106 protein-coding genes, 1 other RNA gene and 2 pseudogenes (2 of these 109 only partly in view) are annotated in these 113,518 nt (G+C 62.8%); 71 read left to right on the forward strand and 38 right to left on the reverse strand.

The window, feature by feature from the left end:
* The 6 genes from ACODSK_RS03440 to ACODSK_RS03465 all read left to right on the forward strand — a co-directional run.
* A protein-coding gene (locus ACODSK_RS03440) for an aspartate aminotransferase family protein (RefSeq protein WP_489013894.1) crosses the window boundary here: on the forward strand, positions 1–862 show its 3' portion. It extends 500 nt beyond the left edge of the window; the window shows 862 of its 1,362 coding nt (coding positions 501–1,362); its start codon lies beyond the left edge, outside the window; its stop codon occupies positions 860–862.
* A 157-nt stretch (positions 863–1,019) separates the two neighbouring features.
* Positions 1,020–2,117: a polyamine ABC transporter substrate-binding protein gene (locus tag ACODSK_RS03445; protein ID WP_489013896.1), complete on the forward strand. Its 1,098-nt coding sequence runs from the start codon at positions 1,020–1,022 to the stop codon at positions 2,115–2,117.
* Between the two features lie 166 nt (positions 2,118–2,283).
* A complete protein-coding gene (locus ACODSK_RS03450; protein WP_489013897.1) occupies positions 2,284–3,378 on the forward strand; it encodes a polyamine ABC transporter substrate-binding protein in 1,095 nt (364 codons plus the stop codon).
* A 59-nt stretch (positions 3,379–3,437) separates the two neighbouring features.
* Positions 3,438–4,580 (forward strand): ABC transporter ATP-binding protein, encoded by a 1,143-nt coding sequence (locus tag ACODSK_RS03455; protein ID WP_489013898.1) that lies wholly within the window; start codon positions 3,438–3,440, stop codon positions 4,578–4,580.
* Positions 4,577–5,497, forward strand: coding sequence for an ABC transporter permease subunit (locus ACODSK_RS03460; protein WP_489013900.1), 921 nt, complete (start codon positions 4,577–4,579; stop codon positions 5,495–5,497). The genes ACODSK_RS03455 and ACODSK_RS03460 overlap by 4 nt, the downstream gene beginning before the upstream one ends.
* Positions 5,494–6,375, forward strand: a complete 882-nt coding sequence (locus tag ACODSK_RS03465; protein WP_489013901.1) for an ABC transporter permease subunit — start codon at positions 5,494–5,496, stop codon at positions 6,373–6,375. The genes ACODSK_RS03460 and ACODSK_RS03465 overlap by 4 nt, the downstream gene beginning before the upstream one ends.
* 107 nt (positions 6,376–6,482) lie before the next feature.
* On the opposite strand, the gene ACODSK_RS03470 is transcribed toward ACODSK_RS03465, so the two are convergent.
* Positions 6,483–8,864: a penicillin acylase family protein gene (locus ACODSK_RS03470; protein ID WP_489013903.1), complete on the reverse strand. Its 2,382-nt coding sequence runs from the start codon at positions 8,862–8,864 to the stop codon at positions 6,483–6,485.
* A gap of 95 nt (positions 8,865–8,959) precedes the next feature.
* Here ACODSK_RS03470 and ACODSK_RS03475 point away from each other — a divergent pair.
* A pseudogene (locus ACODSK_RS03475) lies at positions 8,960–9,499 on the forward strand (sugar O-acetyltransferase); the annotation flags it as partial.
* Positions 9,500–9,865: 366 nt separating this feature from the next.
* Here ACODSK_RS03475 and ACODSK_RS03480 read toward each other — a convergent pair.
* From ACODSK_RS03480 to ACODSK_RS03490, 3 genes are all read right to left on the reverse strand, one after another.
* Positions 9,866–10,141: a bacteriocin immunity protein gene (locus ACODSK_RS03480; protein ID WP_489013905.1), complete on the reverse strand. Its 276-nt coding sequence runs from the start codon at positions 10,139–10,141 to the stop codon at positions 9,866–9,868.
* Positions 10,141–12,282: an S-type pyocin domain-containing protein gene (locus ACODSK_RS03485; RefSeq protein WP_489013907.1), complete on the reverse strand. Its 2,142-nt coding sequence runs from the start codon at positions 12,280–12,282 to the stop codon at positions 10,141–10,143. Before ACODSK_RS03485 ends, ACODSK_RS03480 begins: the two co-directional genes overlap by 1 nt.
* A 99-nt stretch (positions 12,283–12,381) precedes the next feature.
* Positions 12,382–12,942, reverse strand: coding sequence for a DUF6436 domain-containing protein (locus ACODSK_RS03490; RefSeq protein WP_489013909.1), 561 nt, complete (start codon positions 12,940–12,942; stop codon positions 12,382–12,384).
* Positions 12,943–13,039: 97 nt separating this feature from the next.
* On the opposite strand from ACODSK_RS03490, the gene bipL reads away from it, so the two are divergent.
* Positions 13,040–13,972, forward strand: a complete 933-nt coding sequence (gene bipL / locus ACODSK_RS03495; protein ID WP_489013910.1) for a phospholipase BipL — start codon at positions 13,040–13,042, stop codon at positions 13,970–13,972.
* Here the strand turns inward: bipL and ACODSK_RS03500 are convergent, their stop codons facing one another.
* The gene (locus ACODSK_RS03500; RefSeq protein ID WP_489013912.1) at positions 13,973–14,722 is read right to left on the reverse strand and encodes a DUF2059 domain-containing protein; all 750 of its coding nucleotides are present in this window, start codon (positions 14,720–14,722) and stop codon (positions 13,973–13,975) included.
* A gap of 114 nt (positions 14,723–14,836) precedes the next feature.
* On the opposite strand from ACODSK_RS03500, the gene ACODSK_RS03505 reads away from it, so the two are divergent.
* Together ACODSK_RS03505 and ACODSK_RS03510 are read left to right on the forward strand one after the other, a co-directional pair.
* Positions 14,837–15,469, forward strand: coding sequence for a 2OG-Fe(II) oxygenase (locus tag ACODSK_RS03505; RefSeq protein ID WP_489013913.1), 633 nt, complete (start codon positions 14,837–14,839; stop codon positions 15,467–15,469).
* Positions 15,450–15,953, forward strand: coding sequence for a 2-thiouracil desulfurase family protein (locus ACODSK_RS03510; RefSeq protein ID WP_489013915.1), 504 nt, complete (start codon positions 15,450–15,452; stop codon positions 15,951–15,953). The genes ACODSK_RS03505 and ACODSK_RS03510 overlap by 20 nt, the downstream gene beginning before the upstream one ends.
* 111 nt (positions 15,954–16,064) lie before the next feature.
* On the opposite strand, the gene ACODSK_RS03515 is transcribed toward ACODSK_RS03510, so the two are convergent.
* Positions 16,065–16,841, reverse strand: a complete 777-nt coding sequence (locus tag ACODSK_RS03515) for a transporter substrate-binding domain-containing protein (protein WP_489013917.1) — start codon at positions 16,839–16,841, stop codon at positions 16,065–16,067.
* Between the two features lie 204 nt (positions 16,842–17,045).
* Positions 17,046–18,275, reverse strand: a complete 1,230-nt coding sequence (gene serA / locus ACODSK_RS03520) for a phosphoglycerate dehydrogenase (protein WP_489013919.1) — start codon at positions 18,273–18,275, stop codon at positions 17,046–17,048.
* Positions 18,276–18,449: 174 nt separating this feature from the next.
* On the opposite strand from serA, the gene ACODSK_RS03525 reads away from it, so the two are divergent.
* The 4 genes from ACODSK_RS03525 (at position 18,450) to ACODSK_RS03540 (ending at position 22,621) form a co-directional block, all read left to right on the forward strand.
* Positions 18,450–19,847 carry an FAD-binding oxidoreductase gene (locus tag ACODSK_RS03525; RefSeq protein WP_489013921.1) on the forward strand — a complete coding sequence of 466 codons (1,398 nt, stop codon included), beginning with the start codon at positions 18,450–18,452 and terminating at the stop codon, positions 19,845–19,847.
* Positions 19,848–19,885: 38 nt separating this feature from the next.
* Entirely contained in the window at positions 19,886–20,551 is a 666-nt protein-coding gene (locus tag ACODSK_RS03530; RefSeq protein WP_489013922.1) for a fumarylacetoacetate hydrolase family protein, read from the forward strand.
* Positions 20,552–20,695: 144 nt separating this feature from the next.
* Positions 20,696–21,634 (forward strand): SdiA-regulated domain-containing protein, encoded by a 939-nt coding sequence (locus ACODSK_RS03535; RefSeq protein ID WP_489013924.1) that lies wholly within the window; start codon positions 20,696–20,698, stop codon positions 21,632–21,634.
* Positions 21,635–21,721: 87 nt separating this feature from the next.
* Positions 21,722–22,621, forward strand: coding sequence for an SdiA-regulated domain-containing protein (locus ACODSK_RS03540; RefSeq protein WP_489013926.1), 900 nt, complete (start codon positions 21,722–21,724; stop codon positions 22,619–22,621).
* Between the two features lie 111 nt (positions 22,622–22,732).
* Here the strand turns inward: ACODSK_RS03540 and rpiA are convergent, their stop codons facing one another.
* Entirely contained in the window at positions 22,733–23,404 is a 672-nt protein-coding gene (rpiA, locus tag ACODSK_RS03545) for a ribose-5-phosphate isomerase RpiA (RefSeq protein ID WP_489013927.1), read from the reverse strand.
* A gap of 133 nt (positions 23,405–23,537) precedes the next feature.
* On the opposite strand from rpiA, the gene ilvA reads away from it, so the two are divergent.
* Both ilvA and ACODSK_RS03555 read left to right on the forward strand, forming a co-directional pair.
* Positions 23,538–25,052, forward strand: a complete 1,515-nt coding sequence (gene ilvA / locus ACODSK_RS03550; protein ID WP_489013929.1) for a threonine ammonia-lyase, biosynthetic — start codon at positions 23,538–23,540, stop codon at positions 25,050–25,052.
* Between the two features lie 40 nt (positions 25,053–25,092).
* Positions 25,093–25,521: a DUF2269 family protein gene (locus ACODSK_RS03555; RefSeq protein WP_489013931.1), complete on the forward strand. Its 429-nt coding sequence runs from the start codon at positions 25,093–25,095 to the stop codon at positions 25,519–25,521.
* 9 nt (positions 25,522–25,530) lie between these two features.
* Here the strand turns inward: ACODSK_RS03555 and ACODSK_RS03560 are convergent, their stop codons facing one another.
* Positions 25,531–26,187, reverse strand: coding sequence for a histidinol-phosphatase (locus ACODSK_RS03560; RefSeq protein ID WP_489013932.1), 657 nt, complete (start codon positions 26,185–26,187; stop codon positions 25,531–25,533).
* Between the two features lie 143 nt (positions 26,188–26,330).
* Between ACODSK_RS03560 and ACODSK_RS03565 the strand changes: the two genes are divergently transcribed.
* Positions 26,331–26,810 (forward strand): RNA pyrophosphohydrolase, encoded by a 480-nt coding sequence (locus ACODSK_RS03565; RefSeq protein WP_009396722.1) that lies wholly within the window; start codon positions 26,331–26,333, stop codon positions 26,808–26,810.
* 22 nt (positions 26,811–26,832) lie between these two features.
* Positions 26,833–29,097 carry a phosphoenolpyruvate--protein phosphotransferase gene (gene ptsP / locus ACODSK_RS03570; RefSeq protein ID WP_489013934.1) on the forward strand — a complete coding sequence of 755 codons (2,265 nt, stop codon included), beginning with the start codon at positions 26,833–26,835 and terminating at the stop codon, positions 29,095–29,097.
* A 108-nt stretch (positions 29,098–29,205) separates the two neighbouring features.
* On the opposite strand, the gene ACODSK_RS03575 is transcribed toward ptsP, so the two are convergent.
* Entirely contained in the window at positions 29,206–29,952 is a 747-nt protein-coding gene (locus ACODSK_RS03575; protein WP_489013936.1) for an NRDE family protein, read from the reverse strand.
* 133 nt (positions 29,953–30,085) lie between these two features.
* On the opposite strand from ACODSK_RS03575, the gene ACODSK_RS03580 reads away from it, so the two are divergent.
* From ACODSK_RS03580 to ACODSK_RS03595, 4 genes are all read left to right on the forward strand, one after another.
* Positions 30,086–30,868 carry a sulfite exporter TauE/SafE family protein gene (locus ACODSK_RS03580; RefSeq protein WP_489013938.1) on the forward strand — a complete coding sequence of 261 codons (783 nt, stop codon included), beginning with the start codon at positions 30,086–30,088 and terminating at the stop codon, positions 30,866–30,868.
* A 14-nt stretch (positions 30,869–30,882) separates the two neighbouring features.
* Positions 30,883–31,692 carry a prolipoprotein diacylglyceryl transferase gene (lgt, locus tag ACODSK_RS03585; RefSeq protein ID WP_489013940.1) on the forward strand — a complete coding sequence of 270 codons (810 nt, stop codon included), beginning with the start codon at positions 30,883–30,885 and terminating at the stop codon, positions 31,690–31,692.
* A 48-nt stretch (positions 31,693–31,740) separates the two neighbouring features.
* A complete protein-coding gene (locus tag ACODSK_RS03590) occupies positions 31,741–32,712 on the forward strand; it encodes a thymidylate synthase (protein ID WP_489013942.1) in 972 nt (323 codons plus the stop codon).
* A 219-nt stretch (positions 32,713–32,931) separates the two neighbouring features.
* Complete coding sequence (locus ACODSK_RS03595) at positions 32,932–33,843, forward strand: CAAX protease (RefSeq protein WP_489013944.1); 912 nt, start codon at positions 32,932–32,934, stop codon at positions 33,841–33,843.
* An 18-nt stretch (positions 33,844–33,861) separates the two neighbouring features.
* Here the strand turns inward: ACODSK_RS03595 and cadR are convergent, their stop codons facing one another.
* Positions 33,862–34,305, reverse strand: coding sequence for a Cd(II)/Pb(II)-responsive transcriptional regulator (gene cadR / locus ACODSK_RS03600; RefSeq protein WP_489013945.1), 444 nt, complete (start codon positions 34,303–34,305; stop codon positions 33,862–33,864).
* 84 nt (positions 34,306–34,389) lie between these two features.
* Between cadR and ACODSK_RS03605 the strand changes: the two genes are divergently transcribed.
* The 5 genes from ACODSK_RS03605 (at position 34,390) to ACODSK_RS03625 (ending at position 41,588) form a co-directional block, all read left to right on the forward strand.
* Complete coding sequence (locus ACODSK_RS03605; protein WP_489013947.1) at positions 34,390–36,639, forward strand: heavy metal translocating P-type ATPase; 2,250 nt, start codon at positions 34,390–34,392, stop codon at positions 36,637–36,639.
* A gap of 8 nt (positions 36,640–36,647) precedes the next feature.
* A complete protein-coding gene (locus ACODSK_RS03610) occupies positions 36,648–37,517 on the forward strand; it encodes a LysR family transcriptional regulator (protein ID WP_489013949.1) in 870 nt (289 codons plus the stop codon).
* 209 nt (positions 37,518–37,726) lie between these two features.
* Positions 37,727–38,791 carry a putative 2-aminoethylphosphonate ABC transporter ATP-binding protein gene (locus ACODSK_RS03615; protein ID WP_489013951.1) on the forward strand — a complete coding sequence of 355 codons (1,065 nt, stop codon included), beginning with the start codon at positions 37,727–37,729 and terminating at the stop codon, positions 38,789–38,791.
* Between the two features lies 1 nt (position 38,792).
* Positions 38,793–40,517 carry a putative 2-aminoethylphosphonate ABC transporter permease subunit gene (locus ACODSK_RS03620; RefSeq protein ID WP_489013953.1) on the forward strand — a complete coding sequence of 575 codons (1,725 nt, stop codon included), beginning with the start codon at positions 38,793–38,795 and terminating at the stop codon, positions 40,515–40,517.
* Positions 40,518–40,562: 45 nt separating this feature from the next.
* Positions 40,563–41,588: a putative 2-aminoethylphosphonate ABC transporter substrate-binding protein gene (locus ACODSK_RS03625; RefSeq protein WP_489013955.1), complete on the forward strand. Its 1,026-nt coding sequence runs from the start codon at positions 40,563–40,565 to the stop codon at positions 41,586–41,588.
* A gap of 60 nt (positions 41,589–41,648) precedes the next feature.
* Here ACODSK_RS03625 and ACODSK_RS03630 read toward each other — a convergent pair whose 3' ends face one another.
* From ACODSK_RS03630 to yaaA, 9 genes are all read right to left on the reverse strand, one after another.
* A complete protein-coding gene (locus ACODSK_RS03630; RefSeq protein WP_489013956.1) occupies positions 41,649–42,743 on the reverse strand; it encodes a mannuronate-specific alginate lyase in 1,095 nt (364 codons plus the stop codon).
* A gap of 7 nt (positions 42,744–42,750) precedes the next feature.
* Complete coding sequence (locus ACODSK_RS03635) at positions 42,751–44,190, reverse strand: alginate O-acetyltransferase (RefSeq protein WP_489013958.1); 1,440 nt, start codon at positions 44,188–44,190, stop codon at positions 42,751–42,753.
* Positions 44,191–44,202: 12 nt separating this feature from the next.
* A complete protein-coding gene (gene algG, locus ACODSK_RS03640) occupies positions 44,203–45,765 on the reverse strand; it encodes a mannuronan 5-epimerase AlgG (protein WP_489013960.1) in 1,563 nt (520 codons plus the stop codon).
* Positions 45,766–45,783: 18 nt separating this feature from the next.
* Entirely contained in the window at positions 45,784–47,271 is a 1,488-nt protein-coding gene (locus ACODSK_RS03645; RefSeq protein ID WP_489013961.1) for an alginate export family protein, read from the reverse strand.
* Complete coding sequence (gene algK, locus ACODSK_RS03650) at positions 47,268–48,680, reverse strand: alginate biosynthesis TPR repeat lipoprotein AlgK (RefSeq protein ID WP_489013963.1); 1,413 nt, start codon at positions 48,678–48,680, stop codon at positions 47,268–47,270. The genes ACODSK_RS03645 and algK overlap by 4 nt, the downstream gene beginning before the upstream one ends.
* A 127-nt stretch (positions 48,681–48,807) precedes the next feature.
* Entirely contained in the window at positions 48,808–49,974 is a 1,167-nt protein-coding gene (locus tag ACODSK_RS03655; protein WP_489013965.1) for a PilZ domain-containing protein, read from the reverse strand.
* Positions 49,975–50,013: 39 nt separating this feature from the next.
* Positions 50,014–51,495 carry a mannuronan synthase gene (gene alg8, locus ACODSK_RS03660; RefSeq protein WP_489013967.1) on the reverse strand — a complete coding sequence of 494 codons (1,482 nt, stop codon included), beginning with the start codon at positions 51,493–51,495 and terminating at the stop codon, positions 50,014–50,016.
* Positions 51,496–51,565: 70 nt separating this feature from the next.
* Positions 51,566–52,882, reverse strand: coding sequence for a nucleotide sugar dehydrogenase (locus tag ACODSK_RS03665; RefSeq protein WP_489013968.1), 1,317 nt, complete (start codon positions 52,880–52,882; stop codon positions 51,566–51,568).
* An 860-nt stretch (positions 52,883–53,742) separates the two neighbouring features.
* The gene (gene yaaA / locus ACODSK_RS03670; protein ID WP_489013970.1) at positions 53,743–54,522 is read right to left on the reverse strand and encodes a peroxide stress protein YaaA; all 780 of its coding nucleotides are present in this window, start codon (positions 54,520–54,522) and stop codon (positions 53,743–53,745) included.
* Positions 54,523–54,644: 122 nt separating this feature from the next.
* Here yaaA and ACODSK_RS03675 point away from each other — a divergent pair, with 122 nt between their 5' ends.
* The 6 genes from ACODSK_RS03675 (at position 54,645) to ACODSK_RS03700 (ending at position 59,766) form a co-directional block, all read left to right on the forward strand.
* The gene (locus tag ACODSK_RS03675; RefSeq protein ID WP_489013972.1) at positions 54,645–55,769 is read left to right on the forward strand and encodes a polysaccharide deacetylase family protein; all 1,125 of its coding nucleotides are present in this window, start codon (positions 54,645–54,647) and stop codon (positions 55,767–55,769) included.
* Between the two features lie 311 nt (positions 55,770–56,080).
* A complete protein-coding gene (locus tag ACODSK_RS03680; RefSeq protein WP_489013974.1) occupies positions 56,081–57,475 on the forward strand; it encodes a PhoH family protein in 1,395 nt (464 codons plus the stop codon).
* A gap of 99 nt (positions 57,476–57,574) precedes the next feature.
* Positions 57,575–58,048 (forward strand): cyclic pyranopterin monophosphate synthase MoaC, encoded by a 474-nt coding sequence (gene moaC, locus ACODSK_RS03685; RefSeq protein WP_489013975.1) that lies wholly within the window; start codon positions 57,575–57,577, stop codon positions 58,046–58,048.
* Complete coding sequence (gene moaD / locus ACODSK_RS03690; RefSeq protein WP_489013976.1) at positions 58,045–58,290, forward strand: molybdopterin converting factor subunit 1; 246 nt, start codon at positions 58,045–58,047, stop codon at positions 58,288–58,290. The genes moaC and moaD overlap by 4 nt, the downstream gene beginning before the upstream one ends.
* 1 nt (position 58,291) lies before the next feature.
* On the forward strand, positions 58,292–58,738 hold the full coding sequence (gene moaE, locus ACODSK_RS03695) for a molybdopterin synthase catalytic subunit MoaE (protein ID WP_489013978.1): 447 nt from the start codon (positions 58,292–58,294) through the stop codon (positions 58,736–58,738).
* Positions 58,739–58,986: 248 nt separating this feature from the next.
* Positions 58,987–59,766, forward strand: coding sequence for an ABC transporter substrate-binding protein (locus ACODSK_RS03700; RefSeq protein WP_489013979.1), 780 nt, complete (start codon positions 58,987–58,989; stop codon positions 59,764–59,766).
* A gap of 31 nt (positions 59,767–59,797) precedes the next feature.
* Here the strand turns inward: ACODSK_RS03700 and ACODSK_RS03705 are convergent, their stop codons facing one another.
* From ACODSK_RS03705 to ACODSK_RS03725, 5 genes are all read right to left on the reverse strand, one after another.
* Positions 59,798–60,418 carry a helix-turn-helix transcriptional regulator gene (locus tag ACODSK_RS03705; protein ID WP_489013980.1) on the reverse strand — a complete coding sequence of 207 codons (621 nt, stop codon included), beginning with the start codon at positions 60,416–60,418 and terminating at the stop codon, positions 59,798–59,800.
* 76 nt (positions 60,419–60,494) lie between these two features.
* The gene (locus ACODSK_RS03710; protein WP_489013982.1) at positions 60,495–61,625 is read right to left on the reverse strand and encodes an NAD(P)/FAD-dependent oxidoreductase; all 1,131 of its coding nucleotides are present in this window, start codon (positions 61,623–61,625) and stop codon (positions 60,495–60,497) included.
* 15 nt (positions 61,626–61,640) lie between these two features.
* Positions 61,641–62,591, reverse strand: coding sequence for an ornithine cyclodeaminase family protein (locus tag ACODSK_RS03715; RefSeq protein WP_489013983.1), 951 nt, complete (start codon positions 62,589–62,591; stop codon positions 61,641–61,643).
* A gap of 244 nt (positions 62,592–62,835) precedes the next feature.
* Entirely contained in the window at positions 62,836–64,287 is a 1,452-nt protein-coding gene (gene rhlB, locus ACODSK_RS03720; RefSeq protein WP_489013985.1) for an ATP-dependent RNA helicase RhlB, read from the reverse strand.
* 102 nt (positions 64,288–64,389) lie between these two features.
* Positions 64,390–65,046 (reverse strand): alpha/beta hydrolase, encoded by a 657-nt coding sequence (locus tag ACODSK_RS03725; RefSeq protein WP_489013986.1) that lies wholly within the window; start codon positions 65,044–65,046, stop codon positions 64,390–64,392.
* Between the two features lie 335 nt (positions 65,047–65,381).
* Here ACODSK_RS03725 and ACODSK_RS03730 point away from each other — a divergent pair, with 335 nt between their 5' ends.
* The 4 genes from ACODSK_RS03730 (at position 65,382) to ACODSK_RS03745 (ending at position 69,531) form a co-directional block, all read left to right on the forward strand.
* Positions 65,382–66,410 carry an amino acid ABC transporter substrate-binding protein gene (locus tag ACODSK_RS03730; protein ID WP_489013988.1) on the forward strand — a complete coding sequence of 343 codons (1,029 nt, stop codon included), beginning with the start codon at positions 65,382–65,384 and terminating at the stop codon, positions 66,408–66,410.
* A 67-nt stretch (positions 66,411–66,477) separates the two neighbouring features.
* Positions 66,478–67,647 carry an amino acid ABC transporter permease gene (locus tag ACODSK_RS03735; protein WP_489013990.1) on the forward strand — a complete coding sequence of 390 codons (1,170 nt, stop codon included), beginning with the start codon at positions 66,478–66,480 and terminating at the stop codon, positions 67,645–67,647.
* Positions 67,648–67,657: 10 nt separating this feature from the next.
* On the forward strand, positions 67,658–68,755 hold the full coding sequence (locus tag ACODSK_RS03740) for an amino acid ABC transporter permease (protein ID WP_489013992.1): 1,098 nt from the start codon (positions 67,658–67,660) through the stop codon (positions 68,753–68,755).
* Positions 68,756–68,766: 11 nt separating this feature from the next.
* The gene (locus ACODSK_RS03745) at positions 68,767–69,531 is read left to right on the forward strand and encodes an amino acid ABC transporter ATP-binding protein (RefSeq protein ID WP_489013994.1); all 765 of its coding nucleotides are present in this window, start codon (positions 68,767–68,769) and stop codon (positions 69,529–69,531) included.
* Between the two features lie 163 nt (positions 69,532–69,694).
* On the opposite strand, the gene algW is transcribed toward ACODSK_RS03745, so the two are convergent.
* Positions 69,695–70,855, reverse strand: coding sequence for a Do family serine endopeptidase AlgW (gene algW, locus ACODSK_RS03750; RefSeq protein ID WP_489013996.1), 1,161 nt, complete (start codon positions 70,853–70,855; stop codon positions 69,695–69,697).
* A 241-nt stretch (positions 70,856–71,096) separates the two neighbouring features.
* Here algW and ACODSK_RS03755 point away from each other — a divergent pair, with 241 nt between their 5' ends.
* From ACODSK_RS03755 to cysN, 3 genes are all read left to right on the forward strand, one after another.
* Positions 71,097–71,855, forward strand: a complete 759-nt coding sequence (locus tag ACODSK_RS03755; protein WP_489013998.1) for a Nif3-like dinuclear metal center hexameric protein — start codon at positions 71,097–71,099, stop codon at positions 71,853–71,855.
* A 137-nt stretch (positions 71,856–71,992) separates the two neighbouring features.
* On the forward strand, positions 71,993–72,910 hold the full coding sequence (gene cysD / locus ACODSK_RS03760) for a sulfate adenylyltransferase subunit CysD (RefSeq protein ID WP_009408193.1): 918 nt from the start codon (positions 71,993–71,995) through the stop codon (positions 72,908–72,910).
* 15 nt (positions 72,911–72,925) lie between these two features.
* A complete protein-coding gene (cysN, locus tag ACODSK_RS03765) occupies positions 72,926–74,827 on the forward strand; it encodes a sulfate adenylyltransferase subunit CysN (RefSeq protein ID WP_489014000.1) in 1,902 nt (633 codons plus the stop codon).
* Positions 74,828–74,900: 73 nt separating this feature from the next.
* Here cysN and ACODSK_RS03770 read toward each other — a convergent pair whose 3' ends face one another.
* Positions 74,901–75,164 (reverse strand): bacteriocin immunity protein, encoded by a 264-nt coding sequence (locus ACODSK_RS03770; RefSeq protein ID WP_489014001.1) that lies wholly within the window; start codon positions 75,162–75,164, stop codon positions 74,901–74,903.
* Positions 75,161–75,343, reverse strand: a complete 183-nt coding sequence (locus ACODSK_RS03775) for a hypothetical protein (protein ID WP_489014003.1) — start codon at positions 75,341–75,343, stop codon at positions 75,161–75,163. Before ACODSK_RS03775 ends, ACODSK_RS03770 begins: the two co-directional genes overlap by 4 nt.
* Here ACODSK_RS03775 and ACODSK_RS03780 point away from each other — a divergent pair.
* Positions 75,267–75,563 (forward strand): annotated as a pseudogene (locus ACODSK_RS03780) (adenylyl-sulfate kinase); the annotation flags it as partial. The gene ACODSK_RS03775 and the pseudogene ACODSK_RS03780 overlap by 77 nt on opposite strands.
* Positions 75,564–75,643: 80 nt before the next feature.
* Here the strand turns inward: ACODSK_RS03780 and ACODSK_RS03785 are convergent.
* Genes ACODSK_RS03785 through ACODSK_RS03795 form a run of 3 tightly spaced genes read right to left on the reverse strand, consistent with a single transcriptional unit; the run spans position 75,644 to position 76,798 of the window.
* On the reverse strand, positions 75,644–75,907 hold the full coding sequence (locus tag ACODSK_RS03785) for a bacteriocin immunity protein (RefSeq protein WP_489014004.1): 264 nt from the start codon (positions 75,905–75,907) through the stop codon (positions 75,644–75,646).
* A gap of 5 nt (positions 75,908–75,912) precedes the next feature.
* Complete coding sequence (locus ACODSK_RS03790; RefSeq protein ID WP_489014058.1) at positions 75,913–76,269, reverse strand: hypothetical protein; 357 nt, start codon at positions 76,267–76,269, stop codon at positions 75,913–75,915.
* A gap of 49 nt (positions 76,270–76,318) precedes the next feature.
* Positions 76,319–76,798: an Lrp/AsnC family transcriptional regulator gene (locus tag ACODSK_RS03795; protein ID WP_489014059.1), complete on the reverse strand. Its 480-nt coding sequence runs from the start codon at positions 76,796–76,798 to the stop codon at positions 76,319–76,321.
* A 128-nt stretch (positions 76,799–76,926) separates the two neighbouring features.
* Between ACODSK_RS03795 and ACODSK_RS03800 the strand changes: the two genes are divergently transcribed.
* Entirely contained in the window at positions 76,927–78,123 is a 1,197-nt protein-coding gene (locus tag ACODSK_RS03800) for a methionine gamma-lyase (protein WP_489014060.1), read from the forward strand.
* Positions 78,124–78,512: 389 nt separating this feature from the next.
* Here the strand turns inward: ACODSK_RS03800 and ACODSK_RS03805 are convergent, their stop codons facing one another.
* Positions 78,513–78,947, reverse strand: a complete 435-nt coding sequence (locus ACODSK_RS03805) for a Z-ring associated ZapG family protein (RefSeq protein WP_489014006.1) — start codon at positions 78,945–78,947, stop codon at positions 78,513–78,515.
* 141 nt (positions 78,948–79,088) lie between these two features.
* Between ACODSK_RS03805 and ACODSK_RS03810 the strand changes: the two genes are divergently transcribed.
* The 3 genes from ACODSK_RS03810 (at position 79,089) to zapE (ending at position 82,274) form a co-directional block, all read left to right on the forward strand.
* Positions 79,089–79,724, forward strand: a complete 636-nt coding sequence (locus ACODSK_RS03810; protein WP_489014007.1) for an alpha/beta hydrolase — start codon at positions 79,089–79,091, stop codon at positions 79,722–79,724.
* Positions 79,725–79,748: 24 nt separating this feature from the next.
* Positions 79,749–81,098, forward strand: a complete 1,350-nt coding sequence (locus tag ACODSK_RS03815) for a tryptophan--tRNA ligase (RefSeq protein ID WP_489014009.1) — start codon at positions 79,749–79,751, stop codon at positions 81,096–81,098.
* 81 nt (positions 81,099–81,179) lie between these two features.
* Positions 81,180–82,274 (forward strand): cell division protein ZapE, encoded by a 1,095-nt coding sequence (gene zapE, locus ACODSK_RS03820; RefSeq protein WP_489014010.1) that lies wholly within the window; start codon positions 81,180–81,182, stop codon positions 82,272–82,274.
* 133 nt (positions 82,275–82,407) lie between these two features.
* On the opposite strand, the gene ACODSK_RS03825 is transcribed toward zapE, so the two are convergent.
* Positions 82,408–83,304 carry a GlxA family transcriptional regulator gene (locus ACODSK_RS03825; RefSeq protein WP_489014061.1) on the reverse strand — a complete coding sequence of 299 codons (897 nt, stop codon included), beginning with the start codon at positions 83,302–83,304 and terminating at the stop codon, positions 82,408–82,410.
* 470 nt (positions 83,305–83,774) lie between these two features.
* Here ACODSK_RS03825 and rplM point away from each other — a divergent pair, with 470 nt between their 5' ends.
* The 7 genes from rplM (at position 83,775) to ACODSK_RS03860 (ending at position 88,630) form a co-directional block, all read left to right on the forward strand.
* Complete coding sequence (rplM, locus tag ACODSK_RS03830; RefSeq protein WP_009404632.1) at positions 83,775–84,203, forward strand: 50S ribosomal protein L13; 429 nt, start codon at positions 83,775–83,777, stop codon at positions 84,201–84,203.
* A 14-nt stretch (positions 84,204–84,217) separates the two neighbouring features.
* Positions 84,218–84,610, forward strand: coding sequence for a 30S ribosomal protein S9 (gene rpsI, locus ACODSK_RS03835; protein WP_489014012.1), 393 nt, complete (start codon positions 84,218–84,220; stop codon positions 84,608–84,610).
* 263 nt (positions 84,611–84,873) lie between these two features.
* Positions 84,874–85,467, forward strand: a complete 594-nt coding sequence (gene petA / locus ACODSK_RS03840) for a ubiquinol-cytochrome c reductase iron-sulfur subunit (protein ID WP_489014014.1) — start codon at positions 84,874–84,876, stop codon at positions 85,465–85,467.
* On the forward strand, positions 85,467–86,678 hold the full coding sequence (locus ACODSK_RS03845; RefSeq protein WP_489014016.1) for a cytochrome b: 1,212 nt from the start codon (positions 85,467–85,469) through the stop codon (positions 86,676–86,678). The genes petA and ACODSK_RS03845 overlap by 1 nt, the downstream gene beginning before the upstream one ends.
* A complete protein-coding gene (locus ACODSK_RS03850; protein ID WP_489014017.1) occupies positions 86,678–87,460 on the forward strand; it encodes a cytochrome c1 in 783 nt (260 codons plus the stop codon). Before ACODSK_RS03845 ends, ACODSK_RS03850 begins: the two co-directional genes overlap by 1 nt.
* Before the next feature lie 116 nt (positions 87,461–87,576).
* Positions 87,577–88,200: a glutathione S-transferase N-terminal domain-containing protein gene (locus tag ACODSK_RS03855; protein WP_489014019.1), complete on the forward strand. Its 624-nt coding sequence runs from the start codon at positions 87,577–87,579 to the stop codon at positions 88,198–88,200.
* Positions 88,201–88,210: 10 nt separating this feature from the next.
* Positions 88,211–88,630, forward strand: coding sequence for a ClpXP protease specificity-enhancing factor (locus ACODSK_RS03860; protein WP_489014021.1), 420 nt, complete (start codon positions 88,211–88,213; stop codon positions 88,628–88,630).
* Between the two features lie 45 nt (positions 88,631–88,675).
* Here ACODSK_RS03860 and ACODSK_RS03865 read toward each other — a convergent pair whose 3' ends face one another.
* From ACODSK_RS03865 to ACODSK_RS03880, 4 genes are all read right to left on the reverse strand, one after another.
* Entirely contained in the window at positions 88,676–89,254 is a 579-nt protein-coding gene (locus ACODSK_RS03865; RefSeq protein ID WP_489014023.1) for a BON domain-containing protein, read from the reverse strand.
* On the reverse strand, positions 89,251–89,844 hold the full coding sequence (locus ACODSK_RS03870) for a phosphoheptose isomerase (protein WP_316920025.1): 594 nt from the start codon (positions 89,842–89,844) through the stop codon (positions 89,251–89,253). The genes ACODSK_RS03865 and ACODSK_RS03870 overlap by 4 nt, the downstream gene beginning before the upstream one ends.
* Before the next feature lie 123 nt (positions 89,845–89,967).
* Positions 89,968–90,339 (reverse strand): YraN family protein, encoded by a 372-nt coding sequence (locus ACODSK_RS03875; RefSeq protein WP_489014025.1) that lies wholly within the window; start codon positions 90,337–90,339, stop codon positions 89,968–89,970.
* 1 nt (position 90,340) lies between these two features.
* On the reverse strand, positions 90,341–92,155 hold the full coding sequence (locus ACODSK_RS03880; RefSeq protein WP_489014027.1) for a penicillin-binding protein activator: 1,815 nt from the start codon (positions 92,153–92,155) through the stop codon (positions 90,341–90,343).
* Between the two features lie 197 nt (positions 92,156–92,352).
* On the opposite strand from ACODSK_RS03880, the gene rsmI reads away from it, so the two are divergent.
* The 18 genes from rsmI to lpxC all read left to right on the forward strand — a co-directional run bounded on the left by rsmI (position 92,353) and on the right by lpxC (position 111,721).
* Positions 92,353–93,201, forward strand: a complete 849-nt coding sequence (gene rsmI, locus ACODSK_RS03885; RefSeq protein ID WP_489014062.1) for a 16S rRNA (cytidine(1402)-2'-O)-methyltransferase — start codon at positions 92,353–92,355, stop codon at positions 93,199–93,201.
* Between the two features lie 71 nt (positions 93,202–93,272).
* Positions 93,273–93,632, forward strand: an RNA gene (gene rnpB, locus ACODSK_RS03890) — RNase P RNA component class A.
* A gap of 312 nt (positions 93,633–93,944) precedes the next feature.
* Entirely contained in the window at positions 93,945–94,400 is a 456-nt protein-coding gene (mraZ, locus tag ACODSK_RS03895) for a division/cell wall cluster transcriptional repressor MraZ (protein ID WP_009396653.1), read from the forward strand.
* Positions 94,397–95,344, forward strand: a complete 948-nt coding sequence (gene rsmH / locus ACODSK_RS03900; protein WP_489014029.1) for a 16S rRNA (cytosine(1402)-N(4))-methyltransferase RsmH — start codon at positions 94,397–94,399, stop codon at positions 95,342–95,344. Before mraZ ends, rsmH begins: the two co-directional genes overlap by 4 nt.
* Positions 95,341–95,634, forward strand: a complete 294-nt coding sequence (ftsL, locus tag ACODSK_RS03905; RefSeq protein WP_489014031.1) for a cell division protein FtsL — start codon at positions 95,341–95,343, stop codon at positions 95,632–95,634. The genes rsmH and ftsL overlap by 4 nt, the downstream gene beginning before the upstream one ends.
* Positions 95,634–97,361, forward strand: a complete 1,728-nt coding sequence (locus ACODSK_RS03910) for a peptidoglycan D,D-transpeptidase FtsI family protein (RefSeq protein WP_489014063.1) — start codon at positions 95,634–95,636, stop codon at positions 97,359–97,361. Before ftsL ends, ACODSK_RS03910 begins: the two co-directional genes overlap by 1 nt.
* Positions 97,361–98,824: a UDP-N-acetylmuramoyl-L-alanyl-D-glutamate--2,6-diaminopimelate ligase gene (locus ACODSK_RS03915; protein WP_489014033.1), complete on the forward strand. Its 1,464-nt coding sequence runs from the start codon at positions 97,361–97,363 to the stop codon at positions 98,822–98,824. The genes ACODSK_RS03910 and ACODSK_RS03915 overlap by 1 nt, the downstream gene beginning before the upstream one ends.
* Positions 98,817–100,184, forward strand: a complete 1,368-nt coding sequence (locus tag ACODSK_RS03920; protein ID WP_489014035.1) for a UDP-N-acetylmuramoyl-tripeptide--D-alanyl-D-alanine ligase — start codon at positions 98,817–98,819, stop codon at positions 100,182–100,184. Before ACODSK_RS03915 ends, ACODSK_RS03920 begins: the two co-directional genes overlap by 8 nt.
* Positions 100,184–101,266 (forward strand): phospho-N-acetylmuramoyl-pentapeptide-transferase, encoded by a 1,083-nt coding sequence (gene mraY / locus ACODSK_RS03925; RefSeq protein ID WP_009396666.1) that lies wholly within the window; start codon positions 100,184–100,186, stop codon positions 101,264–101,266. The genes ACODSK_RS03920 and mraY overlap by 1 nt, the downstream gene beginning before the upstream one ends.
* A gap of 5 nt (positions 101,267–101,271) precedes the next feature.
* Positions 101,272–102,618 (forward strand): UDP-N-acetylmuramoyl-L-alanine--D-glutamate ligase, encoded by a 1,347-nt coding sequence (murD, locus tag ACODSK_RS03930; RefSeq protein ID WP_489014037.1) that lies wholly within the window; start codon positions 101,272–101,274, stop codon positions 102,616–102,618.
* Positions 102,615–103,832: a putative lipid II flippase FtsW gene (ftsW, locus tag ACODSK_RS03935; protein WP_489014039.1), complete on the forward strand. Its 1,218-nt coding sequence runs from the start codon at positions 102,615–102,617 to the stop codon at positions 103,830–103,832. Before murD ends, ftsW begins: the two co-directional genes overlap by 4 nt.
* On the forward strand, positions 103,822–104,901 hold the full coding sequence (gene murG, locus ACODSK_RS03940; RefSeq protein WP_489014041.1) for an undecaprenyldiphospho-muramoylpentapeptide beta-N-acetylglucosaminyltransferase: 1,080 nt from the start codon (positions 103,822–103,824) through the stop codon (positions 104,899–104,901). Before ftsW ends, murG begins: the two co-directional genes overlap by 11 nt.
* Positions 104,894–106,348 (forward strand): UDP-N-acetylmuramate--L-alanine ligase, encoded by a 1,455-nt coding sequence (murC, locus tag ACODSK_RS03945; protein WP_489014042.1) that lies wholly within the window; start codon positions 104,894–104,896, stop codon positions 106,346–106,348. Before murG ends, murC begins: the two co-directional genes overlap by 8 nt.
* Positions 106,345–107,301, forward strand: coding sequence for a D-alanine--D-alanine ligase (locus tag ACODSK_RS03950; protein WP_489014043.1), 957 nt, complete (start codon positions 106,345–106,347; stop codon positions 107,299–107,301). Before murC ends, ACODSK_RS03950 begins: the two co-directional genes overlap by 4 nt.
* A gap of 4 nt (positions 107,302–107,305) precedes the next feature.
* On the forward strand, positions 107,306–108,175 hold the full coding sequence (locus ACODSK_RS03955; RefSeq protein WP_489014044.1) for a cell division protein FtsQ/DivIB: 870 nt from the start codon (positions 107,306–107,308) through the stop codon (positions 108,173–108,175).
* A 15-nt stretch (positions 108,176–108,190) separates the two neighbouring features.
* Entirely contained in the window at positions 108,191–109,444 is a 1,254-nt protein-coding gene (ftsA, locus tag ACODSK_RS03960) for a cell division protein FtsA (RefSeq protein WP_009396676.1), read from the forward strand.
* 56 nt (positions 109,445–109,500) lie between these two features.
* On the forward strand, positions 109,501–110,697 hold the full coding sequence (ftsZ, locus tag ACODSK_RS03965; RefSeq protein WP_489014046.1) for a cell division protein FtsZ: 1,197 nt from the start codon (positions 109,501–109,503) through the stop codon (positions 110,695–110,697).
* A gap of 112 nt (positions 110,698–110,809) precedes the next feature.
* On the forward strand, positions 110,810–111,721 hold the full coding sequence (lpxC, locus tag ACODSK_RS03970) for a UDP-3-O-acyl-N-acetylglucosamine deacetylase (protein ID WP_042122980.1): 912 nt from the start codon (positions 110,810–110,812) through the stop codon (positions 111,719–111,721).
* Between the two features lie 70 nt (positions 111,722–111,791).
* Here the strand turns inward: lpxC and ACODSK_RS03975 are convergent, their stop codons facing one another.
* Positions 111,792–112,256 (reverse strand): DUF721 domain-containing protein, encoded by a 465-nt coding sequence (locus tag ACODSK_RS03975; RefSeq protein ID WP_489014048.1) that lies wholly within the window; start codon positions 112,254–112,256, stop codon positions 111,792–111,794.
* 280 nt (positions 112,257–112,536) lie between these two features.
* On the opposite strand from ACODSK_RS03975, the gene secA reads away from it, so the two are divergent.
* Positions 112,537–113,518 carry the 5' end (the start) of a preprotein translocase subunit SecA gene (gene secA, locus ACODSK_RS03980; RefSeq protein WP_489014049.1) on the forward strand. 1,754 nt of this gene lie beyond the right edge of the window, so only the first 982 of its 2,736 coding nucleotides appear in the window; it begins with the start codon at positions 112,537–112,539; its stop codon lies beyond the right edge, outside the window.

Consider the following 113,518-nt stretch of genomic DNA (forward strand, 5'->3'; position numbering starts at 1 on the left):
GTCCGGCATGCACGAGCAGGGCGACCTGCCGATCCCGGGCATCGTCCATATCCCGCAGCCATACTGGTTCGGCGAGGGCGGCGACAAGAGCCCGGAAGAATTCGGTATCTGGGCCGCCGAGCAACTGGAGAAGAAGATCCTCGAAGTCGGCGTCGACAACGTTGCCGCCTTCATCGCCGAGCCGATCCAGGGCGCCGGCGGCGTGATCATCCCGCCAGACAGCTACTGGCCGAAGATCAAGGAAATCCTCGCCCGCTACGACATCCTCTTCGTCGCCGACGAAGTGATCTGCGGCTTCGGCCGTACCGGCGAGTGGTTCGGCTCCGACTACTACGACCTCAAGCCCGACCTGATGACCATCGCCAAGGGCCTGACCTCCGGCTACATCCCCATGGGCGGCGTGATCGTCCGTGACGAAGTGGCCAAGGTGGTCAGCGAGGGCGGCGACTTCAACCACGGCTTCACCTATTCCGGCCACCCGGTGGCGGCGGCGGTGGGCCTGGAAAACCTGCGGATCCTGCGCGACGAGAAGATCGTCGAGCGGGTTCACGAGGAAACGGCACCCTATTTGCAGAAACGTCTGCGCGAGCTGAACGACCACCCGCTGGTAGGCGAGGTTCGCGGTCTGGGCATGCTCGGCGCGATCGAACTGGTCAAGGACAAGGCCACCCGCAGCCGTTACGAAGGCAAGGCCGTCGGCATGATCTGCCGCCAGTTCTGCTTCGACAACGGCCTGATCATGCGCGCCGTGGGCGACACCATGATCATCGCGCCGCCGCTGGTGATCAGCCGTGACGAGATCGACGAACTGGTGGAAAAAGCCCGTAAATGTCTGGATCTGACCCTGGAAGCGCTGGGCTGACGAGCTGCTAGGCTGGCATGGTGGCTTTGCGGCATGCCAAGGCGTTGAAAGAGCGCCTTGGATCTTGCCAGACTAGCGACTGTTTCAGTCGCTCCCTGGCGCCGACAGGGCCGGCCGCGGAACAGATGGCTTTATAAAAATTCTGGAGCATTAACGCATGAAGAAAATGGGCAAGACGTTGCTGGCTGCGGCCCTCATGGGTGCCATGGCCTCTGCTGTTCAAGCTGAAGACAAGGTGCTGAACGTTTACAACTGGTCGGACTACATCGCTCCGGACACCATTGAAAAGTTCGAGCAGCAGACCGGCATCAAGGTCAAGTACGACGTCTTTGACAGCAACGAAACCCTCGAAGCCAAGTTGCTGGCCGGCAAGTCGGGCTACGACATCGTGGTTCCGTCCAACAACTTCCTGGCCAAGCAGATCAAGGCCGGCGTCTACCAGGAGCTGGACCGCTCCAAGCTGCCGAACTGGAAGAACCTCGACGAAGACCTGCTCAAGGCCGTCGGCGACGCCAGCGACCCGGGCAACAAGCACGCCTTCCCGTACATGTGGGGCAGCATCGGCATCGGCTACAACCCGGAGAAGGTCAAGGCCGCGCTGGGCGTCGACAAGATCGACTCCTGGGACGTGGTGTTCAAGCCCGAGAACATCGCCAAGCTCAAGAGCTGCGGCGTGAGCTTCCTCGATGCGCCGACCGAGATGATCCCGGCCGCGCTGCACTACCTGGGCCTGCCGAGCAACAGCACCAAGTCCGACGACCTGAAGAAGGCCGAGGCGCTGTTCCTGAGCATTCGTCCATCGGTTACCTACTTCCACTCCTCCAAGTACATCTCCGACCTGGCGAACGGCAACATCTGCGTGGCCGTGGGCTACTCGGGTGATCTGGAACAGTCCAAGGCCCGTGCCCACGAAGCCGGCGACAAGGTCAAGCTGAACTACGTCATTCCGAAGGAAGGCGCCGGTACCTTCTATGACATGGTCGCCATTCCGAAGGATGCCGAGCACGTCGAAGCTGCCTACAAGTTCATGGACTTCCTGATGCAGCCGGAAATCATGGCCGGCATCACCAATGCCGTGCGCTTCCCGAACGGCAACAAGGCGGCGACCGAGTTCGTCGACAAGGACATCACCAGCGATCCGAGCATCTATCCGCCGGCTGAAGTGAAGAAACAGCTGTACGCGATCGCCGCGCCTGAAGCCAAGGCCCAGCGCGAGATCACCCGCAGCTGGACCAAGATCAAGTCGGGCAAATAAGCCGATCTGAGCCATGGGGCGCGGCGCAAGCCGCGTCCTTGACGGCTGCGACAGAAATTTTTTTTGCTGGATGGGTGTATCGAAGGTAAGTTGCGCGCCGGTTCGGTGATCCGGCAGTCATGTCTGCCGCTCGCCACACGGGCACTAAATGTAGAGGACCTCCCACTTGTCTATTTCCCTACTTCGCAAGGCCGTTCTGGCTGGAGCGGGTCTGACGCTGGCTTGCAGCGTCCAAGCGGCGCCCACGGTGCACATTTACAACTGGTCGGACTACATCGGCCAGACCACCCTCGCGGACTTCGAAAAGGCCACCGGCATCAAGCCGCTGTATGACGTTTTCGACTCCAACGAAACTCTGGAAGGCAAGCTACTGGCCGGTCGCACCGGCTATGACGTGGTGGTGCCGTCCAACCATTTCCTCGGCAAGCAGATCAAGGCCGGCGCGTTCCAGAAGCTCGACCGTGCCCAGCTGCCGAACTTTGCCAACCTCGATCCCGCCCTGCTCAAGCGCCTTGAGCGCAATGACCCGGGCAACCAGTACGCCGTGCCCTACCTGTGGGGCACCAACGGCATCGGCTACAACGTCGAGAAGGTCAAGGCGGTGCTGGGCACCGACAAGATCGACTCCTGGGCCACCCTGTTCGAGCCGGAGAACATCAAGAAGCTCTCCAGCTGCGGCGTCGCCTTCCTCGACTCGGCGGACGAAATGCTGCCGGCGATGCTCAATTACCTGGGGCTCAACCCCAACAGCGAAGACCCCAAGGATTACAAGAAGGCCGAGGACAAGCTCCTCGCCATTCGCCCCTACGTGACCTACTTCCACTCCTCCAAGTACATCTCCGACCTGGCCAACGGCGACATCTGCGTGGCCGCCGGCTTCTCCGGCGATGTGTTCCAGGCCAAGGCCCGCGCCGAAGAGGCGGGCAAGGGAGTGGACGTGGCTTATGTGATTCCCAAGGAAGGAGGCAACCTCTGGTTCGACATGCTGGCCATCCCCAAGGATGCCGGCAACGTCAAGGAGGCCCATGCCTTCATCAACTATCTGCTCGAACCTGCGGTTATCGCCCAGGTCAGCGATTACGTCGGTTACGCCAACCCGAACCCCAGGGCTGGCGAGCTGATGGACCAGGATGTCCGCAAGGATCCGGCGGTCTACCCACCGCAGGAAGTGATCGACAAGCTGTACGTCAATTCCGAGTTGCCGCCCAAAGTGCAGCGTTTGATGACCCGCATCTGGACCAAGGTCAAGTCGGGTAAATAACAAATCCGGACCCGCCACGGCAGGGGCGGGTGCAGAACATTCTGTTGGGAGTTTCACACATGGCAGTTGCCTCCGGCGCCTATAAGAAAGCCCTCGAAGGCGACCAGCAACCCAAGCAGGTGCTGGTCAAGATCGATCGGGTCACGAAGAAGTTCGACGAAACCGTCGCGGTGGACGATGTCTCCCTCGAAATCAGGAAGGGCGAGATCTTCGCCCTGCTCGGTGGTTCCGGCTCGGGTAAATCGACCCTGCTGCGCATGCTCGCCGGTTTCGAGCGTCCGACCGAAGGGCGGATTTTCCTCGATGGCGTCGACATCACCGACATGCCGCCCTACGAGCGGCCGATCAACATGATGTTCCAGTCCTATGCGCTGTTCCCGCACATGACCGTGGCGCAGAACATCGCCTTCGGCCTGCAGCAGGACAAGATGCCCAAGGCCGAGATCGAAGCCCGCGTGGCCGAGATGCTCAAGCTGGTGCACATGACCCAGTACGCCAAGCGCAAGCCGCACCAGCTCTCCGGCGGTCAGCGCCAGCGTGTGGCCCTGGCCCGCTCCCTGGCCAAGCGGCCGAAGCTGCTGCTGCTCGACGAGCCGATGGGTGCGCTGGACAAGAAACTGCGTTCGCAGATGCAGCTTGAGCTGGTCGAGATCATCGAGCGCGTCGGCGTGACCTGCGTGATGGTGACCCACGACCAGGAAGAGGCCATGACCATGGCCCAGCGCATCGCCATCATGCACCTCGGCTGGATTGCCCAGATCGGCAGCCCGATCGACGTCTACGAGACCCCGACCAGCCGCCTGGTCTGCGAATTCATCGGCAACGTCAACCTGTTCGAGGGTGAAGTGGTCGACGACGCCGAAGGCCATGCGCTGATCGCCAGCCGGGAGCTGGAGCGCCCGATCTACGTCGGCCACGGTGTCACCACCTCGGTGGAAGACAAGTCGATCACCTACGCCCTGCGTCCGGAGAAGCTGCTGGTCACCGCGCAGCAACCGACCTGCGAATACAACTGGTCGCGCGGCAAGGTCCACGACATCGCCTACCTCGGCGGCCATTCGGTGTTCTACGTCGAGCTGCCGAGCGGCAAGATCGTCCAGTCCTTCGTCGCCAACGCCGAACGCCAGGGCTCGCGTCCGACCTGGGGCGATGAAGTCTACGTCTGGTGGGAAGACGACAGCGGCGTGGTACTGCGCTCATGAGCCCGCGCAAGCTCAAGCGAGCGCTCAACCGCATAACGCCCGAGGGACGCCATGTCGTCATCGGTATTCCGTTCCTGTGGCTGTTCCTGTTCTTCATGCTGCCGTTCTTCATCGTCCTGAAGATCAGCTTCGCTGAAGCGGACGTGGCGATCCCGCCGTACACCGAGATCTACAGCTACGTCGAGGACAAGATCCAGGTGGTGCTCAACCTGGCCAACTACGGCCTGTTGACCGAGGACGAGCTGTACATCTCGGCCTACCTGGGCTCGTTGAAGATGGCCTTCTTCAGCACCTTGCTGTGCCTGCTGATCGGCTACCCGATGGCCTACGCCATCGCCAATGCACGCAAGGACATCCAGACCGTCCTGCTGCTGCTGATCATGATGCCGACCTGGACCGCGATCCTGATCCGCGTCTATGCCTGGATGGGCATTCTCAGCAACAACGGCCTGCTCAATGCCTTCCTGATGTGGCTGGGGCTGATCGACCAGCCTCTGCAGATCCTCAACACCAACCTGGCGGTGTATATCGGCGTGGTCTATTCGTACCTGCCGTTCATGATCCTGCCGCTGTTCGCCAACCTGGTGAAGCATGACCAGAGCCTGCTGGAAGCCGCGTCGGACCTGGGTTCGAGCCGTTTCAACAGCTTCTGGAAAATCACCGTGCCGCTGTCGAAGAACGGCATCATCGCCGGCTGCATGCTGGTGTTCATCCCGGTGGTGGGCGAGTTCGTGATTCCTGAGCTGCTCGGTGGTCCCGAGACCCTGATGATCGGTAAGGTCCTCTGGCAGGAATTCTTCAACAACCGTGACTGGCCGGTGGCCTCGGCCCTGGCAGTGGTGATGCTGGTGATCCTGATCGTGCCGATCCTGCTGTTCAACCGCAGCCAGGCGAAAGAGATGGAGGGCCGGGCATGAAGCGCGTCGGATTTTCCAATGTAATGCTGGTCCTCGGCTTGCTGTTCATCTACCTGCCGATGCTGATCCTGGTGATCTACTCGTTCAACGCCTCCAAGCTGGTGACGGTCTGGGGCGGCTGGTCGGTGAAGTGGTACGTCGGCCTGCTCGACAACACCCAGTTGATGGGTTCGGTGATGCGCTCGCTGGAGATCGCCTGCTACACCGCGATCGCCGCCGTGGCGCTGGGCACCCTGGCGGCCTTCGTGCTGACCCGGGTCACCCGCTTCAAGGGCCGTACCCTGTTCGGTGGCCTGGTCACCGCGCCGCTGGTCATGCCTGAGGTGATCACCGGTCTGTCGCTGTTGCTGCTGTTCGTGGCCATGGCGCAGATGATCGGCTGGCCGCAGGAGCGTGGCATCGTCACCATCTGGATTGCCCACACCACCTTCTGCGCGGCCTATGTGGCGGTGGTGGTGTCGGCCCGCCTGCGCGAGCTGGACCTGTCCATTGAAGAGGCGGCCATGGACCTGGGTGCGCGGCCGTGGAAGGTGTTCTTCCTGATCACCATCCCGATGATTGCGCCGTCGCTGGCGGCGGGCGGCATGATGTCCTTCGCCCTGTCGCTGGACGACCTGGTACTGGCGAGCTTCGTGTCCGGTCCGGGTTCCACCACCCTGCCGATGGAAGTGTTCTCGGCGGTGCGCCTGGGCGTGAAGCCTGAGATCAACGCCGTGGCCAGCCTGATCCTGCTGGCGGTATCGCTGGCGACCTTCTTCGTCTGGTACTTCAGCCGCCGTGCCGAAGAGCGCCGCAAGCGCGCGATCCAGCAGGCGATCGAGGAAGCTGCGGCGGATGGCTGGAAACAGCCTGAGGTGCGCCGTCCGGCCCAGGCCTGATCCGAGGCCCAATCGCTGGCAACGCCAGCTCCCACAATGTCCGAGGCGACCCGGGCATTGTGGGAGCCGGCGTTGCCGGCGATGAGGCCCTCAACACCGGTGCATGGCTATTTGCCCGGCACCAACCGCAAAGTCCCCTCCGTCTCCCCCGCCAACCCCAACCAGGCCCTCTGGTACTGCCCCTCGACATACGGCTTGGCCTGATCGCTGTAATGCCGATCGAACAATACCCCGCTCTGCCCAACCGGATTGATGCTCAACGCCGTGCCCGCATCGGCGAAGTCGATCAGCCGCCGCGTCGACGGCCCGTAGGTCACCGGCCAGGGCGCCGGCCCGATCTTCGCCGACAGGTTGTTCGGCACCTCATGAGTCCCCGGCGCGGCGAACGGCCCGACATTGAACAGCCTGTCCAATGGCTTCTGCATGCCCAGCGGATGACCGTGGGTCAGGGTATGCGCCTTGCCCCACTGCCAGCCCGCCGGGTCCTTGCCGAAGGTCTCGCCCAGATGCGCCAGTGTCTTGTCCCAAGCCTGCTTGACCACCGCCGTGCGGCTGCCGCGTTCGCTGCTGCCCTGGGTGTCCCACCAGGGTGAGTCGGCATCGGCGGCCAGGCGCGGCAGGGCGTCGTCGATCACCCGGGTCGAGATCAGCGCCTGGAACCAGGCATCGCCCAGCTCGTCGTGCATCGCCGCATAGGCCAGTTCGTAGAGGAACTGGTTGAACAGGGTGGCGCTGACCGAATCCAGCGGATAGTCGCCGCGCCAGGCCGCCAGTTGCTCGACCAGCTCGCGGCCCTTGGCATCCTGGACCACCTGGCGCAGCACCGGTAGCAAAGGGCCCAGGGTGCGCGGGCCGTAGTCGGTGGTGGTGCCCAGTTGCAGGGCCTGGCTGTTTTGCAGGTCCCATTTCACCTGGTCGTCGGCCAGTTGCCGGTCCAGCTCGCGGCCGCGGTCCGGCAGGTTGTAGTAGCCGGGAATCGGTACGCCGGTGGGCGAAGGCGGCTGGAAGTTGGCCGAGACGATATAGCCGCTGGCCGGGTTCTCCGACCGCGGGTTGACACTGAACGGGTAGAAGCCGGACTTGTCGGCCTGGCCGTTGCTGCCGTCGAGGATAAAGGCCGGATTGACGCCTTGCGGGCGAATCGGCAGGGCCGCTGCCGCCCACCAGCCGATATCGCCACGGGCATTGGCCCAGACGAAGTTCAGCCCCGGCGCCTGGACCTTCTGTACCGCGCTGCGCATGGCGTCCAGGGAGCTGGCGCGGTTGATCTCGTAGAAACCATCGAGGATCGGGTTCTCGGTTTCCAGGAAGGCCCACCACATGGCCACCGGCGTCGGCCCGGCATCCTGGCCGAGCACCGTATTGACGATCGGGCCGTGGGGCGAGCGCAGCAAGGTAACGGTCTGTTCGGCCTCGCCCTTGACCTTGATCCGCTGCTCGCTGCGGGTCATGTCCTGCCATTGGCCATGGACCATGACCTGATTGGGGTTGTCCGGATTGACCTTCTCGGCGATCAGGTCGACATCGTCGTTCTGGAACATGGTCAGGCTCCAGCCGAACTCGCGGTTGTGCCCGAGGGAGGCGAAGGGGTTGAGCGCCTGGTGGTAGCCGTAGAGGTGGAAGCCCGGCGCCGACAGCTCGGCTTCGTACCAGACGGCGGGTACCGAGAAGCGGATATGCGGATCGCCAGCCAGCAACGGCTTGCCGCTACGAGTGCGACTGCCGCTGACAGCCCAGGCGTTGCTGCCCTCGAACTGCGGCAGGCCGGCCTCGCCGAAGGCTTGCTGGCTGGCCTGGGCCAGTTGGCCGAGGGACTTCCAGTCGGCATCGCTCAGGGCCGGGGCCTGCTGCAACGCGCCGCCGGGGTGCCAGTCGAGGTCGAAGACTTTCAGGTACGGCTCGCCGAGATGATCGCGAACGAAGGTCAGCAGCGGTTCGGTGCGGAACGCGGCAGCAAAGCTGTAGGCCATGAAGCCGGCGATGCTCAGGGTGTCCTCGGCGGTGAAGGGGCGCGGGCTGATGCCCAATGCATCGAACTCCATGGGCTTCGGGTGGCTGTCCTGCCAGGCGTTGACCCCGTCGAGGTAGGCCTGCAGGGCTTTCCAGGCGGGGGACTGCTTGTCCTGGCGGGCGACCATCGCCTGCGCCTGCTCGCCGATGCGCAGGCTGCGGAACAGGGTATCGGTGGCGACCAGCTTCGGTCCCAGTACCTCGGCCAGTTCGCCGCGGGCCAAGCGCCGGGTGATCTCCATCTGGAACAGGCGGTCCTGGGCATGCACGTAGCCCAGGGCGCGATACAGATCGCTCTCGTTCTGCGCCTGGATATGCGGTACGCCGCGTTCGTCATAGCGCACGCTGACCGGCGCCTGGAGCTTCGTCAGGGCAATCTCGCCGTCGCGTTGCGGCTGCTTGCCCTGCACATACAGATAACCGCCACCGGCCGCCGCGACGGCGATGGCAACGGCGAGAAGGGTGAGACTGCGTTTCATCGAAGCTCCTTGGGGATCTTTCAGACAGCGAGTCGGTCATGATCGGACAGAGGATAGACTTTGCCAGCCGATAGATCAGCCAGGAGTGATGACCAATGGACCTTAGCGAAAAACAGAAGATGCTCACTGGCCAGCTGTATCGCGCCACCTGCCCGGAACTGCAGGCCGAACAGATCGCCAACAAGCTCTGGATGCAGCGCTACAACGCCTCCACCGACCTGCTCAACGAACAGCGCCATGGGCTGCTGGTCGAGCACTTTGGCCGGGTAGGTGCGGGTGCGGTGATCCGCCCGCCGTTTTACTGCGACTACGGCTACAACATCGAGATCGGTGCCAACGTATTCATCAACTTCAACTGCGTGATCCTCGACATCTGCAGCGTCAGCATCGGCGACGACTGTCAGATCGGCCCGGCGGTGCAGATCTATGGCGCGGACCACCCGCGTGACCCGGTCCTGCGACGCAGCGGTCTGGAGAGCGGCAAGCCGGTGAAGATCGGGCGCAATGTGTGGATTGGCGGTGGCGCGATCATCCTGCCCGGGGTGACGGTGGGGGATGATGCGATCATCGGCGCCGGCAGCGTGGTGACCCGGGATGTGCCGGCGGGGGCGACGGTGGTGGGGAATCCTGCGCGTTGCCGCGTCGCTTTTGTGTCAGGCGGACTTGAAGCCAGGCTTGCCGTTGGCGGCGCGCCATTCCTTCACGCGCTTAACCACACCCTCTGGACTGTCTTCTTCGCCTTCGCCGGGGTGGCAGATAACGTCAGAGCCTCCTGGATGTTCGGTAACTGTGCGGAAATGGCGCATAAGCCCCTTGATCCATGCCCCATATTCTTCACCCTGAAGGGCAGAGCTATTGTCAAAAAACAACGTCACGAACTGCAGAAACTCGGCCTCTGTATAGTCCTCGATGTGCGGCTTCAGGTTCATATTCGTCCCAACTGGTTAAAGTTCGAGCGGAAGAAAACCCCGCCATCGCGAGGTAGCGATAGCGGAGTTGATTCATGCGGGTTTGAAGCCGGGTTTGCCGTTGGCGACACGCCATTCTTTTATGCGTTTGACGACGCCTTCGGGACTGTCTTCTTCTCCGGCTGCCGGGAAACATATGACGTGGAAGGCCTTGGGGTGTTCGCTGATGATTTCGATGTGGCGAAGCACCTTATCTACGAACAGTTCATAGGCTCGCCCTTCCAGTGATGAGTCATTCCGGAACAATAGGGTTACGAGCGACAGAAACTCGGCTTCTGTGTAGTCCTCGATGCGTGGCTTCAGGTCCATTACTTTTCCCCTTTCTTGTGAGCATCGGCATGAGCTTTCGGCGTCATGATGGCTAGATTGTCCAGGTCATAGACTGCCCCACCTTCCGCAATTGGATGGACATGATGCAGCTCCAGGACTCGTTTGTTTCCTGCAAAGCCGGTTTCTGCAAACGGTGATCCTCCATTACGCATTTTGTTCAGGTTTACTTCAGTGAAGTTTTTGCTCAGCTCAGGATCCTTGGCAATCGCCTTCCAGATTGCCTCTCGCATCTTGCCCCACCGGCTGAAGACCTTCCCCCGCAACTGATCTGCGATTCTTGTGGGAATCGGAGCACCGGACGGGCTGTAGACTGCACCTCCCCAGTCTGAAACATCCCGCCCACTGCCTGTGCTGGCCCCCGCATAATCCCGCGGGCTCTTGAACATGATGTAAACAGGCTCAAGCCCCGAATCCGCCGGGAAGGTGACGATGTAGTCGCTGAAATGCAGGTCGGAGGCGGTGGGAAAGGTCAGCAGCTTCGGCGTCGATGGAACGCTGATGAATCCGGGATAAAGCCGCTCGGGCTGCGTTTCCACGGGCAGCGAGGTGGAGTTGTCGCCCGGCTCGACCTCGGGTGTCCAGAGCACGGTGATCGCGCCCGGACCGTCGCTGGTGAAGCTGTAGGCCCCGCGCTCCTGATCCCAGATGGCTGCTCGCACGGGCACCTGTGCGGAGATGTCTTCTGAATCGGTCGGAACAATCTGTACGTGGGCGTTCTGGCCGATCAGCTCGGAGATGAGCCGCATGGGCAGCGGAAAACTTTCACCCACATGGTTCAGCACCTCTTGCCAGTCGACATCCACCCGCAGGTCGGTGAACGGGATACTCAGCCCGTAACGCTCGTCATGGCCGAGCCGCAGCGAGAACAGCAGCAGCGAGGCGACCTCCACGAACGCCCTGGGAGTTCCCTTGAGCAATGGGCGGACGGCCTGCAGGGCGGTTTTCAGTGCCGGGCGCACGCCGATAAACGCGGCCATCGACGAAGCGGCGGGGGTGATGACCTGCGGTTGCAGTAGCGTGCCGGTAGAGAGGTTGAACGTGACCGGGCGCTGATGGGCTTCGCTGCCGTCCAGGGCTGCCAGGCGGGCAAGTTCGCGCTGGGCGTTGTCCACTGCCGTCATGGCCCTATCGCTGCCATCTTCCGTGATGCGATTGAGCTCGGGTTTTTCGGCGGTATGGGCGGCGATGGCCTGCGCACTCTGTTCCAGTTGTTCGTTGATGCGCGCCCGGTCAGCCTCGGGTGGTGAAAAGCTCAGTTCGGCTTGCAACACCTGCCGCTCCACCCCAAGCCGCAAGGCATGGCTCTCGGTCTCGAAGCGGGCAGTGCGCAGCGCGTTTCTCGCCTCCAGAAGCTGCGTGATTGCCTGTTGGATCTCTTCGGCAGACGTCGGGGGCGTTTCCGCTTCGTAGCGGGTGAAACGCTGCAGATGTTCCTCCAGTGCCTGGAGGCTGGAGGCATGTTTGTGGCGGGCCTGGTCAAGGTTGAGCAGCCTGAGTTCCACGTTGTGGAGTCGCTGCTCGCGTCGTTGCTCTTTCTTGGTCGCGCGCTCGGCCTGTCGCCGGGCGTTCTGCCGGGCAACTGCCAGGCCTTTGCTGCGGGAGGTGAGGTAGTCGACCGAGCTGGTCAGCAGATTGGCTTCATAGGCGGCCCTGTACGACTCCAGCCAGCTTTGCCTCGGATCGCTGAAGCCGTGCGGGCGCAGGAGCACACCCAGGTAGTCATTGGCGCTCTTGCCGAACGGCGAGCCGCCATAGAACTGTCCTGCGGTGGTTTGTGCGGTGGGAAGTTCGGAGGATTTCTGCTGCAGCAGATGCTGGGCCGCGTTGGCCTGCCGTTCGAGTATCTGCTCCTGAAGCAGGCCGTCCAGGTTGCCTGCCAGTTTCTGGATCTGCTCATCCAGGTCGCCCTTGAGGGACCTTTGCTTGGCGGCGTAGACCTGATCGATGCTCTCCTTGTCCGTTTCGTATTCCGAAACGATCTCGAAGACCATCACACCCGACTGCATGCTCGAGCTGTAGATCCGGCCTTCGAAACGGCCTATCCAGTATGCGGATGGGGGTAGATCGTGTCTGTCACGAATGTGGGTTGCAGGTAATACATCACTGGTGTGGTTCGACATACAGGCGCTCCTTTGCGTGTATGTGCGAAACCTACGAGGTGCTTGCCTCCTGCAAGATGTAAATAGTTATCAGCTTGATTGCCGACGTTGCCCCCTGGTTCACGGTTTCCAAGGGCAATAACAGCCCACGGCCATCGTCTGTGTCACTGCCACCGGCCTGTGCTGGACCAGCGCTTGGAGAATCGGCTCGATAAAGCTGTTGCTGGCATTGCAGGTCGCGCCTTCGCTGTACGGGCCGAAGTAGGCGAGCTTGCCTTGCTGGTCCCAGATGGCCACGGCTGGGCTGGCCGGCAGGTGCTCGGCGCCGGGCAGGTTGGCGATGGGTTTCAGTGCCGCAAGGTTGGCGGGCAGTTGGCCGTGGCTGCCGGGTTTCTGCGCGACGTGGAACGACACGCCTTGCGCGGCGTACTGCTCGATCAGTTCGCCAAGGTGCTGCTGGTTGCCGACATTGCACGGGCAGGTCGGGTCCCAGAAGTGCACCAGGCGGATCGGTCCGGGGCCGGCGAGTTCGGGCGGCAAGCGCAACTGGTCGCCGCTGAACAGTGCAGTCTGGTTGTCGAAAGGGCGCAGGTAGCGGCTTTGGAAGTTGTCGTAGGCCCACCACAAGCCAGCGGCGCAGAGGACCAGGGTGAGGGCGGCGAGCAGTGTTTTCCCCGACATGGGCAATCCCGGCAATTTAGAGGGGGCCAGCTTGCCATGCCCCCGCCGACAGATGAATATCGCAGATCAATCCTTCAGCAGCTTTCCGGAAGTCTCCATGCCTGCATCGTTCCAAGCCGATTCCCTGCGTGCCAGCCTGCAACCGCTGGTTGCGCGCCAGCCGTTGTCGGCCGAGGGCCAGGCCTACCAGCGTTTCTATGGCCTGGACCGGGTGCCCTGCGCGACCAGTTGGCTGGGAGGTTTCTCTTGCGCCGGGTTCGACGTGGTCAGCCAGGTGTGGTTGCCAGACCAGCCGGTGGCGACCTTGGTCCTGCTGCATGGCTTCTACGATCACATGGGGCTGTACCGGCATCTGGTCGATTGGGCACTGCGCCAGCACTTCGCGGTGATTTCCTGCGATTTGCCAGGCCATGGCCTGTCAAGCGGCGAGCGGGCCAGCATCGATGATTTCGCGGTGTACCAGCAGGTGCTGGACGAACTGTTCCAGCAGGCGGCCGCGCTGCAACTGCCGCAACCCTGGCACCTGTGTGGGCAGAGCACGGGCGGTGCCATTGCGGTCGACCATCTCCTGCACCGGGGCGACAGCAGCCCGGTGACTGGCGAGGTGATCCTCCTGGCGCCACTGGTGCGGCCGCGGGCCTGGGGCTGGTCGAAGTTCAGCTACTGGATGCTCAAGCCCTTCGTCAACGGCATTGCCCGGCGCTTCAGCGAAAACAGCAACGATCCGACTTTCCTGCCGTTCCTGCTGGCCGATCCGCTGCAGCCACGGCGCTTGCCCACTGCCTGGGTCGGCGCGCTACTCGACTGGGTGCGACGCATCGAGGCGGCGCCGGGTAGCCAGCGCCAGCCGCTGATCGTGCAGGGAGAAGAGGACATGACGGTGGACTGGCGCTACAACCTCGACGTGCTCAAGGGCAAGTTCGCCGCGCCGCAGATCCTGATGCTGCCCGAGGCCCGGCATCACCTGGCCAATGAGTTGCCGGAGATCCGCCGGCGCTACTTCGCGTTCATCGAGCAGCGCCTGGGCTGATCATTTCAGCTGCGAGGTGCTCTGGCCCACGGCCAGGCCGGCGCGAATCGCGGCGATAGCGGCCTGGTAGTAAGCCTGGCCCTCGGCGGACTCGGCGAAGGTGGCAAACTCCTCCAGCTCGGCGTCGGACAGGTCGCGGTAGACATACAGCAGGGTGTTGTTCAGGTCTTCGCCAATCTGCTGCATCAGCCGCTGGCGCTGGCCGTCCAGCATGCCCTGGGCCTGGCCGCCGCCGAACAGGCCGGGAATCATCTGGCTCAGGCTGTCGGCAGCAACTCCGGCAATCGCCAGGCTGACTTCGGCACCGGCTTCCCGCGCCGGCAGGGCCTGGGCCAGGTGGCCGACGATCAGCAGGCGGTTGTCGCTGACCTGCATCTTCGGCAGGCCCTTGGCGTTCTTCGCCAACTGGTCGCGGCGGGTGGCGAGCAGTTCGGCGGCGACGATCTTGCGTCCCAGTGGCGACTGGAAGAAGGCCAGGGCAGGGGCGGGGTCTTTCAGGTTGGCGCGCAACTGGGCTTCGGCGCGGCGATCCACGGCCTTGGCTTCGAAACGCTGGTTGCTGTTGTCCACCAGCGCCTGGAACACCGCGGGTGGCAGGCTTTTCTGGTAGCGCTGCTGGGCGGCGGCGATGGCATCGGAGAAGTGGGCCCGCTGCTCAGGCCAGCCGGCGACCTTGTACAGCTGATCGAGGGAGTCTGCCCGGACAGGCGTGGTGCAGATCATCAACAGCAGAAAAAACAAACGGCGCATTCAGGACTCCTGTCGGCAGGCGGCTATTGTCCGTGGCCTTGCGGGGCTTTGTCGAGACGCCCGTGACGCGATGCGACCAAGTGGCGCTGTCGGTTTGACCGGCGGCCCGTTACCATGCGCGCCATGCACATATCCTCCGATGATCCGCACATCCTCAGTATTGTCGACGACCTCGCCAACCAGGGCTGGTCGCGACAGGACGTCTTCCTGCCCGAGGCCCTGACCCGCGCCCTGGCCGCCGAGTGCCGGCAGCGCGCCGCGCAAGGCGAGCTGAGCCCGGCGGCGGTCGGCCGTGGCCAGGGCCAGGAGGTCCGCGAGGGCATTCGTGGCGACCATATTCTCTGGATCGAGCCCGGACAGTCCGAGGCCTGTGACCAGTACCTGGCCTTGATGGACAGCCTGCGCGAGGCGTTGAATCGCGACTTCTACCTCGGGCTGGAGGATTTCGAGTGCCATTTCGCCCAGTACCCGGCGGGCACTTTCTATCGCAAGCACCTCGACCGCTTCCGCGATGACGACCGCCGCACCGTCTCGGCGATCATCTACCTCAACGAGGCGTGGGGTGCAGAGGATGGTGGCGAGCTGCGCATCTACCTGGCGGACGGTAGCGAACGGGATATTCCGCCACTGGGCGGCAGCCTGATCGTGTTCATGTCCGCCGACCTGCCCCATGAAGTGCTGATGGCTCATCGCGAGCGCCTTTCGGTCACCGGCTGGTTCCGCCGTCGTGGCAACGAACCCTTCTGACCTGGCCAAGGTACTGGTGAGCGCCTGCCTGCTGGGGCAGCCGGTGCGCTATGACGGTCGCACCAGTGGTCATCCCGATCTGTTGCAAACCTGGCAGCGCCAAGGGCGCGTGGTGCCGCTGTGTCCGGAAGTGGCCGGCGGTTTGCCAACGCCGCGTCCGCCTGCGGAGATTCCTGGCGGGCAGGGTGGCGCGGTGCTGGATGGGGACGCGCAGGTGGTGACGGTGCTGGGCGAGGATGTCAGTGCCGAGTTTCTCGCCGGAGCGCGCCTGGCGCTGGAGCTGGTGCGGCGGCATGGCATCCGGGTGGCGGTGCTCAAGTCGGGGAGTCCGTCGTGTGGTAACCGGTTGGTCTATGACGGGGCGTTCAGCGGCAACAAGATCGCGGGCGAGGGGGTGACCAGTGCCTTGCTGCGGCGGGAGGGGGTGCTGGTGTTCAGTGAGCTGGAGCTGGAACAGGCGAGCCAGGCACTGGATTCGCTCTGAGTTTCAGGGCTTCATCGCTGGCAACGCTAGCTCCCACAGGTTCCGTGTACACCACAGAACCTTGTGGGAGCCGGCGTTGCCGGCGATGAGGCCCTCAACAGCACCCAGGATCTAAGGCTTGGGCGGCTCGCTGGCATCCACCCCGAACCATTTCTTCGACAGCTCGGCCAGCCGGCCATCGTCCTTCATGCGCTGCAGCGCGTTATCCAGGGCACTCTTGAACGCCGGGTTGTCCTTCTGGAACGGAATCGCCAGTTTCAGCACCGGGCCAACCGTGGCCCCCTCGGTCACCGGCAGATTGCTTTCCTTGATCGCATAAGGAATCAGCAAGCGATCACTCACTGCGCCGTCGATCTGGTCGTCGGCCACTTCCTTGATCGGCTGGAGCGCGTCCTTGTAGCTGCGCAGGTCTACGCCTTCGACGCTTTGCGCCTGGGCGGCGAACGAACTGCCCTGGACTACGCCGAGACTGTGCCCCTTGAAGGCTTCGAGGTTGTGCAACGGGCGCTTTTCTTCCTGGCGCACGATCAACTGGGCAACGGTGTAACTGTACGGCGCACTGAAATCCAGGCGCTCTTTCAATTCCGGAGTAGTGGCAATTTGATTGATCGCCACATCGTACTTGCCACTTTCCACGCCCGGCAGAAGTTCGCTGGAGTCCACCACGATAAAGTCGGCATTGACGTCCAGCTCCTTGGCGAGCATTTGACCCAGTTCCACTTCGAATCCGCTGAGTTGCCCGGCGGTATCACGGAAGTTGAACGGTGGGGTATTGGCTTCAATGGCAATGCGCAATTCGTTGCGGTCGGCGATCTCGTCGAAAATATCCGCGTGTGCCCACGGGCTAAGCAGGCTGGTGGCTAATAGTGCCCCGGTAATGAAACGCATCTGAGCCCCTTTTTATTGGCAATTAAACACAGGGTGCCGTGGCTTCTGGTTTGGCCCCGGTCAAGAGCCCCTTGTGACCGCAGGCTTCCCCAGATGTTTAACCCTAGTTGAAATATTTCCGCAGGAATCATGCAACTTCATGTTTTTACCCGCAAATAAAAAAGGGAGGCCACCAGGGCCTCCCTCTTCGACAGCGATTGAAACTTAGAACAGAACGCGGGAACGGATGGTGCCCTTGACCTGTTGCAGTTTCTCTTGCGCCAGATCCGAGTATTCGGCGTCGACGTCGATCACTACGTAACCGACTTTCTCGTTGGTCTGCAGGAACTGACCGGAGATGTTGATGCCGTTCTCGGCGAAGACCTTGTTGATCTCGCTGAGCACGCCCGGAATGTTTTCGTGGATGTGCAGCAGGCGGTGCTTGCCCGGGTGAGCCGGCAGGGCCACTTCAGGGAAGTTGACCGACGATACCGAAGTACCGTTGTCGCTGTACTTGACCAGCTTCTCGGCCACTTCCAGGCCGATGTTGGCCTGGGCTTCGGCGGTGGAACCACCGATGTGCGGGGTCAGGATCACGTTGTCCAGGCCACGCAGCGGGCTTTCGAACTCTTCGTCGTTGGAGCGCGGCTCGACCGGGAACACGTCGATGGCGGCGCCGATCAGGTGCTTGTCCTTGATCGCGGCGGCCAGGTGATCCAGTTCGACCACGGTACCGCGGGCGGCGTTGATCAGGATCGAGCCCTTCTTCATCGCACGGATTTCCTTCTCGCCGATCATCCACTGGGTGGATGGCAGCTCAGGCACGTGCAGCGAGACGATATCGGCCAGGCCCAGCAGTTCGTGGAGGCTGGTGACCTGGGTGGCGTTACCCAGCGGCAGCTTGGTCAGCGGGTCGAAGAAGAACACCTGCATGCCCAGGCTTTCGGCCAGGACCGACAGTTGGGTGCCGATCGAGCCGTAGCCGACGATGCCCAGTTTCTTGCCGCGGATCTCGAAGGAGTTGGCCGCGCTCTTGATCCAGCCGCCACGGTGGCAGGACGCATTTTTCTCGGGGATGCCGCGCAGCAGCAGGATGGCCTCGGCCAGCACCAGTTCGGCAACGGAGCGGGTGTTGGAGTACGGCGCGTTGAACACGGCGATGCCGCGCTCGCGGGCTGCGTCCAGGTCGACCTGGTTGGTGCCGATGCAGAAACAGCCGACGGCGACCAGTTTCTTGGCGCAGTCGAAGATTTCTTCGGTCAGTTGGGTGCGGGAGCGGATACCGATGAAGTGGGCATCGGCGATCTTTTCCTTCAGCTCGGCTTCCGGCAGGGAACCGGTGAGGTACTCGATGTTGGTGTACCCGGCGGCCTTGAGGACGTCCACGGCGTTCTGGTGGACCCCTTCGAGAAGAAGGAACTTGATCTTGCTCTTATCGAGAGAAGTCTTGCTCATCTGCGTAAACCTGTGTCCCGGAGAAAAATGGCAGGGAAGTGAAGCTGTCGCAGAATCGGCAGGGAAGCACGATCAGCGGGGGGCGTATGCTAGCATACCGACGCCGCGCTCAGACCATCCCCGGCACTTGAAGTGTGCTCAGGGTGACCATGAATAGTTCGAGAGTTCCGTCAGATGACCGATCCTGTTCTGCTTGCTGAACTGATGACCCTTGTCGAGCCTGGCAAGGTCCTGACCGACCCCGCTTCCCTCGATACCTGGGGCAAGGACTGGACCAAGCACTTCCCGCCCGCGCCGTCTGCCATCGTCTTCCCCAAGACCATCGAACAGGTCCAGGCCATCGTCCACTGGGCCAACCGGCACAAGGTCGCCCTGGTGCCTTCGGGCGGGCGCACCGGCCTCTCCGCCGCGGCTGTGGCCGCCAATGGCGAAGTGGTGGTGTCCTTCGACTACATGAACCGCATTCTCGATTTCAACGCCTTCGACCGCACCGTGGTGTGCCAGCCGGGGGTGATCACCGCGCAATTGCAGGCGTTTGCCGAAGAACAGGGCCTGTACTACCCGGTGGACTTCGCTTCGTCCGGATCCAGCCAGATTGGCGGCAATATCGGTACCAATGCCGGCGGGATCAAGGTCATTCGCTATGGCATGACCCGCAACTGGGTGGCCGGGCTCAAGGTGGTCACCGGCAAGGGCGAACTGCTGGAATTGAACAAGGACCTGATCAAGAACGCCACCGGTTACGACCTGCGCCAGCTGTTCATCGGCGCCGAAGGCACCCTGGGCTTCGTCGTCGAAGCGACCATGCGCCTGGACCGCGCGCCGAAGAACCTCACCGCGATGGTCCTCGGTACACCGGATTTCGACTCGATCATGCCGGTGCTCCACGCCTTCCAGAGCAAGCTGGACCTGACTGCCTTCGAGTTCTTCTCCGACAAGGGCCTGGCCAAGATCCTCGACCGCGGCGATGTGCCCGCACCGTTCGCCACCGAGTGCCCGTTCTATGCGCTGCTGGAGTTCGAGGCCACCACCGAGGATGTCGCCAATGACGCCCTGGCGCTGTTCGAGCACTGCGTGGAGCAGGGCTGGGTGCTGGACGGGGTGATGAGCCAGAGCGAGCAGCAACTGCGCAATCTGTGGAAACTTCGCGAATACCTGTCGGAAACCATCTCGCACTGGACTCCGTACAAGAACGACATTTCCGTCACCGTGGCCAAGGTCCCGGCTTTCCTGCGCGATATCGACGTGATCGTCAGCACCAGCTATCCGGACTTCATCGTGGTCTGGTATGGCCATATCGGTGATGGCAACCTGCACCTGAACATCCTCAAGCCGGACGACATGGGCAAGGACGAGTTCTTCGCCAAGTGCGCCGTGGTCAACAAGCAGGTGTTCGAAGTGGTCGAGAAGTACAACGGTTCGATTTCCGCCGAGCATGGCGTCGGCATGACCAAGCGCGACTACCTTGCCTACAGCCGCTCGGCGGCGGAAATTGCATATATGAAGGCAGTCAAGGCGGTGTTCGACCCCAACGGGATCATGAACCCGGGCAAGATCTTCGCCCCCGAGTGACCCACCGCCACGTTCAACCAGTGCTCCAGGAGTCGGCAATGAGCTATCAGCACCAATATGTAGACGGAACGCGCATCCACTTCCCGCTGGGCAAGGTGGTGTGCATCGGGCGCAACTACGCCGAACACGCCAAGGAACTGGACAACCCTATCCCCACCGAACCCCTGCTGTTCATCAAGCCGGGCAGTTGCGTGGTGCCGCTGGAAGGCGGCTTTGCCATCCCGGCCGAGCGCGGTTCGGTGCATTACGAGGCGGAAATCGCCGTGCTGCTGGGCAAGTCGCTGTCGCCGAAGCCGTCCGAGGAAGAGGTGCTGGACGCCATTTCCGGCTTCGCCCCGGCCCTGGACCTGACCCTGCGTGACCTGCAGGCGCAACTCAAGGAAAAAGGCCTGCCGTGGGAACGCGCCAAGTGCTTCGACGGTGCCTGCGTCCTGCCGCCGTTCGTGGTCGGCAGCACCTTCGAAGACCTGGCCGATATCGGCATCCGCCTGATCATCAACGGCGAAGTGCGCCAGGACGGTAACAGCGCGCTGATGCTCAACCCCATCGTGCCTATGATCCAGCACATGGCCTCGCAGTTCTCCCTGCAGGCAGGCGACGTGATCCTTACCGGTACGCCGGTGGGCGTCGGCCCGTTGAATCCGGGCGATGAGCTGGTGCTGGAGCTGCCGGGCGCGAGCCGCTTCGAAAGCAAGGTGCTCTGAGCCCAAAATGGGGCAGCCGCAACGGCTGCCCCACTGTCAATCGTTTCGTCGGCTTTTACCGTTTTTTTCACAAATCATCTGGATAATTCCTCTCCGGTCCTACGGCTGCGTCCGTCAGCTGGGTACAACAACAGGAATTCTCCAATGGCCACCCTCACTTCTGGCTCTTCTGGCGCCCCCTTGTCGCCTGCGCGCAAACGCCCTATCGCCCTGCGCTGGTCCACCTGGCTGGCGACCGCTGCCGTGATCGGTTACGGCGTGGCCATCGCCATGCATTGGGACGACCGCGGCCTGCTGTGGCTGAAGGAGAGCTTCGAAAGCCAGGTGGCGCAGAAGGCCAGTGTCTGGTTGCCGGATTATCTCGTCGATATCGACGCCAAGGTGCTGCCGGGCATGGAGGATGACGAGGCCTCCGACCTTTCCTACGATCCCCAGCGCAAGACCCTGTTTGCGGTGATGGGCAAGAATCCCTTCCTGGTGGAGTTGAGCCTCGATGGCGATGTCCTGCGCAAGCTGCCGCTGGTGGGTTGGTCCAACCCCGAAGGCGTGGCGGTACTTGCCGATGGCCGCCTGGCGATTACCGACGAGCGCCAGCACACCCTGACTCTGGTCAGCCTCGACGACACCACCACCGCGCTGAACATCAAGGACTTCCCGCAGTACGATCTCGGTCCCTCGGACAACCAGAACAAGGGCTTCGAAGGCATCGCCTGGGACCCGGCGCAGCAGCGGCTGATCCTGGGCGAGGAGCGCCCGCCGAAGCTGTTCAGCTGGCGCACCGATGGCCGCTCGTCGCTGACCGGCACCAAGCAGGAGCTGACCAACGATGATCTGGACCTGCGCAACCTGTCCGCCCTTGGCGTCGATCCGCGCACCGGTCATCTGCTGGTGCTGTCGGCGGACTCCAACATGCTGCTGGAGCTGGACGAGAACGGTGAGCAGGTCAGCTTCATGACCCTGCAGGGCGGCTTCAATGGCCTGAAAAAGCGCATCCCGCGCGCTGAAGGCGTGGCCATGGATGAAGCGGGCACCCTGTATATGGTCAGCGAGCCGAACTTCTTCTATCGCTTCCGCAAAAAGTAAGATTTTTCTGATAGTGGCATTAAGCTTTGCTTCAGCTGGCTATGGTTAGATTCAGGCCGTTTCGTTTCCCCGCCTGAGTCCTTGCCGATGCGCCTGCGCCTTCCCCTCCTTGCACTGTTCGTAGTCCTGCTGGCCGTCCTGGCGTATGCAGGGCAGCACTACCGCCTGTTCGAACGCGGCTGGTTCAACCTGAAAACCTGGATGCAGCCGGCCGAGCAGAGCATCGGCCTGGATCGCTACCGGGTGGTGATCGAAGCCCGTCCCATCGAGGGTCTGACAGACGATCTGTCGGCGCTGACCTACGACCCCGACCGCAACAGCCTGTTTACCGTGACCAACGCGAATCCCGAGCTGATCGAGCTGTCGCTGGAAGGCAAGATCCTGCGCCGGGTGCCGCTGACCGGTTTCGGTGATCCGGAGGCGGTTGAGTATGTGGGGCGCGACAGCTACGTGATCACCGACGAGCGTCAGCAGCGGCTGATCCGCGTGCGCCTGGACAACGACACGCCGTTCCTCGATGCCAAGGATGCCGAGCAACTGAGCCTGGGCATCGGTCTGAATGGCAACAAGGGCTTCGAAGGGCTGGCCTACGACCAGCAGGGCAAGCGCCTGTTCGTGGCCAAGGAGCGGGATCCGATGCTGATCTACGAGGTGCATGGCTTCCCCCATGACAACCCGCAGCAGCCTTACGCGGTGCATGTGGTGCAGGACCGCAAGCGCGATTCGCGGCTGTTCGTGCGTGACCTGTCGAGCCTGCAGTTCGATGAACGCAGCGGGCACCTGCTGGCGCTGTCGGATGAGTCGAAGCTGGTGCTGGAGCTGGACGTGAAGGGCAAGCCGCTGGCCAGCATGTCGCTGCGCAAGGGCTTCCAGGGCTTGAGCCAGAGCGTGCCGCAGGCGGAGGGGATCGCCATGGATAACGACGGGACGCTGTATCTGGTGAGTGAGCCGAACCTGTTCTATGTGTTCCGCAAGCCAGCGGAGTGACCTGTTGGCCCTATCGCTGGCAATGCCAGCTCCCACAGATTCAGCGGTGCACGCGATCCTAGTGGGAGCTGGCATTGCCAGCGATAGGGCCAGCAGCAACAGCGAAGATCCTCAGGCCTTGAGGGTCTTCACGCCCTCGGCAGTTCCCAGCAGCAGCAGATCCGCCGGACGCGCCGCGAACAGGCCGTTGGTGACCACGCCGACAATCGCGTTGATCTGCGCTTCCAGTTCCACCGGGTTGGTGATCTGCAGGTTGTGCACGTCGATGATGATGTTGCCGTTATCGGTCACCACACCCTCGCGATACACCGGGTCGCCGCCCAGCTTCACCAGTTGGCGCGCCACATGGCTGCGGGCCATCGGGATCACTTCCACCGGCAGCGGGAAGGCGCCCAGCACCGGTACCAGCTTGCTGGCGTCGGCGATGCAGATGAAGGTCTTGGCCACTGCCGCAACGATCTTCTCGCGGGTCAGGGCCGCGCCGCCGCCCTTGATCAGGTTCAGGTGTTCGTCGCTCTCGTCGGCGCCGTCGACGTAGAACTCCAGCTCGCTCACGGTGTTCAGCTCGTAGACCGGGATGCCATGGCCCTTCAGGCGTGCGGCGGTGGCTTCGGAGCTGGCCACTGCGCCGTCGAAGGCGGTCTTGTGCTGGGCCAGGGCGTCGATGAAGCAGTTGGCGGTCGAGCCGGTGCCGACGCCGACGATGCTCTTGTCGTCCAGCTTGGGCAGAATGAAATCGACGGCGGCCTGGGCGACGGCCTGTTTGAGTTGGTCCTGGGTCATGCGGGCTCCGAAGCGGGGGAGTATCGTGAAGCCGGGCATTATAGCGGCTAAAACCCCGGGTTTGCTGTGGTCGCCCGACAAGGCGCTGGGGTAGACTCCGATCCCCCGTCCAGCCGCCCGTGATGCTTTCCCGATGCTCGAACAGTACGTCAAGAAGATCCTCACCTCGCGCGTTTATGACGTCGCCGTGGAAACCCCCCTGCAAGCCGCCGGCCAGCTGAGCAAGCGCCTCGGCAACAACGTGCTGCTCAAGCGCGAAGACCTGCAGCCGGTGTTTTCCTTCAAGATCCGCGGCGCCTACAACAAGCTGGCGCAGTTGAGCGACGAAGAGCGCGCCCGTGGCGTGGTGACCGCGTCGGCGGGCAACCATGCCCAGGGCCTGGCCCTGGCGGCGCGGGAAATGGGCGTGAAGGCGACCATCGTGATGCCGCGCACCACCCCGGAAATCAAGGTCGAGGGCGTACGCTCCCGGGGCGGCAAGGTGGTGCTGCATGGTGATTCCTTCCCCGAGGCGCTGGCCCACTCGCTGAAGCTGGTCGAGGAAAAGGGCCTGGTCTACGTCCACCCCTACGATGACCCGCATACCATCGCCGGCCAGGGCACCGTGGCCATGGAGATCCTGCGCCAGCACCCGGGCCGCCTCGACGCCATCTTCGTGCCGGTCGGCGGCGGCGGGCTGATTGCCGGGATCGCCGCCTACGTCAAATACCTGCGTCCGGAGATCCGCATCATCGGCGTTGAGCCGGACGACTCCAACTGCCTGCAGGCCGCCATGGCCGCCGGCGAGCGCGTGGTCCTGCCGCAGGTCGGGCTGTTCGCCGATGGCGTTGCGGTGGCGCAGATCGGCCAGCACACCTTCGATATCTGCAAGGAACACGTCGACGAGGTGGTCACCGTCAGCACCGACGAGATCTGCGCGGCGATCAAGGACATCTACGACGACACCCGTTCGATCACCGAGCCGGCCGGCGCCCTGGGCGTGGCCGGGATCAAGAAGTACGTGGAGCAGCACGGCATCGCCGGGCAGACCCTGGTGGCCATCGACTCCGGCGCCAACGTCAACTTCGACCGCCTGCGCCATGTCGCCGAGCGCGCCGAGCTGGGCGAGGGGCGCGAAGCCATCATCGCGGTGACCATTCCCGAGCAGCCGGGCAGCTTCAAGGCCTTCTGCGAGGCCATCGGCAAGCGTCAGATCACCGAATTCAACTACCGCTTCCACACCGGCAGCGAGGCGCACATCTTCGTTGGCGTGCAGACCCACCCGGAGACCGATCCGCGCAGCGCGCTGATCCAGCACCTGACCGACAAGGGCTTCCCGGTCACCGACCTGACCGACAACGAACTGGCCAAGCTGCATATCCGTCATATGGTCGGCGGCCATGCCGCCGGGGTCAGCGACGAAATGGTCCTGCGCTTCGAGTTCCCCGAGCGTCCGGGCGCGCTGTTCAACTTCCTCAACAAGCTGGGCGGGCGCTGGAATATCTCGATGTTCCATTACCGCAACCATGGTGCGGCGGATGGTCGCGTGGTGGCGGGCCTGCAGGTGCCGGAGGACGAGCGCCACCTGGTGCCGGCGGCGCTGGCCAAGATCGGCTATCCGTACTGGGACGAAACCGACAACCCGGCGTACCGGCTGTTCCTCGGCTAAGCGGCTACGCTTTGAGCAACGCCCCGAGGAAATCGCCCCCATGGAATCGCTGACCGCCCTGAAAACCGCCCACGTGTTGGCCATCGTGCTGCTGCTGGGCAGCGCGCTGGGGCTGGCGGTATGGACCTGGAGAGCCCGGCGCGCGGGCGATGCGGCGGTCTACGGGCGACTGCTGGCGCGTCCGCAGGGCTTTCTCTGGCTGTTGATGGGTATCTGCCTGGCGAGTCTGCCGTTCACCGGCTGGTGGCTGGTCCACCTGGTGGGCTGGCCGCTGGGGCAGACCTGGGTGCTGGGTTCGAGCCTGCTGTACACCTTCGGCATGCTGGCCTGGCTCTGGTTGCTGGCCCGGGTCAACCGCCTGCGCAGCGCCCCGGGCGTGGGCAAACCGCAGTTCACCCTGGCCCTGGCGCTGTTCAGCGGCATCTGTTTTATCGCCATCGCCGGCCTGATGGGTGCCAAGCCGGTCTGACGGGCTACCTCAATCGCGCAGGCTGATGACCGGCCAGCCGCGTTTCTCGGCTTCGGCGCGCAGGTTCGGGTCCGGATCGACCGCCACCGGGTTGTCCACTTCCTCTAGCAGCGGCAGGTCGTTCAGCGAGTCGCTGTAGAAATGGCTGCCTTCCAGATTCAGGCCATTTTCTTCCAGCCAGCGGCGCAGGCGGGTCACCTTGCCTTCGCGGAAGCACGGTACGTCGGTGCTGCGGCCGGTGAAGCGGCCATCGACCATCTCGCATTCGGTGGCGAGCAGGGTCTCCACTTCCAGGCGCTTGGCGATCGGGCCGGTGATGAAGCGGTTGGTGGCGGTGATGATGACCAGCTTGTCGCCGGCGTCGCGGTGCTTCTTCAGCAGGGCCAGGGCCTTGGGCTGGATGATCGGCTCGACGCAGTCGCGCATGAAGTCGGCATGCCATTCGTCGAGCTGGGCCATCTCGGTGGTGGCGAGGATTTCCAGGCTGAAGTTCAGGTAGGCCTGCAGATCCAGCTTGCCGGCCAGGTAGTCCTGGTAGAAGGCGTCGTTGCGGTTCTGGTACTCGACCGGGTCGAGGATGCCACGGGCGCACAGGTAGTCGCCCCATGCGTGGTCGCTGTCGCCGCCGAGGAGGGTGTTGTCCAGATCGAATAAAGCCAGGCGCATTGAAGAGTCACTCGCATAACATCTGAAAAGTCCCACAGAATACGGACTTTTCACAACGCTGCACATAAGGTATGGCGGGCGCGTTGCTGGCGTTGCAGGCTTTGTGGAACAATGCGGCGACATGCGTTTGCGAGGTTGCTGCCGTGATCGACCCCGATGGTTTTCGCCCCAATGTCGGGATCATTCTGACGAATGATCTTGGGCAGGTGCTATGGGCCCGGCGAATCAACCAGGATGCCTGGCAGTTTCCACAAGGGGGAATCAACCCCGACGAGACACCGGAAGATGCTCTGTACCGCGAGTTGAATGAAGAAGTAGGCCTCGAACGTCAGGACGTGGAAATTCTTGCCTGTACTCGTGGCTGGTTGCGTTATCGTTTACCCCAACGTCTGGTCCGTACCCATAGCCAACCGCTATGCATCGGCCAGAAACAGAAGTGGTTCCTGCTGCGCCTGGTCTCCAACGAGCAGCGGGTACGGATGGATCTCACCGGCAAACCGGAGTTCGATGGCTGGCGTTGGGTCAGCTATTGGTACCCGCTGGGCCAGGTGGTGACATTCAAGCGCGAAGTGTACCGCCGCGCGCTCAAAGAGCTTGCCCCGCGCCTTCTGGCGCGCGACTGACGACGGAGTTCGACCCCGAGCCATGCTCAATACGCTGCGCAAGATCGTCCAGGAAGTTAACTCCGCCAAGGATCTCAAGACGGCGTTGGGGATCATTGTCTTGCGCGTCAAAGAGGCCATGGGCAGTCAGGTCTGCTCGGTCTACCTGCTCGACCCGGAAACCAACCGTTTCGTCCTGATGGCCACCGAGGGCCTGAACAAGCGCTCCATCGGCAAGGTCAGCATGGCGCCGAACGAGGGCCTGGTCGGCCTGGTCGGCACCCGGGAAGAACCGCTGAACCTGGAAAACGCCGCCGACCACCCGCGTTACCGCTACTTCGCCGAGACCGGTGAAGAGCGTTTCGCCTCCTTCCTCGGCGCACCGATCATCCACCACCGGCGTGTGGTCGGGGTCCTGGTGATCCAGCAGAAGGAGCGCCGTCAGTTCGACGAGGGCGAGGAAGCCTTCCTCGTCACCATGAGCGCCCAGCTCGCCGGGGTTATCGCCCATGCCGAGGCGACCGGTTCGATCCGTGGCCTGGGCCGCCAGGGCAAGGGTATCCAGGAAGCCAAGTTCGTCGGCGTGCCCGGCTCGCCGGGGGCTGCCGTGGGTACTGCGGTGGTCATGCTGCCGCCTGCCGATCTCGACGTGGTGCCGGACAAGACCGTCACCGACATCGATGCCGAACTGAAACTCTTCAACAATGCCCTCGAAGGCGTGCGCAGCGACATGCGCACCCTCTCGGCCAAGCTGGCAACCCAGTTGCGCCCGGAAGAGCGGGCGTTGTTCGACGTCTACCTGATGATGCTCGACGACGCGGCCCTGGGCGGCGAGGTGGTCGAGGTCATCAAGACCGGCCAGTGGGCCCAGGGTGCCTTGCGCCAGGTGGTTGGCGAGCACGTCAATCGCTTCGAACTGATGGACGACGCCTACCTGCGCGAGCGTGCCTCCGACGTCAAGGACCTCGGCCGGCGCCTGCTGGCCTACCTCCAGGAAGCCCGCCAGCTGTCGCTGGTCTACCCCGACAACACCATCCTGGTCAGTGAAGAACTGACCCCGGCCATGCTCGGCGAAGTGCCGGAAGGCAAGCTGGCGGGTCTGGTTTCGGTGCTGGGTTCGGGCAACTCCCACGTGGCGATCCTCGCCCGGGCCATGGGCATTCCCACGGTGATGGGCCTGGTCGACCTGCCGTACTCCAAGGTCGACGGCATCCAGATGATCGTCGACGGCTACAAGGGCGACGTCTTCACCAACCCCAGCGACGTGTTGCGCAAGCAATACGCCGATGTGGTCGCCGAGGAGCGTGAGCTGGCCAAGGGCCTCGACGCGCTGCGCGAACTGCCCTGCGAAACCACCGATGGCCACCGCATGCCGCTGTGGGTCAACACCGGTCTGCTCGCCGATGTGGCGCGGGCGCAGCAGCGAGGCGCCGAGGGTGTGGGCCTGTACCGCACCGAAGTACCATTCATGATCAACCAGCGCTTCCCCAGCGAGAAGGAACAGCTGGCGATCTACCGCGAACAGCTGGCCGCCTTCCATCCACTGCCAGTGACCATGCGCAGCCTGGATATCGGCGGTGACAAGGCGCTGTCCTACTTCCCGATCAAGGAAGACAACCCGTTCCTCGGCTGGCGCGGCATCCGCGTCACCCTCGACCACCCGGAAATCTTCCTGGTCCAGACCCGCGCCATGCTCAAGGCCAGCGAAGGCCTGAACAACCTGCGCATCCTGCTGCCGATGATCTCCGGCATCCACGAACTCGAAGAAGCCCTGCACCTGATCCACCGGGCCTGGGGCGAAGTGCGCGACGAAGGCACCGACGTGCCGATGCCACCGGTGGGGGTGATGGTGGAGATTCCCGCTGCCGTCTACCAGACCAAGGAGCTGGCGCGTCAGGTGGACTTCCTCTCGGTCGGCTCCAACGACCTGACCCAGTACCTGCTGGCGGTGGACCGCAACAACCCGCGGGTCGCCGATCTCTACGACTACCTGCACCCGGCGGTGCTCCAGGCCCTGCAGCATGTAGTCACCGCGGCCCATGCCGAAGGCAAGCCGGTGAGTATCTGTGGCGAAATGGCCGGTGATCCGGCGGCGGCGGTGCTGCTGATGGCGATGGGCTTCGACAGCCTGTCGATGAACGCCACCAACCTGCCGAAGGTGAAATGGATGCTGCGCCAGATCAGCATGGGCAAATCGAAGGAGATGCTTGCCCAGGTGATGGAAATCGACAACCCGCAGGTTATCCACAGCACCTTGCATCTGGCCCTGAAGAACCTGGGCTTGGGGCGGATGATCAATCCGCACTGATCCGTATTGCTCTCAAGGGCTTCATCGCCGGCAACGCCGGCTCCCACAGGATCCGGGTCGCTGCGGATAGTGTGGGAGCGGGCGTTGCCCGCGATGAGGCCCTCAGCTTCACAGCAACAGCTCGACCTCTCCCAGATGCCCCCCAAACGGCCCGAAACTCCTTTCCACCAGCCTACGCCGCCCATCCGCCTCGACGATCAGCACGGTACTCGCCCGCGTCCCATAGTTCTGACTGGCAATGAACACGCTGGACAGCAAGCGCTCGGTCGCCAGCCCGACGCCGGTATCCGGCAGCGCATTGTCCGCTGCCGGGTCGTTGTCCCCCAGCAACTCGAACAGCTTCAGCGGATCGGGATCATCCAGCCGCGCCCGTAATCCCTCCCGCGCCTTGACCAGCTTCGGCCACGGTGTATCCAGCGCCGCGTTGGACAGCCCGTACACCCCGGCCTCCAGCAGCCGTGGCGCGGCATCGCCGCCATGCAGGTAGCCCAGTTGGCGCCCGTCGCCCACCAGCAGATTGAAACCCGAGTAATGCCGGGCCTCGTCCGCCACCTTGCCCAGATAAGCCTCGACCGACAGCGCCCCGCGCAGAAACCCCGCCACCAGTTCGCCACGCGAACGGCTACCCAGCGGCTGTCCGGGGTTGCGGATATTGGTCAGCGCAGCGAATTTGCCCTGCGGCCCCAGGCCCAGCCAGGTTCCGCCGGCTTCCAGGTCGCGCCCGGCATGCACTCCGGGGGCTTCCTCCCAGGCTGCCAGGGCCTGGGTCGGGCGGGCGTAGAATTCGTCACGGTTGGCCGCGACGATCAGCGGCCGGGCATGCCCCGGGCGCCAGGCGAAAACGATCAGGCACATCGTGTTTCCCGTTGTCTTGTCGGTGGTGCCTCACTCTACAGCAGACGAGACTGACAAGGTCTTCATCTGCCATGAGTAGAGGCAAGGGCCTGCCTTCCGTTACCATGCCGGACTGAATTTTCCGGGGGCAACAATGGAATTCGTGCTCTATCTGCTACTGGGCGCTTGCGCGGGCGTACTGGCCGGGCTGTTCGGCGTCGGTGGCGGCATCATCATCGTGCCGGTGCTGGTGTTCAGCTTCACCCTGCAAGGCTTCGATGCCTCAGTGTTGACCCACCTGGCAGTCGGCACGTCGCTGGCGACCATCGTCTTCACCTCGATCAACGCCGTTCGCGAGCACCATCGCAAGGGCGCGGTGCAGTGGCCGATCTTCGCCTGGATGACCTTGGGCATCCTCATTGGCGCCGGTATCGGGGCCAAGACCGCCTCGCTGATCCAGGGTCCGCACCTGCAAAAGATCATCGGCGTATTCGCCCTGGTGATCTCCGTGCAGATGGCCCTCGACCTTCGGCCCAAGGCCAGCCGCGGTATTCCCGGCAAGGCCGGTTTGACCGCTGCCGGAAGCGTGGTCGGCTGGGCCTCGGCGATCTTCGGCATCGGCGGCGGTTCGCTGACCGTGCCGTTCCTGACCTGGCGCAGCCTGCCGATGCAGCAGGCGGTGGCGACCTCGTCGGCTTGCGGGCTGCCGATCGCCCTGGTCAGCGCCGTGAGTTTCATGCTGCTGGGCTGGCACGAGGAACACCTGCCGCCGCACAGCCTGGGCTTCGTCTACCTGCCGGCGATGATCGGCATTGCCGTTACCAGCATGTTTTTCGCCCGCTTCGGCGCGCGCCTGGCGCATAAACTGTCGCCGCGCCTGCTCAAGCGCCTGTTCGCCGCGCTGCTGTTCTGCGTCGGCCTGAGCTTTTTGCTTTAACGAGAGGAGTCACCATGCTGCCTTACCCGCAGATCGATCCCGTGGCACTGGCCATCGGGCCGCTGAAAATCCATTGGTATGGCCTGATGTACCTGGTCGGTATCGGTGGCGCCTGGCTGCTGGCCTCGCGCCGGCTCAACCGCTTCGACCCGACCTGGACCCGGGAAAAACTCTCGGACCTGGTGTTCTGGCTGTCCATGGGGGTGATCGTCGGCGGACGGCTCGGCTACGTGCTGTTCTACGACCTGAGCGCCTACCTGGCCAACCCGACCCTGATTTTCGAAGTGTGGAAGGGCGGCATGTCGTTCCACGGCGGGTTTATCGGCGTGATGCTGGCGGCGGTGTGGTTCGGCAAGCGCAACAACAAGACCTTCTTCGAACTGATGGACTTCGTCGCGCCGATGGTGCCGATCGGTCTGGGCGCCGGGCGTATCGGCAACTTCATCAACGCCGAATTGTGGGGCAAGGCCACTGATGTGCCGTGGGCCATGGTCTTTCCGCCGTTCAGCGACCCGGCGCAGTTGCCCCGCCACCCGTCGCAGCTGTACCAGTTCGCCCTGGAAGGCGTGGCGCTGTTCCTGATCCTCTGGCTCTACTCGCGCAAGCCGCGGCCGACCATGGCGGTCTCCGGCATGTTCGCCCTGTTCTACGGGATCTTCCGCTTCATCGTCGAATTCGTCCGCGTTCCGGACGCCCAGCTCGGCTACCTGGCCTGGGGCTGGCTGACCATGGGTCAGATTCTTTGTGTCCCGATGATCGTCGGCGGCCTTGCCCTGATCTGGTGGGCCTATAATCGCAAGCCGACGGTGAAACCCGCGGTCTGATTTTCCACGGCAGGGGCGATCCCCTGCCGTCTTCGTTACAGGAACGCTATGAAACAGTATCTGGACCTGGTCCGCGACGTTATCGAGAACGGCACCCTTCAGGAAAACCGCACCGGCGTGCGCACCATCGCCCTGCCGGGCGCCATGCTGCGTTTCGACCTGCAGAAGGGCTTCCCGGCCATCACCACGCGCAAGCTGGCGTTCAAGTCGGCCATCGGCGAGATGGTCGGTTTCCTGCGCGGCGTGAAGAACGCCGCCGAGTTCCGCGAGCTGGGCTGCAAGGTCTGGGACCAGAACGCCAACGAAAACGCCCAATGGCTGGCCAGCCCGTTCCGCCAGGGGCCTGACGACCTCGGCGAAATCTACGGCGTGCAATGGCGCCAATGGCCGGCCTACAAGCGCATTCCGCTGAGCAATGCCGCCGCCATCGAGCTGGCGCAGAAGAACGGTTTCGTGAAGATCGCCGAGGCCGAGGAAGACGGTGAAGCCTTCGTCGTGCTGTACAAGGCCATCGACCAGATCCGCCAGTGCGTCGACACCATCGTCAACGACCCCAACAGCCGGCGCATCCTGTTCCACGGCTGGAACTGCGCACAGCTGGACGAAATGGCCCTGCCGCCATGCCACCTGCTGTACCAGTTCCACCCCAACACCCAGACCAAAGAGATCTCCCTGACTCTCTACATCCGCTCCAACGACCTGGGCCTGGGCACGCCGTTCAACCTCACCGAAGGCGCCGCGCTGCTGTCGCTGATCGGCCGCCTGACCGGCTACACCCCGCGCTGGTTCACCTACTTCATCGGCGATGCCCACGTGTACGAAAACCACCTGGACATGCTCAACGAGCAACTGCGTCGCGAGCCGCTGGAAGCGCCGAAGCTGGTGATTTCCGATCGGGTGCCGGAGTTTGCCAAAACCGGCAAGTACGAGCCGGAGTGGCTGGAAAAGATCGAGCCGAGCGACTTCAGCCTGGAAGGCTACGAGCACCATCCGCCGATGACGGCGCCGATGGCTGTTTGAGGCTGCGGCCTGATGGGGCAACAGGATGCTGTCCCATCAGGTATTAACGGGCGCGCAGGGTGCAGAAACGAAAACCCCGACTCTAGGTCGGGGTGGGTGTTTCGTGGTCTTTGCAAAGAGTCGTAAGCTTTCGCCCATTGGAGCTCAGTGCCAACCAGTGGATCATGCTACGAGCGGTTGATACCCACGTCAACAGCCTCGCTCGAGGGGAAACCCAGCATGCCACACTCCATCCAGTACAGGCCTGAGCTGATCGAGCAACTGATCAGTTCGCACAGGATTGCCAGTTACAGCAGAGTCTTTTCCGCCACCAACGACATGGAGTTGGTTGGCGCTTACCTCTGGAACTCCCATGTGTGTGCATCCCTCTATCCCTTGCTTTGTGCAGCGGAAGTCACCCTTCGAAATGCCATTGATGTCGCCCTGACGGCTGAGCTGGGAAAATTCTGGTGGAGAAAGGGCAAGCTGCAATACAAGAGTTTCAGGGCTGGAGCTATCAGACTGCCGCATTCGGTAGAGTGTCTGGGCAATAACTTCCAGTCGGCCTACCGGGCCGCCAGCAGGGAGAAAGCGAAAAGGACAGGCGCCAGTGGAGCGCCTGACCATCAGGAAATCGTGGCGCAAGCTGAATTTTCCACTTGGGAGTTCATCCTCGATAACGAATTCATGGGTAATAACCTGATCTGGCCGAAGAACCTTGGCCGCGTTTTCAGGGGCAAATGGCCTGTAAGTGCCAATATGCTCCGGCACTGCAAGGATCGTGTTTCTCTCGTCCGGACCTTTCGCAATCGGATATTCCATCACGAGCCAGCCTGGAAGCGCTCAGGTGTAACAGATGAGCAGCAGGCGGTAATTCACCTGCATGAGAAGATCGGCAAGCTCACAGAATTGATCAGTTGGATATCGCCGGAGAAAATCGATCTGCTTGAAAAGAGTGGCCTGGTCGGAACGGCTTATCGTGCTTGCTCGCTTGCTGAGATCAAAAGGTTCAAGCACCAATCCAGGACCAGTACCGTCAACAATATGAGCAAGCTCATCAAGTTGGCTGAGGTAGCGCGCTCTGGAAACGAGGTGCTAAAAATAGCGATCTACGGTAAGCGCAGGGCTGTCTATACCCTTCAACCGGGCTGACAGGAGAAGCGTAAAAGCTCAATGCCCATGGCTCCTGCCTACATGCGAATGCTCCGCCTCCGGCACCGAAACCGCCCCATTCACCTCAAGCCTCTCCAGAATCGCGCAATGCTCCCCACCGGCATTGCAGCGCCTGCGCAACTCCACCAGTTGCCCTTGCAATGCCATCAGCCCGTCAATCCGCGCCTGCACGTGCTCGATATGCTCGTCGATCAGCGCATTGACGCTTTCACACTGGTCCTGCGGGCTGTCCCGTAGCCGCAGCAGGCTGCGGATTTCTTCCAGGGTCATGTCCAGCGTCCGGCAGTTGCGGATAAAGGTCAGGCGCTCGACATGGGCCTGGGTGTAGACCCGGTAGTTGCCCTCGCTGCGGGCCGGTTCGGGCAGCAGGTTTTCCCGCTCGTAGTAACGGATGGTCTCCACCGCACAATCGGTGGCCTTGGCCAGTTCGCCGATCTTCATCTGCAAATACCTCGACAGGTTGCTTGACCCTATAGTGGCTACAGGGTGTTCACTTGGCAACAGGACCTTTAGGGATGAACCCCCATGAACCAGCCTGTCAATCACGATCACCTCCATAAGCACCACGATCACGGCCATAGCAAGCACGATAGCTGCTGCACGCCCAAGGCCACGTCCTGCTGCTCCGCCACCGAGGCGCCGGCCCTTGTGCAACTGAGCGAAAAGGCCAGCAGCGACGCCCGGCTCAGTCGTTTCCGCATCGAGGCCATGGACTGTCCGACCGAGCAGACCCTGATCCAGAACAAGCTGGGCAAGCAGGATGGCATCGAGCAACTGGAATTCAACCTGATCAACCGCATCCTCGGCGTGCGCCACACCCATGGCGATACCCGGGGCATCGAGCAGGCGATCGCTTCGCTGGGCATGAAGGCCGAGCCGCTGACCGACGAAGCCGCTGAAGCCAAACCGGCCCCGGCGAAGAAATCCTGGTGGCCGCTGGCGCTGTCCGGCGTGGCCGCCCTGGCCGCGGAAATCGTGCATTTCACCGCTGCCGCGCCGGAGTGGATGGTCGCCGCGCTGGCCCTGGCGGCGATCCTCGGCTGCGGTCTGGGCACCTACAAGAAAGGCTGGATCGCCCTGAAGAACCGCAACCTCAACATCAACGCGCTGATGAGCATCGCAGTGACCGGCGCGGTGCTGATCGGCCAGTGGCCGGAAGCGGCCATGGTGATGGTGCTGTTCACCCTCGCCGAGGTGATCGAAGCCCGTTCCCTGGACCGCGCGCGCAACGCCATTGGCGGCCTGATGCAACTGAGTCCGGACATGGCCACCGTGCAGCAAGCCGATGGCCAGTGGCTGGAGATGGAAGTGACCAAGGTCGCGCTGGGTGCTCTGGTCCGCCTGCGGCCTGGCGAGCGCGTCGGCCTCGACGGTGAAGTGATCAGCGGCCAGTCGAGCATCGACCAGGCACCGATCACCGGCGAGAGCCTGCCGGTGGAGAAGGGCCCGGGCGACAAGGTGTTCGCCGGCACCATCAACCAGTCCGGTGCGCTGGAGTACCGGGTCACCGCCGCTGCCGGGCAATCGACCCTGGCACGGATCATCAAGGCGGTCGAGGAAGCCCAGGGCGCCCGGGCGCCGACCCAGCGCTTCGTCGACCAGTTCTCGCGCATCTACACCCCCGCCGTATTCGCCTTCGCCCTGGCGGTGGCGGTGATTCCGCCGCTGTTCATGGCCGGTGCCTGGTTCGACTGGATCTACCGCGCGCTGGTCCTGCTGGTGGTGGCCTGCCCGTGCGCCCTGGTGATCTCCACTCCGGTGACCATCGTCAGCGGCCTGGCCGCCGCGGCGCGCAAGGGCATCCTGATCAAGGGCGGCGTGTACCTCGAAGGCGGGCGCAAGCTGGACTTCATCGCCCTCGACAAGACCGGCACCCTGACCCACGGCAAGCCGGTACAGACCGACCGCCAGGTGCTCGACCCGCTGTTCGCCGAGCGCGCCCAGCGCATCGCCGCCAGCCTTGGCGCCCGCTCCGATCACCCGGTATCGATGGCCATTGCGCTCCAGGGTGAGGCGGACGGCCTGGCGCTGGACGAGGTGAGCAACTTCCAGGCCCTGATGGGCCGTGGCGTCAGCGGTGAGGTGGACGGCGTGCTCTACCACCTCGGCAACCATCGCCTGGTGGAAGAACTGGGCCTGTGCTCGCCGCAGCTGGAGGAAAAACTCGACGCGCTGGAGCGTCAGGGCAAGACCGTGGTGGTGCTGCTCGACGGCTCCGGCCCGCTGGCCCTGTTCGCCGTGGCCGATACGGTCAAGCAGACCAGCCGCGAGGCCATCGCCGAACTGCACCAACTGGGCATCCGCACCGTCATGCTCACCGGTGACAACCCACACACCGCCGACGCCATCGCCACCCAGGTCGGCATCGACGAGGCTCGTGGCAACCTTCTGCCGGCGGACAAACTGGCGGCCATCGAGGATCTCTACGCCAAGGGCCATCGGGTCGGCATGGTCGGCGACGGCATCAACGACGCCCCGGCCCTGGCCCGCGCCGAAATCGGCTTCGCCATGGCCGCAGCCGGTACCGACACCGCCATCGAGACCGCCGATGTCGCGCTGATGGACGACGACTTGCGGAAAATCCCGGCCTTCGTCAGGCTCTCGCGGCAAAGCGCAGCGATCCTGGTGCAGAACATCGTTCTGGCCCTGGGTATCAAGGCGATCTTCCTGGCGATCACCTTTGCCGGCATGGCCACCATGTGGATGGCGGTGTTCGCCGATATGGGCGTCAGCCTGCTGGTGGTCTTCAACGGGTTGCGCCTGCTAAGAAAATAAGAGGATTTATGCTGAGTTCCGAGCTGAAGGCGTTCTACATGGTGGCCCGCCTGGGCAGCATCACCCTGGCCGCGAAGAAGCTCGGACTCAGCCAGCCGACGGTCACCACGCAGATCCGCCACCTGGAAAGCCACTACGGCGTCGAGCTGTTCTACCGTGGTGGCCGGCGCCTGGCCCTGAGCGAGGAGGGCGCGCGGCTGCTGCCGATGGTGCGCACGCTGCTGCAGCAGGAGGCCGATATCGAGTTCTTCCTGCGCAACAGTGGCCAGCAGCAGGGCGCCTTGCGGGTGGCGGCGACTGCGCCGTACTACATCCTCGACCTGGTGAAGATCTTCCGCGAACGCCTGCCGCAGGTGGAGGTGTCGGTGGAGATCGGCAACTCGCAGCAGGTTCTCGAACTGCTGGAGGAATACCGGGTGGATGTGGCGGCATCCTCGCAGTTGCTCGAAGACAGCCGCCTGGTGCGCCGGGTGCTCGGCACCGACCCGCTGGTGGTCGCGGTGCACCGCAGTCATCCCCTGGCCTCGCGGGAGTCGGTGCCCCTGGCGGCGCTGGCCGGGCATTGCCTGTTGATGCGCGAACAGGGCTCGACCACCCGCAAGCTGACCGAGCAGATGCTTGAAGAGGCTGGAGTGAAGGTCGGTGCGCTGCTGGAGATCGGCAGCCGCGAGTCGATCCGCGAGGCGGTACTGCGCAATATCGGTATCAGCATCATTGCTCGGCATGAAGTGCCGCATAACCCGGAGCTGCGGGTGCTGGGGCTGGAGGGGGCGCCGGTGATGCATGAGTACCTGTATTGCCTGAAGGAAAGGCGCCAGGCGCGCTTGCCGGCTGCATTCCTGGGGCTGGCCCAGGAGATGTCGGCCATCGATTCCTGACTTGAGGGCCCTATCGCCGGCAACGCCGGCTCCCACAAGGTTCAGCGGTCTACTCGATACCTGTGGGAGCTGGCGTTGCCAGCGATGAGGCCCTCAAGATCAGCAACAAAAATCCGCCAATACCACTATCGGCAGCTTTTGCCCTACAGCCACAGAACCTTCGCAAAGCGTACCTAGCATGACCCTCATTCGTTCGGTGAGGTCCTGTCATGAACAACACGCTTGCAAACCCCGGCGCCGAGTTGCGCGTTCGCGGCATCAACAAACGCTTCGGTGCCTTCACCGCGCTGCACGATGTCTCCCTCGACGTCGCCGCCGGTGAACTGGTCTGCCTGCTCGGCCCGTCCGGCTGCGGCAAGACCACCCTGCTGCGCTGCATCGCCGGCCTGGAGCGCCAGGACCGCGGCGAGCTGATGATCGGCGACCGCGATATCTCCACCCTGCCGCCACAAGCCCGTGACTACGGCATCCTGTTCCAGTCCTACGCGCTGTTTCCCAACCTCACCGTCGAAGCCAACATCGCCTACGGCCTGGCCGGCAGCGGTCGCAACGAGGTGCGCCAGCGGGTCGGGCAGATGCTCGAACTGGTCGGCCTGACCGGCAGCGAAAAGAAGTACCCCGGCCAGCTCTCCGGCGGCCAGCAACAGCGCGTGGCGCTGGCCCGTGCCCTGGCGCCGGCGCCGTCGCTGCTGCTGCTCGACGAACCGATGTCGGCCCTCGATGCCCGCGTCCGCGAGCATCTGTGCACCGAGCTGCGCCAGCTCCAGCGCCAACTGGGCATCACCACCCTGATGGTCACCCACAACCAGGACGAAGCCATGCTGATGGCCGACCGCATTGCCGTGATGAACAACGGCCAGGTCGAGCAATACGCCACCGCCCAGGAAATCTACGACCGTCCGGCCACGCCCTTCGTCGCCGAATTCATCGGCCAGGGCAACTGGCTGCCGTTCCAGCGCAGCAGCGACAGCCATGCCCAGGTCGGCGGCCTGAACCTGCGCCTGGCGCCGGGGGCCAAGGCCGGTGGCAGCGGCCGGCTGTTCTGCCGCCCCGAGTCGATCAGCGTCAATCCGATCGTCCATGAGGAAAACCTTTTCCCGGCGCGCCTGCGGGAAATCACCTTCCTCGGCAACCGCTGCCGCATGAGCTTCGAACTGCACCAGTTGCCCGGTCATGCCCTGCTTGCCGAGGTCGCCCCGGAAGCCATGCCGCGCCTGGGTTCGCAGGACATCTGGGTGGCCCTGCCGCCGCGCAGCCTGCAGGTGTTTGCCTGAGATGGGCGCGCCACTCACCCTGCCGATCGCACAGGCGAAGGCCAAACCGCTCTCCGACGTTGCCCTGGGTGACCGTCTATTCGTGGTCGGCGGCAAATGGCTGCTGCTGATGTTCCTCGTGGTCTCGGTGCTGCTGCCGCTGCTGGCGATCTTCTGGCGCGGTTTCAGCAGCGAAGCCGGGCAGGGCGGCGGACTGGTCGCGGCCCGCGAGTTGTTCGCCAGCGCCAACTTCCACTGGTTGCTCGGCAACAGCCTCAAGGTCTCGCTCAGCGTCGCCGCCATCGTCGTACCGCTGGCCTACCTGTTCGCCTATGCCCTGCAACGCACGCTGATTCCCGGCAAACGCCTGTGGCGAGGGATTTCCCTGCTGCCGCTGCTGGCACCGTCGATGCTGCCGGCCATCGCCCTGGTCTACCTGTTCGGCAACCAGGGACTGCTGCGCGGCCTGCTCAGCGACAACATCTATGGCTTCTGGGGCATCGTCCTTGGCGAGGCGATCTACACCTTCCCTCACGCGCTGATGATCCTGCTGTCTGCCCTGTCCCTGGCCGATGCACGGTTGTTCGACGCCGCTTCGAGCATGGGCGCAGGTCCGTGGCGCGCGTTCCACAGCATCACCTGGCCGGCCACCCGCCAGGCCGTGTTCGCCGCGTTCTGCCTGGTGTTCACCCTGACCATCACCGACTTCGGCGTGCCGGTCGTGGTTGGCGGCGATTACCAGGTGCTGGCGCTGGAAGCCTACAAGGCGGTGGTCGGCCAGCAGCAGTTCGGCCGCGGTGCGCTGATCGGCATGATCCTGTTGATCCCGGCGCTGCTCAGCTTCGGCGTCGATGCCTGGCTGCGCCGGCGCCAGGGCGAGGCCATGAGCGGGCGGGCCCAGGTCTTCGAGCCGGCGCCGTCCCGTAGCCGGGATGCCTGGTTCCTCGCTGTGGTGGTGCTGGTCTGTGCCGTCCTGCTGCTGGTGGTGGGCATGGCGGTGTACTCGTCGTTGGTCAAGTTCTGGCCGTACAACCTGTCGCTGTCGCTCAAGCACTACCAGTTCGACGAAACCGCTGGCGGCGGCTGGCTGGCCTATCGCAACAGCCTGACCATGGTCCTGGGCACTGCGCTGATCGGCAGCGTGGCGATCTTCACCGGCGCCTACCTGATGGAGAAAACCAGCGGGCAGCGCCGCCTCAACCTGATCCTGCGCCTGCTCAGCTTCGTGCCGATGGCGGTGCCGGGGCTGGTGCTCGGCCTTGGCTACGTCTTCTTCTTCAACCTGCCGGGCAACCCGCTGCATGTGTTCTACGGAAGCATGGCGCTGCTGGTGATCTGCACCGTGGCCCACTACCTGACCACCGCGCAGATGACCGCGACCACCGCCTTGCGCCAGCTCGACGGCGAGTTCGAGGCTGCCGCGCTGTCGCTCAAGGCGCCGCTGTACCGGCACTTCCTGCGGGTCACCCTGCCGATCTGCCTGCCGGCGCTGCTGGACATCGTCCGCTACCTGTTCGTCTCGGCAATGACCACGGTATCGGCGGCGATCTTCCTCTACAGCCCGGACACCATCCTCGCCGCCGTCGCCGTGCTGAACATGGACGACGCCGGCAACGTCGGCGGTGCTGCCGCCATGTCGACCCTGATCCTGTTCACCAGCGCCGGCGTCTCGCTGCTGCTGGCCTGGGCCTCCCGGGGCCTGCTGCAACGCTCCCAGGCCTGGCGCCAACGCGCGCCGGGCCACTGATTGCGCCACCCAACCTGACCAACGTCCCTCCAAAGGAACCGCATCATGTTCAAGCCACTCGCCCTTGCCGCTGCCGTCCTCTGCGCATTCAGCCTGCAGGCCAGCGCCGCGCAGACTTCGCTGACGGTCTATACCGCACTGGAAGCCGAACAGCTGAAGAGCTACAAGCAGGCGTTCGAAAAGGCCAACCCGGACATCGAGATCAAGTGGGTGCGTGACTCCACCGGGATCATCACCGCCAAGCTGCTGGCCGAGAAGGATCGCCCGCAGGCCGACGCGGTGTGGGGCCTGGCTGCTTCCAGCCTGGCCGTCCTCGACCAGCAGGGCATGCTGCAAGGCTATGCACCCAAGGACCTGGGCAAGATCGGTACGAACTACCGCGACCCGGCCAACCCGCCGGCCTGGGTCGGCATGGACGTGTGGGCCGCGACTATCTGCTTCAACACCGTCGAGGCCGAGAAGCAGGGCCTGAGCAAGCCGGTGAGCTGGCAGGACCTGACCAAGCCCGAGTACAAGGGCAAGATCGTCATGCCCAACCCGGCCTCGTCCGGCACCGGCTTCCTCGATGTCAGCGCCTGGTTGCAGACCTTCGGCGAGCCGCAGGGCTGGGCCTACATGGATGCCCTGCACCAGAACATCGGCCAGTACGTCCACTCCGGTTCCAAGCCCTGCAAGCTGGCCGCGGCCGGTGAATTCCCGATCGGCATCTCCTTCGAATACCCGGCGGTACAGCTCAAGCGCCAGGGCGCGCCGCTGGACATCGTCCTGCCGAAGGAAGGCCTGGGCTGGGAGATCGAGGCCACTGCGGTGATCAAGGGCACGGCGCATGAAGAAGCGGCCAAGCGCCTGGCCGACTTCTCCGCCAGCCCGGCGGCGATGGAGCTGTACAAGGAAAACTTCGCCGTGCTGGCCCAGCCGGGCATCGCCAAGCCGCAGACCGAACTGCCGGCGGACTACGAGCAGCGCCTGATCAAGAACGACTTTGCCTGGGCCTCGAAGAATCGTGACCAGATCCTTGCCGAGTGGCGCAAGCGCTATGACGGCAAGTCCGAGAAAATAGCCCAGCAGTAGATCTTCACTGACCCCATCGCTGGCAAGCCAGCTCCCACAAGGGCTGCTCCCACAAGGGGGTTATTTGCGCTCGGCCCCCGGGTCATACAGCCGGGTCACATCCCCGCCGAGGCGGAAGCTGTTGAACGGCTGCATGTCGTGGCGGCGTTTCTGCACGTCGGCGCTGCACGCGTAGAGGCTGCACCAGGGCTCCAGCCAGGCGTACTTGGTCTTGACCCGCAGGTCGTCCATGTCCTGGTCGTCGCCGGTCTTGCGCTCGAACGCTCGCGGGTCCTTCGACCCGGCCAGGACCTGTTCGCCCAGACGCTTGAGCGCCTGGTTGTTCTCGCCGCGCAGATCCACGCCATTGACCTGGGCGAAGCTGGCGATCATCGCCAGCGGCGGCAGGGCGTAGTTGTGGTAGGCGAGGGCCCGTTGGCGGCGCTTGAGCTCGTTGGGCAAAAAGCCCTGGGCGTCGACCTGGCCGGCAGCGACGCGGTACTCCTTCACCGCCCAGTCGAACAGGTCGCGGCGGTCGGTGACCACGGCGGTGGCCATCACCGACCAGGCCGCCCAGTAGCTGTGGTTGTTGATCTTGGCCAGGGGCAGGTTGCTCCAGTCGCTGACCACCTGGTCGGCGAGGCGGCCGAACCATTTCTCGATTTCCTCGGCCTGGGCCTGGTGCGCCGCCAGCGGCCGGGCATTGGAGAACTTCAGTTGCAGCCAGGCACCACTGAGGCTGCCCAGTGCCCATTTGCGCATCGACTTGCCGGTGTGGTTGAAGTCGCTGGACATCAGCGCATCGGCCCGCGCCCAGGTGGTCAGCCAGCCCAGCGCGCAATCCAGTTGCTGCGGCCGGCCATCGCGCAGGTAGCGGGTGACCTGCTGGGCGACGCCTTTCTCCAGGCTGGTGATGCTCGCCGTGGAGTCGCGGAACGACTTGTCGGCGCTGGCGTTGAAGGTCGAGCGCGACGAGTCCGAGCCCTCGTACTTGCTGCGAAATTGCAGCTTGCCGGTGTAGGGTGCCGGTGCGGCTTCGCACTTGAAGTCACCGTCGCCGCTCTTCTGCTTTTCGATGCCGGCGCCATAGCCCGGCGGCGGTACCAGCCCGGCGGCGAGAGCCTGGCCGGAGAGGCCGAGCAATACCGCGCTGGCGATCATGCTGAGTCTGTTCATGGGGTCCTCACAATCCGGCTTGGGCGTTGCGCGGGGCAGCGCCGACAGGGCCGCGTTCGCACAGGGTGGCCTGGACTTTCTGGGTGCCGCTCTCCGGCCCTTGCAGCTCTACGGCAAGCAGGGTCTGCGCGGCCCAGTCCTCGTCTTCACGCAACTGGAAGGCGAAGCGGCCGTCGGTGTCGGAGGTGGTCGGTTTCTCGATCTTGATGTCCTCGTGGCGGCCGTTGAGGTACCAGAGGGTGGCCTGCATGACCTTGACCGAGGTGTCTTCGTAGCGGATGTCCAGTTGGTGGTTGCGGTTGGTCAGGTCCTTGATCACGCCGTTGCGACCGTTGACCATCAGCTCGTTCTGCCCCGGCTTGAGCGCGGCGCTGGCGCTCATCTGCGCCGGCTTGCCGTCGCAGCCGTTGTCGAGCAGGGCGAGCATCTGCCGCCAGATGGTTTCCTGGTTCAGCGGGTACAGCGGGGAGAATTCCCAGACCAGGATCTTCGGCGGGTTCTTGCGGAATTCCTCGCTGCCCAGGTACTGGATCATCGAGCCTTCCAGACCGCCGCCGGGGAAGGCGACGTTGAGCACGTCGGCGCCGATGTACTGTTCGAGGAAGCCGGAGAAGTTGTAGTTCTTGCCGCTGTGGCTGGTACCGACCAGGGTGATCTGCGCGTTGCCCGAGTCACCGAACAGATCGTCGCCGCCGCTGGTGCCCTTCGGCTCGGTGGCGAACTGGTCCATGTACTGCACTGCGTAACTGGTGCCGCAAAGCTGGCCGGCGACGTTGTGCAGGGTGCCGGTCTTGCCCATGCGTCCGGATTTCTTCGTTTCGAATTCCTTGCGCGGAATGCCTTCGAAGGCCGGCATGGCGTGCACGGTTTCGGCGACGATCTTCGCCGCGCGCTCGGCGCCGTACGGGGTCCAGTGCTGGTCGCCGCGGAAGTAGAAGTCCTTGCCCTGGTCGGCGGCGGCCAGTTGCTCGTTGGTCAGCGGCGACAGGTCGGGCACGTTGTAGCCCATGCCACGGAAGCGCTTGAGCATGGCCTGGTAGTTGCCCAGGGCCTTCTGGTAATCGAACTTCGCCTTCTCTTCGGGATTGAGCATGTTGCGGTTCACCAGGCCGCGGGTCGGCTGGTAGACCACCACCAGCTCGACGCCACGGGCCTTGAACGCATCGTGCAGTTGCTGCAGGCGCTTGTAGCCGGCCGGGGTGGTGTCGAACTCGGTGCGCAGGTCTTCCTGGGTGCGGAACAGCCAGTCGCCCTTGGCCTGGACCAGGGTGGTGAAGTTCTGCTGATAGCGGGTGGTGTAGCGGCTGGCGTCGTGGGCCTCGGGGCACAGTTGGCAGCAGGGTTCGGCAGTGAAGTTCGGGGCCGTGACCTGGTCGGCGCGCACGCCGTTGCTGATCGCCAGCAGGGCGGCGCTGAGGCCCAGGAGTTTCATCAGATGTGGAGTCATGTTCGGGCTTCCTCAGTCGACCATTTCGGTCTGGCGTTCGACCGGATCGATCAGCACGGCCTTCTGCTGGCGCACCATCAGGTCGAGGATCTCGTTCTGCCGTTCGCCCAGCACGCCGGACAAACTGATGCCGCTGGCCTTGCTCGGCGCCAGCATCGATACGCGGTACAGCTCGACGCTCAGCGGCGAGTCGATCGACAGCGGGCCGCTGCCGTTGGCCGCCAGCTCGCCGCCGACCAGGATCAGCGAGACCTTGGTGTCGAAGGGGTCGAGGGCGATGTCGCGGTCGGTGTCGGAGAGGTCCTTGATGTGGCCGTAGACGCCGACCAGACCGTTGGCCATGGCCAGGTTTTCGTACAGGCGGATGTTCACGCTGTTGCGCACGCGGATGCCGTGGCGGCGGTTGCTGATCAGCTTGTTGCCCCAGATCAGGTTGTCGCCGCTTTCGTACAGGGTGATGCCGTCGGTGTGGTTGCGGTAGATCTCGTTGTAGGCGATCAGGTTGTTGACGCTGTTACGGTCGATCACCACCCCGGAGAGTTTGTTGTCGTAGCTCTTGTTGTTGATGATCCAGCTGTCGTTGACCTCGCGGGAAATGATGATCCCGTGCTTCTTCTTGGTGCCGTACACCGTGTTGCCGGCGATGATCAGGCGGTGCGAACGGTCATGGGGGTCGATGCCGTAGACGATGTTGTCGTGGTAGGTGCTGTCCTTGACCACGAAGTCGCTGGTCTCGTAGCAGTAGAAGCCGTACCACATGTCGCTGAAGGTCGAGCCGATGATCCAGCCGGTGGGTTCGGCACGGCCCATCTGCTTGGCCATGTTCGGCGTGTACTGGGAGATGCTCACGCCGTAGGACTTGCTCTTGGCGTAGCCGAAGCTGGCCATGGTGCTGTTGACGATATAGGTCTCGGTGCCGCCCCAGGACAGCAGGAACGGACGGAACTCATCGGGCTTGCGGAAAGTGGCCGGGCCGTTGTCCTGCTCGCGCCAGCCGATCACCCGGGTGTCGCTGACGAACAGCTTGCCGTCGTTGACCAGGAACGAACCGCCTTCCTGGGAGAGCCGCAGTTCCTTGACCTTGCCGTTGATTTCCAGGGTCGCGCCGTGGCCGACCACGATCGGCAGGCGGGCCAGCCACACACCGGGCGCGGTCTGGCGCAGGAAGCGCTCGGGGACCTTCTTCGCCAGTTCGGTGAACTCGACATGCCCGCCGTCGATGAAGATCGCCTGGGGAATGCCGTGCTGGCGGCGTACCCATTCGGCGCCCTTGTTGTCGCCGCCGATGAACTCCTTGAGGGTGTTTTCCTGGAGCATGCGCCGCACCGAGACCTTGCCCGGCGTGCGCCGGTCGATCTTGTGCTGCACGGCCTCGGCGGTGTAGCCGGACAGGTCCGGCAGTTTCGGCGGATCGAGGTGCAGCGGCTCCACCGGCGCGGTGCTGACGGTGTAGGTCTTGGCCTGTTGCAGCCCTTTGGCCACCGGCGCCGCCTGGCCGTTGGCCTGGGCGATGCCGGCGGCCAGCAGCAGGGTGCCGGCCAGCAGGGCGTGAAGTCGGTTCGGATGAAGGTTCATGTCAGTGCTCTCCGTGGCTCAGAACCGCCAGACCACGTCGATGAAGGCGCGGTGCATGTACGAGTCGGCCTCTTTGCCGTAGGCGTCGCCGGGCTTGAACACGCCGCCGCGAAAGCGCACCAGCGCCGAGGGTTCGTCGATGGATTTGCTCAGGGATGCCGGCAGCAGGCCTTGCTTGAAGTACTTGGTGACCACCAGGTCCATCTCCTGACCGACGTCCTTCTCGCCCTGGACCAGCGGACGGTTGATGCCGCCGTCGTCGACCACCGCATTGATGCTGCTGCCGCCGAGGTTCTGGTCGCCATCGACGCGCCAGAACTTGTGGTAGATCAGGCTGGCGTCGTAGTCGTCGCGCAGTTGCCAGGAGGTGAACAGGGTGGCCGCCTGGAGGTTGCCCAGCTCGCCACGGAAGGCCTCGCCGAAGCGGTGCACGCGGGAGCGGGTGCCGGTCCAGTTGGAGCGGTTGGATTCCAGGCCGGTCTGCTCGTAGTTGTTCGAACCGTCGCTGCCGCCACCGCCGCTGCCACGGGCATAGGCCGCGCCGACCTGCCAGTTGGGGTCGAGGCGCAGGCGGATGCCGAGGTCGGTGGCCCAGGCATTGACGTCGCCGCTCTGCTTGCCGGTCGCTACCTGATCGTTGCCAACCGTGGTGCTGCTCAGGGTGTCGCGGTCGCCGGTCAGCCAGGTGACGCTGCCCCAGTAGTTGAGGGTGTTCTGGTTGCGCCAGTTGTAGGCGTCGCTGTTGGCCTCCAGGCCGAGCCAGGTGAGGTCGCCGGTGCGCGTCTTGTCGAGGGCGTCGAGGGTTTCGCCAGGGCTCTTCAGCTTGCCGTCGTCATGGGTGTGGTGAGCACGCAGGCCGACCCAGTGGCCGGGTGTCCATTGCGCGGCGATATCGCCGTAGACGTGCAGGCGGTCCTTGTCTTCGGCCGCCAGCTCGGTGAGGTCGGTGCGGTATTCGCTGAAGCGCTCGGCCATGCCGAGGTTGGCGCGCAGCAGGGTGGTGTCGAAGGTCCAGTTCAGCGCTTCGATATTGGTGTCGCGCCACATGCCGTCGTCGTTGCGCAGGCGCTGGCGGCCGAAGCGCAGTTCTTCGCCGGGGTAGGCGGTGAAGCCCTTGTAGCCGACCCAGAACTCGCGCATGGCCAGGTAGTTCTTCTTGGCTTCGCGGTCGTCGCTGCTGTTGTTGCTGTCGTCGATCTCGCTGCCGTCGGCGGATTGCCGGCTGGTGTCGGTCTCGATGATGTCGGTGGCCGCGACCGCCTGGCCCATGGCGTAGGCGCTCCAGTCGCCGCGCTCGAAGAACACCCAGGGGCGCAGGTCGAGACCGAGGCCGTTGACGTCGCCGCCGTCGCGGGTGCCGAGGTCGCGGTCGTCTTCCGACTGGCCGGTGATCTTCACTTCCAGGCCGAAGTTCTTTTCAGCGGTTTCGGCGGCCAGGGTCGGGCACGCCCAGAACAGGGCGAAGCTGAGGCCGAGGCCGGCCTTCATCCACGGATTGAGCATCATAGGGAAGAGTCCTCGGCGGGTTCGTCAGGGCTTTGCACGGCTTGCAGGGCCAGGGCGCCAGGGCCCGGGCCGATGGCGCCACGGGCGGCGCGCTCCTGCTCCAGCAGGCGCTGGGCGGCGGCTTTCTGTTGTGGTTCGAGTTGCGCATCCAGTTCGTTGGCCAACGCGGTGGACTGGTCGCTCGGGTTGGCCTGTGCCAGTTGGGCGAAGACCCAGGCATTGACCGGATTCTGGCGGATGCCGTGGCCTTCGCTGTAGAGCTGGGCCAGGGCGTAGTCGGCGCTGAGCTGGCCGCCACGGGCAGCCTTGAGCAGATGGTCGACGGCTTTCTGCGGCTCGACATCGCCGAGGTAGCCACGGCGGTAGAGCTGGCCGAGGTAGTAATCGGCGCTGATCTCGCCGGCTGCGGCGGCGCCGAGCAGATGGGTCTCGGCCTTTTTCGCATCGGCCGGGACGGACTTGCCTTCGTAGTAGAGGCGGCCCAGCAGCAGCTCGGCGCGCGGTTGTTCCGCCGCGCGGCCCTTGTCGATGTAGTCCATCAACTGGTCGCTGTCGCCCAGCTCGGGGAAGTCGTAGAGCAGTTGCGCCAGGCTGACCCAGGACGCCGGGTTCTGCGGGGCTATGTCTTCGAGCAGGGCCTGGGCGGTTTTCTCGTCGGTCTGGCCGAGGTTGCGGTCGGCCAGCACGCGGGCCACGCTGTCGACCCGGCTGGCCGGGATGGCGCCGCGCTGGTAGGCGCTTTTCAGCTGCTCCAGCAGCGCCGCCTGTTGCTCGGGCTGGGCACGTTTCTGGTAGACCGTGGCCAGTTCGACGTAGCAGATGTCGGTGCTGGTGAGCGCGGCCTTGCAGATCTGCTCGACCTCGTCGAGGTGCTGGTCGTAGCTGCCCTGGGTGCGATACAGCAGCACTTGCGCCAGGCCCGCTTCCGGGTAGCCGGCGGCGCGCCACTGGTCGATCTGCTGCTGGGCGTTGGTTCTGGGGAAGCTCTGCGGGTATTGCAGATAGAGCATCGCCAGGGGGATCAGGGTGTTGCCCTCGCCGCTGGCGAAGGCTTGCTTGAGCAGGGCCTCGGCTTCGTGGCGCTCGGCTTCGCTGGCGTCGGGCTTGGCGGCCAGCAGGCGGCCGAGGCGAGCCTGGGCGCGGGACGAGGTGGCGGCCGCGGCGCGGTAGGTAGCCTCGGCCTGCTTGAGCTGGGCCGGGTCGCCGGTGTTGACCTGGATATCGGCCAGGCCGACCTGGGCTTCGCTGTAGCCGAGCTCGGCCAGTTGCCGGTAGTTGCGCTCGGCGGTGGCGGTGTCGCCGTTCTTCAGGGCTTCGTTGGCCAGGCGCTGGTCGGGGAGGCCGGCACAGCCGGTGAGGCTGATGGCTATGGCCAGAGCACAGAGCAGTGGTGCTGTAGAGGGCCTCATCGCTGGCAAGCCAGCTCCCACAGGATTTGAGGCTGCCCACAATACTGAGTCTGGCTCAGGGCTTGTGGGAGCTGGCTTGCCAGCGATTGGGGACACCAAGGAGTAGCTGTTCATCGAGGAACCCTCTTCAGAGCCCATGCGCCATGGCGCTGTCGATCAGCCAGTCCAGTGACGGACCGCGATTGGCAGTGACGCTGGCCGGCAGGCCCACCAGCTGGCTTGGCAGCGGGCCATCCGGCTTGATCTGCACACGGATGTCCGAGGACAGGTCATCGCTGTTCAGGTTGCTGCTGGCGACGATGTGCCCGGTGCGCTGTTCGTCTTCGCCAGCGATCTGGAAGTTGACCCGGGTGCCCGGCTTGACGTCGTCGAACTGGCGGTAGCTGAAGCGGGCGTCGATGGTCGGGTTGCTGGTCCGCGGGATCAGCTGGAAGATCGCCTGGCCCTTGGCCGCGTACTGGCCGTCGTCCACCAGTTGGCGGGCCACGGTGCAATCGCAGGGGCTGGTGAGGGTGCCGCTCATCTGCTTGCCGAACAGTTCCTCGACCTTGGCCGGTTGCAGCTGTTCGTCATCGAGATGACCCTTGAGCAGGTCGAGCATGCTGGTGCTGAACGAGGCCAGCGGCGCGCCCTTGACCACGTCGGCGCCGTTTTCCACCAGGGCCTGCAAGGTACCGTCGCGGGGCATGGTGACCTGGGTGGTGGGCACGCTGACCACGCCGGCTTCGGCATGGCTGACGAAGTACACGCCGTACACCGACTTGGCGATGAAACCGAAGGCCGCCACGCCGACCACGAACACGCCGAGGCTGAAGGTCACCGCGCGCAGGCGACCGAGGGGGCTGAGGCTGCCGTCGTGGGCTTTCTGCTTGCGTGCCTTGGTGAAGTTGTCGCGCTGCAGGGTGCTGAGCACGTCGCCCATGCTGATCAGCTCGCCGGACAGGTGCGAGGTGATGATATGGCGCAGGGTGGCGATATCCCGCGGTTCGAGGTTCTGGAACTCGACACCGGTACGCCCGGTGTTGGGGTTGTACACCCGCACCAGGAACTCGACGTCCATCGACAGGCCGAGGTTGTCGACGGTGAATTGCAGGCGGCCGCGAAGCACCTGGCCGATGGTCAGCGGCTGCTTGGCGTGGAAGCTCATGCCGCCGGCGGAGAGATCGTCGATCTTCACTTCCAGGGGCTCGCGGCTCTCGCCCAGGTAGCGCAGCTTCGCGGGGATTTTCACCCGGGCATGCTGGCGCTGGGTCTCGGATTCATGCACGACATTGACGTTCACGGCGGTATTCATGGCGATGTTTTCCTGTTGGATCCGTAGGGTTTCAGCGACTCACACGACCACGAACAGCACAGCAACGAAGATGCTGGCCGCCGAGAAGGTCATGGTCCGCGAGGACCAGGTGTTGAACCATTGTTGAAAGCTGGCGAGGTCGCGTTTGAGTGCGGTGGGCTGGCGGGTCCAGGACTGTCGGTCGAGGCGGAAGAACACGTAGATCTTCATCAGCGCGCCGACGATCTGGTTGTAATAGAGGATCAGCGGGTAGGCCGGGCCGATCCTGTGCCCCGAGCACAGCAGCATGATGGTCAGGATCAGGCGGGTGATGCCGATCCACAGCAGGTAGGCGAGGATGAACTGGCCGCCGAACTTGAAGCTGGCGATCAGTGCCACGGTCAGGCCGAGCAGGCTGGTCCACATCGACACGCGCTGGTCGAACAGCACCACGCTGGTGAACAGGCCGAGGCGGCGCATGCCCAGCCCGAGGGCGCGGGAGTTCTGCCGCAGGTTGTTGCCGTACCAGCGGTACATCAGCTTGCGGCTGGCCTTGAAGAAGCTCTTTTCCGGCGGGTGCTCGACGGTGTTGATGTTGGCGTCGGGCACGTAGAAGGTGTCGTAGCCCAGGCGCATCAGGCTGAACCAGCTGGACTTGTCGTCGCCGGTGAGGAATCGGAAGCGGCCGAGCCGCCAGTGGTACAGCGAGTCGCTTTCCACGTCGGCGATGAATTCGGGGTTGGTCACCACCGTGGCGCGGAACATCGACATGCGCCCGGTCATGGTCAGCACGCGCTTGGACAGGGCCATGGAGCACATGTTGATGTGGCGCTGGGCGAAGCGCAGCTTGTGCCATTCGCTCATCACGTAGCCGCCGCGCACTTCGCAGAATTCGTTGGTGGTCAGGCCGCCGACATTGCCGAACAGCTTGAACCAGGGGACGGTCTTGCGCACCACGCCTTCACCGAGCACGGTGTCGCCGTCGATCACCGCGACCACTGCGTTCTCGTCCGGCAGGTGGCGGGAGATGGCGCGGAAGCCGAAGGCCAGGCCGTCGCGCTTGCCGGTACCGGCGATGCGCACGAAGTCCAGGCTGACCCGCTCCGGCGGGTTGTACTTGGCCCACAGGCTCTTGATCAGCAGCTCGTCGGACATCTCCACCAGGGAGCAGACCACGGTGGTCGGGTAGCCGCAGTCGATCGCTTCGCGGATCACCGAGCTGTACACCTGGGCGGTGGTCAGGGCATCGATGCGAAAGCTGGTGACCATCAGGTAGACATGGGACGGGTCGGCTGCCTTGCCGAGCTTGAGCACCTTGCGCCGCAGCCGCGGATAGACCACGTAGAGGAACAGCATGCCGCGCACGAAGTGGGTCGCGCCCATGGAATAGCGCCAGATGCCGACCGCGCCGATCAGGAACAGGAAGTCCTTGGAATCGGGGTCGAACAGGGTATTGGGCAGGGCCAGGGCGATCAGCATGAGCAGGCTCACGTAGAACAGCCAACCGGCGGCCTGCAGCAGGCCGTGCTTGAGGCTTTGCATGTTCAGCATCCGTATCGGTGACGGGACGTTCGGAAAAGCGCGCGGGACCGGACGGCCCCGCGCGGCCTGCTTACCAGCAGATACCTTCGGTACGGCTGGTGGCGCAGGTGGTCTTGCTCATGAAGCCGACCAGGTCGATCACCTGCTTGCCGGCCGGGGCCTGCTGGGCCAGGGCACGGAACTGCTCGTCGCGGTTGCCCAGGACGATGATCTCGGCGTCGTCGATGACCTTCTGGAAATCGGCGTTGAGCAGGGAGGAGACGTGGGGGATCTTCGACTCGATGTAGTCCTTGTTGGCGCCATGGACCCGGGCGTACTGCACGTTCTGGTCGTAGATGTTCAGCTCGTAGCCCTTGCCGATCAGGCGCTCGGCCAGTTCCACCAGCGGGCTTTCGCGCAGGTCGTCGGTGCCGGCCTTGAAGCTCAGGCCGAGCAGGGCGACCTTGCGCTTGTCATGGCTTTCGATGATGTCGAAGGCGTTCTGCACCTGGGACTCGTTGCTGCGCATCAGCGAGTCGAGCAGCGGTGCCTTCACGTCGAGGCTGCCGGCGCGGTAGGTGAGGGCGCGCACGTCCTTGGGCAGGCACGAGCCGCCGAAGGCGAAGCCGGGGCGCATGTAGTACTGCGACAGGTTCAGGGCCTTGTCCTGGCAGACCACGTCCATCACCTCGCGGCCGTCGACTCCGACCGCCTTGGCGATGTTGCCGATTTCGTTGGCGAAGGTGACCTTGGTCGCGTGCCAGACGTTGCAGGTGTACTTGATCATCTCGGCGACTTCGATGTCCTTGCGGATGATCGGCGCGTCGAGTTCTTCGTAGAGGGCCTGGAGTACATCGCCGCTGGCCTGGTCCAGTTCACCGATGACGGTCATCGGTGGCTGGTCGTAGTCCTTGATCGCGGTACTTTCGCGCAGGAACTCCGGGTTGACCGCGACGCCGAAGTCGACGCCGGCCTTCTTGCCCGAGCAGTCTTCGAGGATCGGGATGACCACGTTCTTCACCGTGCCCGGCAGTACGGTACTGCGCACCACGATGGTGTGGCGGCTGGCTTTGTCGCGCAGGACGAAGCCGATTTCGCGGCACACCGACTCGATGTATTCGAGGCCGAGGTCGCCGTTTTTCTTGCTTGGGGTGCCGACGCAGATCATCGACAGGTCGCTGTCGCGGATGGCCTGGGCAAAGTCGGTGGTGCCGCGCAGCCGACCGTTGGCGATGCCCTGTTGCAGCAGGGTCTCCAGGCCGGGTTCGACAATCGGGGATTTGCCCTGGTTGATCAGGTCGATCTTGGTTGCGGAAACGTCCACGCCAATCACTTCGTGGCCTCGTGCGGACAGGCAACCGGCACAGACTGCACCCACATAACCCAAACCAAAGATGCTGATACGCATCGCATTCACCTCATGTAGTTAGCTACGCCGATTCCCTTCAAAGAACCGGACCGGGTTGATTTACCAGCCGTTTTTCGGGCGCGCGGATCCACGGCGAAAGTTCGTGGACTTGCACGCAGGCATAAGTAAGTTGTGAGCGCTTAAATAAGTGCACTCAAGTAAGGCAGCCAATGGCCATAAAACGGGGCATGCCCCAAACGCTAGCCGTCTTTATTGCAATACCCGTATTCCGGTACTGCAGTGCTTGTTCTTTCAACGGGGTTAAATCCTTTGAAATCAACCACTAGGACGAATTTTGAGTGCGTCTTCTCCTGGGCCTGAGCGGCGCACCGGACGGGGCCGGGCGCTGGCTCGATAGGGTCCGTACAACTTCCATTATGGAAAACTTGTTATGTAAGTCATTTCTCACAAGGTGCTCGAAAATCGTTACGGGTGGTATGAGCGGGGGCGGAGGGGATAAGTTCCTGAGGGGGAGAAGTGCAGATGAAAGATTTCTAAATATTTTTTCAGTTGCCGATACTTTCAATCTGATAGCACGCGACAGTTTCACCCCTGTATATAAAGGGCGAACTAGAGGTGGGATGGTTTTATGCCAGCATGAAAAATTTTTTCAGGATTTTTCGTCAAAAAACTACGAACGGTCTTATGGCGTTTTGCGATAACGAGAGATTGGTGGTTTTTTGGCGCCTATATATTGGCGTTTCTTGGGGTGAGGCAGGGGACTTGGGGTGATGCAGATGGCCCTATCGCTGGCAACGCCAGCTCCCACAGGGTGCGCGTCGAGCGCAAGTACTGTGGCTGGCCCATAACCATGTGGGAGCCGGCGTTGCCGGCGATGAGGGCATCAGCCACAAAGCAGATCAGTCGTCAGGATGGTCGCGCAGGAACACTAGATTGTCCGCCTTCGACTGCTCGGCACTGTAGTAGTACCCCTGCACATCGAACTGCTTGAGCTGTTCCGGATCGCTGATGCGCTCCTGGATCACGAAACGGCTCATCAGGCCGCGGGCCTTCTTGGCGTAGAAGCTGATGATCTTGTACTGGCCGTTCTTCTGGTCGCGGAACTCGGTGTTGATTACCCGGGCCTTGAGCGCGCTGCGTTTCACCGCGCTGAAGTACTCGTTGCTGGCCAGGTTGAGCAGCAGGTCGTCACCCTGGTCGGCCAGGGCCTGGTTCAGCCATTCGCTGATGCGCGTGCCCCAGAAGGCATACAGGTCCTTGCCGCGGGCGTTGGCCAGCTTGGTGCCCATTTCCAGGCGATAGGGCTGCATCAGGTCGAGCGGGCGCAGCAGGCCGTACAGGCCGGAAAGCATGCGCAGGTGCTCCTGGGCATAGCTGAAATCGTCTTCAGCGAGGCTTTCGGCATCGAGCCCGGTATACACGTCGCCCTTGAACGCCAGCAGCGCCTGCTTGGCATTGGCCGGGCTGAAGTCCGGGGTCCAGCTGCCGAAGCGCGCGGCATTGAGGCCGGCGAGCTTGTCGGAGAGGTGCATCAGTTCGCTGATCTGCGCCGGCGACAGTTCGCGCAGCTGGGTGATCAGCTCCTGGGAGTCGTCCAGGTACTGCGGCAGGGTGAAGCGCGAGGTCACCGGCGGGGTGTCGTAATCGAGGGTCTTGGCGGGGGAAATCACCGTCAGCATAAAGGTCGGCTCCTTGAATCGTCGGGCGATTCTACGGGGCGGGGCCGATGTTCTCCAGCTATCGCGGCGATAGGCACGGGCACTGCTATAGTGCCCGGCGGATCAACCGAAGAGTGTTCACCGTGCGCAAAGCCCTCGCTGCCCTGACCCTCCTGCTGGCCTTCGGCGCCCAGGCCGCTCCGCAGCCGATCGCCATTTTCGATCGCAAGTACTGGCCGGAAAACCTGGACACCCCGGTGCTCTTCGATGTCGCCTCGCGGGCCGAGATCCTGTCCTTCGCCCGGGTCCTGAGCGAGACCGAGTCCCTCGATGACGCCACCCTGACCGCCCGTCTGCAACTGCGTCAGGCCAACCTGCCGATGATCCGCGAGGTGCGCGAACGGTTGTGGGGCGCCCTGTGGCGCAACTACGACATGGCCCAGCAGAGCTGCGAGCAGGACGCCTCCTTCTGTTATGCCATCGACAACCTGGGCGACCTGCGCCGTACTGCCGCCACCTTCGCCGTCGCCGCCGATTCCTTCTATGCCGCCTGGGCCGAACCGAGCCGGCAGTTCCATATCGCCTACCTCAACGAACTGCTGCGCAAGGCCGCGCTGTTTCCGCAGACCGCCAGCGAGGTGGCGTTCTTTTCGCCGCAGGAAGTCACCGGCGATCGCCTCAATGACCGTCTGTTCCTGCTCAGTTTCGATGGTGGGCCGAGCATCGTGCCGGGCAATACCGAGGCGCTGACTGCGTTCCTGCGCAAGCAAAAGCTGGAGGCGTTGTTCTTCGTCATCGGGCAGAACCTGCAGACTCGCCGCGACAAACAGTCGATGCAGGCCTTGCGCGATCTCTACCGTGGCCAGTGCGTCGGTACCCAGGGTTGGCAATACCGCTCCCATGGCCAGTGGAAGGACTGGGAGGACTCGGTGATACGCGGTGTGGCGCGGGCGCAGAGCGATCTTCCCGAGCAGTACGTGCCGTTGTTCCGCCCGCCCTATGGTCAGCGCCGTGCCGACAGTCCGGCGTTCTTCGCCAGCCAGAACCTGCGGGTCACCCTGTGGGACATCGACGCCCAGGACCTCAGCCCGCTGACCGCCGAACAATCGGCGCAGCGCACCCTGACCCTGATGCTGTTGTGGCGTCGTGGCCTGATCCAGCTCAGCGACAGCCAGCCGAAAGCCCTGGAGGTGGTGACCTGGTTGCTGAGCAACACGGCGCAGAGCGGGATTGGCTGGGAAGACTGCCGCGACTTCGCCGGGCAGTGAGATGCGGGGCGTTGGTGAAAGGTTTCAACGAGGTCCACTCCTGACTGTAGTCGCGCTTTCCCACGCCGCCAAGGGCTATTCGTCAAAGCGCAAAATAAACTTCACCTACACGTAAAAACGCTTTTTCCTGCAATGGTTTTTGCGGTATGTAGGAGTCAGACGGCCGAATCCTGCAGCCAGGTGGCGTCTTCCAAGACCCTCCTTATGCAGGTGCACTTCCCGCCCGTAACGACGCGGATACGGGGAGAACGGCGGTCACTCTGCGATGCAGCCGTAGCGCATCGTACAGCTCCCACATAAGGTGACCGAGTATGGATGACCAAGGACGCACTTCTTCCTCCAACCAGCCAATCCTGTATGTGTTGGACACCAACGTCCTGATTCACGACCCCAACGCCTTGCTCAATTTCGAGGAACACCACGTCGCCATTCCGATGACGGTGCTGGAGGAACTCGACAAGCTCAAGACCGGTAAACATACAGTCGCCGCCGAATGCCGCCAGGCCATCCGTTTGATCGACCAGACCCTGGGCGATGCGACGCCCTCCGATGTCGAACTGGGTGTGCCCATCCAGCGCGGCAAGAGCGGTCCGAAAGGCTCGCTGTCGATCCTCATGACCGAGCGCGCCGAACCCAATCGCCTGCTTCCGGAACACCTCAACGACAACATCATCATCAACCAGGTCCTGGACTTGCGCGCCAAGCACAAGGACCGTGACGTGGTGCTGGTGACCAAAGACATCAACATGCGCCTCAAGGCCCGCGCTTGTGGGATCGCGGCCGAGGACTACAGCACCGACCAACTGGTTGACGACGTCAGCCTGCTGTCCAAGGGCTATCACTCGGTCACCGGCTCCTTCTGGGACCGGGTCGCCAAGGTCGAGACCCGTCAGGAGCGCGGTCGTACCTGGCACCGGGTGCAACTGATCGACAACCTGCCGGCGGTCCACGTCAACGAGTTCATCATCGATGAACAGGGCTTCGTCGGCTGGATCAAGGGCATCAAGGACAGCGAACTGCTGTTGCTCGACCTGCACCAGGAGCCGCTGCTGCACCAGGAAGCCTGGGGCCTGAAACCGCGTGACATCCACCAGGGCCTGGCGCTGTTCGCCTTGCTCGACCCGGATATCCATCTGGTCAACCTCACCGGTGCTGCCGGTTCCGGAAAGACCATCCTGGCCCTGGCTGCGGCCATCGAGCAGACCATGGTCAGCAAGCGCTACCGGCGCATCATCGCTACCCGCAGCGTGCAGGGGCTCGACCAGGAAATCGGCTTCCTGCCCGGTACTGAAGCGGAAAAGATGGAGCCCTGGCTTGGCGCCATTACCGACAACCTCGAAGCCCTGCACATGGACGACGAGAGCACCCACGGCAGTGTCGAATACATTCTCGAAAGGGTTCCGCTGCAGTTCAAATCCCTGAACTACATCCGCGGGCGCAGCTTCCAGCAAAGCCTGATCCTCATCGACGAATGCCAGAACCTCACCCCGCACCAGATGAAAACCATCATCACCCGTGCTGGCGCCGGTTCGAAGGTGATCTGCCTGGGCAACCTGGCGCAGATCGACACGCCCTACCTGTCGGCGACCAGTTCGGGCCTCACCTACCTCACCGAGCGCTTCAAGGACTTCCCCAACGGTGTGCATATCACCCTGCAAGGGGTGCCGCGGTCGATTCTGGCGGAGTATGCGGAATCCCATCTGTAAACGACCCCACCGGGCGGCCCTGCGCCGCCCGGCTTTTTTTCGCTGCCAGATCCTGACTCGCGGGTTTACAATCGACGCCCCCGATCAGGAGTTCCCTCTGTGCTGACTCATCTCGATTCCCAGGGCCGCGCCGCGATGGTCGACGTGACCGACAAGGCCGTGACCCACCGCGAAGCCGTGGCCGAAGCGCGGGTGCGCATGCTGCCGCAGACCCTGAGCATGATCGTCGACGGTGCCCATCCCAAGGGCGATGTGTTTGCCGTGGCGCGTATCGCCGGTATCCAGGCGGCGAAGAAAACCAGCGATCTGATTCCGCTGTGTCATCCCTTGATGCTGACCAGCGTCAAGGTCGAGCTGAGCGCCGAAGGCACGGACTGCGTGCATATCGTCGCGCGCTGCAAGCTGTCCGGGCAGACCGGCGTGGAAATGGAAGCCCTGACCGCCGCCAGCGTCGCTGCGCTGACCATCTATGACATGTGCAAGGCGGTAGACCGCGGCATGACCATCGAGACCGTGCGCCTGCTGGAAAAGCTCGGCGGCAAGAGCGGCCACTACCAGGCGGACGGGCAATGAAGATCAAGGTGGTGTATTTCGCCCGTTACCGCGAGGTGCTGGGCTGCGATGGCGAGGCCCTGGAAGGGGATTTCACCCGCGTCGAGGATGTGCGCCAGGCCTTGCTCGGCAAGGGCGAGCGCCATGCCGTGCTGGCCGAGCAGAACCTGATGTGTGCGCGCAACCAGGACCTGTGCAAGCCCGACGAAGTGCTGGAAGACGGCGATGAAGTGGCCTTCTTCCCACCGGTTACCGGAGGTTGAGATGAGCGTCAGGGTGCAGACCGCTGCCTTCGATCCGGGGGTGGAGACCAATGCCATGCATGCGGCCAATGTCGGTGTCGGCGCGGTGGTGGCCTTCGTTGGCTATGTGCGTGACTTCAATGATGGCCTGGATGTGGCGAGGCTGTTTCTCGAACATTATCCGGGCATGACCGAAAAGGCCCTGGACAAGATCGTCGTCGAGGCCGAGCAGCGCTGGCCGCTGCTCAAGGTCGAGGTGCTGCACCGGACCGGTGCCCTTGAGCCGGGTGAGCCGATCGTCTTCGTCGGCGTCGCCAGCGCGCATCGTCAGGCGGCATTCGACGCCTGCAACTTCATCATGGATTACCTCAAGACCCGTGCGCCGTTCTGGAAGAAGGAACAGACCAGTGAAGGCGAGCGCTGGGTCGAGGGCAAGCAGAGCGATGCCGATGCGGCGGGGCGTTGGTAGATATAAATCCTGAAAATTGCACAAACCCTGTGGGAGCTGGCTTGCCAGCGATAGCGATGGTGAATTCACCGCCGCCATCGCTGGCAAGCCAGCTCCCACAGGGTTTCGTATTATTCGCTCCTGGTTGTGTTTTTGTACGATAAAGTCCAGTATGGATTCATAAGTACAAAATAATTCCGGGCCCAGCGCCCGACTCCTTTTCTCTGTCTTGTCACCCCCAACACAACAACGAGCGAGAGAGCCCCATCATGAAGACCTCCCAACTGATCGCCGGTCTGGCCCTGGGCCTGTTGGCCAGCAGCCCCCTGTTCGCGGCGGAAAAGACCCTGCGCATCGGCATCGAGGCGGCCTATCCACCGTTCGCCTACAAGACTCCGGAAGGCACCATCGCCGGCTTCGACTACGACATCGGCAACGCCCTGTGCGCCGAGATGAAGGTCGAGTGCAAATGGACCGAACAGGAATACGACGGTCTGATCCCATCGCTGAAGGTGAAGAAGATCGACGCCGCGCTGTCGTCGATCACCATCACCGAGGAACGCAAGAAGTCCGTGGACTTCACCCACAAGTACTACTTCACCGGCGCTCGCCTGGCGATGAAGGAAGGCACCCAGGTCGACGATCAGTACGAGGCGCTGAAAGGCAAGCGCATCGGCGTGCAGCGCGCGACCACTACCGATCGTTACGTCACCGCCGTGTTGGTACCGAAAGGCGTGGAAGTGGTGCGCTACACCACCAACGAAGAGATCTTCATGGACATGGCTTCGGGCCGCCTGGATGGCGTGTTCGCCGATACCATCCCGCTGCAGCTGGGCTTCCTCGAAAGCGACAAGGGCAAGGGCTTTGCCTTCGTCGGGCCGGAGCTGAAGGATCCGAAGTTCGTCGGTGAAGGTGCCGGTATCGCTGTGCGCAAGGGCAATACCGAGCTGGTCGCGGAACTGAACAAGGCCATCGATGCGATTCGTGCCAATGGCGAGTATCAGAAGATCCAGGCCAAGTACTTCAAGAGCGATATCTACGGCGACTGATCCGCCGCCTCGCTCCAGGGCCTGACGTCGGTCAGGCCTTGAGTTCCTTCAGGTGCTTGTACACCGTCGCCCGCCCCATGTTCAGCACATTGGCCACATAGTTGGCCGCACTCTTGCCCTTGAATGCGCCCTCGGCATGCAGGGCCAGCACCAGTTCGCGCTTGTGGTCGCGGTTGAGCAGGTTGAAGCTCAGTTGCCGCTCGCGCAGCCAGCTGTTGAGGAAGGTGTTGATGCGTTCCTGCCAGTCATCGCGGAACAGCGCGTCCGGCTGCGGGATCAGTTTGCTCGACGAGAGGAACAGGTCCAGCGCCGCCTTCATGCTCTCGAACATCGAAATGTTCAGGTTGATGCACAGCACCGCCTGCGGCACGCCCGAGGCGTCGCGCAGCACCGTGCTGATCGAGCGGATCTTCTGCCCGTCCCAGTTGAGCTTTTCGTAGGGACCGATATTGGTGTCATCGGTGCCTTCCTCGACCATGTCCTCCAGCGCCGCGTCATCGCCGACTTCGCGCTTGGACAGGTTGTTGGCGATGTAGTCGATCTTCTGCGTGCCCAGGTCGTGCAGGACCACTTCGGCGTGGGGGAAGAACAGGGTGGCGATGGCATCGGCAATCGCCCGGTAGTTCTGCAGGCATGGATCGGGGGTCGACATTCGGACGGGCTCCACTAAGGGGTCGGCGCCCTTGGAGCAAGGGCGCTGGGGAGTGTGCCGCAAACGGCCGGAAGCGTCACCCGGCGAGGCGCGACGGTGCCAGTTGCGCGGCGCTCAGGCCGAACTGCTTCAGGCTTTCCGGCAGGTCTTCGCCGCGTACCAGGGCGGCGCTGGCCTGGCCCATGGCCGGTGAGGTCTGGATGCCATAGCCGCCTTGCGCAGCGACCCAGAACAGCCCCTTCACCTGCGGATCGAACCCCGCCACCAGGTCACCATCGGCGACGAAGCTGCGCAGCCCGGCCCAGGTGCGGAAGGGGCGGCGGATGCTCAGGGTGGTGGCTTCCTCGATCTGGTAGATACCCATGGCGATGTCCAGCTCTTCCGGCTGCACGTCATGGGGCTCGACCGGGTCGGCATTGCACGGCGAGCCGAGGAGCATGCCGGCGTCGGGCTTCATGTAGAAGGACTCGTCGAGGCTGACCAGCATCGGCCAGGCGTGAGTGTCGAGGTCTGCTGGTGCTTCGAAGATAAAGGCGGCGCGGCGTTTCGGTTGCAGGCCCAGGGGCGCGGCACCGGCCAGTTCGCCGATCTGGTCGGCCCAGGCGCCCGCTGCGTTGATCAGCACAGGTGCGCGGAACTGGCCGCGGGTAGTCTCGGCCAGCCATTGGCCTTCGCTGTCCCTGGCCAGGCCGAGGACTTCGCAGTCACCGTGGATTTCGCCCTGCTGGCGGCGGATGCCGCGCAGGTAGCCCTGGTGCAGGCCGTCGGTGTCGATATCGCTGGCGCTCGGGTCGTACAGCGCGCCGTGGACCTTTTCCCGGCGCAGTACCGGAATCCGCGCACAGGCTTCATCGGCGCTGAGCAGTTGCATTTCCGGCACGCAGGCACGGGCGCTTTCGAACTGGCGCTGGAGTTCTTCGGCGTCGCCTTCGAAGTCCACGGTCATTTCGCCGCGCGGGGTCAGCAGCGGATGCTCGGCAAAGCCGGCCGGTGGCTGATCGAAGAAGTCCCGGCTGGCCAGGGTCAGGGCGCGTACCTGGGTCGTGCCGTAGGCGGCGGTGTAGAGCGCCGCCGAGCGGCCGGTGGAGTGGTAGCCCGGCAGGGTTTCCCGTTCCAGCAGTACTACCTTGCCGTGAGGGGCCAGCCAGTAGCCGGTGGAGGCGCCGGCGATACCGGCACCGATGATGATGTAGTCGGCCTGTTGCATGACGATCTCCGCGACTCAGTGGCTGCACTGCAGATGGTAGAGGGCATTGGCCAGGGCGATGTCTTCCAGGCCGAGGCCGATGGAGCGGAAGAATGCATGGCGCTTGTACTCGGGACGTGCGGCGTGGCCGCTGACCAGCTCCGGCAGGTCGCCGACGATGGCCGCTTCGTTCCAGCCATGCTGCTCGGCGGCCAGGCGCATTTCGCCAGCGCTGCCCGGGGTGGTCCTGCGGTAGTCGCAGTAGACGTCCATCGCCGCCAGGCTGGCCGGCGGCACTTCGTGGGCGCGCACCGCATTGGTGCTGATCGAGGTGATCAGCGCCGGCTTGCTCAGGCGGGCGGGGTCGATCACCGGCTTGGCCGAGGAGGTGCAGAGCAGGATCACGTCGGCGTCGTGCAGGGCGCTGTCGAGATCGTCGTGCAGGCTCAGGCGCGGGTCGAGGGCGCTGAGGGCATTGCGCTGGTCGTCGTTCTTGCCCGCCAGGGACGGCGAATACAGGCGGATGTCCTGCCATTCGCGCAGGTCGTGGATGTAGTGCAGGTGGGCGCGGGCGATCGGGCCACTGCCGATGATGGTGAGGCGGCGGACGTCGGCCGGGGCCAGGGCATCGACGGCCACGGCGGTGGTGGCGGCGGTGCGTGCGGTGGTCAGCTCGCCGGCATCGCAAAGCAGCAGGGGCTGACCGCTGTCCATGGACATCAGCAGGGTCCAGGCGGTAACCAGGGCGCCTTGTTCGCGAACGATGTAGGGCGAGGTCTTGACCCCGTAGACCCGCTCTTCGGCGAGGACGCCACCGTAGTTGATGAAGTCGCCCTGGCCGGAGGGGAACTCCACCAGCTGCTGCGGCGGCTGCACCGCCTGGCCGGCGGCGAGATCGCGGAACAGGTCGCGCAGCACCCGGGGGACATCCACCTGGGTGAGCAATTGGCGGGCGTGCTGCTGATCGAGAACGAGAGGCGCGGCCATTCGGGGACTCCGGGGCTTTGGGTTAAACTAATTTTTCCATTATGGACTTTTAGTTTATGTTTTTTCTATCCCCTGGCTTTGAAATTTCTGGTGTTGCTGACGGCCTCATCGCCGGCAACGCCGGCTCCCACAGGTATTGTGTGTGCTCCTCCTGTGGGAGCTGGCTTGCCAGCGATGAGGCCATCAGCATCACCGAAGAAATCCAGGCATAAAAAAACGCAGTCCGAAGACTGCGTTTTCTGGTTCAGCCGTGGTGCTTCTTCGGCACCGGCTTGAGCAACTCGGTCGGCGGCATCTCGCAACTGATCTTGCGCCCCAGCAGTTCCTCGATCGCCGGCAACTGGTAGGAGTCGTCCTCGCCGGCAAAGCTGATGGATACACCGCTGGTCCCGGCCCGGCCGGTACGCCCGATCCGGTGTACGTAGTCGTCCGGGTCTTCCGGCAGGGTGAAGTTGATCACGTGGCTGATGCCATCGATATGAATGCCGCGACCGGCCACGTCGGTGGCGACCAGCACGGTGATGCGGCCTTCACGGAAGTTCTCCAGGGTGCGGATGCGCTTGTGCTGCGGCACATCGCCGGACAGTTGCGCGGCATTGACGCCGTCACGCACCAGGCGCTCTTCGATGCGCCGCACTTCGTCCTTGCGGTTGGCGAAGACGATCACCCGTTCCCACTTGTTCTCGGTGACGAGGTTGTACAGCAGCTTGTACTTGTCGCTGCCGGCCACGGCGTAGACGTGTTGTTCCACGGTTTCGCTGGCGACGTTCTCCGGCTCGATCTCGACGATGGCCGGGTTGGTGGTCCACTGCTTGGCCAGGTTCATCACGTCTTCGGTGAAGGTGGCGGAGAACAGCAGGGTCTGGCGCTCGCTCTTCGGCGGAGTCTGGCGAATGATCTGGCGCACCTGCGGGATGAAACCCATGTCGAGCATGCGGTCGGCTTCGTCCAGCACCATCACCTCGACCATGTCCAGGTGCACCTCGCCGCGCTGGTTGAAGTCCAGCAGGCGGCCCGGGGTGGCGACCAGGATGTCGCAGTGGCGGGCTTCGAGGGCCTTGAGCTGCTTGTCGTAGTCCATGCCGCCGACGAAGGTCATCACGTTGAGACCGGTGTACTTGGTCAGCGCTGCGGCGTCCTTGGCGATCTGCACTACCAGCTCGCGGGTCGGGGCGATGATCAGCGCCCGTGGTTCGCCCATGTAGCGCTCTTTCGGCGGTGGGGTCTGCTGCAACTGGGTGATGATCGAGATCAGGAAGGCCGCGGTCTTGCCGGTACCGGTCTGAGCCCGGCCGATGGCGTCCTGGCCGCGCAGGGTGAAGCCCAGCACCTGGGCCTGGATCGGCGTGCAATACGGGAAGCCAAGGTCGTGGATGGCGTGCATCAGCTCGCTGGAGAGCTTGAAATCATGGAAGCGGGTCTTGCCTTCCTGCGGCTCGACCACGAAGTCTTCCAGCTTCCAGGTCGAGGCCTGGGGTTTCGGCTTGCGTTCGCGGCGCGGTTTGGCGCTGGCAGCAGGCTCGGCGCGTGCAGGCTTGGCCGCTGCGCTGGCTGGCGCTTCAGGCTTGCGCGGGGCGACGGGAGTCGGGGCGGGAGCGGGTGCCTGGGCGGGCGGCTGCATCACGGGAGCAGCGTTTTCGGCGACGAGTTGCTCAACCTCGCCTTTGCCGAACATCTTCTTGAGTGCTTTGAGCACGGTCTTCTCATCGATTGGTTAAGGAATGTACGCCGGGCAGTGTAATGCAAGATCCGGGCTCGGCGTAGTGGATTGATCCGACAACTACAGGGAATGCGACATTCAGCGCAGGTGCTGGATCAGCCAGGCGCAGATATCACCGATTTCTTCCGGCACCACTTCATGTTCCATCGGGTACTCCAGCCAGCTGGCGGCGACGCCCCAGTGCTTGAGGTATTCGTAGGCGGTACGGCCCATGGCCGGCTGGACCACCGGGTCGTGCTGGCCATGCAGGCACAACGCAGGGATGCGCTGCTGGCTGGCGGTGAGCTGGATTTCGTCCTTGAAGGTCGGTGCGTAGGTGGACAGGGCCAGCACGCCGCCCAGTGCCCCTTGCCACTTTATATAGGCGGTGTGCAGCACCACGGCGCCACCCTGGGAAAACCCGGCCAGAACGATGCGGGTCGGGTCGATGCCGGCGGCGCGCTGTTCCTCGATCAGGGCGATGACCTGGTCGGCGGACTCCTCCAGTTGCGCTTCGTCGATGGCCCGGGCCGGGCTCATGGCCTTGATGTCGTACCAGCTGGGCATTTCATAGCCGCCGTTGATCGTCACCGCGCGGCTGGGCGCCTGGGGCATAACGAAACGGGTACTCAGCAAGTGTTCCTGCAGCGCCTCGGCCACCGGCAGGAAGTCGTAGCGGTCGGCCCCCAGGCCGTGCAACCAGATCACACAGGCGTCGGCGGTCTTCTGGGGTTCGAGAATCAAAGGCTTGGTCATGACTGCTCCGAAGTAGTGCACGCGATCTCAATGCGGTGCATGAAAAAAAGGCACGCGAGGGCCACGGGGAAAAAAGATGTCGCATTGCTATAACTTTGCCAGTTGCCAAGGGCTGAACCGCTTTAGCCGCGCGATGTGGTACGCGCTTTGCTACTACCCTTTCGACATGATGTGGCGTGTTCCCTCGGTAACACCTCTTCATGGGAAAACCAAGGCTGTCACAGAACAGCGAATTGCGCCAATTGACCCAATAACAAGCCGAAACGGGTCGGATGCGCCTCATAAGGGTGCGGTGCAAGCCGGCTCAACACAATAAGAGCGAACTGGAGGTTTTAATGAAGATGTTGAAGTCCACCCTGGCAGTCATGACGGCTGCCGCAGCGCTGGGCCTGAGTTCTTTCGCCCAGGCGGGTGCAACCCTGGATGCGGTACAGAAGAAAGGTTTCGTACAGTGCGGCGTCAGTGACGGTCTGCCGGGCTTCTCGGTTCCGGACGCCAAGGGCACCATCGTCGGTATCGACGCCGACGTCTGCCGCGCTGTGGCCGCTGCCGTATTCGGCGACGCGACCAAGGTCAAGTTCAGCCAGCTGAACGCCAAGGAGCGTTTCACCGCCCTGCAATCCGGTGAAGTCGACGTGCTGTCGCGCAACACCACCTGGACCAGCTCCCGCGACGCCGGCATGGGCCTGGTGTTCGCCGGTGTTACCTACTACGACGGCATCGGCTTCCTGGTGAACAAGAAGCTCGGCGTTTCCAGCGCCAAGGAACTGGACGGTGCAACCATCTGCATCCAGGCCGGTACCACCACCGAGCTGAACGTTTCCGACTACTTCCGCGCCAACGGCCTGAAGTACACCCCGATCACCTTCGACACTTCCGACGAAAGCGCCAAGTCGCTGGAATCCGGCCGTTGCGACGTACTGACCTCGGACAAGTCGCAGCTCTACGCACAACGCTCCAAGCTGGCCGCGCCGACCGACTACGTCGTACTGCCGGAAACCATCTCCAAGGAGCCTCTGGGCCCGGTCGTGCGCAAAGGCGACGAAGAGTGGTTCTCCATCGTGCGCTGGACCCTGTTCGCCATGCTCAACGCCGAAGAGGCGGGCGTGACCTCGAAGAACGTCGAGGCCGAAGCCAAGTCCACCAAGAACCCGGACGTGGCTCGTATGCTCGGTGCCGACGGCGAGTACGGCAAGGACCTGAAACTGCCGAAGGACTGGGTGGTACAGATCGTCAAGCAAGTGGGTAACTACGGCGAAGTGTTCGAGAAGAACCTTGGCAAGAGCACCCCGCTGCAGATCGATCGCGGTCTGAACGCCCTGTGGAACAACGGCGGCATCCAGTACGCGCCTCCGGTGCGCTGATTGGGGAGGCCCACGGTGACGCTTGCGTCACCGTGGGCCTTATCGTTCCTTCTCTTCGGGGCTTTTCATGCAAAATCCACCCAAGGGCCTGTCCCTGAGCGATCCACGCGTTCGCGCGTGGCTGTTCCAGATCCTCACGATCGTCTTCGTGGTCGGTCTGGGCTGGTATCTGTTCCACAACACCCAGACCAACCTGCAACACCGGGGTATCACCTCGGGCTTCGACTTCCTCGAACGCAGCGCCGGCTTCGGCATCGCCCAGCATCTGATTCCCTATGTCGAATCCGACTCCTATGCCCGGGTCTTCGTCATCGGCTTGCTGAACACGCTGCTGGTGACCTTCATCGGCATCATCCTGGCGACCCTGCTCGGCTTCATCATCGGTGTGGCGCGACTGTCGCCGAACTGGATGATCAACAAGCTGGCTACCGTGTATGTCGAGACGTTCCGCAACATCCCGCCGTTGCTGCAGATCCTCTTCTGGTATTTCGCGGTGTTCCTGACCCTGCCGGGACCGCGGGGCAGCATCAACATCAACGACACCTTCTTCATCAGCAACCGCGGGCTGAACATGCCCGGCGCCTCCCTGGCCGAAGGCTTCTGGCCGTTCGCGATCGCCGTGCTGCTGGCTGTAGTGGCCGTGGTCGCCATGGTGCGCTGGGCCAATCGCCGTTTCGAGGCAACCGGTGAGCCGTTCCACAAGTTCTGGGCCGCACTGGGCCTGTTGCTGGTGATCCCGGGCCTGAGCGTGCTGCTGTTCGGCAACCCGCTGAGCTGGGAACTGCCGGAATTGAAAGGATTCAACTTCGCTGGTGGCTGGGTACTGATTCCCGAACTGCTGGCGCTGACCCTGGCACTGACCATCTACACCGCGGCGTTCATCGCCGAGATCGTCCGCTCCGGGATCCGCTCGGTGAGCCACGGCCAGACCGAGGCCGCCCGCTCCCTGGGCCTGCGTGAAGGTCCGACCCTGCGCAAGGTGATCATTCCCCAGGCGCTGCGGGTGATCATTCCGCCGCTGACCAGCCAGTACCTCAACCTGGCGAAGAACTCCTCGCTGGCCGCCGGTATCGGCTATCCGGAGATGGTTTCGCTGTTCGCCGGCACCGTGCTCAACCAGACCGGGCAGGCCATCGAAGTGATCGCCATCACCATGAGCGTGTACCTGGCCATCAGTATCAGCATTTCCCTGCTGATGAACTGGTACAACAAGCGCATTGCGCTGATCGAGCGGTAAGGAGACGCGCATGAGTACCCATGTTTTCAAACCCGACATGCCGCCACCGGTGAAGACCGTTGGCGTGGTCGCCTGGCTGCGGGCCAACCTGTTCTCGAACTGGCTCAACACCCTGCTGACCCTGTTCGCCATCTACCTGGTATGGCTGATCGTGCCGCCGCTGCTGCAGTGGTCGATCTTCGACGCCAACTGGGTCGGCACCACCCGCGAGGACTGCACCAAGGATGGCGCCTGCTGGGTGTTCATCCAGCAGCGCTTCGGCCAGTTCATGTATGGCTACTACCCCAGCGAACTGCGCTGGCGCGTGGACCTGACGGTCTGGCTGGCAGTGATCGGTGTGGCGCCGCTGTTCATCAAGCGCTTCCCGCGCAAGGCGGTGTACGGCCTGTGCTTCCTGGTCGCCTATCCGATCATCGCCTACACCCTGCTGCACGGCGGTCACTTCGGCATGACCACGGTATCGACCAGCCAGTGGGGCGGCCTGATGCTGACCCTGGTGATCGCCACCGTCGGCATCGTCGGCGCCTTGCCGCTGGGCATTCTCCTGGCGCTGGGCCGACGTTCGAAAATGCCGGCGGTGAAGGTGGTCTGCGTGACCTTCATCGAGTTCTGGCGCGGCGTGCCGCTGATTACCGTGCTGTTCATGTCCTCGGTGATGCTGCCGCTGTTCCTGCCCGAGGGCATGAGCTTCGACAAGCTGCTGCGGGCCATGATCGGGGTGATCCTGTTCCAGTCGGCGTACATCGCCGAGGTGGTGCGCGGTGGTTTGCAAGCCATTCCCAAGGGTCAGTACGAAGCCGCCGCGGCCATGGGCCTGGGCTACTGGCGCGCCATGGGCCTGGTGATCCTGCCGCAAGCCCTGAAGCTGGTGATTCCCGGCATCGTCAACACCTTCATTGCCCTGTTCAAGGACACCAGCCTGGTGATCATCATCGGCCTGTTCGACCTGCTCAACAGCGTCAAGCAGGCGGCCGCCGACCCCAAATGGCTGGGCATGGCGACCGAGGGCTACGTGTTCGCGGCCCTGGTGTTCTGGATTTTCTGTTTCGGTATGTCCCGCTACTCCATGCATCTGGAGCGCAAGCTGGATACAGGCCACAAGCGTTAGGAGAGATTTTGATGAGCGAAGCGATCAAACAGCCTGCGGGCCCTGAAGGCATTATCCAGATGCAGGGCGTGAACAAGTGGTACGGCCAGTTCCATGTGCTCAAGGACATCAACCTGAATGTGCGCCAGGGCGAGCGTATCGTCCTGTGCGGCCCGTCGGGTTCGGGCAAGTCGACCACCATCCGCTGCCTGAACCGCCTGGAAGAACACCAGCAGGGCCGCATCGTGGTCGATGGCGTGGAGCTGACCAACGACCTCAAGCAGATCGAAGCGATCCGCCGTGAAGTCGGCATGGTGTTCCAGCACTTCAACCTGTTCCCGCACCTGACCATCCTGCAGAACTGCACCCTGGCACCGATGTGGGTGCGCAAGATGCCCAAGCGCAAGGCCGAGGAAATCGCCATGCACTACCTGGAGCGGGTACGGATTCCGGAGCAGGCGCACAAGTTTCCGGGGCAATTGTCCGGTGGTCAGCAGCAGCGCGTGGCGATTGCCCGGGCGCTGTGCATGAAGCCGAAGATCATGCTGTTCGACGAGCCGACTTCGGCACTCGATCCGGAAATGGTCAAGGAGGTGCTGGACACCATGGTCAGCCTGGCGGAAGACGGCATGACCATGCTCTGCGTGACCCACGAGATGGGCTTCGCCCGCACCGTGGCGAACCGGGTGATCTTCATGGACAAGGGGGAGATCGTCGAGCAGGCGGCGCCGGATGACTTCTTCGACCGGCCGCAGAATGACCGGACCAAGCTGTTCCTGAGTCAGATCCTGCATTGATGGGAGTGGCTGGCAGACACTGGTCTGTCAGCCATTCTTTGTGGTGTTTTCGAGGGCCTCATCGCTGGCAACGCCAGCTCCCACAGGTATCGCGTACACCGCAAACCCTGTGGGAGCTGGCGTTGCCAGCGATGAGGCCCTCAAGCGTAATGAAGCTTCCGGATCAGTTCTCTTCTTCCTGCACCGCCGGCGCCGGTGGCGGCCGCAGTCCCACCTCGGCCATCAGCTTCAACTGCTTGCCATTGCGCATCACCTCGATGGCAACCTTCTCGCTCGGCTTGATCCGCGCCACCTGGTTCATCGAACGACGACCATCACCGGCCGGTTCGCCATTGATGCTGAGGATCACGTCACCCAGCTGCAAGCCGGCCCGCTGCGCCGGACCATCGCGGAAGATCCCCGCCACGACGATGCCCGGACGCCCCTGCATGCCGAACGACTCGGCCAGTTCCTGGCTCAGCGGCTGCACTTCGATGCCCAGCCAGCCACGGATCACCTGGCCGTGCTCGATGATCGACTTCATCACCTCCAGCGCCAGCTTGGTCGGGATGGCGAAGCCGATGCCCTGGGAGCCGCCGGACTTGGAGAAGATCGCCGTGTTGATCCCGGTCAGGTTGCCGTTGGCGTCGACCAGTGCGCCGCCGGAGTTGCCCGGGTTGATCGCGGCGTCGGTCTGGATGAAGTCTTCGTAGTTGTTCAGGCCCAACTGGTTGCGCCCGGTGGCGCTGATGATGCCCATGGTCACGGTCTGGCCGACGCCGAACGGGTTGCCGATGGCCAGGGCGACGTCGCCGATGCGGATGTTGTCGGAGCGGCCGATGGTGATCGCCGGGAGGTTCTTCAGGTCGATCTTCAGCACCGCCAGGTCGGTTTCCGGGTCGCTGCCGATGACCCGGGCCAGGGTCTCGCGGCCGTCCTTCAGCGCCACCACGATCTGGTCGGCGCCGGAGGTCACGTGGTTGTTGGTCAGCAGGTAGCCTTCCGGGCTCATGATCACCGCCGAGCCCAGGCTCGACTCCCAGCGCCGTTGCTTGGGCAGGTTGTCACCGAAGAAGCGGCGGAACTGCGGATCTTCGAACAGTGGATGGGCGGCCTTGTTGACCACCTTGGTGGTGTACAGGTTGGCCACCGCCGGTGCTGCGTGGGTAACCGCGTCGGCATAGGACACCGGGCCCTGGACCACATTGGTGGTCTGCGGTGCCTGCTGCAGGTTGACGTCCTGGCTGGGCAGGCCGACCCATTGGGGAAAACGCTGGATAACCAGCAAGGCGATCAGCACGCCAACAAGCAGCGGCCAGCCGAAGTAACGCAAAGCCTTGAACATTGAACGAATCCTGGGGGAGTTGGCCCGAGCCGGTGACGCGATGGGGGAGTGTGTGAACGCGCGCGATCATACTTCGGCAAGACCTGTGCAGGAACCGCTAAATCACTCGGCCTGTGATGCGCTTGGCCGAATGCCCCCAGGACATTGCCGTCGGTTTCCCCAATCCGGTCGACGGCCCATAATGGCGGCCATTATACGGGCCCTTGCGCCGTGCTGAACTGCTGAATTGAGGAGTCTTTCCATGGCTGTTGCCCTGTCTACCCTGGTCGAGGAAGCCGACCGTTACCTCGGTAGCGCGAAAATCCAGGATTACTGCCCCAACGGCCTGCAGGTCGAAGGGCGCCCGCAAGTGACCCGCATCGTCAGTGGGGTCACCGCCAGCCAGGCGTTGCTGGATGCCGCAGTGGAGGCGGGGGCCGACCTGGTGCTGGTACACCACGGCTACTTCTGGAAAGGCGAGAACCCGTGTATCACCGGGATGAAGCAGCGCCGCCTGAAGACCCTGCTCAAGCACGACATCAGCCTGCTGGCCTATCACCTGCCGCTGGATGTGCACCCGGAAGTGGGCAACAACGTGCAACTGGCCCGGCAACTGGACATCACCGTCGAAGGTCCGCTGGACCCGAACAATCCGCGGGTGGTGGGCCTGGTTGGCTCATTGGCCGAGCCGGTGTCGGCGCGGGACTTCGCTCGCCGGGTCAGCGAAGTGATGGGGCGCGAGCCGTTGCTGGTGGAGGGCGAGGAGGTCATTCGTCGGGTCGGTTGGTGCACCGGCGGTGGCCAGGGCTACATCGACCAGGCGATCGAGGCCGGCGTCGACCTGTTCATCAGTGGCGAGGCGTCCGAGCAGACCTACCACAGTGCCCGGGAAAACGGCGTGAGCTTCATCGCCGCCGGCCACCACGCCACCGAGCGCTACGGTGTGCAGGCCCTGGGCGATTACCTGGCGCGGCGTTTTGCCCTTGAACACCTGTTCATCGATTGCCCGAACCCCGTTTGAAGCCCAAACGACAGGGCATATCCATAGATTGTTTCGTTCTAGCGGGCCTCCTAAATAGAAGCGGGCGCTGTGATAGAGTGGCCCGCTCGAACACGGCCCGCTGGCCGTCCATAAAGATCGTTTTCCCGTGAGTAGCCATGGTCGACAAACTGACGCATTTGAAACAGCTGGAGGCGGAAAGCATCCACATCATTCGTGAGGTGGCCGCCGAGTTCGACAACCCGGTGATGCTGTACTCCATTGGCAAGGACTCGGCCGTGATGCTGCATCTGGCACGCAAGGCCTTCTTCCCTGGCAAGCTGCCGTTTCCTGTGATGCACGTCGACACCCAGTGGAAATTCCAGGAGATGTACCGCTTCCGCGACAAGATGGTCGAGGAAATGGGGCTGGAGCTGATCACCCACGTCAACCCGGAAGGTGTGGCGCAGGGCATCAACCCCTTCACCCACGGCAGCTCCAAGCACACCGACATCATGAAGACCCAGGGCCTCAAGCAGGCGCTGGACAAGCATGGCTTCGACGCCGCCTTCGGTGGCGCGCGCCGCGACGAAGAGAAGTCGCGGGCCAAGGAGCGCGTCTACTCGTTCCGTGACAGCAAGCACCGCTGGGACCCGAAGAACCAGCGCCCGGAGCTGTGGAACGTGTACAACGGCAAGGTCAACAAGGGCGAGTCGATCCGCGTCTTCCCGCTGTCGAACTGGACCGAGCTGGACATCTGGCAGTACATCTACCTCGAAGGCATCCCGATCGTGCCGCTGTACTTCGCTGCCGAGCGTGAAGTCATCGAGAAAAACGGCACCCTGATCATGATCGACGACGATCGCATCCTCGAGCACCTGAGCGACGAGGAAAAGGCCCGTATCGTCAAGAAGAAGGTGCGTTTCCGTACCCTCGGCTGCTACCCGTTGACGGGCGCCGTCGAATCCGAAGCCGAGACCTTGACGGACATCATCCAGGAAATGCTCCTGACCCGTACGTCCGAACGCCAGGGCCGTGTCATCGACCACGATGGCGCCGGTTCGATGGAAGACAAGAAACGCCAAGGCTACTTCTAATTTCAGGGTTACTCCATGTCGCACCAATCTGATCTGATCAGCGAGGACATCCTCGCCTACCTGGCCCAGCACGAGCGCAAGGAACTCCTGCGTTTCCTGACCTGCGGCAACGTCGACGACGGCAAGAGCACCCTGATCGGTCGCCTGCTGCACGACTCCAAGATGATCTACGAGGACCACCTCGAGGCCATCACCCGTGATTCGAAGAAAGTCGGCACCACCGGCGAGGAAGTCGACCTGGCGCTGCTGGTCGACGGCCTGCAGGCCGAGCGCGAGCAGGGCATCACCATCGATGTCGCCTACCGCTACTTCTCCACCGCCAAGCGCAAGTTCATCATCGCCGACACCCCGGGCCACGAGCAGTACACCCGCAACATGGCCACCGGCGCCTCGACCTGCGACCTGGCGATCATCCTCGTCGATGCCCGCTACGGCGTGCAGACCCAGACCCGCCGGCACAGCTATATCGCCTCGCTGCTGGGCATCAAGCACATCGTCGTTGCGGTCAACAAGATGGACCTCAAGGGCTTCGACGAGCAGGTCTTCGAGTCGATCAAGGCCGACTACCTGAAGTTCGCCGAGGGCATCAACCTCAAGCCGAGCAGCCTGCACTTCGTGCCGATGTCCGCGCTCAAGGGCGACAACGTGGTCAACCGCAGCGAGCGTTCGCCGTGGTACACCGGCCCTGCGCTGATGGAAATCCTCGAGACCGTCGAAGTCGCTGGCGACCGCAACTTCACCGATCTGCGCTTCCCGGTGCAGTACGTCAACCGTCCGAACCTGAACTTCCGCGGCTTCGCCGGCACCATCGCCAGCGGCCTGGTGCACAAGGGTGACGAAGTGGTGGTGCTGCCGTCGGGCAAGAGCAGCCGGGTCAAATCCATCGTCACCTACGAAGGCGAGCTGGAAAGCGCAGGTCCTGGCCAGGCCGTGACCCTGACCATGGAAGACGAGATCGATATCTCCCGTGGCGACCTGCTGGTGCACGCCGACAACGTTCCACAGGTGACCGACCAGTTCGACGCCATGCTGGTGTGGATGTCCGAGGAGCCGATGCTGCCGGGCAAGAAATACGACATCAAGCGCGCCACCAGCTATGTGCCGGGCTCGATCGCCAGCATCACCCACCGGGTCGATGTGAATACCCTGGAGCAGGGCGCCGCGAGCGCGCTGCAACTGAACGAGATCGGCCGGGTCAAGGTGGCCCTGGACGCTGCGATCGCCCTGGACGGTTACGACAGCAACCGCACCACCGGTGCCTTCATCGTCATCGATCGCCTGACCAACGGTACCGTCGGCGCCGGCATGATCATCGCGCCGCCAGTCCTGCCGCACGGCAGCACCGGCCAGCATGGCAAGCAGGCTCACGTGTCCACCGAGGAACGTGCCCTGCGCTTCGGCCAGCAGCCAGCCACCGTGCTGTTCAGCGGCCTGTCCGGCGCTGGCAAGAGCACCCTGGCCTATGCCGTCGAGCGCAAGCTGTTCGACATGGGCCGTGCGGTCTACGTCCTCGATGGCCAGAACCTGCGCCACGACCTGAACAAGGGCCTGCCGCAGGATCGCGCCGGTCGCACCGAGAACTGGCGCCGTGCCGCCCACGTCGCGCGCCAGTTCAACGAAGCCGGCATGCTCACCCTGGCCGCCTTCGTCGCACCGGATGCCGAAGGCCGCGAGCAGGCCAAGGCGCTGATCGGCAAGGAGCGTCTGGTCACCGTTTACGTCCAGGCCTCCCCGCTGGCCTGCCGCGAGCGTGACCCGCAAGGCCTGTACGCCGCTGGCGGCGACAACATCCCGGGCGAAAGCTTCCCGTACGATGTGCCGCTGGACGCCGACCTGGTGATCGATACCCAGTCCACCAACGTGGAAGAGGGTGTGAAGCTGGTGCTGGATGTGCTGCGTCAGCGTGGTGCGATCTAAGCCACCCGGCTGAAAGAAAGAACCCGCGATGGTGAAGGCCATCGCGGGTTTTTTTGTGGCGGCAGAAGGTGAGTTAGTCGGGCTTGAATCCGGGTTTTCCGTTTGCGGCGCGCCACTCCTTGATGATTTTTATGATGTTTTCCGGACTGTCGAGCCCGTCTTCTTCCGGCCAATAGATAAGATCGGATCCGCTAGGGTGTTCGGATATCTCTTCGAAAAGACCGATACGTTTGTCATGCGCTTTCTCGCTGATGCCATCCTCGGGATCCAGAACGGACTGCAGAAAAACTAGAAACTCGTGCTCTGTGAAATCACTGAACTGTTTTTTCTGACTCATGATTCTTCCCCGTAGTGAATTTGATTATGGCTTGCAGGCGTCACGACTCTGATGTTGTCGAGGTCGTAGACACCACCCCGGTCCGCGATTGGCTTTACATAGTTCAACGAAGCCGGCGTGCTCGCCTTCGTCGCACCAGATGTCGGAGGCCGCGAGCAGGCCAAGGCGCTGATCGGCAAGGAGCGTCTGGTTACGGTCTACGTCTAGTCCTCCCCGCTGGCCTGCCGCAAGTTTGACCCGCAAGGCCTGTACGTCGCTGGCGGCGACAGCATCCCGGGCGAAAGCTTCCTGTACGATGTGCCGCTGGACGCTGACCTGGTGATCGACACCCAGTCCTCCAACGTGGAAGAGGGTGTGAAGCTGGTGCTGGATGTGATGCGTCAGCGTGGCGCGAACTAAGCGCTTCGGCTGAGTGAAAAAACGCGATTGTGTAGACCATCGCGCGCTTCTTGCTTTTAGAAATACGCTGGGCTATTGGACTACTCGGATTTGAATCCTGGTTTCCCGTTTGCTGCCCGCCACTCTTTTATTATTTTGAGAACTTGCTCTGCCTCACCCATGTATTCCGACTCCGGCCAATAGAGTAAATCTGTTCCGGTTGGGTGTTCTGAAATAGTTTCGAACTGTTCGAGCAAGATATCCAAGGCCTCTTCGTCACCGCTGTCGTTTTTCTCGTCGATCAACCTTAAAAACGCCAGGAACTCGAGTTCTGTGAAGTCAGCAATCGTTTTTTTCTGACTCATGGCTGTTACCCATAGTGAATCTGATCGTGAGCAAGGGGTGTCACGATGCGTATGTTGTCGAGGTCGTATATCTCACCACCTTCAGATATCGGTTGGTGATGATGGCAACGTGCTTCTCGATGATGACGGTATTGAACCCCGGGATCCCCGGGCCGTTGTACCTGCCTGTCTCTCCTTCTCCGCGACGCGGTCCGTTTGACAATCCCCAGCCGCCACCGCCAGAGAAACCAATGCGCAGATCCGGATTGCCCTCGATGACAAGAGGAGGCAGCTCCTCGGGTACACCATGTTGTGCCATTCCTTTCGCTCCTTCGAAAATGGAATGGCGATGGTCTTTTACGGAGCTGGGGGAAATCTGTCAGGCGACGGCGGGAATGTCGTAGGGGTGTTCAGACTTGCTGATGGCATCTGTCAGATGTGCTTTTCCATCACCGGAATCACCCGTTTCTCCTTCACGGCCTTGTAGGAAAAACTCGAATAGATCTCCTTCACTCCGGGCAGCGATTGCAGGGTTTTCCGGGCGAATTCGCCGAAGGATTCCAGGTCGCGGGCCAGCACTTCCAGGAGGAAGTCGTAACGTCCTGAAATATTGTGGCAGGCGACAATCTCCGGAATTTCCATCAGGCGCTGCTCGAAGGCGCGGGCCATTTCCTTGGTGTGCGAGTCCATCATGATGCTGACGAAAGCGGTGACGCCGAAGCCCAGTGCCTTGGGTGAAAGGATCGCCTGGTAGCCGGTGATGTAGCCACTTTCCTCCAGCAGCTTGACCCGGCGCCAGCAGGGCGAGGTGGTCAGGGCGACGCTGTCGGCCAGTTCGGAGATGGTCAGGCGTGCGTTGTCCTGGAGGGCTCCGAGCAGGGCACGGTCGGTGCGGTCGATGGCATTGGGCAAGATTTGCCCCGTCTTCAGCGGATCGTGGAATTTCATGCTCGGAACGCCCCGAAGTGGTGGTCATATTTGGAAAAATATTAGTTCATCGCTGGCATAAGCTTATGGCAATCCAACAAGAGGGCATCGCCATGAGCGGCTCCAGCACCAAGCAGGGATTCGCCACCCGGGCCATTCACCATGGCTACGATCCGCAGGCTCACGGAGGGGCGCTGGTGCCGCCGGTGTATCAGACGGCGACCTTCGCTTTTCCCAGCGTCGAGTACGGCGCGGCCTGTTTTGCCGGCGAAGAGGCCGGACATTTCTACAGTCGTATCTCCAACCCGACCCTGGCGCTGCTGGAGAGCCGCATGGCTTCGCTGGAAGGTGGCGAGGCTGCCCTGGCCCTGGCCTCGGGCATGGGGGCCATCACCGCCACGCTGTGGACCCTGTTGCGGCCGGGTGATGAAGTGCTGCTGGGGAGCACCTTGTATGGCTGCGCCTTCGCTTTCCTGCATCACGGCATCGGCGAGTTCGGGGTCAAGCTGACCCATGTCGATATGGCTGACCTGAAGGCAGTGGAGGCGGCGATTTCTCCGGCGACGCGACTGATCTACTTCGAGTCGCCGGCCAACCCCAACATGCACCTGGCGGATATCGCCGGGGTGGCGAAGATCGCCCGGCGCCATGGCGCGACCCTGGTGGTGGACAACACCTATTGCACGCCCTACCTGCAGCGCCCGCTGGAGCTGGGTGCCGACCTGGTGGTGCACTCGGCGACCAAGTACCTCAGCGGCCACGGCGATATCACCGCCGGGCTGGTGATCGGAAACAAGGCGCTGGTGGATCGAATTCGTCTGGAAGGATTGAAGGACATGACCGGCGCCGTGCTTTCGCCGCACGATGCTTCATTGCTGATGCGTGGTCTGAAGACTCTTAACCTGCGCATGGAACGGCACTGCGCCAATGCCCAGCAACTGGCTGAGTTCCTGGCGAAGCAGCCGGAGGTGGAGGTACAGCATTACCCGGGGTTGCCGTCGTTCGCCCAGCGGGCCCTGGTGAAACGGCAGATGAGCTTGCCGGGCGGCATGCTGGCTTTCGAGCTCAAGGGCGGCATTGTTGCCGGGCGTCGTTTTATGAATGCCTTGCAGTTGTTCTCGCGGGCGGTGAGCCTGGGCGATGCCGAATCCCTGGCCCAGCATCCGGCGAGCATGACCCATTCCAGCTATACCCCCGAGGAGCGGGCGCTGTACGGGATTTCCGAGGGCTTGGTACGGCTGTCGGTGGGGCTGGAAGATATAGACGATCTGCTGGCAGATGTGCGGCAGGCGCTCAGGGCGTGTGGATAAGTGACTGTCCGGGGCACGCGGCCGTTGTGGGAGTTCGCCTGGTCTCTCAGGCTGCGCTGTCGTGCAGAGAGCAGTCATTGATCGTGGGAGCGAGCTTGCTCGCGAAGGCCGCACAGCGGCCCAAAAGCCATCCAGCACTAATTTCGGTCAGATGACATTCTGGATTCAGTATCTGGCTGATCCAGTCAATCCTGGAGCTTTGGCATGGCGGGTTTGGGACCGCTTTGCGGTCCTTCGCGAGCAAGCTCGCTCCCACGAAGACACCATCGCACCCAATGATTGTTCTCTGTGCGACAGCCCGGCCTGAAGGGCCGGGCGGACTACCACAAGGTCCGCGTGACAAACAAAAAGGGGCGCCATTTATGGCGCCCCTTTTACGTTGTTGCGATTCAGCGTTTCAGACCATAGCTCTCGTCGAGCATGCCTGGGCTGTTCGGCGCCTTTGGCGCGTAGTCCCGTGGTACTTCGGTGTCCCGCGGCGGGGTCAGGCGGTCGCGCGAACCTTGGGCGGCGTCGGAGTGCAGGGCCGCGAGCAGGCGCTGGCGGGTCAGCTCGTCCAGGGCCAGGCGGTTGGCGCCATCGGCCAGGTGATCCTGAACTTCCTGGTAGCTTTGCGTGAGCTTCTTGACCAGGGCCGCGGTGCTGTTGAAGTGAGTCACCACTTCATTCTGATAGCTGTCGAAGCGCTCCTGGATATCGTCCAATTGCCGCTGGGTGCTGCTTGGCGCGGCATTGGGCAGGAGGCGGGCAACCAGGAAACCAACGACGACGCCTACTGCCAGGGCCAGGGTCGGCAACAACCAAACTAAGAGCGAGAGTTCCACGAGTCCTTCCTCTATAAACGGCTTTGCTTTACGTTAACGGCTCGGACCTGCGCTGTATACCGCGACGCATCGCAAATATCTCAGAACAGAATCATTCAGCTAGACGAGTCGACCCTTGCCGGGGTCACGGAGTTTAATGCCTTGCTTACCCGCGAATCCCCCGTACTCATCGACGGCCCGGTCGGCCAACTTGAAGCCTTGTACCAGGAAGTCGCCGACGCCCACGGCCTGGTGCTGATCTGTCACCCCAACCCGGTCCAGGGCGGGACCATGCTCAACAAGGTGGTGTCGACCCTGCAACGTACTGCGCGGGATGCCGGGCTGATCACCTTGCGCTTCAACTACCGCGGTGTCGGTGCCAGCGCCGGCAGCCATGACATGGGCAGCGGCGAAGTGGACGACGCCCAGGCCGCTGCAACCTGGCTGCGGCAGCAACACCCGGACCTGCCCTTGATCCTGATCGGTTTCTCCTTCGGCGGTTTCGTTGCAGCCGCGGTGGGTGGTCGTCTTGAAGCGCAGGGGGCCGCGCCGAAACAACTGTTCATGATCGCCCCGGCAGTCATGCGTCTGAGCGGCAACGAGGCCGCGCCGCTGAACGTGCCGCTGACCATCGTCCAGCCCGATGCCGATGAGGTGATCGAGCCAGGTATCGTCTACGACTGGTCCGCAGCGTTCCCGCGCCCCCATGAGCTGCTGAAAGTGGCAGAATGCGGGCACTTTTTTCATGGCAAGCTGACCGACCTCAAGGATCTGGTACTGCCGCGTCTTTCGAACTGAGCCAAGCCTGATAAGCGAATATCCATGACTACGCGCATTCTCACCGGCATCACCACCACCGGCACCCCGCACCTGGGCAACTACGCCGGTGCCATCCGCCCGGCGATCCTCGCCAGCCGCCAGCCGGGTGCCGACTCCTTCTATTTCCTCGCCGACTACCACGCCCTGATCAAATGCGATGACCCGCAGCGCATCCAGCGCTCGCGTCTGGAAATCGCCGCGACCTGGCTGGCCGGTGGCCTGGATCCGGAGAAGGTGACTTTCTATCGCCAGTCCGACATCCCCGAGATTCCCGAGCTGACCTGGCTGCTCACCTGCGTCAGCGCCAAGGGCCTGCTCAACCGCGCCCATGCGTACAAGGCGTCGGTGGACAAGAACGTGGAAAACGGCGAAGACCCGGATGCCGGCGTGACCATGGGCCTGTACAGCTACCCGGTGCTGATGGCTGCGGACATCCTGATGTTCAACGCGCACAAGGTGCCGGTCGGCCGCGACCAGATCCAGCACGTGGAAATGGCCCGGGATATCGGCCAGCGCTTCAACCACCTGTTCGGCAACGGCAAGGAGTTCTTCGTCCTGCCGGAAGCGGCGATCGAGGAGAGCGTAGCGACCCTGCCGGGCCTCGACGGGCGCAAGATGTCCAAGAGCTACGACAACACCATTCCGCTGTTCAGCAGCGCCAAGGACATGAAGGACGCGATTTCCCGCATCGTCACCGACTCCCGCGCGCCGGGCGAGGCGAAGGATCCGGACAACTCGCACCTGTTCACCCTTTACCAGGCCTTCTCCACGGCCGAGCAATCCGCTGCCTTCCGTGAAGAGCTGTTGCAGGGCCTGGGTTGGGGTGAGGCCAAGCAGAAGCTGTTCCAGTTGCTCGATGGCCAGCTCAGCGAGCCGCGCGAGCGCTACCAGCAACTGATCACTCGCCCTGCGGACCTGGAAGACATCCTCCTCGCCGGTGCGCAGAAAGCGCGCAAGGTTGCCACGCCGTTCCTCGAGCAACTGCGCGAGGCTGTCGGCCTGCGCTCCTTCCGCAGCATTGCCCAGGGCCCGGTCGAGACCAAGAAGAAGGCGGCGAAGAGCGCACGCTTCGTCAGCTTCCGCGACGAAGACGGCAGCTTCCGCTTCCGTCTGCTGGCGGCCGATGGCGAGCAACTGCTGCTGTCGCGCAGCTTCGCCGACGGCAAGGCTGCCGGTGCGGTGACCAAGCAACTGCAGCAAGGCCAGGAGCTGGATGTGCGCAGCGAAGGCCTGGGCTTCAATCTGTGGCTGGAGGGCGAGGCCGTGGCCGCAAGTCCGCAGTTCGCCGATGAGGCCGCTCGCGATACTGCCATCGAGGCGCTGCGCGCCGCCTTGGCGCCCCAACAGGACTGACGGCTTATCGGAAGTCTGATTGCCATTACCCGGGGCCGTCGCTACAGTGACGGCCCGCTTTTGTTGCCTTGCTAACGAATTATGACGCCCCTAGAACGATATCAAGCAGATCTGAAACGTCCCGATTTCTTCCATGACGCGGCGCAGGAAACGGCGGTGCGCCATCTGCAACGCCTGTACGACGATCTGATCGCGGCGCAGAACAACAAGCCGGGTGTGTTCGGCAAGCTGTTCGGCAAGAAGGAGCAGGCGCCGGTCAAGGGTCTGTATTTCTGGGGCGGGGTAGGCCGGGGCAAGACCTATCTGGTGGACACCTTCTTTGAGGCGCTGCCGTTCAAGGAAAAGTCCCGCACGCACTTCCACCGTTTCATGAAGCGTGTGCACGAAGAAATGAAAGGTCTGAAGGGTGAGAAGAACCCGCTGACCCTCATCGCCAAGCGTTTCGCCGAAGAGTCGCGGGTGATCTGCTTCGATGAGTTCTTCGTCTCCGACATCACCGACGCGATGATCCTTGGCACCCTGATGGAGGAGCTGTTCAAGAACGGCGTGACCCTGGTGGCCACCTCCAACATCGTGCCGGACGGCCTGTACAAGGACGGCCTGCAGCGGGCGCGCTTCCTTCCGGCCATTGCCCTGATCAAGCAGAACACCGAGATCGTCAACGTCGACAGTGGCGTCGACTATCGCTTGCGTCACCTGGAGCAGGCTGAGCTGTTCCACTTCCCGCTCAATGAAGAAGCCCACGAAAGCCTGCGCAAGAGCTTCCGTGCGCTGACTCCGGAATGCACCCAGGCGGTGGAAAACGATGTGCTGATCATCGAGAACCGCGAGATCCGCGCCCTGCGTACCTGTGACGACGTGGCGTGGTTCGACTTCCGCGAGCTCTGCGACGGCCCGCGCAGCCAGAACGACTACATCGAACTGGGCAAGATCTTCCATGCGGTGCTGCTCAGTGGCGTAGAGCAGATGGGTGTGGCGACCGACGATATCGCGCGGCGCTTCATCAACATGGTCGACGAGTTCTATGACCGCAACGTCAAGCTGATCATTTCGGCCGAGGTGGAGTTGAAGGACCTGTATACCGGTGGTCGCTTGACCTTCGAGTTCGCCCGGACCCTCAGTCGCTTGCTGGAAATGCAGTCCCACGAATTCCTGGCGCGGGCGCACAAGCCTTAAGCTCGATCGACAGCCTGACGCAGACCCTGTGGGAGCTGGCTTGCCAGCGATGACTATGGTGAATTCACCATCGCTATCGCTGGCAAGCCAGCTCCCACAGTTTTTTATCAGACTCGATATTTGCGCAGGAGGCTCAGGCTTCCTGCATGAACTGCTGCCGATACTGGTTCGGCGACAATGCGGTGTGCTGCCTGAATAGCCGTGCGAAGAAGCTGGCATCGTCGTAGCCGACTTCGTAGCTGATGGTCTTGATGCTTTTGCGCGTGCCGGAGAGCAGTCCCTTTGCCGTTTCGATGCGCAGCCGTTGCAGGTAGTGCAGGGGTTTGTCGCCCGTCGCACTCTGGAAGCGGCGCATGAAGTTGCGAATGCTCATGCCGTGATTGCGGGCGACGTCCTCGAAGCGGAACTTGTCGGCGAAATGCTCTTCGAGCCAGTGCTGGATCTGCAGGATGATCACGTCCTGATGCAGCTTCTGCCCGCCGAAGCCCATGCGTCCCGGAGTGTAGTTGCGCTGCACTTCATAGAGGATGTCGCGGGCCACGGCCTGGGCGACATTGGCCCCGCAGAAGCGCTCGATCAGGTAGATGTACAGGTCGCATGCCGAGGTGGTGCCGGCGGCACAGAACAGGTTGTCGGCGTCGGTGAGGTGCTTGTCCTGGTTCAGCTGGACCTTGGGGAAGCGCTCGGCGAACTGGCTGAAGAAGCGCCAGTAGGTGGTCGCCTCCTTGCCGTCCAGCAGTCCGGCCTCGGCCAGCCAGAATACGCCGCTGGCCTCGCCGCATAGCACCGCGCCGCGGGCATGCTGCTGGCGCAGCCAGGGCAGGACCTGGGGGTAGCGTTCGCAGAGGGCGGAAAAGTCGTCCCAGAAGGCGGGGAGTACGATGACGTCGGCCTCTTCCAGGCCACTGTCGACCGGGACCTGCACATCGCTGAAGCTGCGTACGGGCTGACCGTCGGGGCTGACCAGGCGCGTCTCGAACATCGGCTGCAGGCTCAGGCCCAGTTGCTTGGCATAGCGCAGGCTGGCCAGGTGGAAGAAGTCCTTGGCCTGCATCAGGGTCGAGGCGAATACCTTGTCGATGGCGAGGATGCTGACGCGCCGCAGCGGCACGTTGGGTTGGGTAAACATCATTTTCTTTATTCTTATAGGTCAGAGTGGTCAATCACCGGCTGGATCGTCTTATTTTTTGGCGATTGTGTCCAGTAGCCCATTCCCAGGCGCGCTCACTGGCGTGTACAAGGTCACGCACCTGGCCGACAGGGCAGGGGATCTGGAAAATCAGCTTGATATTTTTCTGGCAATCCGGATAATCCGCCGTCTCTTTCTACGGTGGAAGTGATGCCCCGCCGCTGAAAAAGAACCCCGCCAAGTATTGAACGCGCTGACCCGAGCCCCCGAAAGCGTTCGTATTCGGCTGCCTTTGACCTTGTCAAAGTAAGCACTATTCAGTAAGATTCGCCGTCTATTTTTGCTGGGCGGCCTCTGAGGCTTATTAAAGAATGAAAACTTTTACTGCTAAACCGGAAACAGTAAAACGCGACTGGTTCGTCGTTGACGCTGCTGGTCAGACCCTGGGTCGTCTGGCCACTGAAATCGCGAGCCGTCTGCGTGGCAAGCACAAGCCAGAATACACCCCTCACGTTGACACCGGCGACTACATCGTCGTGATCAACGCCGAGCAGGTACGTGTCACTGGTGCCAAGACTTCGGACAAGATGTACTACTCCCACTCCGGCTTCCCGGGCGGTATCAAGGAAATCAACTTCGAGAAGCTGATTGCCAAGGCCCCTGAGCGCGTGATCGAGACCGCGGTCAAAGGCATGCTGCCTAAGAACCCGCTGGGTCGCGACATGTACCGTAAGCTGAAAGTCTATGCGGGCGCTACTCACCCTCATACTGCTCAGCAGCCCCAAGAACTGAAGATTTAACGGAATAGTTCATTATGTCGGCGACTCAAAATTACGGCACTGGCCGTCGCAAGACTGCAACCGCTCGCGTTTTCCTGCGTCCGGGCACTGGCAACATCTCCATCAACAACCGTTCCCTGGACGTGTTCTTCGGTCGTGAAACCGCGCGCATGGTAGTACGCCAGCCGCTGGAACTGACCGAAACCGTCGAGAAGTTCGACATCTACGTCACCGTTGCTGGTGGTGGTGTCAGCGGTCAGGCCGGTGCGATCCGTCACGGTATCACCCGCGCTCTGATGGAGTACGACGAGACTCTGCGTAGCGCTCTGCGCCGCGCTGGCTACGTCACTCGCGACGCTCGTGAAGTCGAGCGTAAGAAAGTGGGTCTGCGTAAAGCACGTAAGCGTCCACAATACTCCAAGCGTTAATTCGCTCAGAGTTTCAAAAAAAGCCCGGTTCCAGGTGGAACCGGGCTTTTTTTATGTCTTGAATAATGGGGGTTGGCCATTTGTGTGACAACTTGCCGCATAGACGCAGATCAAGACCTGCGTGGGATGCAGGCCTTTGGCCAGGGTAATAACCTTGCCAGTCATGGGTCTTTTCTTTACCATGCGGCAAATTTTTAGCGCTTCAGAAATTACTTAGTAGATGCCTGTTTCAACAGGCCACAAAGCTGATGGGAGAGGACTGAATGAGCAATGACGGCGTCAATGCAGGCCGGCGTCGCTTCCTGGTTGCAGCCACATCCGTTGTGGGTGCAGCAGGGGCGGTGGGGGCTGCGGTCCCGTTCGTAGGGTCATGGTTTCCCAGTGCTAAGGCGAAGGCTGCCGGTGCACCGGTGAAGGTCAATATTGCCAAGGTCGAACCTGGGCAGCAGTTGGTGGCCGAGTGGCGTGGTCAGCCGGTTTTCATCGTCCGTCGTACCGAGGAGATCCTTGGTAATTTGAAGAAGATCACCGGAGATCTCTCTGATCCGGAGTCCAAGGCGTCGGTCCAGCCTGCCTACGTCGACCCATCGAATCGCTCGATCAAACCGGAGATCCTGGTCCTCGTCGGTCTCTGCACTCACCTCGGTTGCTCCCCGACTTTCCGTCCCGAAGTCGCTCCTGCCGACCTTGGTCCCAAGTGGGTCGGCGGCTATTTCTGCCCCTGCCACGGCTCCCACTACGACCTTGCTGGCCGCGTCTACAAGTCCCAGCCCGCGCCGCTCAATCTGCCGGTGCCGCCGCATTCGTACGAGTCGGATGACATCATCGTCGTCGGTGTCGATCAGGAGAAAGCGTGATGAGCAAGTTCATGGAATGGGTTGATGCCCGCTTCCCCGCGACCAAGATGTGGGAAGACCATCTCAGCAAGTACTACGCACCGAAGAACTTCAACTTCCTGTACTTCTTCGGCTCCCTGGCGCTGTTGGTGCTGGTCAACCAGATCGTCACCGGTGTCTGGCTGACCATGAGTTTCACCCCGTCGGCCGAAGAGGCGTTTGCCTCGGTCGAATACATCATGCGTGATGTCGAGTACGGCTGGATCCTGCGCTACCTGCACTCCACCGGCGCCTCGGCATTCTTCATCGTCGTCTACCTGCACATGTTCCGCGGCCTGCTCTACGGTTCCTACCAGAAGCCCCGCGAACTGGTGTGGATCTTCGGCATGTTGATCTACCTGGCGCTGATGGCTGAAGCCTTCATGGGCTATCTGCTGCCTTGGGGCCAGATGTCCTACTGGGGTGCCCAGGTGATCATTTCGCTGTTCGGTGCCATCCCGGTGATCGGTGATGACCTGACCCAGTGGATCCGTGGCGACTACCTGATTTCCGGCATCACCCTCAACCGCTTCTTCGCGCTGCACGTCATTGCCCTGCCGATCGTCATTCTCGGCCTGGTGGTCCTGCATATCCTGGCGTTGCACGAAGTGGGTTCGAACAACCCCGATGGTGTCGACATCAAGAAGAAAAAGGACGAGAACGGCATTCCGCTGGACGGCATTCCATTCCACCCTTACTACACCGTGAAAGACATCGTCGGCGTGGTGGTCTTCCTCTTCGTGTTCTGCGCCGTGGTGTTCTTCTTCCCGGAAATGGGTGGCTATTTCCTGGAAAAACCGAACTTCGAGCAGGCCAACGCCTTCAAGACGCCTGAGCACATTGCGCCGGTATGGTACTTCACACCGTTCTACGCGATTTTGCGGGCGGTCCCGGACAAGCTCTTCGGTGTCATCGCCATGGGCGCGGCAATCGCGGTGCTGTTCGTGCTGCCGTGGCTGGACCGCAGCCCGGTGCGCTCGATGCGCTACAAGGGCTGGCTGAGCAAGATCTGGCTGGTGGTGTTCTGCATTTCGTTCGTGATCCTGGGTGTGCTGGGCGTTCTGGCGCCGACTCCAGGCCGTACGTTGCTGTCGCAGGTATGTACCTTCCTGTATTTCGCCTACTTCATTCTGATGCCGTTCTACACCAGGCTTGAGAAGACCAAACCGGTTCCGGAAAGGGTGACTGGCTGATGAAAAAGCTATTTGCAGTATTGATTCTGGCAGTGATGCCCACCCTGACCTTCGCTGCGAGCGAGCATGGTCCGGAACTGGATAAAGTCGATATCGACCTGACCGACAAGGCCGCCATGCAGGATGGCGCGCGTACCTTCGCCAACTATTGCATGGGCTGCCACGGCGCCAAGTTCCAGCGTTACGAGCGTGTTGCCGATGATTTGGGCATTCCTCACGAGCTGATGCTGGAGAAGCTGGTGTTCACCGGTGCCAAGATCGGCGATCACATGAACACCGGCATGCAGGCGTCCGATGCCAAGGTCTGGTTCGGTGCTGCGCCACCTGACCTGACCCTGGTCGCCCGGGTTCGTGGTACCGACTGGCTGTATAGCTACCTGCGCGGCTTCTATGAGGATCCGGCGCGTCCGTGGGGCGTGAACAACAAGATCTTCCCGAACGTCGGCATGCCTAACGTGCTGGTGGGGTTGCAAGGTCGGCAGGTGGTGGGCTGCAAGCAGATCCAGACCGTTGTCGACGGCAAGAAGCAATTCGACCCGCTGACGGGGGCTCCGTTGACTCATGAAGCCTGTGATCAGCTGACCATCGTGCCGAAATCCGGTACCCTGAACGAAGAGCAGTTCGACGAGAAGGTCAAGAACCTGGTGACCTTCCTGGCCTACTCGGCCAACCCGGTCAAGCTGGAAAGCCAACGCATCGGTACCTATGTACTGCTGTACCTGGCCTTCTTCTTCGTATTCGCCTACCTGCTCAAGCGCGAATACTGGAAGGACGTGCACTGATCACGCAGTAATTTCTGGTAGTTGAACGCGCGCCCTGGGGCGCCTCCGGAGTCCGGAGGTGCCCCAGGGCGCGTTTGCGTTTATAGCTTTTACTATTCCATGCGAGGAGGAACCTTATGGGCGTGACCAATCGGTTAGCCTGCTACTCCGACCCCGCTGACCACTATTCTCATCGGGTGCGTATCGTTCTCGCCGAGAAAGCTGTCAGTGTCGAGATCATCGACGTCGTGGCCGGCAACCAGCCGGCCAAGCTGCTGGAGGCCAACCCGTACGGCAGCTTGCCGACCTTGGTCGATCGCGATCTGGCGTTGTACGAATCCACCGTGGTAATGGAATACCTCGACGAGCGTTACCCTCATCCGCCGCTGTTGCCGGTATACCCGGTGGCGCGGGCCAATAGTCGGCTGCTGGTTCATCGGATCCAGCGTGACTGGTGTTCGCTGGTGGATCAGATCCTCGATCCGCGAGCCAAGGATGCTGCCCGTGCACTGGCGAGAAAGGAATTGCGCGAGAGCCTGACCGGAGTGTCTCCGCTCTTCGCCGACAAGCCCTGTTTCCTCAGTGAGGAGCAAAGTCTGGTGGATTGTTGTCTACTACCCATCTTGTGGCGTTTGCCGATTTTGGGAATCGAATTGCCACGGCAGGCCAAACCCCTGCTGGACTATATGGAGCGACAGTTTGCCCGCGAGCCTTTCCAGGCAAGCCTGTCCGCTGCTGAACGAGAAATGCGCAAGCTTTAAGGAGCTGTTGATGAACTCCAGTCGCCCCTACCTGGTGCGTGCACTGTATGAGTGGATCGTGGATAACGATTGCACGCCACATATCCTGGTGAATGCCGAGTACCCTGCGGTACAGGTGCCTCAGGGTTTCGCCAGCGACGGTCAGATTGTCCTGAACATTTCGCCGAACGCCGTGCGCGGTCTGCAGATGGAGAATGATGCGGTCAGTTTCGAAGGGCGTTTCGGTGGCGTTGCCCACAGCCTGTACGTACCGACCGGTGCCATCCTGGGTATCTATGCGCGTGAAAATGGCCAGGGCATGGTGTTCGAACTCGAGCCGCCGATGGTCGATGACGATGAAGATGATGTCGAGCCGGATGATGATGGCCCACCGGATGGTGGGCAGCCCCCTCGCCCGAGCGGGCGCCCGAGCTTGAAAGTGGTGAAATGAAAAAAGGCGACCTTCGGGTCGCCTTTTTCATGTCTGCATCGGCGTTCAGTCGATGTATTCGAACAGCTTCACGATCTTCTGCACGCCAGAAACACCTTGCACCAGGTTGGTGGCACGGTTGGCTTCTGCCTGGGTCAGCAGGCCAAGCATGTAGACGATGCCGTTTTCGGTGATGACCTTGATGCGCGAGCCGGGGATGCTGGAGTCGGTGAGCATCTGGGTCTTGATCTTGGTGGTCAGCCAGGCGTCGTTGTTGCGCGCCAGCAGCGAGGAGGGCTGGAGCACCTGGAGTTCGTTGTGCACCTTCTTGACTTTCTGGACCTGGCCGGCGGTTTGTTCGGCGAGGCTTTTCAGGTCGGCGCGTGGGGTCTGGCCTGCCAGCAGGACAACGCCGTTGAAGCTGCTGACGACGATATGGGAGTTCTGGTCAAGGTCGGGGCTGGCCTTGGCCACGTTGACGGCAACCTTGGTTTCGATCAGCGAGTCGTCGATCTTGCTGCCCAGGGTGCGAGTGCCGCGGTCATCATCGATCGGGGCTTCACGACTGGCGTTGATCACCGAGCTGCAACCGCTCAGGCTCAGGCACAGGGTCAGGGCCATCAGGCCGAGGCGTTTTGGGGTCATTCTTCACTCCCGAACAGTTGGCTGTCGATCAGATCGCAAAGGCAGTGGATCGCCAGCAGGTGGACTTCCTGGATACGTGCGGTGACATTGGCCGGTACGCGAATCTCGACATCTTCCGGCAGCAGCAGCGAAGCCATGCCGCCACCATCGCGTCCGGTCAGAGCTACGACAATCATTTCGCGATCATGTGCGGCCTGGATCGCTTGAATGATGTTTGCCGAGTTGCCGCTGGTGGAGATCGCCAGCAGTACGTCGCCCGGTTGACCCAGGGCGCGGATCTGCTTGGAGAAGACTTCGTTGTAGCTGTAGTCGTTGGCGATCGAGGTGATGGTCGAGGTATCGGTGGTCAGGGCGATCGCCGGCAGGCTGGGGCGTTCGCGCTCGAAGCGGTTGAGCAGTTCCGAGGAGAAGTGCTGGGCATCGCCGGCCGAGCCGCCGTTGCCGCAGGCAAGCATCTTGCCCTCGTTCAGCAGGGCGTTGACCATGATCTGGCTGGCTTGCTCGATGTGGGGTGCAAGAACTTCCATCGCCTGTTGCTTGGTGTTGATGCTGGCCTGGAAAAGCTGGCGAATTCGGGATTGCATGTCCATCAGTGTGACCTTAAATGGGGCTGGCCGGGCGGGGATTGAAGGATTCCCGGCACATGTCTGTGCAGCCCGCGAAGCAAAGAGCAAAAAATTGAATGGGTAAAGGTGCGTCCGTCGGCGCGGGGGTCAGCTGTCGAAGGCATTTTGCAGCCAGTCGAGCGGTTGTCCCGAATGACCGCTGCCTTGCAAGGCGATGACATCGAAGCGGCAGGGGTGATTGGCCCAGCGTGGTTCGTCCATCAGGAAGTGCTGCGCGGCGAGCGTCAGTTTTTCCTGCTTGCGGGCATCGATGCTGCCGAGGGCGCCGCCAAAGCCTGCGTGCAGGCGATAACGAACTTCGACGAATACTACTGTATCGCGGTCGAGCATGACCAGATCAAGCTCGCCGCGTTTGCACCGCCAGTTCCGCGCCAGAAGCACCAAACCCTGGACCAGAAGATAGTCCAGGGCCTGTTGTTCGGCCGCCATTCCGGCGGCCTGGCGCGAAGGTGCAGGCATCTCAGCGGGGCGTATCAGGCAGGCGCTTGACCTGGCCGCCAGAGAACTCGGCCCACGGCAGTTGGCGTTCGATACGCTGGCTCGGGCTCATGCTCAGGCTTCCGGAGAGGCCTTCGATGCGATTGTCCGGCAGGGTTTTCAGTTGCCCCAGGCGTGGCGCCAGGCTGTAGGCATCGACACCCATGGCATACAGGCGGCCCAGACTGCCGGCGGCTTGTGGCCACTGGCGCACGACCTGCTGACGCAGTCCGTTGCTGCTGTCGAGCAGCCAAGGGGTTTCGCAGAAGCGAATGCCGGTCATGTCGTTGTACTGGTTGACGTCGCCGCTGGCGCTGTAGACGTTGGAGGTCGCGTAGACCGGTACGTCGCCGGCATATTGGAAGTTCAGGGTCGGCTTGATCTGCTGGGCCTGTTGCGGGGTCGAGGCGAGGAAGATGAAGTCGATGTCCTGGCGGCGCGAAGGCTGCGCCGAAACGTTCCCGCCCACGGTGCTTTGCAGGCTCTTGGCGCGGCCTTCGCTTTGGCGCAGCTGGAACAGGTCGGCGATCTGCTGGGCCAGGGCGACCGGTTGGGCTACGCGCTCGGCGGCAAGCAGGGTGCCGCCCTTGGCTTCCCAGTCCTGGCGGAAAGCGCTGAGGACGCGATCGCCCCATTCGCCGCTGGGCACCAGGGCAACGGCACGACGCATGCCATCGGCGTAAGCGCGGCGAGAGACTTCGCGGGCTTCGTCTTCTGCCGCGAGACCGAACTGGTACAGCTGTGGTGGATTGTTCTGTCCTGCGTCGCTGTAGTTCAGCGCCAGCGTGGTGATTGGCAATTGCGGGTAGTTGGCGAGTTGCTTGACCAGTGGCTTTTCCAGCGGGCCAACGACGAGTTGCACGCCGGCGGCCTGGGCCTGACGGTAGAAGTCGTCCAGCGAGGTGAGGCGCGAACTGTCGAATACCTGAATGGCCGGTGGGTTCTGGCCTGCTTGCTGGGCCTGGAAGTGCGCGGCCATGAAACCATCGCGCAGGGCGCGGGCGACACCGGCCAGTTGGCCTTCCTGAGGCAGCAGCAGGGCGATCTTGGTCAGTGGCTGGCTGGTCAGGCTTTTCAGCTTCACCAGCGGCGATGGCAGTTGCAGGGCGGCTGGGTGGTTCGGGTTCTGGGCTTTCCAGCTGTCGATGGCCGCTTGCTGCTGTTCCAGCGTGCCGGCGCTTTTCACCGCCAGGGCGAGGCTGGTCCAGCCGCCGAGGCCATCGCTGCCGCCGTTCTGCAACTGCTCGGGCGGCAGGGCGGCGACCAGGTTCCAGATGGCGTCGTTGTTTGCTGCGGCGGCATCACCGCTGAGCAGTGGTGCCAGGGCGATGCGTTCCTGGGCGGCCGGGAGAAGTTGCCCGTCGGCTTCGAATGCGGCGGCGTGCGCGCTACGGGTGCGAGCCTGGAGGTCGGCTGGCAACTCGTTCAGGTGCGCCAGGCTCGGATGGCTCAGGGCGGTCAGTGCAGCTTTCGGCTGGTTGCGGCTCAGTGCCAGCTCCGCCGAGAGGGTGCTGGCAAAGACTTGCTGGGCAGGCTTCAGGGTGTCCAGCTGGACCTGTTCGAGAATGCGTGCGGCGCGCGCGTTGTCTTTCTGTCGGTAAGCCTGGTCGGCGGCGCTCAAGCGCAGCAGTGCGGCCTTTTCCGGGGTCTTGCTGTTGGCAGCCTGCTCGAGCAGTTGCTCGATGCTGGCGTCTGGTGTGCGTGGCAGTTCACCCAGGCTGGACGAAGGCGAACTGGCGCAGGCTGCCAGCAGGGCAGCGAGGCAAAGGGCTGAGAGTAGCCGCAGGCATGCGATCATGTACGGGTCCTGTTACTCGATCAAATTAACCTGCGATTGTACCCAAGCCCTGGCCGGGGCGCGATCTTGCTGGCGTGAAACCTTCGTTTCAGGTCGTATGAAATGCCTTCGGCGGGGAATTGTTGCCGGCTATCACGCTACAATGGCGGCTTTCATCCAGATGACAGGTACGTGCTGTGACCGATGCTCCAGGTGCTATCAACCCCGCTGCCGGGACCCTTTATGTGGTGGCCACGCCCATCGGCAACCTGGATGACATCAGTGCCCGGGCCCTGAAGATCCTTGCTGATGTAGCCCTTATCGCGGCCGAGGACACCCGTCACTCGATTCGCTTGTTGCAACATTTTGGTATCAATACACCGCTGGCCGCCTGCCATGAACACAATGAGCGCGACGAGGGCAGCCGCTTTCTTACCCGTCTGCTGGCGGGCGATAACGTTGCGTTGATTTCCGACGCGGGGACGCCGCTGATTTCCGATCCCGGTTATCACCTGGTGCGCCAGGCTCGGGCTGCTGGCATCAATGTGGCACCCGTGCCGGGGGCTTGTGCGCTGATTGCCGCGCTGTCGGCGGCGGGGCTGCCATCCGATCGTTTCATCTTCGAGGGTTTTCTTCCGGCGAAAGCTGTTGGACGGCAGGCACGTCTGAATCTGCTCAAGGAAGAGCCACGCACTTTGATCTTCTATGAGGCGCCGCATCGCATCCTTGAGTGTCTGCAGGATATGGAGGCGATCTTTGGTGCCGAGCGTCCGGCAGTGCTGGGGCGGGAGTTGACCAAAACCTTCGAAACCCTGAAGGGCTTGCCCTTGTCGCAGTTGCGCGAGTTCGTCGAAAGCGACAGTAATCAGCAGCGTGGCGAGTGTGTGGTGCTGGTGGCGGGCTGGACTGCGCCGGAAGATGAACAGGCGGTCAGCGGAGAAGTGTTGCGCATACTGGATCTATTGCTGGCCGAGATGCCATTGAAGCGGGCTGCAGCATTGGCAGCTGAAATTACCGGTGTGAGGAAGAATGTGCTCTATCAAGTGGCGTTGGACAAACAAAAATAGATGATGTCACGGTGATATTATTTGTTTTGTCACTTGTTCTCGGAGCGCGCTGCCGTTAATCTTTCACGCGGAGAGTCGATTGGACAGTCGCTGCCTTCTTTTGTTCCGCAAAAGTAGGGGGAGGAAAGTCCGGGCTCCATAGGGCAGAGTGCCAGGTAACGCCTGGGAGGCGCGAGCCTACGGAAAGTGCCACAGAAAACAACCGCCTAAGCACTTCGGTGCCGGTAAGGGTGAAAAGGTGCGGTAAGAGCGCACCGCACGACTGGTAACAGTTCGTGGCTAGGCAAACCCCACTCGGAGCAAGACCAAATAGGGTTCCACATGGCGCGGCCCGCGTTGGAACCGGGTAGGTTGCTAAAGACGTCCAGTGATGGCCGTCGTAGAGGAATGACTGTCCTCGACAGAACCCGGCTTACAGATCGACTCTCCACTCCTTCCTTCTCTTCTGCTTGATTCGATAGCGGAAGCCGCTTCGGTAATACCAAAAAAGTCTTACTCTTAATAAATCACTTTAACTTCGCACTCTATTCGTTTGAGTGAATTCGCTTTTTCCCTCCTGCAATCCCCCCGAATTAGCCCGGTGTCTGTCCTTGTTACGCTAAATCTCCGATCTGTAAGGGTTTTCCTTATATGCGCGCCTTGACGGTGCGGTGGGCGGATTCCTATAGTGTGCGCAAGTGGCAGAAAGTGGCATGAAGTGGGTTTTCAGACACAAAAAAGCTAACATTTAGGGAAGCGCAGCCGTGTTTCGCGGAGCTAACGCAATCAACCTCGACGCCAAGGGCCGTCTCGCCATGCCGAGCCGGTACCGTGACGAGCTTGATTCGCGCAGCTCGGGGCAATTGATCGTGACGATCGACGCTGTGGATCCCTGCTTATGTGTATACCCGCTCGACGAGTGGGAGCTGATCGAAGCGAAATTGCGCGCCTTGCCGTCGTTACGCGAAGAGAACCGTCGCCTGCAGCGTTTGCTGATAGGCAATGCGGTGGATCTGGAGCTCGACGGCAGTGGGCGTTTTCTGGTCCCGCCGCGTCTGCGCGAATACGCGAAGCTCGACAAGCGCGCGATGCTGGTGGGGCAACTGAATAAATTCCAACTGTGGGACGAGGATGCCTGGAACGCTGTTTCCGCAGCTGACCTTGCAGCCATTCAACAACCGGGCGCCATGCCCGATGAACTGCGTGATTTGATCCTGTGACTATTGATAGCGGCTTTAACCACATCACCGTACTTCTGGACGAGGCTGTCGAGGCTCTTTCAGTGCGTGCGGATGGCTGCTATCTGGATGGTACTTTCGGGCGGGGCGGACATAGCCGACTGATCCTTCAGGGCCTTGGGCCGGATGGCCGGCTACTCGGCTTCGACAAGGATCCTCAAGCGATTGCCACCGGGCAAGCGCTGGCGGCCGAAGACGGCCGCTTTGTCATTGTGCAGCGCAGTTTTGCCGAACTCGGTTCGGAAGTTGCCGAACGTGGTCTGGCCGGCAAGGTCAGTGGTGTGCTGTTCGACCTCGGTGTGTCTTCGCCGCAACTGGACGATCCGGAACGTGGGTTCAGCTTCCTGAATGACGGCCCGCTCGATATGCGCATGGACCCGACCCGTGGTGTCAGCGCTGCCGAGTTCATCGCCACGGCTCCCGAAGAGGAAATTGCCCGCGTCTTCAAGGAATACGGCGAAGAGCGCTTTGCCAAGCGCATGGCTCGCGCCGTGGTCCAGCGTCGCGAAGAACAGCCGTTCACCCGTACCGCCGATCTGGCGGAAGTGCTCAAGGTCGCCAACCCTGCCTGGGAAAAGGGCAAGAACCCGGCTACCCGTGCTTTCCAGGGACTGCGTATCCACGTCAACAACGAGCTGGGTGATCTCGAGGCAGGCCTCGAGGCCGCCCTGGACGCATTGGAAGTGGGCGGTCGCCTGGTTGTGATCAGCTTCCATTCCCTCGAAGACCGCATCGTCAAACTGTTCATGCGCAAGCTGGCCAAGGGCGAGCAGGACAACCTGCCACGCAACCTGCCAGTCCAGCACAAGCCTTTCGAACCGAAGATCAAGCTGATCGGCAAGGCGCAGTTCGCCTCTGATGCCGAGCTCAAGGCCAATCCACGTTCGCGTAGCGCGGTCATGCGCGTGGCGGAGAAACTGCGGTGAGCAGGCTCTATGCCAAACCTCTGCCAGGCGGAAGCTTCCTGATGCTTCTGCTGTTCATCGGCGTGCTCGTTTCCTCGGTCGCAGTGTCCTACAGCGCGCACTGGAACCGTCAGTTGCTCAACACCCTTTATGGCGAACTCAACGAGCGCGACAAGGCGCAAGCCGAGTGGGGCCGGCTGATTCTCGAGCAGAGCACCTGGACGGCACATAGCCGTATCGAAACCCTGGCCAGCGAACAACTGAAAATGCGCGTTCCCGCCGCTGATGAAGTGCGGATGGTGGCGCCATGATGAAGCTCGAAGGCGCCCTCTACCCCTGGCGCTTCCGGGTCGTGCTGGGTTTGCTGGCCTTGATGGTCGGCGCCATTGCATGGCAGATCATCGACCTGCAGGTGGTTGATCGTGACTTCCTGAAAAGCCAGGGCGACGCCCGCAGCATGCGGCACATCCCCATTCCTGCCCACCGTGGTCTGATCACCGACCGCAATGGCGAGCCGCTGGCCGTCAGTACTCCGGTCACCACCCTGTGGGCCAACCCCAAGGAGATGCAGGGTTCCAAGGACCGCTGGGCGGCATTGGCCGTGGCGATCAACCAGAATCCCAAGCAACTGACCGAGCGCCTCGAGCAGCAGGCGAACAAGGAGTTCATCTACCTGGTTCGCGGCCTGACCCCGGAGCAGGGGCAGGCGGTTCTCGATCTGAAGGTTCCCGGTGTCTACGGTATCGAAGAGTTCCGGCGCTTCTATCCGGCGGGTGACGTGGCGGCGCATATGGTCGGCTTCACCGACCTCGACGATCATGGCCGCGAAGGGGTGGAGCTGGCTTACGACGAGTGGCTGGCCGGGGTACCCGGCAAGCGTCAAGTGATCAAGGATCGGCGCGGTCGCCTGATCAAGGACGTCCAGGTCACCAAGAACGCCAAGGCCGGAAAGACCTTGGCGTTGTCGATTGACCTGCGCCTGCAATACCTGGCCACCCGCGAGCTGCGCAACGCCATCGCCGAGCAGGAAGCGAAAGCCGGCAGCCTGGTGATCATGGACGTCAAGACCGGCGAAGTCCTGGCCATGGTCAACCAGCCAACCTACAACCCGAACAACCGTCGCAGCATGTTCCCGGCAGCGATGCGCAACCGGGCGATCATCGATGTTTTCGAGCCGGGTTCGACGGTCAAGCCGCTGTCCATGAGCGCTGCGCTGCAGAGCGGTCGCTGGAAGCCGAGCGACAAGGTCGAGGTCTATCCGGGCACTCTGCAACTGGGTCGTTACACCATCCGCGACGTCTCCAAGACCGAGGGGCCGGTGCTCGACCTGACCGGCATCCTGATCAACTCGAGTAACGTGGGGATGTCCAAGGTCGCTTTCGACATCGGCGGCGAAGCGATTTACCGGGTGATGTCCCAACTGGGGCTGGGCCAGTACACCGGGCTCGGTTTCCCGGGCGAGCGAGTCGGCAACCTGCCCAATCATCGGGAGTGGCGCAAGGCCGAGACGGCAACCCTGTCCTATGGCTACGGCCTGTCGGTGACTGCGCTGCAATTGGTGCATGCCTACGCCGCGCTGGCCAATGACGGCAAGATGGTCCCGCTGAGCATTCTCAAGCTGGACAAGGCGCCGGAGTCGACTCAGGTGGTGCCGAAGGAAACCGCAGAAACCATCCAGCAGATGCTGCAGCAGGTGATCGAGGCTCCACGCGGCGTGTTCCGTGCCCAGGTGCCGTCCTATCACGTTGCCGGCAAGTCCGGTACTGCGCGTAAAGCCACCATTGGTTCCAAGGGCTATACCGAAAACGCCTACCGGTCCCTGTTCGCCGGCTTCGGCCCGATGAGCGATCCGCGTTATGCCGTCGTCGTGGTGATCGACGAGCCGAGCAAGGGCGGCTACTTCGGTGGTCTGGTCTCTGCCCCTGTATTCAGCAAGGTCATGTCCGGCACCCTGCGGCTGATGAACGTGCCGCCGGATAACCTGCCGACTTCCCAGCAGCAAGCTGACGCTGCGCCCGCCAAAGGAGGGCGCGGTTGATGACGATGCCATTGAGTAAATTGTTCGCCAATGCCAGCAGCGACCCGCTGATTCGCGAGCTGACCCTGGACAGCCGCAATGTACGGCCTGGCGATCTGTTCCTGGCAGTGCCGGGCGCCAAGGTCGATGGCCGCGACCATATCGCCGATGCCCTGAAGCGCGGTGCGGCAGCGGTAGCCTATGAAGTGCAGGGCGCCACCGTGCTGCCGATCACTGACGCGCCATTGATTCCGGTGAAGGGGCTGATTGCGCAATTGTCGGATATCGCCGGTCGCTTTTATGGTGAGCCGAGCCGTCTGGTGGATCTGGTCGGTGTCACTGGCACCAACGGCAAGACCAGCGTGACGCAACTGGTGGCTCAGGCCCTGGATCTGCTCGGGCAGCACTGTGGCCTGATCGGCACGCTGGGTACCGGTTTCTATGGCGCGCTGCAAAGCGGCCGCCTGACCACTCCCGATCCGCTCGCCGTGCAGTCGACCCTCAACGACCTGCGCAAGGCCGGTGCCCGCGCCGTGGCCATGGAAGTGTCGTCCCATGCCCTGGAGCAGGGCCGTGTCGCTGCCTTGGCATTCGATATCGTGGTGATGACCAACCTGTCCCGTGACCATCTCGATTACCACGGCACCATGGACGCCTACAAAGCGGCCAAGGCGAAGCTGTTTGCCTGGCCGAACCTGCGCTGCCGCGTGGTGAACCTGGATGACGAGTTCGGTCGCGAACTGGCCGCTGAAGCGCGCGAGTCGCGGCTGATCAGCTACAGCCTCCAGGACCCATCGGCCACCCTTTACTGCCGTGAAGCCAGCTTCGATGATGACGGCGTTCGCGCGGTGCTGGTAACCCCGCAGGGCGAGCACATGCTGCGCAGCCGGCTGCTCGGTCGTTTCAATCTGAGCAACATGCTGGCGGCGGTGGGTACGCTGCTGGCAATGGATCACCCGCTCGACGAAATCCTCAAGGTCACCGCCAGGCTGGAAGGCCCCATCGGTCGCATGCAGCGTCTTGGCGGGGGCAGCAAACCGCTGGTGGTGGTCGATTACGCCCATACCCCGGATGCACTGGAAAAAGTACTGGAAGCGCTGCGCCCACATGCCCGCGGTCAATTGACCTGTCTGTTTGGCTGCGGCGGCGATCGTGATCGCGGCAAGCGTCCGCTGATGGCGGAAATGGCCGAGCGTCTGGCGGACCGGGTGATCGTCACCGACGACAACCCGCGCACCGAGTCGCCACAGGCCATCTTCGACGATATCCGTCCTGGCTTTGCCAATGCCGATCGGGTCGAGTTCATCGGCGGTCGTGGTGAGGCTATCGCCCGTGTCATCGCCTCGGCTGCTGGCGATGACGTCATCGTCCTGGCCGGCAAAGGCCATGAGGACTACCAGGAAATCAACGGCGAACGCCATGATTTCTCCGATCTTGTCGAAGCCGAGAAGGCGCTTGCAGCCTGGGAGGCCTCGCATGCTTGAACCCCTGTTCCTCAGCAGCTTGACCGAAGCCTTGCAAGGGCGCCTGCTGGGCGCCGATGCGCGTTTCGACGGTGTCAGCATCGACAGTCGCAAGATTACCGCCGGGCAACTGTTTGTTGCCTTGGCCGGGCCGCGTTTCGACGGGCACGATTACCTGGACGAAGTCGCGGCCAAGGGCGCCGTTGCCGCGCTGGTAGAGCGTGAAGTGCCAGGTTCCAGCCTGCCGCAATTGCTGGTGGCGGATGCCCGCCTGGCCCTGGGGCAGTTGGGGGCGCTGAACCGTCGTGCCTTCAAGCACCCGGTGGCGGCGATCACCGGCTCCAGCGGCAAGACCACGGTCAAGGAAATGCTCGCCAGCATCCTTGGTACCCGTGGTCCGGTGCTGATGACCCGCGGCAACCTGAACAACGATCTCGGCGCGCCACTGACACTGCTCGAACTGGCGCCGGAGCACACTGCTGCAGTCATCGAGCTGGGCGCCAACCACATTGGTGAAATCCGTTACACCGTCGGCCTGACCCAGCCCCAGGTGGTGCTGATCAACAACGCGGGCACGGCTCATGTTGGCGAATTCGGCGGGCCGGAGAAGATTGTCGAAGCCAAGGGCGAGATCCTCGAAGGATTGGGGGAGGGCGGCGTCGCGGTATTGAATCTGGACGACAAGGCCTTTGCCATATGGAAACAGCGCGCCGGTAAACACGCTGTGCTGACCTTCGCCCTGAGCAACACTGCGGCAGATTTCCATGCCAGCGATATCGCCCACGACGAGCGCGGTTGCCCGTCCTTCGTCCTGCATGGTCCGCAAGGTCAGGTGGCGATCCAGTTGAACCTGCTCGGCACCCACAACATCGCCAATGCCCTGGCCGCTGCTGCGGCTGCGCAGGTGTTCGGTGTGTCGCTGGACGGTATCGCCCAGGGGCTGAACACCGTGCAACCGGTCAAGGGTCGCAGCGTTGCGCAGGTCACCGCCGGCGGTATCCGCGTGATCGATGACACCTACAACGCAAACCCCACCTCCATGTGTGCGGCCGTTGATATACTCGCCGGCTTTTCCGGTCGCACCGTCCTGGTGCTCGGGGATATCGGTGAGTTGGGCCAGTGGGCCGAAGAGGGCCACCGCGAGGTCGGAGACTACGCCAAGGGCAAGGTCGACGCGCTGTATGCCGTAGGTCCGATGATGGCCCATGCGGTCAAGGCCTTTGGCCAGAATGCCCGCCATTTCACCAATCAAGCTGACCTGATCGACGCGGTTCGCGGCGAACAGGCGACCAACACCACTATTTTGATCAAGGGTTCGCGCAGCGCTGCGATGGAGAACGTCGTGGCGGCCCTGTGCGATTCCAGCGGGGAGAAACATTAATGCTGCTGCTGTTGGCCGAGTACCTGCAACAGTTCTACAAAGGCTTCGCGGTCTTCCAGTACCTGACCCTGCGCGGGATCCTGGGTGTGCTGACCGCGTTGTCGCTGGCCCTGTGGCTGGGCCCGTGGATGATTCGTACCCTGCAGATCCGTCAGATCGGCCAGGCCGTGCGCAACGACGGCCCGCAATCGCACCTGTCCAAGTCCGGCACCCCGACCATGGGCGGGGCGCTGATCCTGTCTGCCATCGGCGTGAGCACCCTGCTCTGGGCCGACCTGAGCAACCGTTATGTCTGGGTAGTGCTGATCGTCACCATGCTCTTCGGTGCCATCGGCTGGGTCGACGACTACCGCAAGGTGATCGAAAAGAACTCCCGTGGCCTGCCGAGCCGCTGGAAGTACTTCTGGCAATCGGTATTCGGCCTGGGCGCGGCAATCTTCCTTTACATGACCGCGCCGACCAGCGTCGAAACCACCCTGATCGTGCCGATGCTCAAGGACGTCACCATTCCCCTGGGCGTCGGCTTCGTGGTGCTGACCTACTTCGTCATCGTCGGCTCGAGCAACGCGGTCAACCTGACCGACGGCCTCGACGGCCTGGCGATCCTGCCGACCGTGCTGGTGGGTGGTGCCCTGGGCATCTTCTGCTACCTGTCGGGCAACGTGAAATTCGCTGAATACCTGCTGATTCCCTACGTTCCGGGTGCGGGCGAGCTGATTGTGTTCTGTGGCGCGCTGATCGGCGCCGGCCTCGGTTTCCTGTGGTTCAACACCTACCCGGCCCAGGTCTTCATGGGCGACGTCGGCGCCCTGGCGCTGGGCGCTGCCCTCGGCACCATCGCAGTGATCGTTCGCCAGGAAATCGTCCTGTTCATCATGGGTGGCGTGTTCGTCATGGAGACCCTGTCGGTGGTCATCCAGGTCGCGTCGTTCAAGCTGACCGGCAAGCGGGTGTTCCGCATGGCGCCGATCCATCACCACTTTGAACTCAAGGGCTGGCCCGAGCCGCGCGTGATCGTCCGCTTCTGGATCATCACCGTGATTCTCGTGCTGATCGGCCTGGCAACCCTGAAACTGAGGTAGAACGCGTGTCCCTGATCGCATCTGACCAATTCCGCATCGTTGTCGGCCTCGGCAAGAGCGGCATGTCCCTGGTTCGCTTCCTGGCGAACCGGGGCGTTGCGTTTGCGGTCGCCGACACGCGCGAGAATCCGCCGGAACTGGCGACCCTGCGTCGCGACTATCCGCAGGTGGAAGTGCGCTGTGGCGAGCTGGACGTCGATTTCCTCTGCCGCGCCAACGAGCTGTACGTCAGCCCCGGCCTGGCCCTGGCGACCCCGGCCCTGCAGCAGGCGGCTGCGCGTGGAGTGAAGCTGTCCGGCGATATCGAGCTGTTCGCGCGCAACGCCAAGGCCCCGATCGTCGCCATCAGCGGCTCCAACGCCAAGAGCACCGTCACCACCCTGGTCGGCGAGATGGCCGCCGCTGCCGGCAAGCGCGTGGCAGTGGGCGGCAATCTCGGCACCCCGGCCCTGGATCTGCTCGATGACGACGTCGAGCTGTACGTGCTGGAACTGTCGAGCTTCCAACTGGAAACCACCGACCAGCTCAACGCCGAAGTCGCTACCGTCCTCAACGTCAGCGAAGACCACATGGACCGCTACAGCGGCCTGCCGGCCTACCATCTGGCCAAGCACCGGATCTTCCGTGGTGCGCGCCAGGTCGTGGTCAACCGCCAGGATGCCCTGAGCCGTCCGCTGCCGGTCGAGGGTCAGCCGTGCTGGACCTTCGGTCTGAACAAGCCGGATTTCAAGGCCTTCGGCCTGCGCGAAGAAGACGGCGAGAAGTACCTCGCCTTCGAATTCCAGAACCTGATGCCGGTCCGTGAACTGAAGATTCGCGGTGCGCACAACCAGTCCAACGCCCTGGCCGCCCTGGCCCTGGGGCACTCCGTGGGCCTGCCATTCGAAGCCATGCTGGAAAGCCTGCGCAGCTTCGGTGGCCTGGCCCATCGCTGCCAGTGGGTGCGTGAGCTCAACGGCGTCAACTACTACGACGACTCCAAGGCCACCAACGTCGGTGCTGCCCTGGCCGCGATCGAAGGCCTGGGCGCCGATATCGACGGCAAGCTGGTGCTGATCGCCGGTGGCGACGGCAAGGGTGCTGACTTCTCCGGCCTGCGTGCGCCGGTCGCGGAGCATTGCCGTGCGGTGGTCCTGCTTGGTCGTGATGCCGAGCTGCTGGCCGAAGCCCTGGGTGACAGTGTTCCACTGGTCCGGGTCAAGACCCTTGAGGAAGCCGTGGGCAAATGCGCCGAACTGGCCCGGCCCGGCGATGCCGTGCTGCTGTCGCCCGCCTGCGCCAGCCTCGACATGTTCAAGAACTTCGAAGAGCGTGGGCGCCTGTTCGCCCAGGCCGCAGGAGCGCTGACATGATCTTCGGCGCCATCAAGCCCTATCCGTCGCCGCTCATCAGCGGTCGTGGCATCGACCTGGACTTCCCGTTCCTGGTCGGTTGCCTGGCGTTGCTCGGCCTGGGCCTGGTGATGATTACCTCGGCATCGTCGGAAGTCGCCGCGGCGCAGTCGGGCAATCCGCTCTACCACATGTTCCGCCACCTGATTTATGTCGGTCTGGGTGTAGGTGCGTGCATCGTCACCATGATGGTGCCGATCTCCACCTGGCAGCGCATGGGCTTCCTGATGCTGATCGGCGCCTTCGGCCTGCTGGTGGCGGTGCTGATTCCCGGGATCGGCCGTGAAGTGAACGGTTCGATGCGCTGGATCGGTTTCAGCTTCTTCAACGTGCAGCCCTCGGAAATCGCCAAGGTCTTTGTGGTGGTCTACCTCGCCGGCTACCTGGTGCGGCGCCAGCAGGAAGTGCGGGAAAGCTGGATGGGCTTCTTCAAGCCGTTCATTGTCCTGCTGCCGATGGCTGGCCTGCTGCTGATGGAGCCGGACTTCGGTGCCACCGTGGTCATGATGGGCTCGGCGGCCGCAATGCTGTTCCTCGGCGGGGTGGGCTTGTTCCGCTTCGGCCTGATGGTGGTGCTGGCGGTAGGCGCGGTGTTCGTCCTGGTCCAGGCCCAGCCATACCGGATGGCGCGTCTGATCACCTTTACCGACCCCTGGTCCGACCAGTTCGGCTCGGGCTATCAGCTGACCCAGGCGCTGATTGCCTTCGGCCGTGGCGAGTGGTTCGGCGTCGGCCTGGGCAACAGCGTGCAGAAGCAGTTCTACCTGCCGGAAGCACACACCGACTTCGTGTTCTCGGTACTCGCTGAAGAGCTGGGCGTGGTCGGCTCGCTGCTGACCCTCGCCCTGTTCGTCTTCGTCACCGTGCGTGCGCTGTACATCGGCCTGTGGGCAGAAAAAGCCAAGCAGTTCTTCGCCGCCTACGTGGCCTTCGGCCTGGCCTTCCTGTGGATCGGTCAGTTCCTCATCAACATCGGGGTGAACGTCGGCCTGCTGCCGACCAAGGGCCTGACCCTGCCATTCCTCAGTTATGGCGGCAGCTCGTTGGTGATCTGCTGTGCCTGCGTCGGGTTGCTGTTGCGCATCGAATGGGAGAGCCGAACGCACCTGGGCAGCGAGGAACACGAATTCGACGAAAACGATTTTGCCGAGGAGCCGAATCATCATGGCCGCTGACGGCAAGAACGTATTGATCATGGCCGGCGGAACCGGCGGCCATGTGTTCCCGGCGCTGGCATGCGCGCGGGAATTCCAGGCGCGTGGCTACACCGTGCACTGGCTGGGCACGCCACGTGGCATCGAGAACGAACTGGTACCGCAGGCTGGCCTGCAACTGCATCTGATCAACGTCACCGGGCTGCGTGGCAAGGGCAAGCTGTCGCTGCTCAAGGCGCCGTTCACCCTGGTCAAGGCAGTGCTGCAGGCGCGGCGGATCATTCGCCAGCTCAAGCCGGCCTGCGTGGTCGGTTTCGGTGGCTACGTCACCGGTCCTGGTGGCGTGGCGGCGAAGCTGTGCGGTGTACCTGTGGTGATTCACGAGCAGAACGCCCGCGCCGGTACCGCCAATCGGATGCTGGTACCCCTGGCCGGACGTGTCTGTGAAGCTTTCCCGGACACCTTCGGCGCCAGCGCCAAGCGCCGCACCACTGGCAACCCGGTACGTCCCGAGCTGTTCCTGGAGCCTGTGCGCGAGGCCCTGGCCGGGCGCCGTGCCCGTCTGCTGGTGCTGGGCGGCAGCCTGGGTGCCGAGCCGCTGAACAAGCTGCTGCCCCAGGCCCTGGCCCTGGTCGCGGAAAATCTCCGCCCTGAGGTGTTCCACCAGGCCGGGAAGAATCATGACCAGATCACTGCCGAGCGTTATCGCGAGGTGGGGGTCGAGGCTCGAGTCGAGCCGTTCATCAAGGATATGGCCCAAGCCTACGGCTGGGCCGACCTGGTGGTGTGCCGTGCCGGAGCGCTGACCGTCAGCGAGCTGGCCGCCGCCGGACTGCCGTCGATGCTGGTGCCCTTGCCCCACGCGATCGACGACCACCAGACCCACAATGCCCATTATCTGGCACGCGAAGGCGCCGCCTTCCTGATGCCGCAAGCGACAACTGGCGCAGCGCAGCTCGCTGAACGCCTGAACGAGGTGCTGATGCAACCGGAAAAACTCGACACCATGGCCACCACTGCACGACGCCTGGCCAAACCTGCTGCAACCCGCACCGTAGTCGATACCTGTCTGGAGGTGGCCCATGGTTGAGAGCCAGAAAGCCATGCCCCAGCCTGAAATGCGCCGTATCCGCCGCATCCACTTCGTCGGTATCGGCGGCGTGGGCATGTGCGGGATCGCCGAAGTCCTGCTGAACCTGGGTTACCAGGTTTCCGGTTCCGATCTCAAGGACTCGCCCGTCACCGAGCGCCTGAAGTCCTTCGGTGCCGAGATCTTCATCGGCCACCGTGCCGAGAACGCCGCCAGCGCCGACGTGCTGGTGGTATCCAGCGCCATCAATACCGCCAACCCGGAAGTCGCCACCGCCCTCGAGCGCCGCATTCCGGTAGTGCCTCGCGCCGAAATGCTCGCCGAGCTGATGCGCTACCGCCACGGCATTGCCGTTGCCGGCACCCACGGCAAGACCACCACCACCAGCCTGCTGGCCTCGGTCTTCGCCGCCGGTGGCCTTGATCCGACCTTCGTAATCGGCGGCCGCCTGAATGCTGCGGGCACCAACGCCCAGCTCGGTACCAGCCGCTACCTGATCGCCGAAGCCGACGAAAGCGACGCCAGCTTCCTGCACCTGCAGCCGCTGGTTGCGGTGGTCACCAACATCGACGCCGACCACATGGCGACCTACGAAGGCGACTTCAACAAGCTGAAGAAGACCTTCGTCGAGTTCCTCCACAACCTGCCGTTCTATGGCCTGGCCGTAGTCTGCCTGGACGATCCGGTGGTCCGCGAGATCCTGCCTCAGGTCAAGCGTCCGGCGGTCACCTACGGTTTCAGCGAAGAGGCCGACGTACGCGCGATCAACGTGCGCCAGTCGGGCATGCAGACCCACTTCACCGTGCTGCGTCGCGACCGCGCGCCGCTGGATGTGTCGGTGAACATGCCGGGCAACCACAACGTGCTCAATGCTTTGGCGACCATCGCCATCGCCACCGACGAAGGCATCAGCGACGAAGCCATCGTCCAAGGGCTGTCGGGCTTCCAGGGTGTGGGTCGACGCTTCCAGGTCTACGGCGAGCTGCCGGTGGAAGGCGGCAACGTCATGCTGGTGGACGACTACGGTCACCATCCGACCGAGGTCGCCGCAGTGATCAAGGCCGTGCGTGGTGGCTGGCCGGAGCGCCGCCTGGTGATGGTCTACCAGCCGCACCGCTACAGCCGTACCCGCGACCTGTACGACGATTTCGTCCAGGTCCTGGCCGACGCCAACGTGCTGCTGCTGATGGAGGTCTACCCGGCCGGCGAAGAGCCGATCCCGGGCGCCGATAGCCGTCAGCTGTGCCACAGCATCCGTCAGCGCGGCCAGCTCGACCCGATCTACATCGAGCGCGGTATTGAACTGGCGCCGCTGGTCAAGCCGCTGCTGCGTGCCGGCGACATCCTGCTGTGCCAGGGCGCCGGTGATATCGGCGGCCTCGCCCCACAATTGTTGAAGAGCCCGTTGTTTGCTGGTGCGGTTGCCAGTCAGGAGAAAGCCAAATGACTGAAGCCTACGCCAAGCTGCATTCCACCACCGCGCCGAAGGACTTCGGGCGCGTCGCCGTGCTCTACGGCGGCAAGAGCGCCGAGCGCGAAGTCTCGCTGAAATCCGGCGCCGCCGTGATCGACGCCCTGCAGGGCGCCGGTGTCGACGTGGTCGCCATCGATGTCGGTGACGACCTGCTGAGCCGCCTGCAAAGCGAGAAGATCGACCGTGCCTTCATCATCCTCCACGGTCGTGGTGGCGAAGACGGCAGCATGCAGGGCCTGCTGGAGTGCCTGGGCATTCCGTACACCGGCAGCGGCATCCTCGCCTCCGCCCTGGCCATGGACAAGCTGCGCACCAAGCAGGTGTGGCAGAGCCTGGGCATTCCGACCCCGCGCCATGCCGTGCTGGCCAGCGAGTCCGACTGTATTTCTGCAGGCGCGGAACTGGGCTTCCCTTTGATCGTCAAACCGGCCCATGAAGGTTCCAGTATCGGTATGGCGAAAGTGTCCAGCGTCGAGGAATTGATCGCGGCCTGGAAGGACGCCGCGACCTACGATTCGCAAGTGCTGGTCGAGCAGTGGATCCACGGTCCGGAGTTCACCGTCGCGGTGCTGCGCGACCAGGTCCTGCCGCCGATCGCCCTGGGCACCCCGCACTCGTTCTACGACTACGACGCCAAGTACCTGGCTTCCGATACCCAGTACCGGATTCCGTGTGGCCTGGACGCCGCCAAGGAACAGGAATTGATCGACCTCACCACCCGCGCCTGCGACGCCATCGGCATCGCCGGCTGGGGCCGTGTGGATGTGATGCAGGATGAGCAGGGCCGTTTCTGGCTGCTTGAAGTCAACACCGCACCAGGCATGACCGACCATAGCCTGGTGCCCATGGCGGCACGTGCGGCCGGCCTCGATTTCCAGCAACTGGTGCTGGCGATCCTGGCGGCCAGTGTCGAGGCGCGAGGTTAAGCCCATGCAAGGCGCGATGGTACGTCATCAGCAACCCGCCACCGGCCGTAACAAGCCGGTGCCGCGTGGTGCCAGCCGGATGGTGGCCAAGGAGCCACTGTCGACGCGCCTGCCCAAGCCTAACTTCAGCATCTTCAAGCGACTGCTGTGGCCTGTGCTGCTGGTCGCCGCAGGTTTTGCCGCCTACGAGGGGGCGCAACGGCTGATGCCGTATGCCGATCGGCCGATCACCAAGATCGCCGTGCAGGGCGATCTCAGCTACATCAGCCAGCAGGCGGTGCAGCAGCGGATCGCGCCCTATGTGGCGGCGAGCTTCTTCACCGTCGACCTGGCGAGCATGCGTACCGAGCTGGAGCAGATGCCCTGGATCGCCCACGCCGAAGTACGCCGGGTATGGCCGGACGAAGTGGTGATCCGCCTGGAAGAACAATTGCCGGTGGCGCGCTGGGGCGAAGATGCCTTGCTCAACAACCAGGGCCAGGCCTTCACCCCGCGCGAGCTAGCGAACTACGAGCACCTGCCGCAGCTCTTCGGGCCGCAGCGCGCTCAGCAACAAGTGATGCAGCAATATCAGGTACTCAACCAGATGTTGCGCCCCCTGGGTTTCTCGATCGCTCGCCTCGAGCTGCGCGAGCGGGGCAGCTGGTTCCTCACCACCGGCGCCGGCAGTGCCGGCCCTGGGATCGAACTGCTGCTGGGGCGCGACCACCTGGTGGAAAAAATGCGCCGCTTCATTGCCATCTACAACAAGACGCTCAAAGAACAGATCACGAACATCGCCCGCATCGATCTGCGTTACGCCAACGGACTCGCCGTTGGCTGGCGGGAACCGATTGCACAGCCCGCGGCCCAACCCGCCGTGGCGAAGAATTAGAGAGAGGCAGGACCCATGGCAAATGCGCATAGCGGCAAAATGATCGTCGGGCTGGATATCGGCACGTCCAAGGTGGTTGCACTGGTGGGCGAAGTCGCCGCCGACGGCACCCTGGAAATCGTCGGTATCGGTACCCATCCATCGCGCGGGTTGAAGAAAGGCGTGGTGGTCAATATCGAGTCAACCGTGCAGTCGATCCAGCGCGCCGTCGAAGAGGCCCAGCTGATGGCCGGTTGCCGGATCCACTCGGCCTTCGTCGGTGTGGCCGGCAACCATATCCGCAGCCTGAACTCCCACGGCATCGTGGCGATCCGCGACCGTGAAGTCAGCACCGCCGACCTCGAGCGAGTGCTGGACGCTGCACAGGCCGTGGCCATTCCGGCCGACCAGCGCGTACTGCACACCCTGCCGCAGGACTACGTGATCGACAACCAGGAAGGCGTGCGCGAGCCCCTGGGCATGTCGGGCGTGCGTCTGGAGGCCAAGGTCCATGTGGTGACCTGCGCGGTCAACGCGGCACAGAACATCGAGAAGTGCGTGCGTCGCTGCGGCCTGGAAATCGACGACATCATCCTCGAGCAACTGGCCTCGGCGTACTCGGTGCTGACCGATGACGAGAAAGAGCTGGGCGTGTGCCTGGTGGATATCGGTGGCGGCACGACCGACATCGCCATCTTCACCGAAGGCGCCATCCGTCACACCGCGGTGATCCCGATCGCCGGCGACCAGGTGACCAACGACATCGCCATGGCCTTGCGCACGCCGACCCAGTACGCCGAGGAAATCAAGATCCGTTACGCCTGCGCCCTGGCCAAGCTGGCCGGTGCCGGCGAGACCATCAAGGTGCCGAGCGTTGGCGACCGTCCGCCGCGCGAGCTGTCCCGCCAGGCCCTGGCCGAAGTGGTCGAGCCGCGCTACGACGAGCTGTTCACCCTGATCCAGGCCGAACTGCGTCGCAGCGGCTACGAAGACCTGGTACCCGCGGGCATCGTCCTGACCGGGGGTACCTCGAAGATGGAAGGCGCGGTCGAACTGGCCGAGGAAATCTTCCACATGCCGGTACGCCTCGGCGTGCCGCACAGCGTTCGGGGGCTGAGCGACGTGGTGCGCAACCCGATCTATTCGACTGGCGTAGGCCTGCTCACCTACGGCCTGCAGAAGCAGTCCGATGGCGTGCCTGTGCCGGGTATCCGAAACGACAGCTATGGCGATGAACCGAAGGCCCCCGTGCTTGAGCGCTTCAAGCGTTGGGTCCAGGGAAACTTCTAAGTTTCAAAAGCAGTAGTGGTAGGCGCAAAAACTAGAGAAATGAAAGGAGAGGGAAAATGTTCGAGCTCGTAGACAACGTCCCGCAAAGTCCGGTCATCAAAGTGATCGGCGTCGGTGGCGGCGGTGGCAACGCCGTCAACCACATGGTCAAGAGCAACATCGAAGGCGTCGAATTCATCTGCGCCAACACCGATGCTCAGGCCCTGAAAAACATCGGTGCGCGCACCATCCTGCAACTGGGTACCGGCGTGACCAAGGGCCTGGGCGCGGGCGCCAATCCGGAAATCGGCCGCCAGGCCGCCCTGGAAGACCGCGAGCGTATCGCCGAGGTTCTGCAGGGCACCAACATGGTCTTCATCACCACCGGCATGGGTGGTGGTACCGGTACCGGTGCCGCGCCGATCATCGCCGAAGTGGCCAAGGAGCTGGGCATCCTCACCGTTGCGGTGGTGACCCGTCCGTTCCCGTTCGAAGGTCGCAAGCGCATGCAGATCGCCGATGAAGGCATCCGCTCGCTGGCCGACAGCGTCGACTCGCTGATCACCATCCCCAACGAAAAACTGCTGACCATCCTCGGCAAGGACGCCAGCCTGCTGTCGGCCTTCGCCAAGGCGGACGATGTTCTGGCCGGTGCCGTTCGCGGTATCTCCGACATCATCAAGCGTCCGGGCATGATCAACGTCGACTTCGCCGACGTGCGCACCGTGATGAGCGAAATGGGCATGGCGATGATGGGCACCGGCTGCGCCAGCGGTCCGAACCGTGCTCGCGAAGCCACCGAGGCGGCGATCCGCAACCCGCTGCTGGAAGACGTCAACCTGCAGGGCGCCCGCGGCATCCTGGTCAACATCACCGCCGGTCCGGATCTGTCGCTGGGTGAATACTCCGACGTGGGTAGCATCATCGAGGCGTTCGCGTCCGATCACGCGATGGTCAAGGTCGGTACCGTGATCGATCCGGACATGCGCGACGAGCTGCACGTCACCGTGGTTGCCACTGGTCTGGGTGCCAAGATCGAGAAGCCTGTGAAGGTCATCGACAACACCCTGCAGAGCGCGGCCGCCCAGGCTTCGACCCCGGCTCCGGCGCCTGTGCGCAACGAGCAACCGGCCGTCAACTACCGCGACCTGGAGCGTCCGACCGTGATGCGCAACCAGACCCACGCGGGTGCTGCAGCGGCTGCCAAGCTCAACCCTCAGGACGATCTGGATTACCTGGACATCCCGGCTTTCCTGCGTCGTCAGGCCGATTGATGGAATTTATCAGGGGTATTAGGGTGATTGGTGTTCAGCAAAGGCGGGGTCTGTTATCATCCCCAGCCTTTGTTGATACCAGTTCGCAATCTGTGCTGAAGCGGCCAATGCCATGATTAAACAACGCACCCTGAAAAATATCATCCGTGCCACAGGTGTCGGCCTGCACTCCGGGGAAAAGGTTTACCTGACCCTGAAACCCGCGCCTGTGGATACCGGCATCGTATTTTGCCGAGCCGACCTCGATCCCGTGGTGCATATCCCTGCCCGTGCGGAAAACGTCGGCGAGACCACCATGTCGACGACGCTGGTCAACGGCGATACCAAGGTAGACACGGTTGAGCACCTGCTCTCGGCCATGGCTGGCCTGGGCATCGATAACGCCTACGTCGAGCTCTCCGCCTCCGAAGTCCCGATCATGGACGGTAGCGCAGGCCCCTTCGTATTCCTGATTCAATCCGCCGGCCTGGAAGAACAGGACGCGCCGAAGAAATTCATCCGCATCCTGCGTGAAGTGACTGTCGAAGATGGCGACAAGCGCGCCACCTTCCTGCCTTTCGACGGGTTCAAGGTGAGTTTCGAGATCGATTTCGACCACCCGGTGTTCCGCAACCGTACCCAGAGTGCCAGCGTCGACTTTTCCAGCACCTCGTTCGTGAAGGAAGTCAGCCGCGCCCGCACCTTCGGGTTCATGAGCGACATCGAGTACCTGCGCAAGCACAACCTCGCCCTCGGCGGCAGCGTGGAAAACGCCATCGTGGTGGACAAGGACGGTGTGCTGAACGAAGACGGCCTTCGCTATGAAGACGAATTCGTCAAGCACAAGATCCTCGACGCCATTGGCGACCTCTACCTGCTGGGCAACAGCCTGATCGGCGAATTCCGTGGCTTCAAGTCGGGCCATGCGCTGAACAACCAGCTGCTGCGCAAGCTGATCGAGGAGAAGGACGCCTGGGAAGTGGTGACCTTCGAAGATGCGAGCACCGCACCGATCTCCTATATGCGTCCGGTTGCCGCTGTATAAGTTCGAATACTCTCTCTAGTTTTGAGGCCACCTTCGGGTGGCCTTTTTTATTGGGCTGCCGACAACGGCCTCATGAGTTGTCCTTGTTGCTCTTCCTGTGGCTCGCCAGGCGCTCCAATGCGGCACGCAGGTTCGGATCACTGATGCCCTCGGCCGTGGCCTGGATGGTTTCCGCCGACTTGTCGGAGATATCGATGACATGGCTTGGCCCGCGCACCGTAGTGGCCACCGGCTGCACCTTGAACAGGATGCGGCTGAGCCCGGCAAAGGCCTCCAGTTGCTCGAGCTGTCGCTGCAGACGCTTCTGCTGGTAGCGCAGGCGTGTCGCCCAATGCCCGTCGGTGACGATCAGCAGCAAGGTGCCTTCGCGCCATGACGCCACATGGCAATGCTCCCGTGCTGCCGGCTGCAACTGGCTTTCCACCAGGCGCTGCAATTGCGCCAGGCGTTGCGCATGATTGAACAGCACCTTCAGTGGACGGGCTTCGCGCAACAGCGTGCCGGGGGCGCGAGCGGGAGAGCGGCGATAGGCCATGATGACACCTGGAAAGACGATCCCGGCATCTTAACAGATCCCCCGGGAGTGGCTGGAGAGCCGCTATCTACGTGAATCTTGATCCACGCGGGTTGAAGTTGAGGAAAAAGCCCTTATTGTAAAAAAGCCCCGTCACAGCGCTGTGCCAGCATCGTGGAACTCCACCACTTTCCTCACCATCGTTTCCGGGTAGAATGCTCGTTCGCATGCGGCCATAAGGGCTGCACGGGCGACTTCACGGGGCCGCCCTCCATCCCTACGTGTGGAAGATCCTGCCGATATGTTTGCGCCTTTGTTAAAGAAACTTTTTGGAAGCAAGAACGAGCGTGAAGTGAAACGCATGCTCAAGACGGTGCAGATCGTCAATGCCTTCGAAGAGCAGATGGTGGCCCTCTCTGATGAGCAACTGCGGGCCAAGACCCCCGAGTTCAAAGAGCGCCTGGCCAAAGGCGAGACCCTCGACCAGCTCCTGCCTGAAGCCTTCGCCGTCGCGCGCGAGGCCGGCAAGCGGATCATGGGCATGCGCCACTTCGACGTCCAGCTGATCGGCGGCATGACCTTGCACGAAGGCATGATCGCGGAAATGCGTACCGGTGAGGGCAAGACCCTGGTGGCGACCCTGGGCGTCTACCTCAACGCACTGTCCGGCAAGGGCGTGCACGTGGTCACGGTCAACGACTACCTGGCCCGTCGCGACGCCAACTGGATGCGTCCGCTGTACGAATTCCTCGGCCTGACCGTCGGTGTCGTCACCCCGTTCCAGCCGCCGGAAGAGAAGCGCGCTGCCTACGCCGCCGACATCACCTACGGCACCAACAACGAATTCGGTTTCGACTACCTGCGCGACAACATGGCCTTCAGCATGGAAGAGAAATTCCAGCGCGAGCTGAATTTCGCCGTGATCGACGAAGTCGACTCCATCCTGATCGACGAAGCCCGTACCCCGCTGATCATCTCCGGCCAGGCCGAAGACAGCTCCAAGCTGTACATCGAGATCAACAAGCTGATCCCGCGCCTGAAGCAGCACATCGAGGAAGTGGAAGGCCAGGTTACCCAGGAAGGCCACTTCAAGATCGACGAGAAGAGCCGTCAGGTCGAACTCAACGAAGCCGGTCACCAGTTCATCGAAGAGATGCTCACCCAGGTCGGCCTGCTGGCCGAGGGCGAGAGCCTCTATTCCGCGCACAACCTGGGCCTGCTGACCCACGTCTACGCCGGCCTGCGCGCGCACAAGCTGTTCAATCGCAACGTCGAGTACATCG

It is taken from the genome of Pseudomonas sp. FG98 (assembly GCF_057808595.1).

Bases quoted from the DNA above. Each gene is read 5' to 3' on its own strand.
- ACODSK_RS03855 (WP_489014019.1), top strand. From the start codon at position 87,577: ATGGGCGTGACCAATCGGTTAGCCTGCTACTCCGACCCCGCTGACCAC.
- ACODSK_RS03915 (WP_489014033.1), top strand. From the start codon at position 97,361: ATGACGATGCCATTGAGTAAATTGTTCGCCAATGCCAGCAGCGACCCG.
- lgt (WP_489013940.1), top strand. From the start codon at position 30,883: ATGCTGCCTTACCCGCAGATCGATCCCGTGGCACTGGCCATCGGGCCG.
- ACODSK_RS03715 (WP_489013983.1), bottom strand. From the start codon at position 62,591: ATGGCCGCGCCTCTCGTTCTCGATCAGCAGCACGCCCGCCAATTGCTC.
- ACODSK_RS03730 (WP_489013988.1), top strand. From the start codon at position 65,382: ATGAAGATGTTGAAGTCCACCCTGGCAGTCATGACGGCTGCCGCAGCG.
- ACODSK_RS03560 (WP_489013932.1), bottom strand. From the start codon at position 26,187: ATGCGCCTGGCTTTATTCGATCTGGACAACACCCTCCTCGGCGGCGAC.
- ACODSK_RS03555 (WP_489013931.1), top strand. From the start codon at position 25,093: ATGGAATCGCTGACCGCCCTGAAAACCGCCCACGTGTTGGCCATCGTG.
- ACODSK_RS03530 (WP_489013922.1), top strand. From the start codon at position 19,886: ATGAGCTATCAGCACCAATATGTAGACGGAACGCGCATCCACTTCCCG.
- ftsZ (WP_489014046.1), top strand. From the start codon at position 109,501: ATGTTCGAGCTCGTAGACAACGTCCCGCAAAGTCCGGTCATCAAAGTG.
- ACODSK_RS03740 (WP_489013992.1), top strand. From the start codon at position 67,658: ATGAGTACCCATGTTTTCAAACCCGACATGCCGCCACCGGTGAAGACC.
- ACODSK_RS03490 (WP_489013909.1), bottom strand. From the start codon at position 12,942: ATGTCGGGGAAAACACTGCTCGCCGCCCTCACCCTGGTCCTCTGCGCC.
- ACODSK_RS03470 (WP_489013903.1), bottom strand. From the start codon at position 8,864: ATGAAACGCAGTCTCACCCTTCTCGCCGTTGCCATCGCCGTCGCGGCG.
- ilvA (WP_489013929.1), top strand. From the start codon at position 23,538: ATGCTCGAACAGTACGTCAAGAAGATCCTCACCTCGCGCGTTTATGAC.
- ACODSK_RS03615 (WP_489013951.1), top strand. From the start codon at position 37,727: ATGAACAACACGCTTGCAAACCCCGGCGCCGAGTTGCGCGTTCGCGGC.
- ACODSK_RS03705 (WP_489013980.1), bottom strand. From the start codon at position 60,418: ATGTCGACCCCCGATCCATGCCTGCAGAACTACCGGGCGATTGCCGAT.
- ACODSK_RS03955 (WP_489014044.1), top strand. From the start codon at position 107,306: ATGCAAGGCGCGATGGTACGTCATCAGCAACCCGCCACCGGCCGTAAC.
- ACODSK_RS03595 (WP_489013944.1), top strand. From the start codon at position 32,932: ATGCCACACTCCATCCAGTACAGGCCTGAGCTGATCGAGCAACTGATC.
- ftsW (WP_489014039.1), top strand. From the start codon at position 102,615: ATGATCTTCGGCGCCATCAAGCCCTATCCGTCGCCGCTCATCAGCGGT.
- ACODSK_RS03725 (WP_489013986.1), bottom strand. From the start codon at position 65,046: ATGACCAAGCCTTTGATTCTCGAACCCCAGAAGACCGCCGACGCCTGT.
- ACODSK_RS03860 (WP_489014021.1), top strand. From the start codon at position 88,211: ATGAACTCCAGTCGCCCCTACCTGGTGCGTGCACTGTATGAGTGGATC.
- moaE (WP_489013978.1), top strand. From the start codon at position 58,292: ATGAGCGTCAGGGTGCAGACCGCTGCCTTCGATCCGGGGGTGGAGACC.
- ACODSK_RS03525 (WP_489013921.1), top strand. From the start codon at position 18,450: ATGACCGATCCTGTTCTGCTTGCTGAACTGATGACCCTTGTCGAGCCT.
- ACODSK_RS03745 (WP_489013994.1), top strand. From the start codon at position 68,767: ATGAGCGAAGCGATCAAACAGCCTGCGGGCCCTGAAGGCATTATCCAG.
- ACODSK_RS03785 (WP_489014004.1), bottom strand. From the start codon at position 75,907: ATGAGTCAGAAAAAAACGATTGCTGACTTCACAGAACTCGAGTTCCTG.
- ptsP (WP_489013934.1), top strand. From the start codon at position 26,833: ATGCTCAATACGCTGCGCAAGATCGTCCAGGAAGTTAACTCCGCCAAG.
- ACODSK_RS03610 (WP_489013949.1), top strand. From the start codon at position 36,648: ATGCTGAGTTCCGAGCTGAAGGCGTTCTACATGGTGGCCCGCCTGGGC.
- ACODSK_RS03445 (WP_489013896.1), top strand. From the start codon at position 1,020: ATGAAGAAAATGGGCAAGACGTTGCTGGCTGCGGCCCTCATGGGTGCC.
- ACODSK_RS03770 (WP_489014001.1), bottom strand. From the start codon at position 75,164: ATGAGTCAGAAAAAACAGTTCAGTGATTTCACAGAGCACGAGTTTCTA.
- ACODSK_RS03485 (WP_489013907.1), bottom strand. From the start codon at position 12,282: ATGTCGAACCACACCAGTGATGTATTACCTGCAACCCACATTCGTGAC.
- ACODSK_RS03635 (WP_489013958.1), bottom strand. From the start codon at position 44,190: ATGACTCCACATCTGATGAAACTCCTGGGCCTCAGCGCCGCCCTGCTG.
- ACODSK_RS03480 (WP_489013905.1), bottom strand. From the start codon at position 10,141: ATGGACCTGAAGCCACGCATCGAGGACTACACAGAAGCCGAGTTTCTG.
- ACODSK_RS03465 (WP_489013901.1), top strand. From the start codon at position 5,494: ATGAAGCGCGTCGGATTTTCCAATGTAATGCTGGTCCTCGGCTTGCTG.
- rpiA (WP_489013927.1), bottom strand. From the start codon at position 23,404: ATGACCCAGGACCAACTCAAACAGGCCGTCGCCCAGGCCGCCGTCGAT.
- ACODSK_RS03975 (WP_489014048.1), bottom strand. From the start codon at position 112,256: ATGGCCTATCGCCGCTCTCCCGCTCGCGCCCCCGGCACGCTGTTGCGC.
- ACODSK_RS03665 (WP_489013968.1), bottom strand. From the start codon at position 52,882: ATGCGTATCAGCATCTTTGGTTTGGGTTATGTGGGTGCAGTCTGTGCC.
- ACODSK_RS03535 (WP_489013924.1), top strand. From the start codon at position 20,696: ATGGCCACCCTCACTTCTGGCTCTTCTGGCGCCCCCTTGTCGCCTGCG.
- moaD (WP_489013976.1), top strand. From the start codon at position 58,045: ATGAAGATCAAGGTGGTGTATTTCGCCCGTTACCGCGAGGTGCTGGGC.
- ACODSK_RS03735 (WP_489013990.1), top strand. From the start codon at position 66,478: ATGCAAAATCCACCCAAGGGCCTGTCCCTGAGCGATCCACGCGTTCGC.
- cysN (WP_489014000.1), top strand. From the start codon at position 72,926: ATGTCGCACCAATCTGATCTGATCAGCGAGGACATCCTCGCCTACCTG.
- ACODSK_RS03500 (WP_489013912.1), bottom strand. From the start codon at position 14,722: ATGCGCCGTTTGTTTTTTCTGCTGTTGATGATCTGCACCACGCCTGTC.
- ACODSK_RS03590 (WP_489013942.1), top strand. From the start codon at position 31,741: ATGAAACAGTATCTGGACCTGGTCCGCGACGTTATCGAGAACGGCACC.
- rpsI (WP_489014012.1), top strand. From the start codon at position 84,218: ATGTCGGCGACTCAAAATTACGGCACTGGCCGTCGCAAGACTGCAACC.
- rplM (WP_009404632.1), top strand. From the start codon at position 83,775: ATGAAAACTTTTACTGCTAAACCGGAAACAGTAAAACGCGACTGGTTC.
- algG (WP_489013960.1), bottom strand. From the start codon at position 45,765: ATGAACCTTCATCCGAACCGACTTCACGCCCTGCTGGCCGGCACCCTG.
- algW (WP_489013996.1), bottom strand. From the start codon at position 70,855: ATGTTCAAGGCTTTGCGTTACTTCGGCTGGCCGCTGCTTGTTGGCGTG.
- murC (WP_489014042.1), top strand. From the start codon at position 104,894: ATGGTTGAGAGCCAGAAAGCCATGCCCCAGCCTGAAATGCGCCGTATC.
- ACODSK_RS03950 (WP_489014043.1), top strand. From the start codon at position 106,345: ATGACTGAAGCCTACGCCAAGCTGCATTCCACCACCGCGCCGAAGGAC.
- ACODSK_RS03460 (WP_489013900.1), top strand. From the start codon at position 4,577: ATGAGCCCGCGCAAGCTCAAGCGAGCGCTCAACCGCATAACGCCCGAG.
- lpxC (WP_042122980.1), top strand. From the start codon at position 110,810: ATGATTAAACAACGCACCCTGAAAAATATCATCCGTGCCACAGGTGTC.
- ACODSK_RS03540 (WP_489013926.1), top strand. From the start codon at position 21,722: ATGCGCCTGCGCCTTCCCCTCCTTGCACTGTTCGTAGTCCTGCTGGCC.
- zapE (WP_489014010.1), top strand. From the start codon at position 81,180: ATGACGCCCCTAGAACGATATCAAGCAGATCTGAAACGTCCCGATTTC.
- ACODSK_RS03580 (WP_489013938.1), top strand. From the start codon at position 30,086: ATGGAATTCGTGCTCTATCTGCTACTGGGCGCTTGCGCGGGCGTACTG.
- alg8 (WP_489013967.1), bottom strand. From the start codon at position 51,495: ATGCAAAGCCTCAAGCACGGCCTGCTGCAGGCCGCCGGTTGGCTGTTC.
- ACODSK_RS03850 (WP_489014017.1), top strand. From the start codon at position 86,678: ATGAAAAAGCTATTTGCAGTATTGATTCTGGCAGTGATGCCCACCCTG.
- ACODSK_RS03630 (WP_489013956.1), bottom strand. From the start codon at position 42,743: ATGAACAGACTCAGCATGATCGCCAGCGCGGTATTGCTCGGCCTCTCC.
- ACODSK_RS03605 (WP_489013947.1), top strand. From the start codon at position 34,390: ATGAACCAGCCTGTCAATCACGATCACCTCCATAAGCACCACGATCAC.
- ACODSK_RS03910 (WP_489014063.1), top strand. From the start codon at position 95,634: ATGAAGCTCGAAGGCGCCCTCTACCCCTGGCGCTTCCGGGTCGTGCTG.
- ACODSK_RS03755 (WP_489013998.1), top strand. From the start codon at position 71,097: ATGGCTGTTGCCCTGTCTACCCTGGTCGAGGAAGCCGACCGTTACCTC.
- algK (WP_489013963.1), bottom strand. From the start codon at position 48,680: ATGAGGCCCTCTACAGCACCACTGCTCTGTGCTCTGGCCATAGCCATC.
- ACODSK_RS03625 (WP_489013955.1), top strand. From the start codon at position 40,563: ATGTTCAAGCCACTCGCCCTTGCCGCTGCCGTCCTCTGCGCATTCAGC.
- ACODSK_RS03815 (WP_489014009.1), top strand. From the start codon at position 79,749: ATGACTACGCGCATTCTCACCGGCATCACCACCACCGGCACCCCGCAC.
- yaaA (WP_489013970.1), bottom strand. From the start codon at position 54,522: ATGCTGACGGTGATTTCCCCCGCCAAGACCCTCGATTACGACACCCCG.
- ACODSK_RS03575 (WP_489013936.1), bottom strand. From the start codon at position 29,952: ATGTGCCTGATCGTTTTCGCCTGGCGCCCGGGGCATGCCCGGCCGCTG.
- cadR (WP_489013945.1), bottom strand. From the start codon at position 34,305: ATGAAGATCGGCGAACTGGCCAAGGCCACCGATTGTGCGGTGGAGACC.
- ACODSK_RS03920 (WP_489014035.1), top strand. From the start codon at position 98,817: ATGCTTGAACCCCTGTTCCTCAGCAGCTTGACCGAAGCCTTGCAAGGG.
- ACODSK_RS03875 (WP_489014025.1), bottom strand. From the start codon at position 90,339: ATGCCTGCACCTTCGCGCCAGGCCGCCGGAATGGCGGCCGAACAACAG.
- ACODSK_RS03505 (WP_489013913.1), top strand. From the start codon at position 14,837: ATGCGCGCCATGCACATATCCTCCGATGATCCGCACATCCTCAGTATT.
- mraY (WP_009396666.1), top strand. From the start codon at position 100,184: ATGCTGCTGCTGTTGGCCGAGTACCTGCAACAGTTCTACAAAGGCTTC.
- bipL (WP_489013910.1), top strand. From the start codon at position 13,040: ATGCCTGCATCGTTCCAAGCCGATTCCCTGCGTGCCAGCCTGCAACCG.
- petA (WP_489014014.1), top strand. From the start codon at position 84,874: ATGAGCAATGACGGCGTCAATGCAGGCCGGCGTCGCTTCCTGGTTGCA.
- ACODSK_RS03655 (WP_489013965.1), bottom strand. From the start codon at position 49,974: ATGAATACCGCCGTGAACGTCAATGTCGTGCATGAATCCGAGACCCAG.
- ACODSK_RS03870 (WP_316920025.1), bottom strand. From the start codon at position 89,844: ATGGACATGCAATCCCGAATTCGCCAGCTTTTCCAGGCCAGCATCAAC.
- ACODSK_RS03865 (WP_489014023.1), bottom strand. From the start codon at position 89,254: ATGACCCCAAAACGCCTCGGCCTGATGGCCCTGACCCTGTGCCTGAGC.
- serA (WP_489013919.1), bottom strand. From the start codon at position 18,275: ATGAGCAAGACTTCTCTCGATAAGAGCAAGATCAAGTTCCTTCTTCTC.
- ACODSK_RS03700 (WP_489013979.1), top strand. From the start codon at position 58,987: ATGAAGACCTCCCAACTGATCGCCGGTCTGGCCCTGGGCCTGTTGGCC.
- ACODSK_RS03680 (WP_489013974.1), top strand. From the start codon at position 56,081: ATGGATGACCAAGGACGCACTTCTTCCTCCAACCAGCCAATCCTGTAT.
- murG (WP_489014041.1), top strand. From the start codon at position 103,822: ATGGCCGCTGACGGCAAGAACGTATTGATCATGGCCGGCGGAACCGGC.
- ACODSK_RS03620 (WP_489013953.1), top strand. From the start codon at position 38,793: ATGGGCGCGCCACTCACCCTGCCGATCGCACAGGCGAAGGCCAAACCG.
- ACODSK_RS03845 (WP_489014016.1), top strand. From the start codon at position 85,467: ATGAGCAAGTTCATGGAATGGGTTGATGCCCGCTTCCCCGCGACCAAG.
- ACODSK_RS03455 (WP_489013898.1), top strand. From the start codon at position 3,438: ATGGCAGTTGCCTCCGGCGCCTATAAGAAAGCCCTCGAAGGCGACCAG.
- cysD (WP_009408193.1), top strand. From the start codon at position 71,993: ATGGTCGACAAACTGACGCATTTGAAACAGCTGGAGGCGGAAAGCATC.
- ACODSK_RS03800 (WP_489014060.1), top strand. From the start codon at position 76,927: ATGAGCGGCTCCAGCACCAAGCAGGGATTCGCCACCCGGGCCATTCAC.
- ACODSK_RS03710 (WP_489013982.1), bottom strand. From the start codon at position 61,625: ATGCAACAGGCCGACTACATCATCATCGGTGCCGGTATCGCCGGCGCC.
- ACODSK_RS03515 (WP_489013917.1), bottom strand. From the start codon at position 16,841: ATGCGTTTCATTACCGGGGCACTATTAGCCACCAGCCTGCTTAGCCCG.
- ACODSK_RS03645 (WP_489013961.1), bottom strand. From the start codon at position 47,271: ATGATGCTCAATCCGTGGATGAAGGCCGGCCTCGGCCTCAGCTTCGCC.
- ftsA (WP_009396676.1), top strand. From the start codon at position 108,191: ATGGCAAATGCGCATAGCGGCAAAATGATCGTCGGGCTGGATATCGGC.
- ACODSK_RS03880 (WP_489014027.1), bottom strand. From the start codon at position 92,155: ATGATCGCATGCCTGCGGCTACTCTCAGCCCTTTGCCTCGCTGCCCTG.